100 protein-coding genes (2 of these 100 only partly in view) are annotated in these 115343 nt (G+C 65.3%); 54 read left to right on the top strand and 46 right to left on the bottom strand.

Annotated elements, in window-relative coordinates; genetic code table 11:
• Both cobN and AC1RKI_RS20200 read right to left on the bottom strand, forming a co-directional pair.
• Window positions 1-900, bottom strand: partial view of a cobaltochelatase subunit CobN gene (gene cobN / locus AC1RKI_RS20195; protein ID WP_492796937.1) — the start only. Its footprint begins 2883 nt before the window's first position; the window shows 900 of its 3783 coding nt (coding positions 1-900); the start codon lies at window positions 898-900; its stop codon lies off the left edge, out of view.
• A 111-nt stretch (window positions 901-1011) separates the two neighbouring features.
• The gene (locus AC1RKI_RS20200) at window positions 1012-4998 is read right to left on the bottom strand and encodes a cobaltochelatase subunit CobN (protein ID WP_492796935.1); all 3987 of its coding nucleotides are present in this window, start codon (window positions 4996-4998) and stop codon (window positions 1012-1014) included.
• Window positions 4999-5527: 529 nt separating this feature from the next.
• On the opposite strand from AC1RKI_RS20200, the gene AC1RKI_RS20205 reads away from it, so the two are divergent.
• The 3 genes from AC1RKI_RS20205 (at window position 5528) to AC1RKI_RS20215 (ending at window position 7060) form a co-directional block, all read left to right on the top strand.
• Complete coding sequence (locus AC1RKI_RS20205) at window positions 5528-5833, top strand: hypothetical protein (RefSeq protein ID WP_061959919.1); 306 nt, start codon at window positions 5528-5530, stop codon at window positions 5831-5833.
• Window positions 5834-5914: 81 nt separating this feature from the next.
• Window positions 5915-6601, top strand: coding sequence for an alpha/beta hydrolase (locus AC1RKI_RS20210; RefSeq protein ID WP_492796933.1), 687 nt, complete (start codon window positions 5915-5917; stop codon window positions 6599-6601).
• Between the two features lie 87 nt (window positions 6602-6688).
• Window positions 6689-7060 carry a hypothetical protein gene (locus AC1RKI_RS20215; RefSeq protein ID WP_061959921.1) on the top strand — a complete coding sequence of 124 codons (372 nt, stop codon included), beginning with the start codon at window positions 6689-6691 and terminating at the stop codon, window positions 7058-7060.
• A 30-nt stretch (window positions 7061-7090) separates the two neighbouring features.
• On the opposite strand, the gene mdtD is transcribed toward AC1RKI_RS20215, so the two are convergent.
• Window positions 7091-8503 carry a multidrug transporter subunit MdtD gene (mdtD, locus tag AC1RKI_RS20220; RefSeq protein ID WP_492796930.1) on the bottom strand — a complete coding sequence of 471 codons (1413 nt, stop codon included), beginning with the start codon at window positions 8501-8503 and terminating at the stop codon, window positions 7091-7093.
• Between the two features lie 130 nt (window positions 8504-8633).
• On the opposite strand from mdtD, the gene AC1RKI_RS20225 reads away from it, so the two are divergent.
• Window positions 8634-9491: a LysR family transcriptional regulator gene (locus tag AC1RKI_RS20225; protein ID WP_061959923.1), complete on the top strand. Its 858-nt coding sequence runs from the start codon at window positions 8634-8636 to the stop codon at window positions 9489-9491.
• Window positions 9492-9514: 23 nt separating this feature from the next.
• On the opposite strand, the gene AC1RKI_RS20230 is transcribed toward AC1RKI_RS20225, so the two are convergent.
• Window positions 9515-10639 carry an AGE family epimerase/isomerase gene (locus tag AC1RKI_RS20230; RefSeq protein WP_170292573.1) on the bottom strand — a complete coding sequence of 375 codons (1125 nt, stop codon included), beginning with the start codon at window positions 10637-10639 and terminating at the stop codon, window positions 9515-9517.
• A gap of 185 nt (window positions 10640-10824) precedes the next feature.
• Between AC1RKI_RS20230 and AC1RKI_RS20235 the strand changes: the two genes are divergently transcribed.
• From AC1RKI_RS20235 to AC1RKI_RS20250, 4 genes are all read left to right on the top strand, one after another.
• Window positions 10825-11085, top strand: coding sequence for a hypothetical protein (locus AC1RKI_RS20235; RefSeq protein ID WP_061959925.1), 261 nt, complete (start codon window positions 10825-10827; stop codon window positions 11083-11085).
• A 148-nt stretch (window positions 11086-11233) separates the two neighbouring features.
• On the top strand, window positions 11234-11509 hold the full coding sequence (locus tag AC1RKI_RS20240; protein WP_061959926.1) for a hypothetical protein: 276 nt from the start codon (window positions 11234-11236) through the stop codon (window positions 11507-11509).
• Between the two features lie 177 nt (window positions 11510-11686).
• A complete protein-coding gene (locus AC1RKI_RS20245) occupies window positions 11687-12685 on the top strand; it encodes a ferritin-like domain-containing protein (protein ID WP_492796927.1) in 999 nt (332 codons plus the stop codon).
• Between the two features lie 6 nt (window positions 12686-12691).
• Entirely contained in the window at window positions 12692-13837 is a 1146-nt protein-coding gene (locus AC1RKI_RS20250; protein WP_492796926.1) for a glycosyltransferase, read from the top strand.
• Window positions 13838-13867: 30 nt separating this feature from the next.
• On the opposite strand, the gene hpnA is transcribed toward AC1RKI_RS20250, so the two are convergent.
• Complete coding sequence (hpnA, locus tag AC1RKI_RS20255) at window positions 13868-14848, bottom strand: hopanoid-associated sugar epimerase (RefSeq protein ID WP_411800720.1); 981 nt, start codon at window positions 14846-14848, stop codon at window positions 13868-13870.
• Between the two features lie 237 nt (window positions 14849-15085).
• On the opposite strand from hpnA, the gene ispH reads away from it, so the two are divergent.
• Window positions 15086-16084, top strand: a complete 999-nt coding sequence (gene ispH, locus AC1RKI_RS20260) for a 4-hydroxy-3-methylbut-2-enyl diphosphate reductase (protein WP_061959930.1) — start codon at window positions 15086-15088, stop codon at window positions 16082-16084.
• A gap of 33 nt (window positions 16085-16117) precedes the next feature.
• Window positions 16118-17284, top strand: a complete 1167-nt coding sequence (hpnH, locus tag AC1RKI_RS20265; protein ID WP_227461305.1) for an adenosyl-hopene transferase HpnH — start codon at window positions 16118-16120, stop codon at window positions 17282-17284.
• Between the two features lie 124 nt (window positions 17285-17408).
• Here hpnH and AC1RKI_RS20270 read toward each other — a convergent pair whose 3' ends face one another.
• Window positions 17409-18038 (bottom strand): MlaC/ttg2D family ABC transporter substrate-binding protein, encoded by a 630-nt coding sequence (locus AC1RKI_RS20270; RefSeq protein WP_227461489.1) that lies wholly within the window; start codon window positions 18036-18038, stop codon window positions 17409-17411.
• Between the two features lie 180 nt (window positions 18039-18218).
• On the opposite strand from AC1RKI_RS20270, the gene hpnN reads away from it, so the two are divergent.
• Window positions 18219-20945: a hopanoid transporter HpnN gene (gene hpnN, locus AC1RKI_RS20275; protein ID WP_341249020.1), complete on the top strand. Its 2727-nt coding sequence runs from the start codon at window positions 18219-18221 to the stop codon at window positions 20943-20945.
• Window positions 20946-21037: 92 nt separating this feature from the next.
• On the top strand, window positions 21038-21907 hold the full coding sequence (locus AC1RKI_RS20280) for an MlaA family lipoprotein (RefSeq protein ID WP_061957339.1): 870 nt from the start codon (window positions 21038-21040) through the stop codon (window positions 21905-21907).
• 295 nt (window positions 21908-22202) lie between these two features.
• Here AC1RKI_RS20280 and AC1RKI_RS20285 read toward each other — a convergent pair whose 3' ends face one another.
• From AC1RKI_RS20285 to AC1RKI_RS20330, 10 genes are all read right to left on the bottom strand, one after another.
• Complete coding sequence (locus AC1RKI_RS20285; protein ID WP_492796923.1) at window positions 22203-24623, bottom strand: CHASE2 domain-containing protein; 2421 nt, start codon at window positions 24621-24623, stop codon at window positions 22203-22205.
• On the bottom strand, window positions 24598-26178 hold the full coding sequence (locus tag AC1RKI_RS20290; RefSeq protein WP_492796921.1) for a FecR family protein: 1581 nt from the start codon (window positions 26176-26178) through the stop codon (window positions 24598-24600). Before AC1RKI_RS20290 ends, AC1RKI_RS20285 begins: the two co-directional genes overlap by 26 nt.
• 67 nt (window positions 26179-26245) lie before the next feature.
• Entirely contained in the window at window positions 26246-26947 is a 702-nt protein-coding gene (locus tag AC1RKI_RS20295; RefSeq protein WP_150979975.1) for a response regulator transcription factor, read from the bottom strand.
• Between the two features lie 545 nt (window positions 26948-27492).
• A complete protein-coding gene (pelG, locus tag AC1RKI_RS20300; protein WP_492796919.1) occupies window positions 27493-28863 on the bottom strand; it encodes an exopolysaccharide Pel transporter PelG in 1371 nt (456 codons plus the stop codon).
• A gap of 1 nt (window position 28864) precedes the next feature.
• On the bottom strand, window positions 28865-30451 hold the full coding sequence (gene pelF, locus AC1RKI_RS20305) for a GT4 family glycosyltransferase PelF (protein WP_150979973.1): 1587 nt from the start codon (window positions 30449-30451) through the stop codon (window positions 28865-28867).
• Entirely contained in the window at window positions 30448-31434 is a 987-nt protein-coding gene (locus AC1RKI_RS20310) for a tetratricopeptide repeat protein (protein WP_061957328.1), read from the bottom strand. The genes pelF and AC1RKI_RS20310 overlap by 4 nt, the downstream gene beginning before the upstream one ends.
• A gap of 3 nt (window positions 31435-31437) precedes the next feature.
• Entirely contained in the window at window positions 31438-32907 is a 1470-nt protein-coding gene (locus AC1RKI_RS20315) for a PelD GGDEF domain-containing protein (RefSeq protein WP_407648894.1), read from the bottom strand.
• 21 nt (window positions 32908-32928) lie between these two features.
• The gene (locus AC1RKI_RS20320) at window positions 32929-33477 is read right to left on the bottom strand and encodes an LpoB-related protein (protein WP_061957327.1); all 549 of its coding nucleotides are present in this window, start codon (window positions 33475-33477) and stop codon (window positions 32929-32931) included.
• 35 nt (window positions 33478-33512) lie between these two features.
• Complete coding sequence (locus AC1RKI_RS20325; RefSeq protein ID WP_492796915.1) at window positions 33513-37712, bottom strand: tetratricopeptide repeat protein; 4200 nt, start codon at window positions 37710-37712, stop codon at window positions 33513-33515.
• Window positions 37675-40551 (bottom strand): bifunctional glycoside hydrolase/polysaccharide deacetylase family protein, encoded by a 2877-nt coding sequence (locus tag AC1RKI_RS20330; protein WP_492796983.1) that lies wholly within the window; start codon window positions 40549-40551, stop codon window positions 37675-37677. Before AC1RKI_RS20330 ends, AC1RKI_RS20325 begins: the two co-directional genes overlap by 38 nt.
• A gap of 949 nt (window positions 40552-41500) precedes the next feature.
• Between AC1RKI_RS20330 and AC1RKI_RS20335 the strand changes: the two genes are divergently transcribed.
• The 8 genes from AC1RKI_RS20335 to AC1RKI_RS20370 all read left to right on the top strand — a co-directional run bounded on the left by AC1RKI_RS20335 (window position 41501) and on the right by AC1RKI_RS20370 (window position 49632).
• Complete coding sequence (locus AC1RKI_RS20335; RefSeq protein WP_008650922.1) at window positions 41501-41704, top strand: cold-shock protein; 204 nt, start codon at window positions 41501-41503, stop codon at window positions 41702-41704.
• Window positions 41705-41778: 74 nt separating this feature from the next.
• Entirely contained in the window at window positions 41779-42363 is a 585-nt protein-coding gene (locus AC1RKI_RS20340) for a BON domain-containing protein (RefSeq protein ID WP_407648893.1), read from the top strand.
• A 134-nt stretch (window positions 42364-42497) separates the two neighbouring features.
• Complete coding sequence (gene hpnD / locus AC1RKI_RS20345) at window positions 42498-43346, top strand: presqualene diphosphate synthase HpnD (protein WP_492796912.1); 849 nt, start codon at window positions 42498-42500, stop codon at window positions 43344-43346.
• 69 nt (window positions 43347-43415) lie between these two features.
• Window positions 43416-45428 carry a squalene--hopene cyclase gene (shc, locus tag AC1RKI_RS20350; RefSeq protein WP_061957323.1) on the top strand — a complete coding sequence of 671 codons (2013 nt, stop codon included), beginning with the start codon at window positions 43416-43418 and terminating at the stop codon, window positions 45426-45428.
• Entirely contained in the window at window positions 45425-46120 is a 696-nt protein-coding gene (locus AC1RKI_RS20355; protein ID WP_227461313.1) for a phosphorylase, read from the top strand. The genes shc and AC1RKI_RS20355 overlap by 4 nt, the downstream gene beginning before the upstream one ends.
• A gap of 440 nt (window positions 46121-46560) precedes the next feature.
• Window positions 46561-47559: a Bug family tripartite tricarboxylate transporter substrate binding protein gene (locus tag AC1RKI_RS20360; RefSeq protein ID WP_423782064.1), complete on the top strand. Its 999-nt coding sequence runs from the start codon at window positions 46561-46563 to the stop codon at window positions 47557-47559.
• Between the two features lie 22 nt (window positions 47560-47581).
• Window positions 47582-48781, top strand: a complete 1200-nt coding sequence (locus AC1RKI_RS20365; protein ID WP_492796909.1) for a CaiB/BaiF CoA transferase family protein — start codon at window positions 47582-47584, stop codon at window positions 48779-48781.
• A complete protein-coding gene (locus AC1RKI_RS20370; protein WP_061957320.1) occupies window positions 48778-49632 on the top strand; it encodes a citryl-CoA lyase in 855 nt (284 codons plus the stop codon). Before AC1RKI_RS20365 ends, AC1RKI_RS20370 begins: the two co-directional genes overlap by 4 nt.
• Before the next feature lie 33 nt (window positions 49633-49665).
• On the opposite strand, the gene AC1RKI_RS20375 is transcribed toward AC1RKI_RS20370, so the two are convergent.
• From AC1RKI_RS20375 to imuA, 3 genes are read right to left on the bottom strand one after another with little or no spacing between them, the layout of a single operon-like run.
• On the bottom strand, window positions 49666-53250 hold the full coding sequence (locus tag AC1RKI_RS20375; protein WP_492796907.1) for an error-prone DNA polymerase: 3585 nt from the start codon (window positions 53248-53250) through the stop codon (window positions 49666-49668).
• A gap of 9 nt (window positions 53251-53259) precedes the next feature.
• Window positions 53260-54831, bottom strand: a complete 1572-nt coding sequence (locus AC1RKI_RS20380) for a Y-family DNA polymerase (protein ID WP_492796981.1) — start codon at window positions 54829-54831, stop codon at window positions 53260-53262.
• Window positions 54764-55630 carry a translesion DNA synthesis-associated protein ImuA gene (gene imuA, locus AC1RKI_RS20385; RefSeq protein WP_492796979.1) on the bottom strand — a complete coding sequence of 289 codons (867 nt, stop codon included), beginning with the start codon at window positions 55628-55630 and terminating at the stop codon, window positions 54764-54766. Before imuA ends, AC1RKI_RS20380 begins: the two co-directional genes overlap by 68 nt.
• Before the next feature lie 221 nt (window positions 55631-55851).
• Here imuA and AC1RKI_RS20390 point away from each other — a divergent pair, with 221 nt between their 5' ends.
• Window positions 55852-56175: a hypothetical protein gene (locus AC1RKI_RS20390; RefSeq protein ID WP_061957317.1), complete on the top strand. Its 324-nt coding sequence runs from the start codon at window positions 55852-55854 to the stop codon at window positions 56173-56175.
• Window positions 56176-56276: 101 nt separating this feature from the next.
• On the opposite strand, the gene AC1RKI_RS20395 is transcribed toward AC1RKI_RS20390, so the two are convergent.
• The 6 genes from AC1RKI_RS20395 to AC1RKI_RS20420 form a co-directional block, all read right to left on the bottom strand.
• A complete protein-coding gene (locus AC1RKI_RS20395) occupies window positions 56277-56774 on the bottom strand; it encodes a DUF1579 domain-containing protein (protein WP_061957316.1) in 498 nt (165 codons plus the stop codon).
• Window positions 56775-57064: 290 nt separating this feature from the next.
• Window positions 57065-57451 (bottom strand): DUF2880 domain-containing protein, encoded by a 387-nt coding sequence (locus tag AC1RKI_RS20400; RefSeq protein WP_061957315.1) that lies wholly within the window; start codon window positions 57449-57451, stop codon window positions 57065-57067.
• 77 nt (window positions 57452-57528) lie between these two features.
• Complete coding sequence (locus AC1RKI_RS20405) at window positions 57529-60645, bottom strand: efflux RND transporter permease subunit (protein ID WP_061957314.1); 3117 nt, start codon at window positions 60643-60645, stop codon at window positions 57529-57531.
• A gap of 6 nt (window positions 60646-60651) precedes the next feature.
• Window positions 60652-61809: an efflux RND transporter periplasmic adaptor subunit gene (locus AC1RKI_RS20410; RefSeq protein WP_150979968.1), complete on the bottom strand. Its 1158-nt coding sequence runs from the start codon at window positions 61807-61809 to the stop codon at window positions 60652-60654.
• Between the two features lie 2 nt (window positions 61810-61811).
• Window positions 61812-63203: a TolC family protein gene (locus tag AC1RKI_RS20415; protein ID WP_492796904.1), complete on the bottom strand. Its 1392-nt coding sequence runs from the start codon at window positions 63201-63203 to the stop codon at window positions 61812-61814.
• 190 nt (window positions 63204-63393) lie between these two features.
• Window positions 63394-63810 (bottom strand): hypothetical protein, encoded by a 417-nt coding sequence (locus AC1RKI_RS20420; protein WP_061957312.1) that lies wholly within the window; start codon window positions 63808-63810, stop codon window positions 63394-63396.
• A 525-nt stretch (window positions 63811-64335) separates the two neighbouring features.
• On the opposite strand from AC1RKI_RS20420, the gene AC1RKI_RS20425 reads away from it, so the two are divergent.
• The 10 genes from AC1RKI_RS20425 to AC1RKI_RS20470 all read left to right on the top strand — a co-directional run bounded on the left by AC1RKI_RS20425 (window position 64336) and on the right by AC1RKI_RS20470 (window position 72842).
• Window positions 64336-65250 (top strand): dihydrodipicolinate synthase family protein, encoded by a 915-nt coding sequence (locus tag AC1RKI_RS20425; RefSeq protein ID WP_222156669.1) that lies wholly within the window; start codon window positions 64336-64338, stop codon window positions 65248-65250.
• 127 nt (window positions 65251-65377) lie between these two features.
• Window positions 65378-66022, top strand: coding sequence for a TRAP transporter small permease (locus AC1RKI_RS20430; protein WP_244788795.1), 645 nt, complete (start codon window positions 65378-65380; stop codon window positions 66020-66022).
• A gap of 1 nt (window position 66023) precedes the next feature.
• Window positions 66024-67289 (top strand): TRAP transporter large permease, encoded by a 1266-nt coding sequence (locus AC1RKI_RS20435; protein ID WP_061957310.1) that lies wholly within the window; start codon window positions 66024-66026, stop codon window positions 67287-67289.
• Window positions 67290-67372: 83 nt separating this feature from the next.
• The gene (locus AC1RKI_RS20440; protein ID WP_244788792.1) at window positions 67373-68374 is read left to right on the top strand and encodes a TRAP transporter substrate-binding protein; all 1002 of its coding nucleotides are present in this window, start codon (window positions 67373-67375) and stop codon (window positions 68372-68374) included.
• Window positions 68375-68524: 150 nt separating this feature from the next.
• A complete protein-coding gene (locus AC1RKI_RS20445; RefSeq protein ID WP_150979964.1) occupies window positions 68525-69199 on the top strand; it encodes a GntR family transcriptional regulator in 675 nt (224 codons plus the stop codon).
• Between the two features lie 152 nt (window positions 69200-69351).
• Window positions 69352-69774: a hypothetical protein gene (locus AC1RKI_RS20450; RefSeq protein WP_227461322.1), complete on the top strand. Its 423-nt coding sequence runs from the start codon at window positions 69352-69354 to the stop codon at window positions 69772-69774.
• Between the two features lie 11 nt (window positions 69775-69785).
• Entirely contained in the window at window positions 69786-69935 is a 150-nt protein-coding gene (locus AC1RKI_RS20455) for a hypothetical protein (protein ID WP_157779520.1), read from the top strand.
• A gap of 138 nt (window positions 69936-70073) precedes the next feature.
• Window positions 70074-70313, top strand: a complete 240-nt coding sequence (locus AC1RKI_RS20460) for a hypothetical protein (protein WP_227461323.1) — start codon at window positions 70074-70076, stop codon at window positions 70311-70313.
• Between the two features lie 344 nt (window positions 70314-70657).
• Window positions 70658-71677, top strand: a complete 1020-nt coding sequence (locus AC1RKI_RS20465; protein WP_233474010.1) for a hypothetical protein — start codon at window positions 70658-70660, stop codon at window positions 71675-71677.
• A gap of 4 nt (window positions 71678-71681) precedes the next feature.
• The gene (locus AC1RKI_RS20470) at window positions 71682-72842 is read left to right on the top strand and encodes a BamA/TamA family outer membrane protein (RefSeq protein WP_492796899.1); all 1161 of its coding nucleotides are present in this window, start codon (window positions 71682-71684) and stop codon (window positions 72840-72842) included.
• A gap of 66 nt (window positions 72843-72908) precedes the next feature.
• Here AC1RKI_RS20470 and AC1RKI_RS20475 read toward each other — a convergent pair whose 3' ends face one another.
• Window positions 72909-74894 carry a PhoX family protein gene (locus tag AC1RKI_RS20475; RefSeq protein WP_227461326.1) on the bottom strand — a complete coding sequence of 662 codons (1986 nt, stop codon included), beginning with the start codon at window positions 74892-74894 and terminating at the stop codon, window positions 72909-72911.
• A gap of 956 nt (window positions 74895-75850) precedes the next feature.
• On the opposite strand from AC1RKI_RS20475, the gene AC1RKI_RS20480 reads away from it, so the two are divergent.
• A complete protein-coding gene (locus AC1RKI_RS20480) occupies window positions 75851-77278 on the top strand; it encodes an L-lactate MFS transporter (RefSeq protein WP_490713776.1) in 1428 nt (475 codons plus the stop codon).
• A gap of 18 nt (window positions 77279-77296) precedes the next feature.
• Entirely contained in the window at window positions 77297-77428 is a 132-nt protein-coding gene (locus AC1RKI_RS20485; protein ID WP_061957300.1) for an MFS transporter small subunit, read from the top strand.
• A gap of 87 nt (window positions 77429-77515) precedes the next feature.
• Here AC1RKI_RS20485 and AC1RKI_RS20490 read toward each other — a convergent pair whose 3' ends face one another.
• On the bottom strand, window positions 77516-78538 hold the full coding sequence (locus AC1RKI_RS20490) for an SDR family oxidoreductase (RefSeq protein ID WP_492796896.1): 1023 nt from the start codon (window positions 78536-78538) through the stop codon (window positions 77516-77518).
• A 284-nt stretch (window positions 78539-78822) separates the two neighbouring features.
• Between AC1RKI_RS20490 and ligD the strand changes: the two genes are divergently transcribed.
• The gene (gene ligD / locus AC1RKI_RS20495; protein ID WP_492796894.1) at window positions 78823-81510 is read left to right on the top strand and encodes a DNA ligase D; all 2688 of its coding nucleotides are present in this window, start codon (window positions 78823-78825) and stop codon (window positions 81508-81510) included.
• Between the two features lie 40 nt (window positions 81511-81550).
• Here the strand turns inward: ligD and AC1RKI_RS20500 are convergent, their stop codons facing one another.
• A complete protein-coding gene (locus AC1RKI_RS20500; RefSeq protein ID WP_223506063.1) occupies window positions 81551-81733 on the bottom strand; it encodes a hypothetical protein in 183 nt (60 codons plus the stop codon).
• A 311-nt stretch (window positions 81734-82044) separates the two neighbouring features.
• On the opposite strand from AC1RKI_RS20500, the gene AC1RKI_RS20505 reads away from it, so the two are divergent.
• The gene (locus AC1RKI_RS20505; RefSeq protein WP_227461330.1) at window positions 82045-82230 is read left to right on the top strand and encodes a hypothetical protein; all 186 of its coding nucleotides are present in this window, start codon (window positions 82045-82047) and stop codon (window positions 82228-82230) included.
• 63 nt (window positions 82231-82293) lie between these two features.
• On the opposite strand, the gene AC1RKI_RS20510 is transcribed toward AC1RKI_RS20505, so the two are convergent.
• The 3 genes from AC1RKI_RS20510 to AC1RKI_RS20520 all read right to left on the bottom strand — a co-directional run bounded on the left by AC1RKI_RS20510 (window position 82294) and on the right by AC1RKI_RS20520 (window position 83317).
• On the bottom strand, window positions 82294-82542 hold the full coding sequence (locus tag AC1RKI_RS20510) for a hypothetical protein (protein ID WP_061957295.1): 249 nt from the start codon (window positions 82540-82542) through the stop codon (window positions 82294-82296).
• A gap of 52 nt (window positions 82543-82594) precedes the next feature.
• Window positions 82595-82885 (bottom strand): hypothetical protein, encoded by a 291-nt coding sequence (locus tag AC1RKI_RS20515; protein ID WP_061957294.1) that lies wholly within the window; start codon window positions 82883-82885, stop codon window positions 82595-82597.
• Between the two features lie 216 nt (window positions 82886-83101).
• Window positions 83102-83317 (bottom strand): hypothetical protein, encoded by a 216-nt coding sequence (locus tag AC1RKI_RS20520; RefSeq protein WP_061957293.1) that lies wholly within the window; start codon window positions 83315-83317, stop codon window positions 83102-83104.
• Window positions 83318-83609: 292 nt separating this feature from the next.
• Here AC1RKI_RS20520 and AC1RKI_RS20525 point away from each other — a divergent pair, with 292 nt between their 5' ends.
• Entirely contained in the window at window positions 83610-83894 is a 285-nt protein-coding gene (locus AC1RKI_RS20525; RefSeq protein ID WP_061957292.1) for a hypothetical protein, read from the top strand.
• A gap of 227 nt (window positions 83895-84121) precedes the next feature.
• Here AC1RKI_RS20525 and AC1RKI_RS20530 read toward each other — a convergent pair whose 3' ends face one another.
• Window positions 84122-84325 (bottom strand): cold-shock protein, encoded by a 204-nt coding sequence (locus tag AC1RKI_RS20530; protein ID WP_061957291.1) that lies wholly within the window; start codon window positions 84323-84325, stop codon window positions 84122-84124.
• A gap of 305 nt (window positions 84326-84630) precedes the next feature.
• On the opposite strand from AC1RKI_RS20530, the gene AC1RKI_RS20535 reads away from it, so the two are divergent.
• The 9 genes from AC1RKI_RS20535 to ku all read left to right on the top strand — a co-directional run bounded on the left by AC1RKI_RS20535 (window position 84631) and on the right by ku (window position 90585).
• On the top strand, window positions 84631-84867 hold the full coding sequence (locus tag AC1RKI_RS20535) for a hypothetical protein (protein WP_061957290.1): 237 nt from the start codon (window positions 84631-84633) through the stop codon (window positions 84865-84867).
• The gene (locus tag AC1RKI_RS20540) at window positions 84864-85325 is read left to right on the top strand and encodes a hypothetical protein (protein ID WP_492796891.1); all 462 of its coding nucleotides are present in this window, start codon (window positions 84864-84866) and stop codon (window positions 85323-85325) included. The genes AC1RKI_RS20535 and AC1RKI_RS20540 overlap by 4 nt, the downstream gene beginning before the upstream one ends.
• 240 nt (window positions 85326-85565) lie before the next feature.
• Window positions 85566-86030 carry a hypothetical protein gene (locus AC1RKI_RS20545; RefSeq protein WP_407648892.1) on the top strand — a complete coding sequence of 155 codons (465 nt, stop codon included), beginning with the start codon at window positions 85566-85568 and terminating at the stop codon, window positions 86028-86030.
• Window positions 86031-86047: 17 nt separating this feature from the next.
• A complete protein-coding gene (infA, locus tag AC1RKI_RS20550; RefSeq protein ID WP_008646230.1) occupies window positions 86048-86269 on the top strand; it encodes a translation initiation factor IF-1 in 222 nt (73 codons plus the stop codon).
• 23 nt (window positions 86270-86292) lie between these two features.
• Window positions 86293-86547, top strand: coding sequence for a translation initiation factor 1 (locus AC1RKI_RS20555; RefSeq protein ID WP_227461334.1), 255 nt, complete (start codon window positions 86293-86295; stop codon window positions 86545-86547).
• Window positions 86548-86982: 435 nt separating this feature from the next.
• On the top strand, window positions 86983-87138 hold the full coding sequence (locus tag AC1RKI_RS20560) for a hypothetical protein (protein WP_157779518.1): 156 nt from the start codon (window positions 86983-86985) through the stop codon (window positions 87136-87138).
• 189 nt (window positions 87139-87327) lie between these two features.
• Window positions 87328-89328 (top strand): hybrid sensor histidine kinase/response regulator, encoded by a 2001-nt coding sequence (locus tag AC1RKI_RS20565; protein ID WP_492796887.1) that lies wholly within the window; start codon window positions 87328-87330, stop codon window positions 89326-89328.
• 27 nt (window positions 89329-89355) lie between these two features.
• A complete protein-coding gene (locus AC1RKI_RS20570) occupies window positions 89356-89502 on the top strand; it encodes a hypothetical protein (protein ID WP_170292571.1) in 147 nt (48 codons plus the stop codon).
• Window positions 89503-89526: 24 nt separating this feature from the next.
• A complete protein-coding gene (gene ku / locus AC1RKI_RS20575; protein ID WP_492796884.1) occupies window positions 89527-90585 on the top strand; it encodes a non-homologous end joining protein Ku in 1059 nt (352 codons plus the stop codon).
• 112 nt (window positions 90586-90697) lie between these two features.
• Here ku and AC1RKI_RS20580 read toward each other — a convergent pair whose 3' ends face one another.
• On the bottom strand, window positions 90698-91159 hold the full coding sequence (locus AC1RKI_RS20580; protein WP_341248446.1) for a BON domain-containing protein: 462 nt from the start codon (window positions 91157-91159) through the stop codon (window positions 90698-90700).
• A 377-nt stretch (window positions 91160-91536) separates the two neighbouring features.
• On the opposite strand from AC1RKI_RS20580, the gene AC1RKI_RS20585 reads away from it, so the two are divergent.
• Window positions 91537-91782, top strand: coding sequence for a hypothetical protein (locus AC1RKI_RS20585; RefSeq protein WP_061957283.1), 246 nt, complete (start codon window positions 91537-91539; stop codon window positions 91780-91782).
• Window positions 91783-91978: 196 nt separating this feature from the next.
• On the opposite strand, the gene AC1RKI_RS20590 is transcribed toward AC1RKI_RS20585, so the two are convergent.
• A complete protein-coding gene (locus AC1RKI_RS20590; RefSeq protein WP_061957282.1) occupies window positions 91979-92923 on the bottom strand; it encodes a tripartite tricarboxylate transporter substrate binding protein in 945 nt (314 codons plus the stop codon).
• 245 nt (window positions 92924-93168) lie between these two features.
• On the bottom strand, window positions 93169-94272 hold the full coding sequence (locus AC1RKI_RS20595) for an alpha/beta fold hydrolase (RefSeq protein ID WP_492796881.1): 1104 nt from the start codon (window positions 94270-94272) through the stop codon (window positions 93169-93171).
• A 144-nt stretch (window positions 94273-94416) separates the two neighbouring features.
• Here AC1RKI_RS20595 and AC1RKI_RS20600 point away from each other — a divergent pair, with 144 nt between their 5' ends.
• Window positions 94417-95361 carry a LysR family transcriptional regulator gene (locus AC1RKI_RS20600; protein WP_492796880.1) on the top strand — a complete coding sequence of 315 codons (945 nt, stop codon included), beginning with the start codon at window positions 94417-94419 and terminating at the stop codon, window positions 95359-95361.
• Between the two features lie 68 nt (window positions 95362-95429).
• On the opposite strand, the gene AC1RKI_RS20605 is transcribed toward AC1RKI_RS20600, so the two are convergent.
• The 6 genes from AC1RKI_RS20605 to pcaH all read right to left on the bottom strand — a co-directional run bounded on the left by AC1RKI_RS20605 (window position 95430) and on the right by pcaH (window position 103510).
• Window positions 95430-98105, bottom strand: coding sequence for a tannase/feruloyl esterase family alpha/beta hydrolase (locus AC1RKI_RS20605; RefSeq protein WP_492796878.1), 2676 nt, complete (start codon window positions 98103-98105; stop codon window positions 95430-95432).
• 183 nt (window positions 98106-98288) lie between these two features.
• Window positions 98289-99485 (bottom strand): 4-hydroxybenzoate 3-monooxygenase, encoded by a 1197-nt coding sequence (gene pobA, locus AC1RKI_RS20610; protein ID WP_490713769.1) that lies wholly within the window; start codon window positions 99483-99485, stop codon window positions 98289-98291.
• 59 nt (window positions 99486-99544) lie between these two features.
• Window positions 99545-100723, bottom strand: a complete 1179-nt coding sequence (gene pcaDC / locus AC1RKI_RS20615; RefSeq protein ID WP_492796877.1) for a bifunctional 3-oxoadipate enol-lactonase/4-carboxymuconolactone decarboxylase PcaDC — start codon at window positions 100721-100723, stop codon at window positions 99545-99547.
• 12 nt (window positions 100724-100735) lie between these two features.
• Window positions 100736-102124 (bottom strand): 3-carboxy-cis,cis-muconate cycloisomerase, encoded by a 1389-nt coding sequence (locus AC1RKI_RS20620; protein ID WP_492796875.1) that lies wholly within the window; start codon window positions 102122-102124, stop codon window positions 100736-100738.
• Between the two features lie 99 nt (window positions 102125-102223).
• Window positions 102224-102793 (bottom strand): protocatechuate 3,4-dioxygenase subunit alpha, encoded by a 570-nt coding sequence (pcaG, locus tag AC1RKI_RS20625; RefSeq protein ID WP_492796873.1) that lies wholly within the window; start codon window positions 102791-102793, stop codon window positions 102224-102226.
• Between the two features lie 3 nt (window positions 102794-102796).
• Window positions 102797-103510: a protocatechuate 3,4-dioxygenase subunit beta gene (gene pcaH / locus AC1RKI_RS20630; RefSeq protein ID WP_061959967.1), complete on the bottom strand. Its 714-nt coding sequence runs from the start codon at window positions 103508-103510 to the stop codon at window positions 102797-102799.
• 97 nt (window positions 103511-103607) lie between these two features.
• On the opposite strand from pcaH, the gene AC1RKI_RS20635 reads away from it, so the two are divergent.
• The 7 genes from AC1RKI_RS20635 (at window position 103608) to AC1RKI_RS20665 (ending at window position 110255) form a co-directional block, all read left to right on the top strand.
• The gene (locus AC1RKI_RS20635) at window positions 103608-104546 is read left to right on the top strand and encodes a LysR substrate-binding domain-containing protein (protein ID WP_341248452.1); all 939 of its coding nucleotides are present in this window, start codon (window positions 103608-103610) and stop codon (window positions 104544-104546) included.
• 75 nt (window positions 104547-104621) lie between these two features.
• Window positions 104622-105170: a shikimate kinase gene (locus tag AC1RKI_RS20640; protein WP_227461346.1), complete on the top strand. Its 549-nt coding sequence runs from the start codon at window positions 104622-104624 to the stop codon at window positions 105168-105170.
• Between the two features lie 252 nt (window positions 105171-105422).
• Window positions 105423-106190 carry an SDR family NAD(P)-dependent oxidoreductase gene (locus AC1RKI_RS20645; RefSeq protein ID WP_492796870.1) on the top strand — a complete coding sequence of 256 codons (768 nt, stop codon included), beginning with the start codon at window positions 105423-105425 and terminating at the stop codon, window positions 106188-106190.
• Entirely contained in the window at window positions 106177-107952 is a 1776-nt protein-coding gene (treF, locus tag AC1RKI_RS20650; protein WP_492796868.1) for an alpha,alpha-trehalase TreF, read from the top strand. The genes AC1RKI_RS20645 and treF overlap by 14 nt, the downstream gene beginning before the upstream one ends.
• A 629-nt stretch (window positions 107953-108581) precedes the next feature.
• Entirely contained in the window at window positions 108582-109139 is a 558-nt protein-coding gene (locus AC1RKI_RS20655) for a type II toxin-antitoxin system VapC family toxin (protein WP_492796866.1), read from the top strand.
• Window positions 109140-109169: 30 nt separating this feature from the next.
• Entirely contained in the window at window positions 109170-109562 is a 393-nt protein-coding gene (locus tag AC1RKI_RS20660) for a cupin domain-containing protein (protein ID WP_061959972.1), read from the top strand.
• Window positions 109563-109583: 21 nt separating this feature from the next.
• Window positions 109584-110255: an MliC family protein gene (locus tag AC1RKI_RS20665; protein ID WP_150979943.1), complete on the top strand. Its 672-nt coding sequence runs from the start codon at window positions 109584-109586 to the stop codon at window positions 110253-110255.
• A 125-nt stretch (window positions 110256-110380) separates the two neighbouring features.
• On the opposite strand, the gene AC1RKI_RS20670 is transcribed toward AC1RKI_RS20665, so the two are convergent.
• The 5 genes from AC1RKI_RS20670 to AC1RKI_RS20690 form a co-directional block, all read right to left on the bottom strand.
• Entirely contained in the window at window positions 110381-111340 is a 960-nt protein-coding gene (locus tag AC1RKI_RS20670) for an acyl-CoA dehydrogenase family protein (protein WP_492796864.1), read from the bottom strand.
• A gap of 109 nt (window positions 111341-111449) precedes the next feature.
• A complete protein-coding gene (locus AC1RKI_RS20675) occupies window positions 111450-112610 on the bottom strand; it encodes an acyl-CoA dehydrogenase family protein (RefSeq protein ID WP_061959977.1) in 1161 nt (386 codons plus the stop codon).
• A gap of 24 nt (window positions 112611-112634) precedes the next feature.
• Complete coding sequence (locus AC1RKI_RS20680) at window positions 112635-113615, bottom strand: tripartite tricarboxylate transporter substrate binding protein (protein WP_407648943.1); 981 nt, start codon at window positions 113613-113615, stop codon at window positions 112635-112637.
• Window positions 113616-113704: 89 nt separating this feature from the next.
• A complete protein-coding gene (locus AC1RKI_RS20685) occupies window positions 113705-114163 on the bottom strand; it encodes a MaoC family dehydratase (protein WP_061959979.1) in 459 nt (152 codons plus the stop codon).
• A gap of 96 nt (window positions 114164-114259) precedes the next feature.
• Window positions 114260-115343, bottom strand: partial view of a CaiB/BaiF CoA transferase family protein gene (locus tag AC1RKI_RS20690; RefSeq protein ID WP_492796862.1) — the 3' portion only. It continues 86 nt past the right edge of the window; only the last 1084 of its 1170 coding nucleotides appear in the window; its start codon lies beyond the right edge, outside the window — the gene reads right to left on this strand; it ends in the stop codon at window positions 114260-114262.

Genomic DNA, 115343 nt, shown 5'->3' on the forward strand with positions numbered 1-115343 from the left:
GAGAATCACCTGCAGGACGGGCGCATCGTTGGCCAGCGGCGTGTCGGGCTCGCCCGCGCGATCGAGCGACGCGGCGGAAAACGCCGTGGTATTGAGCACCAGCGACACGCCATGCGCGTCGCACAGCTGCTGCAAAACCTCGCGGCAGATCGGCTCCTTGAGCGAACTGAGCGCCAGCGGCAGCGGACAGAGCCCGGCATCGAGCAAAGCGTCGGCCAGCGCGTCGAACACCTCGGTGTTGCCCGCCTGCAGGTGAGAGCGATAGAACAGCAGCGCCACCACCGGCGCGTCGCGCAGGCCCCGCGCGGCCCATTCGCGCTGCCAGTCCTGTACGGTGGCGACGCCACGGTCGCGATGATATAGCGCGGCTTGCGGCAGCACCTGTGCCGGCATGGCGGTCTGCGCATGGCCAAAAGCGTGGTGCCCGATGCAGCGGAAAAACTGTTCGGCGTTGCCCGCGCCGCCTTCGCGCAAATAACGCCACAGCTGGTGCGACAGCGCGGCCGGTGCATTGCCGCGCCGCGACAGGTTGTCGTCTTCGGCAAGGTCGCCCGAAAACATCACCAGCAACTGGTTGCGCGCGCGCGCCAGTTCGGGCAGCCGTTCCAGGCCGTAGGCCCAGTCGCTTTCGCCGCCAAGATGATCGACCACCACGACGCGCGCATGCTGCAGCACCTCGTCGATGTACAGATCCAGCGACGCCGGTTGCCGCAGGTACATCTGATTGGCCAGACGCACGCGCGGATAATCGTCGCCCAGTGCGGGCACGGCGGCGGCCAGCAGCGACAACGTGGTATCGGCCGCGCTCAGCACGACAATATCGCCAGGCGTCTGCTCGATGCGCAGCACCACGGCGTTGTCCTCGACAAAGCCTCCCGGCCGGGTGGACAGCAGATGCATCGGTCAACGCGCGCCGACGGCGCGGAAATCGTAAAGGCGCTCAGAATACGGAGAACGCGACGGGCTGTCCATTGGTGCGCAGAGGCGATCCATGGTCGATAACGGCGACGTTCAGCGCATCCGCCGCCACGCGCGATACGCGCCCGCGCCGATCACCAGCAGCGCAAGCGCCAGCGTTATCCACGGCTGCCGGACATGCGGCGCCGCGGCGTCTGCCGTCGGCATCGGTTGCGGCAGCAGACGCTGGCCCGTCACCGCATGCGTGCGGTCCTGCTCGGCTTCGGTTTTGCGCGGCGTCGGCGACGGGCCCGCTGTGGGCGCGTTGGGGTGAGGCTCACGCGCACGGATCGGCGCAGCGCGCGGCACGGGGTCGACCACGGCATCGGCAAGTTCGCGGCCCAGGGCCTTCATATCGATGCGCGCCGCATGGCCGGCGCGTGCAATATGCGCCATCAGCAGCGGATTGCCGCAGGTATTGGCCGTGCACGACAGCCCATCGCGCTGCACGCTCTGCGCGTAGGCGCGCAGCATGTCGCGGCGCTCCGCATCGGTGAAACGGTAGCTGCCTTGCCGGTCGACTTCCAGCAGCCGCGCCAGAATGCTCTGGCGGGCATGCGGATTGGCGTCGCGAAAGAACGCCTCCATGCCGAGATCGAGTTTGTCCGCGACATAGACGTCATACGTGCGTTGCCAGAACTCGCCGGGCATCTGTTCGGGCACGGTCGCCTGAAAGCCATAGAGGTGCTCCACCTCGCGGGCCATTTCGCGCGCGCCCGCGTAACCGGATCGCTGCATCGCGCTGATCCATTTCGGATTCCACTGGCGCGCGTTGAGTTCGGTGGCGAGCCAGGTCTGCGCATCGACGGTCTGCGTTTCGCCGGCGCGGCGCAGATTGTGCAGCCACAGCGGCGGCGCCTTGCCTGCAACGGCGCGCGTGGCGGCAGCCAGTCCGCCCGCGTACTGGTAGGTGTCGTCGTTGTCGAGCGCGCCATAAAGCGTGCTGGTGCGCGAAAACAGCACCGCTTGGTTCGATTTGAGATGGCTGGCCAGCGCCATCGGCGCGGATTGGCCCCAACCTTCGGCCGAGTACGCAAAGTTCATGTTGCGCAGGTATTGCTGCGCCAGCGCGTCGGGTCCGTTCTGGGCGTCGCGGCTCTGTTCGACCATCTGCTGCACGCCGATCGCATAGTTACCGGGCCGCGCGGCAAACACACGCGCACGCGCCAGCCTGGCCGCCTCCTGCGCGCCGACGCCCTGCCCGATCAGCAACGCTGTCACGTCGCGGTCATGGCGGCTAATTGCGTTCTCGCCGGCCGCCGCGGCCAGCCGCGCGGCCTTGTCGAGCAGCGCGATCTTGTCGCCAAAGCCATCGCGATAGATGCCCGAGGTGGTCAGTACCACGTTCACGCGCGGACGCCCCAGTTGCGCGTCCGGGATCAGGCGCACGTCCTCGACGATGCCGCGCGCATTCCAGACCGGTTCCACGCCCATCAGGTACAGCGCTTCGGCTTCCATCGCACCCTGATGACGTTCCGTCTCGCCGTACCACAAGACCATCGACACCGATTGCGGCACGCCGCCCGACGCTTGCGCAAAGCGCGCCAGCGTTTGCGCGGCCATTGCCTGCCCCAGCGCCCATGCCGCGCGCGTGGGGATCCGCGCGCCATCGAAGGCATGCAGATTGCGGCCCGTCGGCAGACTGTCTGGCACGCGCACCGGATCGCCCAACGGCCCGCTCGGCAGATATCGCCCGGACAACACGGTGATCAGGCCGTCGAGTTCCTGCTGTGGCGAGCTGCGCAGATCGGCAAGCCACTGCCGCGCCGCCGCCAACGCCTTACGCGTCGTATCGTCGCCGCCGTCCGGTGCGTGGCCGCGGACGATTGCCTCGGCCCACGCGCGCCGCTGCGCGGCGTCCGCGGGCAGCAGCGCGCCCAGCATCAAGGCCAGCGCATCGACCTGATCGGCCTCCGACGGCATCTCGCCCAGCGCGTGAATGCCAAGCGGCATCGGTTCGGCCTCGACCTTGTGCAGGAAGGCGTGCAGCGTGGGCGCGATGGTGTCCCATGGCGCATCGGCGTCGAGCGCCAACTGGCGGTCCAGCCCTTGCGCACGCATCTGTTGCAGCGCTTGCTTGCGATACTGTGCCGAGAGTTCGGGCGCGCTGTCGCGCGTGGCTTCGGCCTGCTCGACGGCCTCGTCGAGCGCCGCCAGCAGGGGCGGCTGTCCCGCGGACGCCAGCAACGGCGACAGATGGCTGACCAGCACCGCCGCGCTGCGCCGTTTGGCCTGAATCGCCTCGCCGCCGCCATCCTGGATGTAGACGTAGGCGTTCGGCAGATCGCCAAGCAGGACTTCCGATGCGTCCTCGCCCGACTGGGCCACCTGCTTTCCGGGCAGCCATTCCAGCGTGCCATGACGCCCCACGTGCACCACGGCATCGGCGCCAAACGCGTGCCGATACCAGAGATAGGCGGCGAGATACGAATGCGGCGGCGGCGTGAGCGTGTCGTGCGAAGCGTCGAGCGCCCGCTCGAACGTCGAGCGCAACGGCTGCGGTCCAACAAACACGTTGCCGAAGAACAGTCCCGGAATCACGAACGCACGCTCGCCACGCGCATCGCGCGTCATCATCAATGGATTCTGTTCGGGCGGGCCCCAGGCCTGCAGCACCGACTGGCGAAACGCCGCGGGCAACGCGTCGAACCAGCGGCGATACTGCGCCACGGGAACCAGCGTGACATGGCCCGCGCGCACCATGCGATCGAGTTCGCCGGGCGACCAGGTCTCGACGTTGCGCCCGCTGGCTTCCAGCAGTCCAGTCAGCGTGGCGGCATCGGGCATGACGGTGCCGGTGTCGTATCCCGCCGCGCGCAGGCGCTGCAGGATCTGCGTCAACGACGGCAGCGTGGCCAGGTAGCTCGCGCCGATATTGCCGCGTCCGGGCGGATTGTTGTAGTACAGCACGGCCACATGCTTGCGGGCGGCGGGCTTGTCCTGCAGCGCTATCCATCGCGCAACGCGCGCCACGATGGCCTGCACGCGCTCCGGCACCGCGGCGCTGCCGATTGCGCCATCGCGATCCTCCTGCGTGGCGAACAGCATCGGCTCGGTGGCGCCGCTGCGCTCGGGCGCGGTCAGCAGCAATGGCAGGCGATCCCCGGCAATGCCACGTATATCGGCTTGCCACGCGGCGGCGCTGTCGCGCGTGGCGACCAGATTCATCACATGCAGTCCGTGCCTGGCCAGCCACTCCTTGTCTTCGGCGCGCGGAATGGTCAGATTCAGCGAAAGCAGCGCGCGCAGCGGCGTGGCGCCGCCGTGCCGCGTCAGCAGCGCATCGAGGCTGGAAATTGGCCAGCCGAATACCGGCACGGCGCCGATGCCGCGACGCTCCAGAGCATCGATCAGCGCGTCGATGTGCGCAAGATCGCGCTGACGCCATGACGTGGCGTAGAACGCGATGCCAACCAGCGGCGCATCGGCGCCCATGCGCTGCTGCGGGCGATACCAGCGCAGGTAGTCGTCGAGCGAGGCAAACGGTTGCGGCGCGCGCGGATGATAGATGCCAGCCGCTGGCGCCGCGCGCACCGGCGGCACCGCGATCGGCGCGATGCCGGCCGCGCGCTGGCGCGCCGCCACCGCATGCGCGAGCAGTGCGACAAGGTTGTCGACGCCACCCGCGTCCCAATACGGTTGCGCGGCGGCGGTCAGCGCCGCATCGGGCGCGACACCCCACGCCGCCTGCGCGCTTTCGAGCGGCGCGGCCACAATCGACGCGCCCCGCTCGCGCGCGTGGCGCATCGCGGGCGCCATGCCGCGCAGCACTGCAGGCGGTACGAACCACGCTTCAATAACATCGGCGCGATCGAGCAGGGCGCTATCGGGAACGCGCGTGGCAAAGCTGAATTCGGCCACGTCGTCGCCATAGGCCGCGCGAAACGTCGCGGCCGCGGCCGGCAGCAGATGCGGCTGCGATGTCACCACGACGACCTTGATCGGCGCGGCCACACCTAGGGCCGGCAGGCATGCCAGACACAACCACAGCAACAGGATCCGGCATAGCAAGCGGCAACGCGCGGGCGAAGAATCGGACACGGCAGAAGCGATGGGAAAGGGGGCGATGAGAACGGTGGAAAAGTGACGGCAGCCATGCAGGCTGCGCATTCTACCTGCCCGCCCGAGCGGCGCGCACGTCATGCCGCTGTCGTGCCTTTGTCATGCTGTTGTCGTGCGAACGACACGCTGCGCGAGCGCCCCGTGGTCAAGCGCCGCAGCGCGCACTGCATGCGTGTGGTTTTTTTACCGACGAGATTTTTTTCGCCACGCCGCCCAAGCCCGATGACCGCCGCGCGCGACGGCAGCTTTCGCCACAATCGGCAAGTTGTAGCAAGCGCCGCGTGTAAAAAAGACAAAGCCAGGACGTGCCTGATGCGGGCCCTGGCTGTTGGGCGATAAATCTACCGCACCGGCCGCGTGACGGCAATCATTCTTGTGGGCGACCCCACATGATCCATGGTGACCCATCGTGTACCTTGCGTCGGATCGACTATATTGGACGGCATGGCGCAGACAATCGCATGAATCACTTTTAGTCAGCTGTTGACATATCCGGGAGGTAACTGCCATGCGTTCGCTTGCAAATTTGTTCAGTCCGCCGACGCCCGAGAAAATCGCGGAGAAGGAACTGCACGACATGCGGCTGACGCTTTTCCAGGCAGAGCGTCGCCTGCTAGAAGCGCAGATGCAAGTCGATTACTACCGCAACATGATTGCCTTCCTCGAAGAGGTGGGCGCAACCGGCGTGGAAGGCGTTGCCGACCGCCGCTTTGCCTCGCCACCGCAGGCAGACGCCCCGGCGCTGCAATCGCCGCAGCCCTCGCGTTCGGCACCGGGCCTGACGACGATTCCGATCGTGCCGTCCGCCGCCTGATTGCTGCCGAACCGGTCGCATAGGTTCGCATGAGCCTGTGCGATACTGGCCGCTTTCTCGCGCCTTGCACTGAAATCGGCCATGTCTGAATTTGCCTTGTTGCCCGCCATAGAAATCGAAACCGCGCCTGGTCCGACATGTGCCGTCATCTGGATGCACGGGCTGGGCGCCGACGGCAACGACTTTGTCCCCGTGGTGCCCGAGCTCGGTTTGCCCGACGCGCCGGCCATCCGCTTCATCTTCCCTCAAGCCCCCGCGATACCGGTCACGTGCAACGGCGGCTATGTGATGCCGGCCTGGTATGACATCTATTCGCTCGACGAAGCCGGGCGACAGGTGGACGAAGCCGGCATCCGCCAGTCGCGGGACGCCATCCGCGCGCTGATTGCCCGCGAGAACGCGCGCGGGGTACCGGCGTCGCGCATCGTGCTGGCCGGTTTCTCGCAAGGCGGCGCGATCGCTTACACGACGGCGCTCACGCATCCCGAAACGCTGGCAGGCGTGATCGCCCTTTCCACCTATATTCCGTCGGTCGATCTGCTGGCGGCCGAAGCCACGCCCGCCAATGCCGCGACGCCGATCCTTGCCGCGCACGGCACGCACGACGATGTGGTCCCGCTGGCGCTCGGTACACGTGCGCGCGACTTCGTCGCATCGCGGGGCCATCCGGTCGATTGGCATACCTACCCAATGGCGCATTCGGTCTGTCTGGAAGAGATCGCCGACATCGGACGCTGGTTGCAGGCGCGGCTGGCACCGGCACGCTGAGCCTCGCGCACATCCGCGGCAAGCCGTTATCGCGGGCGTTTGCGCTACCATTGCGCGCCTCGCCTTCGCCCTGGAGAACCTTCGCTCATGATTCCCGCTTCGCCGCCGCCCCGCATCGACTTCAACACACGCAAGGCGCTGATGTTTGCGCTGACGGCCGAGCGCCTGTCGGCGTTTTATGAACACGGGCAGTGGATGACCGAATCGCAGGGCGCCACGCTGGCCGGCAACTGGCTGTCGCGTTCGAAGTTGCAGCTTGCCTTGTCGGAACGGCGGCTGCTGTCCGATCTTAGCGACCAGCTGGCGCGGCAACTGGCGGCCACGCTGTCACGCGAGGCCGGGCTCTATGCATCGCACGAGATGATGGAGGCGCTCGATCCCAACTATCAATCCGCCTTCGCGCACGACATGCTCGACGAATGCGAGCGGATGCTGCGCGAAAACGGCGTCGAGGAATAGCGGGAATAGCGCGGCCGCCGCGTTTTGAGCCTAGCGCGCCTGCGCGGTCGCGCGCTTCACGCTTTTCGGGTTGATCAGGTCGGCATCGAGGCGGCGGAACACCAGCGCCGACAGCAGCGTGATCACGCCGACGCTGAGGAACGCAAGCCGGAACGCCGGCGCGGCCACGCCGAGCTTCGCGGAAAACAGGCTGACCAGTCCGCCGCCGATGGTCACGCCCAGTCCAATCGCCAGCATCTGCACCATCGAGAACAGGCTGTTGCCGCTGCCGGCGTCCTCGCGTGACAACCCCTTGAGCGTCACGCTGTTCATGGCGGCAAACTGCATCGAGTTGGCCGCGCCGAACGTGGCCAGTTGCAGGATCGACAAGACCAGCGGCCAGCCCGGCGACATCGCTGCAAACGACGCGATCGACGCGCCAACGATCACCGTGTTGACCATCAGGAAAGTGTCGTAGCCGAAGCGGTTGACCAGCGGCACGATCCAGCGCTTGGAAATGGTGCCGGCGATTGCCACCGGCAACAGCATCAGGCCGGAATGGAATGGCGAGTAGCCCAGTTGCAGCTGAAACAGCAGCGGCAACAGAAACGGCACTGCGCCTGAGCCGATCCGGCAAACCAGATTGCCGACCAGACCGATGCTGAAGTTGGGCTCGCGGAACAGCGCCAGACGGAATAGCGGCGTGCGATGGCGGCGCGCATGCGGAATGTAGAGCAGCGCACTGGCAAGGCTGACTGCAGCCAGCAACGCACTCCACGGGCTGTGCGCACCGTTTTCCAGCGCCAGCGAAAACGTGACCATGCACAGCGAAAGCAGGCCACAGCCGATCCAGTCGAAAGGCGGCGCCGCACCAGTTTCGCCTTGCGGCAGATAGCGCCGCACGGCAAACAGGCCGAACAGCCCGACCGGCACGTTGATCAGGAAAATCCAGTGCCACGACGCGCTCTGCACGAGCCATCCGCCCAGCACGGGACCGAAGATCGGGCCCACCTGCCCGGCCACCGACACGAACGCCAGCGCCGCGATGTATTGCTCGCCCGGGATATTGCGCAATACGGCCAGCCGCCCGATCGGCAGCAGCATCGATCCGCCAACGCCCTGCAGCACGCGCGCGATCACCAGTTGCGTCAGCGTGTGCGCGGTGGCGCAGAACACCGAGCCCAGCACGAAGATCAGGATGGCGCAGAAGTACACGCGGCGCGTGCCGAACTTGTCCGCCAGCCAGCCCGATGCGGGCGTCAGCATCGCCATGGTCAGCGTGTACGCCACCACCACCGGTTTAAGATCGAGCGGCCGTTCGCCCAGGCTGTGCGCCATTGAGGGCAGCGCGGTGTTGACGATCGTGGTGTCCAGCGTCTGCATGAAAAAACCGGCGAAGACGATCCACAGCATGGCCTTCTGGGAAAAAGCCTGCTGGCTGGCGGGGGCTGAAGCGGTGTGCATGAAAGTTCTTGAAGGAGACGCCTGTCGGGGGAAACCCGAACAACGGCATCCATGGTATCGACCGACCACCCCATCGGGAACCCCTCTGAGTTTATTGACTGTTATCGGAAATTCCGATGACAATGCGGCGATGCTCAATCCTGTCTGGATCCAGACCTTCGCCACCGTGGCCACCGCGCGCAGCTTTACCGACGCCGGCCGCCAGCTTGGCCTGTCGCAATCGTCGGTCAGCGACCATATCCGCCGGCTCGAACAAAGCGTCAACCGCCGCCTGTTCGTGCGCGATACGCATTCGCTGGCACTGACGCCGGACGGCGAGGCATTGCTGGTGCACGCGCGGCTGATCCTGGAAACGCTGGCGCGCGCCGAATCGCAATTCAGCGGACCGCGGCTTCAGGGGCGCGTACGACTCGGATGTTCCGAGGATCTGGCGCAGGGTCCGCTGCCCAACGTGCTGGCGGCGTTCCGCGCCAGTCATCCCGATGTGGAACTCGAAATCAACATCGGCATGACCAGCAAGCTGTACGAATGGATCGACGCCGGTACGCTGGACCTGATCGTCGGCAAGCGCCGCGAGGGAGAACGGCGCGGCGTGCCGTTGTTTCGCGGTCAACTGGAATGGCTGGCGCGTCCCGGCACCGTGGTGGACGTCGACCAGCCACTGCCGCTGATCCTGGTGAACGAACCCAGCGTGACGCGCTCGGTGGTGCTCGACACACTGGCCTCGGCGGGATGGCGCTGGCATATGGTGTGTACCAGCAGCAGCCACTCCGGCTGCATCGCCGCGGCGCGCGGCGGCCTGGGCATTACGGTGCGCGCGCAGAACCTGACCGGCGGCGGCCTGGTTGCGCCGATCAATTTCCACGCGCTGCCGGCACTGCCCGAGGTGGAATTCATCACGCTGGCGTCGCGCCGGCTATCGAGGCCTGCCGAAACGCTGCTGCAACTGATCCGCAAGAGCGATCTGCGCTCGCCGCGCGTCGATTAGGCTCGCAGCGCGCACGGCGTGCTTCAGGACCTCGGGATCAGCGTGCCGATTGCCTGCCAGGCCGTCAGCAGGTGATATGGCGTGGTCGACGGCATTTCGGCGCGGACGACATCCCCATTGGGCGCCAGGCATTCGTGCCAGCCCCTGGCGTGGAGGAACCGTTCGCGGAATCGATCACACCAGCGTTCGAGTTCGGCCAGCGATGCTGCGGGATCGGCGTCGAGCGTGGCCTTGATGGTCAGCGCGCGCGCAAATTCCGTTTGCGCCCAGATGCGCTCGATCGGGTCCGTGATGTTGCCCTGCCCGTCCAGCGCCGCGCATACGCCGAGCGTGTCATCCGCCACGCCGTGGCGGCGCGCAAAGTCGAAGGCACGCGGCAACGATGCGGCTAGCGTCGTGTCGGCAAACAGCGACGGCGAAGTCATCACCAGCGAAAACCATTCGAACTGGTGCCCCGGCTCGATACGATTACCTGCCGAACCCTGCGGCAGCTCCGCCACGCAACCATCGGCGGGATCGACAAAGGCGCCGCAGATGGCGTCGGCAAGCGCGCGCAGGCGATCGGCAAACCAGCTGTCGGCCGTTGCCTCCAGCGCCGCGAGATACGCTTCGGTCAGGTGCATCAGCGGGTTCTGCAACGCGCCGGCGCCGTTGTCGGCAAAATCCTCGGCCAGCGCTGCGTGGTACAGGCCGCTGCCGCTGGCAAAGCGCCCTTCTATCACGTCCACCGTGCGTCGCAATGTCTGAAGCGCCTCGGGGTTGCGGCCAGCGCGATAGTAGTGCGCACAGGCGAAGACCACGAACGCATAGGTATAGAGATCGCGCGTGCGATCGAGCGGCGCGCCTTGCGCATCGATGCTGTAGCACCAGCCGCCCGCGCCATCGCCAAAGTGCGTGTTGAGCGAAGCAAAGAGCCGGTTGGCGTGCTCGATATTGCCGATCGCGGCGAATACGTAGAGCTGCCGCGCGCAGGCCATGGTGCGATAGCGCTTGTCGGGCAGCGGCGCGCCGCTGGCGCCATCGAGCGCCTCGTGCGCCAGTTGCATCGTCCCGTTCCAGCCCGCGCCGGTCCAGGCTGGCGTCACTACCGTGTCGAAATGCGCCCGGAGCGCCGAGATCCGGTCGATGAGAGTGGACGAAACAAGCATGTCAATCAGGGGCGAGGGCCGCAAGGTCGACCCGGAAATCGGAAGGCAGACACGATAGCAGGCCGCTTGCGCCATGCAAAGGCCGTTCACGCCGCACCGCATCATTTCGCGCTGGCAATACGGCGAGCCGGTGCTATGTTGAAAGTCCGCCTGCCCCGCCGCGGCCCGTTTTCAGGAGTTCCGCCATGTCCACTCACCCCCTGTCACTGACCGATCATCGCCGCACGCTCGTGATGCATGTCCTGGAGGATCCTCCAGGGCGCTATACCTGGCGCATCGTGGTCGAAGAAAAATGCGGTGGCGCCGATTGCGACAGCACCATCGAAGCGCATTCCGACTACGCCTCGCATGCGGAAGCCGAAGCGGCCTGCTGGGCGGCCGGCAACGGCATGCTGGACGGTCCGCGCAATGCCGATGAAATGATCCCCCCGCAAAGGCCTCACTAGACGCAATGCAGAGGTGTTCCGTGACATTGCGTGACGAAGAGGCCCAATGAGCGCTTGAATCGCCCATTCACCTCTTGATCCGCCCGCGCCTGCGCCGTACGTTGTACGGACGCGGGAGCGTTTTTCGGCATCCCGCGAGGAGAGCGTAATGGACAAGCCGACGGTAAGCCCCAGCCGCTTCGTCGAAATCCTTAACGAGCGGCTGACCAAACATCCCCTCTACCGCGAGGGCATGCGCGTCTATGCCATCCCGGCCCATTCGGACCATCCGCGCAGCCTGGTATGTGTGGGCCCGCGCGGCACCGAGGGGATCTGCGCGACGATCGAGAATATCGTCCGTGGCGAATGCGACGTCTTTCCCGACATCGGCCAGCACTGGCAGCGGCAAACTGCCCGCCCGACCCACGAACATCGCGCGCGCTAGCCGCATCCCATTCCAGAACCCGCGATCCGCAAGCGGGCGACATCGGCGAGCCTGACAGCTCGCCGATGTCGTTTTGCACGCCAGTCGGTTCGCTGAACTGTCTTTCCCTTCACCCAAGCTGCACCAATTTCCCGGGCTGGATACAATGGCTGCCGCAATCCCCTGCCCGGAGCACTGATGAAAAGAACATTCGAAATCGATGGTGCGGTGGACCCGCTGCCCCGCGCCCAGTCGATCGCTGAATCCAGTGAAACCCGTGCCGCCGCAGTGGCCGCGATCGTCGCGCAGTCTGCCGTCGCGCAAGCCGATCACGCCATGCGCAACTGGACGGACCCGCTCGAAGGTCCGGTGCGCATTGGCTCGCCCGAGCATCTGCGCATGTTCTGCAACATGCTGCTGCAGACCCACAATCCCTACAAGCCTTCGGTCATCGACTGGCCGCCATTGTCCGCCGATGCGCTCAAGCGCGTGACGTCGCTGCCGATCTGGGATATCGCCGTGCAGACGGAGGGGCGCGCATCGGTGCGGGTGCACAGCTTTGCCGCGCGCCAGCGCGATGCCCTGCTGCGCAGCGCGCTGCAAATGGACGCCGACGAGGAAGCGCGCCACAAGGTCGTGCTGTCGAAGCTGGTGCAGGCGTACGGCATCGAACTGGCGCCCGAGCCGGAATATCTGCCGCCGGCCGACGCCGAATGGGGCTGGCTCGTGACCGGCTACAGCGAATGCATCGACAGCTTTGCCGCGTTCGGCCTGTTCGCCGCGGCCAAGGATTCAGGCTTTTTCCCGGCCGAACTGGTGGAAACCTTCGAACCTGTGATCCAGGAAGAGGGCCGGCACATCCTGTTCTTTGCCAACTGGGTGGCGTGGTATCGGGCCAGTCTGCCGTGGTGGCGCCGGCCGGCCTTTGCGCTGAAGGTGGCGCGGGTATGGCTTTTTCTGATTCGCGAGCGCATCGGCCTGGCCAAGGGCATCGACGTGAAGGCGGACGGCGCCGCGCAGGATGCCAACTTCCCGATGAACGCCGCCGGATCGCTCGGGCAGACGCTTTCCGCCGGGTCAATGATCGACCTTTGCCTGGCCGAGAACGAGCGGCGCATGGCGGGGTATGATGCGCGCCTTGTACGGCCGACCACGGTGCCCGCCCTGGCCCGCCTTGTCCGACGCTTCGTCAAGTAAATCGCAATGCTGCTTTTTGGATTGTCCCTGCTGACCCTCGTGGTCTGGTGCGTGCTGGTGTTTGCGCGCGCAGGCTTCTGGCGTGTGCGCAAGCCTGCGCCGTCCGCGCCGCCGGCGCAATGGCCACCCGTGGTCGGCGTGATTCCGGCCCGCAACGAAGCCGACGTGATCGCCCGCGCGGTGACCGGCGTGTTGAGCCAGCAGTACGCCGGCCCGCTGCATCTCGTTGTGGTGGACGATCACAGCAGCGATGGCACCGCCGATATCGCGCGCGCGGCCGCTGCATCGATCGGCAAGGCCGACGCCCTGACCGTGATCGCCGCACGCGATCTGCCAGCGGGTTGGAGCGGCAAGGTGTGGGCGCAGTCCGAAGGCCTGGCCGCCGCCGATATCGAGATGCCGGACGCGGCCTTTGTGTTCCTGACCGATGCCGATATCTGGCACGGCCCGCAAACGGTTGCCGATCTGGTGGCGCGTGCCGAGCAGGAGCAACGCGACCTCACGTCGCTGATGGTGCGGCTGCGCTGCGAATCGGCCTGGGAACGCATGATCGTGCCGGCTTTTGTGTTCTATTTCGCCAAACTGTACCCGTTTGCGCGCGTGGCGGACCCACGCAGCAAGGTCGCCGGTGCGGCGGGCGGATGCATGCTGGCCAGGCGCTCGGCACTGGCCCGCATCGGCGGGTTCGCAGCAATTCGCGGCGAGTTGATCGACGATTGCAGCCTGGCCGCGAAGATCAAGGCCAGCGGCTCGATCCGCCTCGATCTGGCCGACGACAGCCTCTCGCTGCGCCCGTATGACGACTGGCAGAGCCTGTGGAACATGATTGCGCGCAGCGCCTATACCCAGTTGCATTACTCGCCGTGGCTGCTGACCGGCGCCACGCTGGGCATGGTTCTGACCTATCTCGCCCCGCCCGTGCTGGCATTAGTGGGCGGCGCTGCGCTCTGGCCGGCGTGGCTGGCGTGGATCCTGATGGCCGTCAGTTACCGGCCGATGCTGCGCGAATACCGCCAGCCGGCGTGGCTGGCGCCGTTGCTGCCGATCACGGCGCTGTTCTACCTTGGTGCGACGCTCGATTCCGCGCGCCGCTACTACCTGCGCCGCGGCGGACAGTGGAAGGGGCGCTCGCAGGCCCCGGTGCGGTCCTGACTGCGCACGCCGGCAGGCTCCGGCGCCGCTTCACTTGAGATAGCCGTTCTCTCGGAACCAGTTCAGCGCGTCGCGCAGTCCTTCCTGATAGGGGCGCGGCGCGTAGCCCAGCTCCCGCATGGCCTTGGCCGACGTGAAGAACATCCGGTATTGCGACATCTTCAGGCCGTCAACGGTCACGAACGGCTCCTTTCCGGTAAAACGCGCCACGGTCTCGGCCACCCGGGCAATCGGGTAAAGCGGCCAGCGCGGCAGTTCCACCGTCGGCGCCTTGCGGCCGGCCATGCCGGCGATATCGGCCAGCATCTGGCGCAACAGTACGTCCTGGCCGCCGAGGATATAGCGCTCGCCGATGCGGCCCTTGTCCAGCGCGAGGAAATGACCGTTCGCCACGTCGTCGACGTGCGCGAGGTTCAGACCGGTATCGACGAAAGCCGGAATCTTGCCGGTGGCGGCCTCCACGATGATGCGTCCGGTCGGCGTGGGGCGCACGTCGCGCGGACCGATCGGCGTGGAAGGATTTACGATCACGGCCGGCAGGCCCTCGCCGACCATGCGCTCCACTTCACGCTCGGCCAGCACCTTGCTGCGCTTGTACGCGCCGATCGCTTCGTGGCCCGCCATCGCCGCGGTCTCGTCGACCGGCGCCGTGGCGCCAGCTACGCGCAGCGTCGCCACGCTGCTGGTGTAGATAATCCGCTCCACGCCGGCGTTGCGCGCGGCGGTCATGGTCGTCACCGTGCCGTCGACGTTGGCGCGCACGATCTCCTCGGGGTCCGGCGCCCACAGCCGATAATCGGCCGCCACATGAAACAGATAACGGATGCCAGCCATGGCGCGGGCCATCGACGCGGCGTCGCGCATATCTCCCTCGACGATTTCCACCGGCAACCCGGCCAGATTGGCGCGCGGGCTGGTGGGACGCACCACCACGCGCACCTGGAACCCGCGCTCGAGCGCCTGGCGCATGACCGAAGAACCCAGAAAGCCGGAGGCTCCTGTCACGAGAATGCAATTGTTAATTTCAAATCCCCTGTAGGCGTTAGGTGCGAATTAGGCGCTAATAGCGGCAATGCCGGGGCGCGTAACGCGCATTTTCACCGGAAAGACCCTGTTGGCAGTAACCAACGCGCGAACATGAAATTCCGACCCGGTATATAGTAACCACCGTGAGCCGGAAAAGTGATGCCGGAATACCAAAATCAAGATGTCTTCAAATCTTCACAAGCGGGTCGGGGGGCCGATTCCATGCAGGTAATACTTGCTCAGCCAAGAGGGTTTTGCGCCGGCGTGGTCAGGGCGATCGAAATCGTGGACCGCGCACTGATCAAACATGGCGCACCCGTCTATGTCAGGCACGAGATCGTACACAACAAACATGTGGTGGATGGCCTGCGCAAGAAAGGGGCACGCTTTGTCGAAGAACTTGACGAGGTGCCCGGCGACGCCGTCACCATCTTCAGCGCGCATGGAGTCTCCCGCGATGTGGTCGCCGAGGCGCAGCGGCGCGAGCTGCACGCCATCGACGCCACTTGCCCGCTGGTGATCAAGGTCCATAACCAGGGCCGCCAGTATGCGGCCGCCGGCCGCCATGTGATCCTGATCGGTCACGCCGGCCATCCCGAGGTGGAAGGTACGATGGGGCAGATTCCGGGCAAGGTGATTCTCGTGCAGAACGAGGCCGAGGCCGCCAGCGTGGACCTGCCGCCCGATGCGCCAGTCGCATATATCACCCAGACCACGTTGTCCGTGGACGACACCCGTAATATCATTGCGGCGCTCGGCCGCCGATTCACCAATCTGGTCGGGCCGAATACACGCGATATTTGCTACGCTACGCAAAATCGGCAGAGCGCAGTGCGGGAATTAGCCGCGCGCGTGGATGTCATTCTCGTGATCGGCGCCACCAACAGTTCGAATTCGAACCGGCTGCGTGAAATCGGTACGGAAAGCGGCGTACCGAGTTACCTGATCGCCGATGGCAGCGAGCTCGATCCCGCGTGGGTCCGCCACGCAGGTGTCGTAGGAATTACCGCGGGTGCCTCGGCGCCCGAGAACATGGTGGAAGACGTCATTGCGGCCTTGCGCCGCCTCGGTCCGGTCGAAGTCTCGACCATGGAAGGGATCGAGGAACATGCCGAATTCCGCCTGCCGGCTGAACTGGCCGATGCAGCGCTGGCCCCAGGGGCCAGGACCACAACCGATATCAGTAACGCCCAGCATGCCGCCCACTCTGTGGCGGGCTGACGCGCAAAGCTGAACCTAACAGGAAGTACCCCCTTGGCCATTCCGTTTCTGCAGGTCGCCCGCGTAGGCGCCTATATCGCACGCAAGCATCTGTCCGGACAAAAGCGTTATCCGCTCGCCCTGATGCTCGAGCCCCTGTTCCGCTGCAACCTGGCATGTTCGGGCTGCGGCAAGATCGACTATCCGGATCCCATCCTGAACCAGCGCCTGTCGGTGCAGGAATGCCTGGAAGCCGTGGACGAATGCGGCGCGCCCGTGGTGTCCATCGCCGGCGGCGAACCGCTGCTGCACAAGGACATGCCGGAAATCGTGCGCGGCATCATCGCGCGCAAGCGTTTCGTCTACCTGTGCACCAACGCCCTGCTGCTGGAAAAGAAGATCGACCAGTACAAGCCGAGCCCGTATTTCGTGTGGTCGATCCATCTGGACGGCGATCGCGAAATGCACGATCACTCGGTCAATCAGGAAGGCGTCTACGACCGCTGCGTCGAAGCGATCCGCATGGCCAAGGAGCGCGGCTTCCGCGTCAATATCAACTGCACGCTGTTCAACGATGCCAAGCCGGACCGCGTGGCCAAGTTCTTTGACTCGGTCAAGGCGATGGGCGTGGACGGCATCACGGTGTCGCCGGGCTACGCTTACGAGCGCGCGCCTGACCAGCAGCACTTCCTGAACCGCAACAAGACCAAGCAGTTGTTCCGCGACATCCTGTCGCGTGGCAATGCCGGCAAGAAGTGGGCATTCAGCCAGTCGACGATGTTCCTGGACTTCCTGGCCGGCAACCAGACCTACAAGTGCACGCCGTGGGGCAACCCCGCGCGCACCGTGTTCGGCTGGCAGCGCCCGTGCTACCTGGTTGGCGAAGGCTACGTGAAGACTTTCAAGGAACTGATGGAAGATACCGACTGGGACGCCTACGGCGTCGGCAATTACGAAAAATGCGCCGACTGCATGGTCCACAGCGGCTTCGAGGCGACCGCCGTGGCGGACACCTTCTCGCACCCGCTGAAGGCGCTCGGCGTGAGCCTGCGCGGTGTGAAGACGGACGGCCCGATGGCGCCGGACCTGTCGCTGGAAAACCAGCGCCCGGCCGAGTACGTGTTCTCGCGCCATGTCGAAATCAAGCTGGCCGAGATCGGCAACCTGAAGAAGGCCCAGGGTAGCCGCGCCGAGGCCGTACAGGCGGCCCAGGTGCACTGACACGCGCACTGCCGCAGCGGGCCCGCCTTTGAGGCGGCCCAATGAGAAATGGCGTCGGAGCAACCGACGCCATTTTTGTTTGCCTGGGACGCAAGCGGTCCGAAGACCGCGCTGCCGCCTGGCCTCAGGCCCGCGCGTTGTGATTGGTGAGGTACTTCACCAGCCCATCGACGCCGTCGCGCGCGACGATATCGGCGAATTGCTTGCGATACACCTCGATCAGCCACGCGCCCATCATATTGATGTCGTAGATTTTCCAGCCGTCGCTGCCACGCTGCAGACGGTAGTCGATCAGCATCTCGTCGCCGTTGTTCATCACGCGCGTGGCAACCACGACGTCGTTGGCATTGCTGCCAGCCTTGGCAGGTTTGTACGTGAACTTTGGACTTTGCTCGCGCAATTGAGACAACGATACGGCGTAGCTACGCACCAGCAATGCCGTGAATTGCTCCTGGAGCGTTTTTTGCTGCTCCGGGGTGGCCTGCTTCCATGCGCTGCCCACTGCCAGCCGGGTCGTACGGCCGAAGTCGGTATAGGGCAGGAATTCGCGCTGGACGACAGCGGTAATTTTTGCAAGATCGCCGGCACGCGTTTCAGGGTCGGTCTTGATCTTGGTGATCACGCCTTCGACTGCCGATTGCACCAGTTTGTCCGGTGCGGCGTTGGTGGCAACCTGCGCATGCGCGGATGAAAAAACTGCCACTGCAGCGATCGGCGCGATGATGGCGGCGGGAAAGATTCCGGAACGTTTCATAACTGTTTGATGCGCTTGATAATCGACCGTTAGGCCAGTCGACCCAGTATATAGCGGTTCAGCAAACCGCCGCGCCACATGGCCGGTGCGGCGCGTGGTGCGCCAACCGCTATACTCCCCGGTGCCGCCCGGCGCCCCATTGCCACCGTATCGCAGCCGGACGTAGAAAAAACAGGACTCATGATCAGACCGCTGCTGGTTCGCACCGTCAAATTCTCCACCGCTCACGCCTGGCTCGTGATCGGTATCTGCCTGCTGCTCGCCATTGGCAGCGGCGTCTACGTGGCCCGCAATTTCGCCATCAATACCGATATCGGCCGCCTGCTCGAATCGGATGCGCCATGGGCGAAGAACGACCAGGCCATCAGCGCCGCATTTCCCCAACGCGACAAGATGATTCTCGCGGTGGTGCAGGCGCCGGCCAAGGAACTGGCCGACGCCGCCGCTAACGAATTGGCCGACGCCCTGCGCAAACAGCCGGAACGATTCAACGCAGTGGGCCAGCCCGGCGCGGGCCCCTTCTTCGAACGCAACGGCCTGCTGTTTGCCGACACGGCCAGCGTCAACGACATGGCCGACAAGCTCGGCCAAGCGCGGCCGTTGTTGAACAATCTGGCGCACGATCCCACGTTGCGCGGGCTGTCCGATCTGCTGACCACCACGCTCAATCTGCCGCTGCAGCTTGGTCAGATCAAGCTGTCCGACATGGACAAGCTGCTCGGCGAATCGGCCCGCACCGTCGACGGCGTGCTGGCGAACAAGCCCGTGGCGCTGTCCTGGGCCGGGCTGGTCGACAGCAGCCTGAAGCCCAATGCGGACGGCCGCGCATTCAGCTTCGTCACGCTTTCGCCGGTACTCGATTTCAGCGACCTGAAGGCTGGCGCCGGCGCCAGCGACGCGATCCGCGCGGCCGCCGCCCAGTTGAAACTCGACGAACGCTACAACGCCGTGGTGCGGCTGACCGGATCGCAGCCGCTGGCCGATGACGAATTCGCCTCGGTCAGCGATGGCGCCGTGCTCAACGGCGTGCTGACGCTGGTGGTGGTGATCGGCATTCTGTGGATGGCGCTGCGCTCGGCGCGCCTGATCACGGCGGTGCTGGTCAGCCTGATCTCCGGCCTGATCATCACGGCCGCGCTGGGCCTGCTGATGGTGGGCGCGCTGAATATGATCTCGGTGGCGTTTGCCGTGCTGTTTGTCGGCCTTGGCGTGGACTTCGGCATCCAGTTCGGGGTGCGCTATCGCGCCGAGCGGCACGAGCACGGCGATCTTCAGGAAGCATTGGCGCTGGCCGCGCGCGACGTGGCCGGGCCGCTCACGCTGGCTGCCGCGGCCACCGCCGCAGCGTTCTTCTGCTTCCTGCCGACCGATTACCGCGGCGTGGCCGAATTGGGCAAGATTGCCGGCGTCGGCATGTTCATCGCCTTCGCCACGACCTTCACGATGCTGCCGGCGCTGATCCGCGTGCTGGCACCGCCCGGCGAGAACGAACTACCGGGCTTTGCCTGGCTGGCTCCGGCCGACTCGTTCTTCGAGCGCCATCGCAAGGGGACGCTGGTTGGCGTGCTGGCGGTGCTGTTTGCCGGCGCCCCGCTGCTGCCGCATCTGCGTTTCGATTTCGATCCGCTTCATCTGAAGGATCCGCATTCCGAATCGATGTCGACGCTGCTCGCGCTCAAGGACGCGCCGCAGGCCGGCACTGACGACGTCAAGGTGCTGGCGCCCACCCTCAAGGATGCCGAAGCGGTCGCCGCGCGGCTCAAGGCACTGCCGGAAGTCGAGCGCGTAGTCACGCTGAAGACCTTTATCCCCGACGATCAGCCGCCCAAGCTGGCCACGATTGCCGGCATGGCGAAGAACCTGATGCCGGTGCTGACGCAGCCGACCGCCTCGCCGGCTGACGACGAGCGGCGCGTGGCCTCGCTGCGCAACGCATCGCGCCAGCTGGCGCTGGCCGCCGAGGATCATCCCGGCCCCGGCGCCGCATCGGCCGAGCATTTGTCGCGTGCGCTGAAGCAGCTGGCCGATGCGCCCGCTGCCACGCGCGATCGCGCCGAGCTGGCCATCGCCTTGCCGCTGCGTCTGGCGCTGGGCACGCTGCAGCGCGCGCTGCAGCCCGAAACCGTGACGCAACAAACCCTGCCGCCCGAACTGGTGCGCGACTGGCTGGCGCCAAACGGCCAGGCGCTGGTCAACATCAGCCCGAAGCTGCCGCCGCCCGGCGCGGGCAGCGACGCCGCGCGGGAAGCCGCGCTGAACCAGTTCGTCGCCGTGATGGCGCGCGTGCAGCCGGACGCCACCGGTGGCCCGATCGCCATCAAGGGATCGGCCGACACCATCATGACCGCCTTCATCCACGCCGGCATCTGGGCTGTGATGTCGATCACGGTCCTGCTGTGGATCACCCTGCGGCGCGTCGGCGATGTGCTGCGCACGCTGATTCCGCTGCTGGTGTCCGGACTGGTCACGCTGGAACTGTGCGTGATCTTCGGAATATCGCTGAACTTCGCCAACATCATCGCCCTGCCGCTGCTGCTGGGCATCGGCGTGGCATTCAAGATCTACTACGTGATTGCCTGGCGCCACGGCAAGACCAAGCTGCTGCAGTCCAGCCTGACCCACGCCGTGCTGTACAGCGCGGCCACCACGGCCACGGCGTTCGGCAGCCTGTGGCTGTCGCACCATCCGGGCACCGCCAGCATGGGCAAGTTGCTGGCGCTGGCGCTGGCCTGCACGCTGGCCGGCGCGGTCTTCTTCCAACCCATCCTGATGGGACGCCCCCGGCGCGAGCTGGCCGGGCGCGGCGAACCGCTCGGTCCGTCGCTTCCCCCACTCACGGTGGCTACGACCATGGCACAATCTGCCGATAAATCAGCAGGATCGGATTCCGGCGCGCCGCGACGCTAGCCCGCCGATCGCCGATACCAGACGACATTCAGGCGGTCTCCCCCCGGAAGGCCGTCTCCATGACAAAAAACCAGAAGCCAGACCGCCTCGCCATGTCCTCCCGTATTTCGCCCCTGCGCGGCACGCCGCCGCAAAGCTCCCGTCGTGCCGTCGCCCTGACACTGGCCTCGCTGACCGTCCTCGCAGCCGGTTGCGCCACCGGACCCGAAGCCAATCCGGCCGATCCGCTCGAGCCGATGAACCGGGCGGTCTTCACGGTCAACGACAAGGTCGACCAGTACGTCGCCCAGCCGATCGCCAAGGGCTACAAGGCGGTAACGCCGGAGCCGGCGCGTATCGCGGTGACCAATTTCTTTGCCAATTTCTCGGACGTGGGCAACTTTGCCAACAACGTGCTGCAAGGCAAGGTCGTCGATGCGGCCGAGACCATGATGCGCGTGGCGATCAACACGGTGCTGGGCATTGGCGGCCTGATCGACATCGCCACGGCGGCCGGCATCCCGCGTCATTCGCAGGATCTGGGGCTCACCTTCGGCACCTGGGGCATTCCGTCGGGGCCGTATCTGGTGCTGCCGCTGTTCGGGCCGAGCTCGATCCGCGACGGCGCGGGGCTGGCCGGCAGCTTCTACCTCGATCCGGCGCACTATTTCGATCCGGCCTGGCGCAACTCGATGTTCGGCATCAACGTGCTCAATACGCGCACCAACATGCTCGGCGCCACCGATCTGCTGTCGCAAGCGGCGCTCGACAAATACGCGTTCGTGCGGGATGCCTACATGCAGCGCCGCCAGTATCTGCTGGGCGATGGCGGCAATGCGCTGCCGTCGTACGAGGAAGACGAGGATACGCCGCCCGCCAGCGGCACGAGCGGCGGCGCACCAAAGACCCCGGACACCTCGACCAAGCCCGACACGCCCGCGGCACCGGCTGTACCGGCGCCCGCGCCCGGCACGGCGAAATAGCCTGGCTGGCGGTCATCGCCTCACGCGCGTCGACCGCTCGGACGCGACGCATCGGTCATCACAAAAAACACAAAAAAGCACGCCCACGCCGGGGCACGGCGCGGGCGCGAAGACCACGGATGCGGTGTCCGTGGCCCGACAGATCGTAGGCAATTTTCGGAAAACCGATTGCCAACAATTGTGTCGACACGGCGATGGCGCCAGTCTGGCGCAACATGTGCGATGTGTGCCTAGCCGGCGGACGATCGACGATGCGCCGATGGCACGGTATTGAAGCGAAAACGGATGGCGAGGGTCAGCCCGCGCGATGGCGCAGCGGCAGCCAGATCGAGAACGTTGCGCCCTCGCCTGGCGCGCTGTCCAGCATCACGCGCCCGCCATGGCGTTCCGCTACGGTCTTGACGAAGACCAGTCCCAGGCCGCTGCCGGCCGGTGCATTGCTGGCAGGCGCGTGCACACGGCTGAACGGTCGGAATAGCCGCGCCTGCGCGTCCTTCGCGATGCCGGGACCCCGGTCGGCCACCTCGATCGCCATGTAAGGCCCCAGCCTGTGCAGCCGTATCGTGACCGGTTCTCCGGGCGGGCTGAACTTGATGGCGTTGCTGACGAGGTTGGCGATGGCGCGCACCAGCAGCGCCGGCGCGACCCGCAACCTGACGCCTTCCGCATCGAGCTCCAGCTTCAGTTCGATCCCGCGCGTGCGCGCCAGCGCCCAGAGCTCGTCGGTGGCGTCCAGCACCAGCGATGTCAAATCGGCTTCGGCAAACACCAGGTTCTGGGATTCGGCCTGCGCCAGCCGGATGAAATCGTCGGCCAGCGCCAGCGTGCGATGCGCATGTTCGCCGATCCGCTCGAGCAGTTCCGCCTGCGGCAAGGTGCGTTCGGCGCGCGACTGCAGATCGATCAGGGCCAGGATCGACGCCTGCGGCGACCGCATGTCATGCGACAGAAAATGCAGCGTCTGCTCGCGCTGCCGCTCGGCGCGGCGCACCGCCGTGATGTCGATCAGGCTGACGATGACGCCGGCTGGCCGCCCCGCCTCGCCGTGCAGCGGCGCCCCGTGCAGCAGATAACGGCGGTCGTCCCCGGTCGCCAGTTCCACGCCATGCGAATCGGACGACGACGTCACTGGCGCAGCGGCATCGAGCGCGTCGCACAGCGCGTCCCAATAGGCCAGGCCCGCGCCGGGCGCCGGAAACAGGGTCTCGATGATGTCCGGCAGCCCCGGCCGCTCGAGGCCGCCATAGGCATCGAACGCCTGCAGGTTGTCGAGCGCGGCCGGCTGCGGCAGATCGTTGATGCCCTGCAGCACGGCAGGCGCCAGTGCGACGGCCCGGCGGTTGGCCACCAGGATGCCGCCATCGAGATTGCAGATCACGGTGGCCTCGGGCAGGCTTTCGAGCCCGTCGGAGAGGAAGCGCCGCATGTCGCGCAGCCGCGCGGTCATGTCGTACACCGCCTGCATGCGTCCATCCAGCGAATGATCGATGCGAGCCGGCACGGCCAGCAGTCCCGGCTCGCGCGCCAGACGCGCCAGTTCTTCGGACAGAAAGCGCAACGCCGCTTCCTGGCGACGCCAGCTCCAGAGCGGATACACCAACAGGCATCCAAACACCGCCGCCGCAGGCGCGAACCACAGATGCATGCTGCCCACCAGCATGACGCTGCCGCCAATCAACGCGGCCACCAGCAGCGCGACGGCGATCAAGGCGTCGCGCGGCGTCAGCATCCACGCCGCCAGCGCGGCCAGCAGCACCGGCAGCAGCGTGGCAAACCAGCCTGCCAGTTCGGGAACGCGCACGATGCCGGTGCCATCGCGCAGCGCCTGCAGGACATTGGCGATCAGTTCCATGCCGCTCATGCCGCGTCCGTTGCGCGACACCGGCGTGGCCAGCACATCGCCCAGCCCGGTGGCCATCACGCCGACGATCACGTACTTGTCGCGGAAGTACCCTGGGCCGAGCTGGCCGGACAGCACGTCGATCACCGATACGCGCGCGAATGTGCCCGGCGGCCCGGCATAAGGAATGCGCAGGCGGTCTTCGCCGACCCAGCCGGTGCTATCGGTGCGGCGAGCGGTTTCGTGGCGGAACGATTGCGGCGACGGCGGCGACGCCTGGCCGAAAGCGGCCATCGCCGCCGCGAAGTGCCAGACCGGCGGCGCATCGCCATCGCTTTCGCGCAGGAACACCGAGCGCGCGGCGCCATCGGCATCGAGGATCATGTTGATATGACCGACCTGCGCGGGCAGCCTGGCAAGCGGCCCGCGCATCATGAGGCCGGTGGGGCCGGCTTCGGCCACCACCGGCAGGATCACGTTGCGCGCGCGGGCCAATGCCTGCGCCAATTCGACGTCGTCGGCAGGGTAGCGGATATCGGGCTCGGACAGGATCACGTCCATGCCGATCACGCGCGGCTTGTCCGCCGCGATGTGGTCGACCAGCGACGCCAGCACCGAGCGCCGCCACGGCCAGCGGCCCAGCGCGCCAATACTCGCGTCGTCCACGGTCACCAGCACGATATCGTCGCGCGCCGGATGCGGCTGGCTGGCGATGGCGAAATCGAGCACGGCCAGGTCGGCGCGCGCAAACCAGTCGAAGCGCGCCACCGCGGCCGTGATGGCAATCACGGCGACAAGCAGCAGCGCCCACTCTACGCGTGTGCGCCGATGAAAGAACGCGGCGGCGCTTCTACCGCGCGTCCGTCTCGATGCCATGGCCTGCCGTTCCCATCGTCACCACACCGCCCCGCGCGTCGCGCAGCACGGCCGGCAGACCTACCTGCTGAGGCGCGCCGAAAGCGGCCGCCGGCGGCATCTGCGCGTCGATGGCGCGCGCGACGCGAATGAAGTACGTGCCCGCCGCCGGGCGCGGCATCGAAATCTCGTTTTGCGTGGCGCGCACGGTCACCACATCGTCCTGGAACGCCGCATCGCGGCTCATTTGCACGACGTAGCCCGATGGCGCGGCGGCTTCGGCCGGCCAGCGCACGCGCAAGGCGTCGCCGTCATCGCTGGCGGCCGGCAGCGGCGCGGCCGGCATCACGGTCAGCGGCGAGGCGTCGCCCCAGGGGCCGCGCTCGCCACGCGTGTCGATCGACCGCAGGCGCCACCACCATCGACCCTCGGCAAGCGCGCGATGCGCCTCGACGCCCGCTTCGCGCACCACGGTCGATTGCCGCGTAAAGCCCGGATCCGCCGAAACGGCCAGTTCATAGCCCTCCGCCTGTGGCACGGCGGCCCAGCGGAACATCGCATCGGGACCATAGGCGACCGCGTCCGGCTGCGGCGCGAGCGAGAACGGCGCCGGTGGATGGCGCTTGACCGCGATCGGCAGCACCGCCGCATGTCCGGTCAGGCGATCGGCGGCCAGCGCATTGACCGCCACGAACAGGCGGCCGTCCGACAGATCGTCGATCACGGCCTCGGGCGCCGCGACTTCGACAGTCCAGATCCATTCGGTCAGCGTCGCGTCGCGCGCCACGCCCACGCGATAACCGGCCGCCCCGTCGACCGCGTGCCACTGAACGGTCAGGCTGCGCGTCATGACCGGATCGGACACCGCGGCCACGGCTGGCGCCGGCAGCAGCGGCACCGGCTGGCTGAGGCGCCCGCCGGCCGACACGCCGACGCCGAACCCCGCGCCGACCGACGCCTCGCCCGATCGCGCGCCCATATCGACGCGGCCTTCGATCACTTCGCTGCGCGTTCCGACGGAATCGACCGCCACGCGATAGCGGGTACCGCGCACCCCGGTCACCAGTAGCGGCGTGCGGATCTCGTAACGGCCCACGCCCTTGCCATTGGGCGCGACGCGTGACTCCGCCGCGCCGCGCTCCACACCGATCACCGTGTCGGCCAGGCCGCTGCGTGCGAAGGTCCGCAGGCGTCGCACCTCGATGCGGGTGCCGCCGGGCAGCGCGACGCGCGTTCCATCGGGCAACTCCAGCGTGGCGGAGCCGTCCGGGCCGGTTTGGATCTGTGCGGTTTCGCGCAGCGCATCGCCCGTGCACAACGGCTTGCCATCTGCCGACACCTGGCCGCGCACGAATACCGCGCGCGCGGTGGCGGCCACCACCGGAATGCGTGACAAGGGCATGCGGATGCGGCTGCCCGGTTTCAGGCGGTACGGATCGGCGACGGCATTGCGCGCCTGCAACAGGCGCCAGTCGTTCGGGCTCGTCATATAGCGCGCCGCCAGTCCGATCAGCGTGTCGCCGGCTTCCACCTCGTAGATGAAATCGCTGCCCTGCGTGCCGGCTGGTGCCGCCATGGCACCGGCCGGCAACATCACTCCAGCCACTGCGCCGCACAGCACAGGGCGGATCCGCGCTTGCCGCCTACGCATCGGCGATTGTCGCGGCTTCGAAGCGGTAGCCGTGCGAATACACCGACGTCAGGCGCACCCCATTTTCGGGACGCAATGTCAGCTTGATTCGCAGCCGCGAGATATGGGTGTCCAGCGTGCGCGAGCCGGCCTCCATGGCGCGCCCCCAGACCGCCTGTTCGATCACGTCGCGCGACATCAGCCGGCCGATATTGCGGAACAGGAACAGCGCCAGATCGAATTCGCGCGGCGACAGATCGGCAATCTGGCCCTGCACGGCGATGCAGCGCCGACGCGCGTCCACCACGTAGTCGCCCTGGCGGATCAGGTCATCGTCATGCACGGTATCGGGATAGGCGCGACGCAGCAGCGCGCGCACACGCGCCACGAATTCCGCCGCCCGCAGCGGCTTGGCCAGGTAATCGTCGGCGCCCACGGTCAGGCCCGCGACGATATCGGCCTCGTCGACGCGACTGGTCAAAAACAGAATGGGCGGCAAGCGCCCGGAGTGCTGGCGAACCCAGCTTACGAGTTCATAGCCGCTTACATCCGGCAGTTGCCAGTCCATCAGAATCAGGTCGAACGCCTGATCGCGCAACGCGCGCAGGAAGGCGGATCCGGTGGCAAAGCTGGCACACGTGAATCCGGCCTCTTCGAGTAACTGGCGAATCTGCTCGGCCTGGGCGGCATCGTCCTCCACTGAGGCAATTCTCATCTACTTCCCTCTGATGACTTCGGCCTGTGTCCGGCACGGCGGCGCCATGTTACCGAAACGGGCCATGACACGTCGAGGCTACATAAGAGGGGTTAGCGGCTCTCGGGTGTTGCGGCCATGCCGATTGGCCGAAATATTGTTGCGGGCGTAGCGGATTCGTGTCGCGCACAGCACATCCCCACCGATGCGGATCGGAGCCGGCAGCGCGGTGTCCGGTGGTGCCCCGCACGCGCGAAATCGCCGCCGTCGTCTAGAGAATTTTCAGCGCAACGACGACATGTCGGCGGCTGCGTCGAAGCGCGTCGAGGTGGTCCTGCGGGCATCGCCTGCGAGGAAAATCGATCTTCAGGTTTCCGAGCCGGGCGCCATGGCAATTTCCGCCGCATGCGTCATCGCAACGCAACGAGAAAATCGACGAGCGCAGACACTATGCGCCAGCGTGGTCGTGCGGCACCGTAACATCTTCAATTCCGACGCAAGCCCACCGATGCGCCCAACAAAAAAGGAGCCGAAGCTCCTTTTCTGGGCAAATGCGGACGCACCGCTTACTGCAGCATATAAGTTTCGTATTCAAGTCGATCAAGTTTGCGATCGAGCAAATACAGCGCAAGTGCCACCACGATGAGCAGCGATACCGCAAAGCCGTAGCCGTACCATGCCGGCCCCAGCGACAGCGTCAGGCGCGTCAGCGCGAAGTTGAGCACGACAAACGCGCCGGTCAGCATCAGCACCTCGCGGCGGCGATCGAGATAGAAATAAATATTGAGCACGCCCAGCAGCACCACCTGCAGGCTGGCGCCGATCACATCCACATAAAGCAGCGGCAGGTACAGCTCAGAAATGCCCAGCAGCCGCAGCAGCCAGCCGCCGATCACGAACAGCAGCAGCGACGCGATGGCCTGCACCTTGACGATCTCGTACAAGCCCAGGCGAATGGTCTGCACCATCGTATTGCGCATGTCTTCGATGTGTTCGAGCGAACTGCCGCCGCGCACCGCGTTGTAGAACGCGTCGTAGTACTCGACGAAATCGGTCTCGATACGCACCAGGAACACCGCCATGCCCGGGATGATCGCCAGATAGGCCAGGAATACCGGGATGTCGTAAATGATGGACGCATTGAGCGGGCCGATCACGGGCTGGCCCGTAGACGGCGCGTACCAGAACATGAACTTGTCCAGCCAGATGCCAAGGTTGTAGAACAGGCCGATCGCCACCAGGCTTGGATAGGCGTAACGCTTCTGGAACACTTCGAACGACATGAAGCGCTGGCTTGTGTAATTGCGATAGATCAACGTGATCATGCCCACCAGCAGGCACAACTGCCCGACCACGAAGCCGCCCAACAGCCCTTCCAGCCCGCGCGAGCGCAGCGCCAGCGCCGCCAGCACCGTGATCGTGTAGCCGACGAAGAACGTCCACACGATGGCCTTGTATTGCTTCATGCCGGACAGGAAGATCGCCGCGATCCAGATATTGCTCATGATCACGAAGCCCGCGATCATCAGCAGCCGATACAGCACGGACTGGTCCGGAAAAGCCCAGAACGCACAAGCCAGTCCAATTGCGCCTGCCAGCGCGGTGCTCAGCAGCGCCACCGCGTGGTAGTTGGACAGCACCAGGTCGGCGCGACGCTCGAACAGGCGGTCCGACGTGAAGCGCGTAAACGACAATTGCATCGGCCCGGTCAATATCAAGCTGCACGCGATCAGGTAAGTCACCGACACCTGGAACTGCGTGATCAGGATGCCGGGCACCACCCAGCCAATCGACAGCAGGCCGATCAGCAGGATGCCGAGGATCGACAGGATCCACGGCCCCGAGCTGATCACGCCGGCATAGGCGTAGGCGCTCAGCATGCCGGACAGGCTGTCGCGGCGCAGCATCTTGCGAAGTTCGAATCCGATACCGGCCATCTCAGCGTCCTCCCCCGTGCACCGGGCACCTGGCTGGGCTGGCGCCCCGCTCGCGGCGCGCGTTATCCGGCATTTCCATCAATTCGGTGTAGAGCTCGCGATAGCTGCCGACCATCTGCTCCTGCGTGTAGTAGCGCTCCACGCGCGCAATGCCGGCCGCCTGCGCGGCGCGCCAGCGCTCCGGATGCTGCAGCAGCCCGAGCGCGGCCCCCGCCAGCGCGGCCGGATCGGCGATACGCACCACGTCGCCCGCGGCGCCCAGCGCAGCGTCGTCGCCGGGCAAGCCGAACACCAGTTCGCTGCACGACCCCACATCGGTGGTCACGCAGGGCACGCCAGCGGCGAAGCCTTCCAGCACCACCAGCGGCAGCGCTTCGGAAATCGAACTCAGCACGAGCACGCCAACCTTGGGCAGCAGTTCGTCGATCTTCTGGAAACCGAGGAATTTCACCTTGTCCGCCAGCCCGAGGCTTTGCGCCAGGCTGCGGCATTCGCGCGCATATTCCGCATCCTCGTCCTCGGGACCGGCGATCCAGCCTTCGGCATCGGGATATTCGCGCACCACGGTCAGCATCGCGCGGATGAACGTCTTGATGTCCTTGATGGGCACCACACGGCCGATCAGGCACAGCACTGGCGGCACGCCCGGCGCGCGCTTTTCGCGCAGCGCGGACAGGCGCGGCAGGTTGATGCCGTTCGGGATATTGCGCGTGCGCTCGGCCGGCGCGCCGTCCAGCACCTGGCGGCGTCGGTTGCCCTCGTACAGCGCCGTGATCTCGTCGCCAGCCTCGTAGCAGACCCGGCCCAGCGTTTCAAAGAAGCGCACCCAAAGTTCGCGGAAATAGCTGATCTGGGAAATATCGCGCTCGAAGATGTTCCGGTTGTCGCGGATCCACTGGCTCTGGAACAGGTCGATCTTGCGTTCCTTGGTGTAGATGCCGTGCTCGGACACCAGCAGCGGACGCCCGTTGCGATGCCGCAGCATCGCGCCCAGAAACCCCGCGTAGCCCGTGGAAACGGTGTGGTAGACCTTGGCCGGGATCAGGCCGTCCGCGATGCGCACCAGTTGCCAGAGCGGCTTGTGCATGATGCGGATGGTCCAGAAATAATCGGTGAAGGACGGGTCCGTGCAGAACTTGCGGTACTGGTCGGTGATGGTGTCCCACGCACGCTTGCTGTAGAGGAACGCGTCCTCGGCCAGCGCCCCGCCCTCGCGCAGCGCGGGCATCAGTTCGCGGATCAGCTCGCCGGCCTCGGCTTCCTTGCCCGGCTCGCGCAGCAGTTCATGCAGCGCGTCGGTCTTTTCGAACGCGCGCGCATCGCCGGCGGTGCCATGCACCATCGGCGGCGGCGGAAAGTCGTACAGGAAATGGGTTTCCAGATGCACCACGTTGTCCGGCAGCGCATAGACCATCTCGCCGTAGTCCTGCCTGCGGCTGCCGATGAAGACGATGCCGAAGCGGATCTCCGGAAACGCCCGGATCATCTGATTGACCCAGCTCGACACGCCTCCGCTCACATACGGGAACGTGCCTTCGAGCAGCAACATGACGTCGGCGGACGTCCCCTTGACCAGAATTTCGCTCATGATTGCCAGTACCGCAGCAGAGGCCGCACCAGCGGGAGCGGCGACGGGCTGTCGAAAGCCGCCATCAGCTTGCGCACGGCGGCATAGTCACGTTCCAGGTAGGCGGCTTCCGCCAGCAACGGCAGCACGCGTTCCCGGGCAAAGCCCAGTGTTTCGGCACGGGCCAGGAATTGGCGCGCCTCCGCCGGCGCATTGCGCGTCAGCGCCAGGCGCCCGCGCATGTACCACAGCGCGGCATTGCCATCGTCGATCTCCAGCGCGGCGCTGGCGTAGCGCTCCACCTGGCTGGCGGTATAGCGGTACACGTCGCCCTGCACCAGGTTCTGGTAAATCAGTTCCCAATAGAGATCGGCCAGACGCTTGTTGATCTCGCCGCGCGCCTGCGGCGAATCGGCTGCCTCGAGGCGCGGCAGTTCGGCCAGGATCTGCTGCGTCAGCTGCTTTTCGGCGCCATCGAGCATGCCGTAGGCCAGCAGGCGGATGTCGTCGGTGCTGTCGGCCAGCAGTTCGCGCAGCACCGGACTGGCCGTGCGGGCCGGCATCGACTGCATCGCCACCAGCGCGGTCATGCGCTCGGGCAGCGGTGCGCGCGTGTTGCCAAGCTGCGCGCGCAGACGCGCCCCGCCGCCGTGCGTCACGCGCTGGATCAGATGCGTGACGAACTGGGGCAGCGCCACCGACGCAATGCCGGCGTCATCGAGCCGCTTCGGGAACAGCTTTGCGAACAGCAGGCTGCCCAGGCACACCAGCACGCCGCCGAACGGCACCAGAAAACAGAAGGCGGCCAGGTAGGTGTAAGTCCAGCCGAATGGCGTGCGAAAGCGCCGCGGCAACATGCGCCACAGCGCCAGTCCCAGCAGCCCGGCCGCCAGCGCCTGCAATGCCAGGAACGACAGCAGCAGCGGCAGCCCCGTGCCGCCGCGGAACAGCAGCGCCAGTGCGGCGATCTGGACGGCAATGCCGCCGATGGTCAGCTTGCCCATGCGTCAGCCTGTCCGTGTCTGGCCCGCGGCCAGTGCTGCGCCAGCGTTCGATCCGGCATCCGCCGCGGCGGGGGTCGCGTTGCCGCCGTCCAGATGCAGCCGATGCAACAGGCGCACGAGCGCTTCCTCGGCGCCTGCGGCAGGCACCGCCAGCGAATAGACGCCGATGTGCGCGCTGGCGAAATCGGTGCCGAACTGCGCGCGCAGCATATCTTCGATGCGCACCAGATAGGCCGATACCGCCTGGCTGTCCGACAACGGCATCAGCGTCAGCATGGCGCGCTGGTGTGTGCCGCGCGCGGGCCATGCCACATCGAGCGCCCGGCTGCTGCGCACCACCTGTTCGAACAGCGCGTCGCGCGCCTCGTCCAGATCGAACACCAGCGCCACCACCGAACTCTCGATGCCGGTTTCGCGGCGCAGGCGCGACAGACGCGAATAATCGAGCGCAAAGGCGTACGGAATTGCCGGCGCCAGTTCCTGGATGCCGTGCGTGGCGTGCGCGTGGTCCACGCCATCGGCGTAGTAGCCCATCAGCACCATCAGCAACTGCAGGTTCTCGTAGGTCAGCGACAGGAACGGCATGCGCTCCACCACCAGCACGCCGATCAGGCGGTCCGATCCTGCCAGCACCGGAGCCACCGCCACGTAGCGCGTCTGCGCGTCCTGCTGCAGACCGGTCGAGCGCAGATGCGCCAGTTCGCGCGTGTCCAGGCAATGGCGCACCAGCGGATCGTCGATATCGAGCCCGATGGACGGGCCGATCGACGCCACCGCCTCGGGCAGGATCTCGTCGCCGCGGCACGCGAACAACGCCGCGCCTTCGAGCTGGCACGCCTGCGCCACCACCTGCAGCATCGGCTGCGCGCCGGCTAGCGCTTGCGCGTGGTTACCGCGCGCGGTGTCCTGCAAGGCCACCGCGCGCAGTTGCGACAGCGTATCGCGCAGCGTGGTCGGACGCGCCAGTAGATCGTTTTCAAGCCGGGCGTGCGAAATCCGCAGCAGATAGTGGTTCTTGGTCAGCGCCGACAGCCGCTCGTCCAGATAGCGGTTCACGGCACGGGCGCGCGCCAGGCGCGTGTTCCACACGTCGCCGAACTGTCCGGCCACCAGCACCATCAGCAGGCCGCCCAGGAAGAACATGCGCGGGAACGCTTCGTGCGCGCCGAGGCTGTCGAAGAAGAACCAGCCGCCCAAGAGCATCAGCGTCGCGCCGACACCGACCAGCGTGCCATAGCGCAGCGCAAGAATCATCGGCAGCAGCCACGCCCACGGGAATCCCATGCCCAGCAGCAGAGGATTCTGCGGCAATGCCAGCCACGCGGCGGCCATCACCACCGCCATCACGACGATCATCTCCAGCACGGCTGCGGCCCCGCCTCCCGCGGGCGCCAGCCAGCGCGCATAGCGCCCGCCAAGGCCGATGCCCTGCCCCTGGCGCGTTCTTTCCGCGGTTTTAGCCACGCTTGTCACCCGTCCTTTTTCGACTCAATCTCAACCTTGCATCAGCGGCGACAGCAGGCGGCGCAGCAGCTTCTGCGCCACGCCCGACAGCGATTCGCGGCTCCAGCCGGCGTTGCTGCCGGTGGCCGACCACACCACCTGGCCGGTCGCCACGTCGATCAGTTGCAGCGAAATGCCCACCGCCGGTTCGCCGTCGACGCCCACCTTGTAGCGCCATTCCTGCACCGCGCCGGTCAGCGCGTAGCGGGCGCGCTCGCTGCGCGCCCATTCCAGCGCCTTGCCCACCGCTTCACGCTCGGCGGGCTCGAACAGCGTTTCCGGATTCAGCGCCGCGGGATAGCGCTTCAGGTTGGCCACGCCGCCCGTCTTCAGCAGCGATTCGGCGATGGCCTCGGCGCGCAGGCCGGCCTGCGGCGTCTCGGTGTAGTTCACGATCGGCAGCACGGCGACGGTGTCGCCGGGCGCCATCTGCGGTGCGCGGCCCACGTCCGTCACGGCGCAGCCGGCCAGCCAAAGGGCTGCACCGAGCGCGCCACACCATGCCACCAGCCGGCCCATGCGGGTATTGGTCCTGTTCATCTTCGATCCCCCTCGTTACCTTGAAAACTTGATCATCAATAGAGCCAGCGATAGCGCAGGCCGACTTCGGTCAATGGCGTACCGCCGGTGCGGGACGCGGTTTCGTGCAGCACATACAGCGACAAATGGTCGTTGCCGAACACCGATCCGGCCACGCCCAACTGGCCGCGGAAGTTGTGGCCCGCGCGCGAGTCGTACAGCGCGCCGGCTTCCATGAACGGCCGCCACTTGCGCGTGTAGTCGTCGATCAGGTCGGTGCCGAAGCCAAACAGCACACCGGCCTGCGTAAAGCTCTGCGGCATGTAGAACGCCGGCGTCGCCTCGTCGTCACCGGCCGGCAGCAGCCGCTGCATGGTCGGCGACAGCGTGCCGCCGTTGGCGCTGTAGATCGCACGCGTGCCCACCACACGCACCGTGTAGTCGGGATACTGCGTGCGGATGCGATAGCCGGCTTCCACGTCGTAGACCATGCCGTGGCCCAGCGCGGTGCGGTCCTGCCCGTAGAACTTGCTGTACTGCACGCGGCCGCTGACGAATTCGCGCAGCCCCAGCCGCCACGTCGCGCCCAGTTCGGCCACGTCCTTCATGCCGCCCACGCGCAGTTGCGACGATTCGTCGGCCTGCTGGTTGTAGCCGATCGTGCCCGTGTACGACACGCGGCCTTCCTGGTTCCAGTTGCCGGTCAGGCGCGCCGTGGTGACGCTTTGCAGCCCGTCACGGCGGCCCACGCCCAGCAGCCAGCGCTTTTGCGTGTCGCGATAACCGAGCGCAAGCTCGGCGCGGCGGTCGGTGCCCGGCACGTTATCCAGCGTCGTGCGGTCCGTGCTGCGCTGGTCGCGGAACACGCCGCGCAGATTGACCGAGTAGCCGTCCCACAGGCGTGCGCCGCCCGCCAGGCTGTACTCGTAGTATTCGAGCGGCTTCTGGTGCTGGAACGTGACGCGCGGCTCGATGGCCTGCGCATTGAACAGCAGCGCATCTTCAAGCGTTTCCTGCAACGTGTCGTCGCTGCGCGCCACATCCTGCGTTTCGAACGCTTGCGTCTGCGCGGCCGACAACCGGTCGAGCTGAAGATTGGCCTCGATCTGGTTGGCCACCGGCACGCGGCCCGCCTGGCGTTCCATGATGCGGTCGAGCCGGTTCATGTCGTTCTGGTCCAGCGCGATCGCGACCTCGGCGTAGGCCGGGCGCTCCAGCGTGCGCACGTACTGGCGCGCCAGCCATGCCCGCGCCAGTTCGTTCGACTCCGACGACATGGCCCACGCCAGCGCCACTTCGCGGCTGGCCGCGGCGTACTGCTGCTGGCGGCGGCCTTCGCGTTCGGCCAGCGCGGCGGGCGGCGCCGCTTCGAGCGGCGGCAGGCCCGGCACGTTGCCCAGTTGCGAAGGCGATTTCGGATCACCGGGCGCAGCGCGGCGCGCGGCCGTTTCAGCGCGGTCGCGGCGCAGCATCTCGATCACCAGGGTGCGCGACACATCGCCAGATGCAAAGATCTGTCCCAGCGCCACTTGCTGGCGGCGCAGATCGACGCGCGCCGGGCCACCCTGGTTGTCCTCTTCCTCGCCGTCGGCAGCCTGGTCGTCCTCGTCGGGGTCGACCGCGCGGACCTCGGCGCCCTTCAGGCCCGACGCCGCCCACTGGCCATGGAGATCGACCCACGCCTGCTTGCGGATGCGCCAGGCCGTGGAAGACTGGCCAATTGCCTCGTATGCGTCGGCGCTCAAGCCGAGCCAGAGCGGATCGGCGCTCTTGCCCTGCTGCATCTTGCGCAGGTAATGCAGCGCAGTGCGGCCGTCCTGGAAGCGCATCGCACCGGCGGCATAGGCGCCCCACAGGCCCGGGTCATCCTCGGCATCGGGCTTGAGACGCTGCATGACCGCCCGGACCTCGCTGTCGGTGCCCATGTCGACCAACGCCCACAGCAGCGCGGCGTAGGTTTCGCTGTCGGCATCGCGCTGGCCCACGGCGTGGCGCAAATCCGCCAGCGAACGATCGCGTTCGCCGGTCAGGCGCCAGTATTCGGCGCGACGGGCGAGGAACGCGGCCGACGCTTCGGCCTCGCGCAGCTGCGCGGGCGTGAGCGTCGCCAGCAGCCGTTCGATGCGGATATAGGCGTGGGCGCGCGTGTAGTAGTAGACCGCTAGCTGCAACGAATCGAGCTTGCCGTTCTTGCGCCAGCCGGCTTCGGCGATGCGCCCGGCGTCAATCGGCGAACGGTCGTAGTACTGGATCAGGTTCGAGAAATCGGCTTCCTCGGTATCGCGCACCTCGTCCAGGCAGTCATTGCGCGCCGGCCCTTCGGGCATCTTCAGGCAGTGATCGTCGTGCGTCTGCGCCATAGCGATCATCATCTGCCGATAGCCATCCTTGAGCAGATCGTCGCGTTGCGTGAGGCGCGCCAGTTCGGTGTAGGTGCGCCAATACAGCAGGTCCTGCGGGCCGGCATTGCGGCGCGCGGGCAGCATCGCATCCATGGCCGGCTGCAGCCTGCCCTTCACATAGAGCAGGTTGGCGCGCTTGAGCGCATACAGCGGCCGCGCGCCATAGCGCTTTTCGAGCTGGCCATAGAGTTCGAATGCGCGGTCGTCGCGCCCGGCGCGCTCGGCCAGTTCGGCATTGCGCTCCATGATCTGGCGGCCGTTGGCGCCGCCGGCGAGCGTATCGAGAAACGCCATGGCCGCGACCGGCTCGCCCAGCCGCTCGTAGGCCGCCACGACCTCGTCGACCACTTTCAGATTGCCGCCGGAAGCACGATGACGCAGGGCGGCCAGATAGGCGCGATCGTCGTTGAGGCCCGGCGCCAGACGCATGACGTTGTTCCATGCGCGCTCGTCACCGGTGGCCTGCGCGTATTCGAGCCAGCTTTGCAGCGCCACGGTGGGCTGCCGGTTCCATTCGGCAACCTGCGCCAGACGCTCGCGCCAGACCGGTTCGCCCGGCAGTTTGCGCACGGCCGTCTGCGCCACGTTCTGCGCCTGATCGAGCTTGCCAGCGGCCAGGAACACGCGATAGGCGAGATCGTAGTCGTCGGCGTTGAACGGTTTGCCTGCCGCGACGGCGGCTGCCACTTCGGCCTTGGCGGCTTCCTGCGCCTGGGCCTGCGTCGGGTTGCCGACGACGGGCGGCGCCGATGTCGATGCCGGCGCGGCCTCGGCTGCCACGCGGCGCATGCCGAAGGCGTCCATCCGTTCGCGCCGCGCCACGCCGCGCGGACCATCGAGATACACGTAGTCGCGTGCGGCCCAGGGCTCGGTGTCCGATACGCGGCGCACTCCGGCGCGCGCGGCCTGTTGCGCCTGATCGCGGCGCAATTCCGCCAGCGCCAACTGTGCCGCGCCGGACGGCCTGGCGGCCGACAGCCTGAGCAGCCGCTCGACATATTTCGCAGCGATATCGGGCTTGTTGGCGGCCAGCGCGAGACGAGTCAGATAGCGCAACACGTCCGGGTCATCGAGCAGCTTGCCGCCGCGACGCTCCGCTTCGGTGAGCGCTTCGTCAAGCAGATTGCCCGACTGCAGCGTCTGCAGCGCCTGCAGGAACAGCGTGCGCTGCTCGTACAGGTTTTTCGAACGCGCCTGCGCGTCGAACAGCGCCTGCGACGCATCGCGATAGTTGCCGCCGGCCAGCGCGATGCTGGCGAGCTGCCGGTTGTAGAAATCTGCGTTGGCAGGATCGCGCACGCCCAGCGCCCGGAAAAACACGTTGGCGGCTTGGGCGTCGCCAATCTGGCGCGATTGCGAGCCCAGCGTCTGCAAGTCGGCCAGCGTCCAGCGGCGCATCGTCTCCGGCGCGGCGGCCTGCGCGAGCAGTTCTTTCATCTGCGCCAGACGTTCGGTGCGCTCGGGCGATTCCGGCTGCGCCGCGTAGGCGCGCTGCTGCGTGATCTCGATGCGCGTGCGCAGGATATGGCCAGTGAGATCCTGGCCTTGCACGGCCTGCATGCGTGCCAGCATCTTCTCGGCGTCGTCGAGCCGGCCGCTGCGCGCATATTGCTCGGCCAGCACGCTCATGAAACTGGTGTCGTCGGGCGCCACGCGCGACCACGCCTCCAGATAGGCCACGGTCAGGCCATCGACCGCGCGGCCCTGGCCAAGCAGGCGCTCGCGCAGCGTTTCGCGCGGGAACATCAGCGCCAGCCCCACCCCCACCATCGCGGTAAAGGTCAGAACCAGCGCCGGCGGCAACAGCCGCTCGCGCTCAGGCGCCGCAGCGGACTTCGACTTGTTGCTGGACATGGATCGGATCATTGACCGCAGGCGTATCGAAACGCAGCGTATTGTTGTTGTCGCGCACGCCACGGGCCGGCTTGCCATCGATGGTCACGCTGCACTGGCCGGCATTGGCAAGCCGGAAGAACGGCTTGTAGTAGCCGGAAAACTGGAATCGGGTGGTATTGCCGTCGCGCTGCCAGTCGCGCACCAGGCCGTTGGCCTCGGGCAGTTCCGGCACGGCGCGCGTGGCGGTGGAAACGACACGGAAGCGTGCGTTGCCGCCGTCGAGATGCACGTACACGCCACCGCCGGGCGCCGCCGACGACCCGGTCACGCCACGCGCGCTGGCCACGTCGGGCACGCCCGCGCCGGTCCAGCGCAGGTTGCGCAAGTTGCCATCGCCACGCACCAGCCAGGCGCCGCTTGCCGGCGCGCCGGCCGCGCCATCGCCCAGTTCGCGCGCCACCGCCATGCCCTGCCAGTCCAGCACCTTCAATACATAGTCGGTGGAATGGATCGGCAGCACCGGCTGCTTGAGCGCGTAGTCATACACGGTGCGCAGCGCCTTCAGCGACGCCACCTTGGTGCCCGAATAGCTGTGGTAGTAGATATTCATGGCCTTGAAACGGTATGGCTTGTCGGTCAGCTCCCAGGTTTCCACCAGGCGCTCGAAACCGTAGTACGGGCCATGCCACAGGTTGGTGTAGATGTTCTCGTTCTGGTTGGTGGCGAAGACCTGGAACGTGTCGTCGGCCTTGTTGATGCCCAGCGGCGCGATGGCGGTCCAGGTGGGATTGCTGCGCGTGATCATGGTGTCGCCGCCGTTCATGTTCAGCACGCCGGCCGCATCGGTCAGCTTCAGCGCCTCGGGCGGCGCCTGGCAATCGCCGGGCCACAACAGCATCTTCACGGGCTTGTTGGGCGACAGCACGCGATTGATATAGTCGATCGAGCCGCCGATCTCGCGGTTCAGGTCCATCCTGTAGCCGGGAATGCGCAGGTGGTAGTCCTCGTCGCCCTCCACCACCTTGGCGTCGCTCTTGCCCGCCACGGTGCGCTGCCATTCGAACGGATGCGAATACGTGTGGCTGGCCACCTCGACATAGGGCTGCGCGAAGATCTTGCGCGCGATCGGCTCCAGTTCGGCCGACAACTGCGGGTACATGCCGGCCTTGCCGACTTCGCCCTCGATCACCGACATCGTCATCGGCAGGCGGTAACGGTCGAAGATCTCGCGCAACAGCACCTCGCCCGCATAGCCGCCGCCGGGAATCTCGGCCTTCGACGCAAACCCGTCGCCGTCGATATGGATGGTCAGCAGGCGACGGCCGTTTTCGGTGGTGGTGTCCGGCACCGGCATTTGCGGCAGGCGCAGCGCCTCACGCAGGAATTCCAGCGGCTGCACGACCCAACGGTCCTGATCGTTGGCCGAATTGGTGCGCACCGTGTACGGCGGGCTCACGTAGCCGCCCCACGGCATGATGGCGGCGGCGTCGTACGTCAGCGCGCCGGAGCGCAGGCGCAGCAGAGAACGCGTATTGGGCGCGTCGTCCTGCACCTGGATCGGCAGGGCTTCGGTGCGATCGGGCGCCACCGGTTGTTCGAAGCCCATCATCTTGTCCTGCGACACGATCTGCACCGGCCCCGCCACACGGCCCTTGACCGTCTTCAGGTTCAGCATGCGCGCCATGGCTCCGGCCGGCTGTGCGCCGAAGCCGTTCATGAACGCAACCGGAATGCCCTGGCCGATCCGCTTCTCGATCCATTCCAGGAAACGGCCCGGGTTCTGCGAAAAATTGCCGTTGGCCCACACCACCACGCCGGCGTAGCGATCGGGCGTGATCTCGGGCAGCACGTCGCGCGTCTCGGCAAAATCGACGCGGTAGCCAAGATAGTTCAGCGGCATCGAGACGAAGCGCACGCCGGCGCTGTCGTCGATCAGTTCGCCCTCGCGGCGCTCCTGCACCACCAGCACGCGGCGCGGCAGCACTTCGATGCGGCCCACGCCGACGGTCTGCAGTCCGGGATCGGTGACATACGGCGTGATGCCAAGCGCGTCGATGCGGCGTGCCGTATCGCGCTGGCAGACGCGATCCGTCGGCGGGCAGTAGTCGATGGCGATCAGCGGCAGCTTGTATTGGTCGCGAATGACGCGCGCCTGATTCATCAGCCAGTCGCGATCCTGCTGGCTGACTTGCGTATAGGCGCGCTGCGCCTGGTTCCAGCCGCGGAACAACGATTCGAACACCACGCCATACGCTTGCGCATGCACTTGCGGCAGGATTTCGAAGCCGCGGTTGAACAGCAATTTCGCGTCGGGATAGCGTGCCTTGATGGCCTGGATCACGCGGACCATGCCCGCTTCCTGCCGCGCGCGCTCGGCGTCGGTCTTGGCCACCAGCTGGTACGAATCGAGCGTATCGAGAAAGAAGCCGCGATAGCCGCGCTGCCACAGCGGCGCGATCACGCGGTTCACGTAGAACGCCGGCCAGCCTTCGGCCGCCTGATCGACCACACGCGCATTCCAGGCATCGTTGCTGCCGTTCAGCCAGGCTTGCGGAATGTCCTTGAAGTACGCGCGGCTGGGCAGCACCTCGCCCACGCTGACATAGGCAAACCAGGCGGTGTTGGGCGTCTTGGCCTGGCGCGGGTCGAAGCCGCTGTCCGGTTCGACCACGGCCACGTCGAAGGCCTGCAGCAGATCGACCGGCGGCCGGGCGCCGTAGTGGAACGCCACATTGGGGGCCGCAGAAGCCGCATCGGCAGGCGGCGTCCGCGGAGTCTGGGCGATGGCCTCGGCCGACGGCGTCAGCGATCCCAGCAGCACGCTGCCCAGCGACGCCACCGCGGCCACCGCCAGCATCGCATGGCGGCAGATACGTCCCAGCGAACGCGTGTGAGCGCCCTGGTCAACCTTTTGGAAAAGCCCCCGGATGATTCGCTGCAATCGCTTCACTGGCTGTTGTCCGCTTCGTTGTTGGTGGTCGTGCATGCGGTGGTCTGGCGCGTTGCCAGGTACCCGTCCCGGCAGAATCTGACCCAGCATTATGCCGATTTCGGCATACGGAACTAGCATTTTTACTAGTTTTTCAGACAGGTCGGATGCTAGGCCATTCGGATGGAGGAGATTGTCAAAAATTGTGCCGGTCGCGCCTTGTCACGACGCGGACATGGGCGTGCATTACCCTGCCGGTCCCAGCCGGGACAGCGTTTGACAATCCGTGCGAAATGGCGGCGAAGCGTTGCCCGCCAGCTGCGCTGGCCGTCGCCGTGGGCGGGCGTCCGAACATTGCTGGACACCGCCCTTGAACTAAGAATCGACTGACATTGATGTTCCCCGTATCAGGCCATTGGCGCTTTTCGGCGCCCTTGTTGCGACGTGCGCGCGTGACTGCGGCCGCCGCGTTGTGGTTTTGGCGTCATTCTCCGCACATCATCCATTGGTAGCCATAGTCCATATGGAGTAAGCAATACGACGCTGAATCGTGGCAGACGCCGGTGCCGGAATCCGCGATACCCTGTTGTTTGATACCGGCTTCCGATACTGGGGATATGGAAATACGCCGCATATCAGCCGCCCACCCAATCTGATGTCAGACAAATCTGGAATTCGATGTAGAAAAATTTAATATCTGCTGTTTGCATGCCGAAACACCGTTAGGGGCTTAGTCTGATTGACACACGAAAAAAAACCGTCAGAATGGCTCCTCGCATGTGCACCGGCCTGTAGCGTTTTGCTTTTGGTTCGTAGTGGGCAACATGCTTTGTCGGGCAATTACGCTCATCTGAAATTCAAGGTTGGATAGAGAAATATGGAAACCGGTACCGTTAAGTGGTTCAACGACGCCAAGGGCTTCGGCTTCATCACCCCGGACGCAGGCGGCAACGACCTGTTCGCGCATTTCTCGGCGATTGAAGGCAATGGCTTCAAGTCGCTGAAGGAAGGCCAGAAGGTCCGCTACGTCAAGGCCATGGGCCAGAAGGGCGAGCAAGCCACGAAGATCCAGGCTATCTAAGCCGGATCGCCGGGCAGCTTATCTGGCCTGGGAAGCCCCGCTTCGGCGGGGCTTTCTGTTTTTTGCGGCTCATAATGTATTACCTTGCTGACGTTTTGCCGAAGCGACCATTAAGCCTGCAATCGGGTTCGACGGTCGGCGCGTCCATCGCCATGCTGATTTGCACGATGAATATCGTGCATGCCCAGTCAATGCCTCCGACATTGCGTAACTTTGGCAACGATCCGTTCGTAAGAATTTCCCAGGCGATTGCCGATTGCCCGGAGCCCGCCGGCCCGCGAATTTCAGAAGCGCAATGGAAACGCGAGGCGCATCACCGCATCGAGCAAGGCAATCACTGCTATGTGGAAGGCCGCTGTCGCTTAGCCAATGCGTATCAATATGACAACGATATTGCCGAAGCACTACAGCGCCGGCTCGATACCCTGAGCCGCTCACAGCCTGCCTGGCAAAATAGCTCGCTGTGGATCACGGTAAGCGGACGCCGGCTGACGGTGCAGGGATGCGTGGCGCCGGGATTCAACCGCTCGTCATTTCTGAGTGCATTGCGCGAAATTGCCGACGTCGAGCAGGTCATCGACCAGACCACGAGCACGCCCGCGCGTGGCGTTCCATACACTTTATATGACGACTCCGTCACAAATTCGTCGAATCGGTGAAGTTGCTATAATCGCCGGACTTTAAAAACCCCGAATCCATGCCGTCTCCGGGGCATCCGCTGCGGCCATGAACTCACTGGCGCAGAGGAATCTGCCAACCGGAACGGCCGAACCCAAGCGTGCCGAGGAAATCTGTGGCCGGTACTGAAATCGCAACGCCAGGCGGCCCGCTCGCCGGACCCGCCGTGTCTTCCGGAAGCTCGTTCCACACCGCCATGCGCATCCTGCCGCCGTCGCAGCGGCAGGCCATGTTCGAGATCTACGCATTCTGCCGCGCCGTGGACGATATTGCCGACGGCGACACCCAGCACGCCGACCGTCTCGCCGCGCTGGAACAATGGCGCACCGACATTGCCGCCTGCTACGCGGGCCGCGCGCCGGCCGCGCTGCGCTCGCTCGACGAGCAGATCAAGGCGTTCAACCTGCAGCAGCAGGATTTTTTCGACGTGATCGACGGCATGATCATGGATGTCGTGGCGACCATCGTCGCGCCGGACGCCGCCACGCTCGACCTTTACTGCGACCGCGTGGCCAGCGCTGTGGGCCGTCTTGCCGTACGTGTGTTCGGCCTGGAAGAGCAGCCCGGTATCGAACTGGCGCACCACCTGGGCCGCGCGCTGCAGCTGACCAATATCCTGCGCGATCTCGATGAGGATGCGGAGATCGGCCGGCTCTACCTGCCGTCCGAAGCGCTGGCCGCGGCCGGCATTCCGCTCGGCTCGCCGCGCGAGGTGATCGATCACCCGGCGATCGAGCCGGTGTGCCGCGGCATTGCGCGCGACGCGCAGGCCCACTACGACGCTTCGGCCGCCATCATGGCGCGCTGCCCGTCGCGCGTGGTGCGCTCGCCGCGCATCATGTACGACGTGTATCACGAGATCCTGACGCGCCTGCTGGCCCGTGGCTGGCAAACGCCGCGCGCGCGCGTGCGCGTGCCCAAGACGCGGCTCGTCTGGATCGTGCTGCGGCACGCCATTGGCTGACCGCCCTGTTTCACCGACGCTCGCGGCTGCCGCCGCGGCGTCGCCAAGAAAGAAGTGCCCCCCGAATTGATGAACCAGGCTGCTACGATCACACGCTCACAGGACGACACGGTGCCGATTGGCACCGCCCACCGCCCTGCTCAACCGTCCTTGCCCGATCCGCTCGACGCCGGCATCGCGCACGCCGTGGACACGCTGCTGGCGCAGCAGCAGGCCGATGGCCACTGGGTCTACGAACTCGAAGCCGATGCCACCATTCCGGCCGAGTACATCCTGATGGTGCATTACCTCGGAGAAACCCCGGACCTGGTGCTCGAAGGCAAGATCGCCAACTATCTGCGCCGCATCCAGAACCGCGATGGCGGCTGGCCGCTGTTTCACGCTGGCGCGTCTGACGTCAGCGCCAGCGTGAAGGGCTACTTCGCGCTGAAGATGGCCGGCGACGACCCCGAGGCCGAGCACATGCGCCGCGCCCGCGCCGCGATCCACGCGATGGGCGGCGCCGAGGAAAGCAACGTCTTCACGCGCACCCTGCTGGCCTTGTACGGCGTCATGCCGTGGCAGGCGGTGCCGATGATGCCGGTGGAAATCATGCTGCTGCCGGAGTGGTTTCCGTTCCATCTTTCGAAGGTGTCGTACTGGGCGCGCACGGTGATCGTGCCGCTGCTGGTGCTGAACAGCCTGCGTCCCCAGGCGCGCAATCCGCGCAAGATCGGCATCGACGAACTGTTCGTGCGGCCGTGCCAGGCCACGCGCCTGCCGCGCCGCGCGCCGCACCAGAGCCCGCTGTGGGTTGGCGTATTCCGTGCGCTCGACGCCGTGGTGCGCGTGGCCGAACCGTTGTTTCCGCGCGCCATGCGCCAGCGCGCGATCGACAAGGCGCGCCGCTTCACGCTGGAACGCCTCAATGGCGAAGATGGCCTGGGCGCGATCTTTCCGGCGATGGTCAACGCGGTGATGATGTTCGACGTGCTGGGTGTGCCGGCCGACGATCCCGATCGCGCCATTGCCCGCAAGTCCATCGACAAGCTGCTGGTCGTCAACGATGACGAAGCGTATTGCCAGCCGTGCCTGTCGCCGGTGTGGGACACCTCGCTGGCCAGCCATGCGCTGCTGGAAGTGGGCGAGCCGCGCGCCATCGCCGCCGCGTCGCGCGGGCTGGACTGGCTGGTGCCGCTGCAGGAGCTGGAACTGCGCGGCGACTGGACGGTGCGGCGCCCCAACGTGCGTCCCGGCGGCTGGGCCTTCCAGTACGCCAATCCCCATTACCCCGATGTCGACGACACCGCCGTGGTGGCCGCGGCAATGGATCGCGCCGACCGCGGCGACCGTTCCAATCGCTATACGCCGGCCATTGCGCGCGCGTGCGAATGGGTGATCGGCATGCAGAGCAGCAACGGCGGCTGGGGCGCGTTCGAGCCCGAGAACACGCATCTGTACCTGAATAACATTCCGTTCGCCGATCACGGCGCGCTGCTCGATCCGCCCACGGCCGACGTCTCGGCGCGCTGCCTGGCCATGCTGTGCCAGCTCGGCCAGATGCCCGCCAACAGCGAACCGGCCGCGCGCGCGCTGCGTTACCTGCTGGACGAACAGGAAGCCGACGGCAGCTGGTTCGGCCGGTGGGGCACCAACTATATCTACGGCACGTGGAGCGCCCTGTGCGGCCTGAACGCGGCCGGCATCGGCGCCGATGCGCCCGAGATGCAGCGCGCCGCGCAATGGCTGGCGTCGATCCAGAACGAGGACGGCGGTTGGGGCGAATCGGGCGACAGCTACAAGCTCGAATACCGCGGCTATGAAAAGGCGCCGAGCACCGCGTCGCAGACCGCCTGGGCCATGCTCGGCATGATGGCCGCCGGCGCGGGCCATCACCCGGCCGTGGCGCGCGGCGTGGAATATCTGCTGCGCACGCAGGCCAGCCACGGCCTGTGGGACGAACCGTACTTCACCGCGGTGGGATTCCCGCGCGTGTTCTACCTGCGTTATCACGGCTATTCGCGCTTCTTCCCGCTGTGGGCGCTGGCGCGCTTCCGCAATCTTTTGCGCGACGGTCATCACGCCGTCGCGTGGGGACTGTGAGCGCCGCGGCCACGCTGCAATCGCCGGTCCTGGCGGTCAGCGGCATGGATTTCGAGGCACGCATCGCGGCCGGCCCGGGCGTCGAGACGCTGTACGGCCATCGCGACGCGATGCTGGCACGCGCGCTGGACGCGCGCCTGACGCAAGGCTGCGCCGGCGTGATCAGTTTTGGCGTGGCCGGCGGCCTCGACCCGAGCTTGCCGCCCGGCACGGTCATCGTGGCCACCGCCGTGCGCGGCGGTCAGATGTCGTACAGCACCTCCCCCTACTGGACCGCGGCGCTGCGCCGTGCTTTGCCCCACGCGGCGAGCGGACTGTTGGCCGGTTCCGATACCCCCGTGACCACCGTGGCCGACAAACTGCGGCTTCATGAAGCGCACGGCGCGCTGGCAGTCGACATGGAATCGCATATCGCCGCGCGCGCTGCCCAGGCACGCGGCATTCCTTTTGCCGCACTGCGCGTGGTCATCGATCCGGCAGACCGGCCCGTGCCACCGCTGGCCGTGGCCGGGATGGCCGCCGACGGCAGCACCGACATCGCCGCAATCGTGCTGGGACTGCTCAAGGCGCCCCGCCAGTTGGGCGGCCTGCTGCGGCTCGGACGCGACGCCGCGGCGGCAAAATCTGCGCTGACTGCGGCCCGCCGCGCCGTGGGCGCGGACTTTGCCCTGACCGAACTGGCGCCGGCCTAGGCTTTTCCACGCCGCATCTGCCTGAGCGCGGCTGCGTCAGCGCGGCACCCTTCCCATCACGCGTCCATCGCCGCTCCCGGGCGCGCATTTCATCGTCCCCTTCGCCAAACTTTTTTGTCCTGCGCGCCATCGCGTCGAGTGTCGACCGTCGCGCGTCGTGGGCGCCTCACGGTCATCCATGACGATCGACCGACCGCCGCCTCCGCCTCCGCCTCCCGCTTCCCGCTTCCCGCTTCCCGCTTCCCGCTTCCCGCTTCCAGCAAGGATCCCCTGCCGCCATCGCCTTCCGTCCGCTGCGCCCCGTCCGGCACCGGCGCGCGGCTGCCATCCCTTGACGGTTTTCCATCCTTGACAGCTTTACCGGCTGCTTCTATTCTCCGTTTCATTCTTTCTTTAAGATCGTTGTTCTATCTTACAGAACGACAAATAACGGAGACCCCATGCCCCGCCCTGTCTGCCCCGCACGCCGCGCGCTGGTTCATGCGCTGATCGCAGCCGCCGCCGTCCCTGTCATGCTTCACGGCGCGCCCGCCATTGCCGCCGATGCGTATCCCGCGCAGCCGATCCGCCTCGTGGTGCCCTTCCCACCCGCGGGCGGCACCGACGTGCTGTCGCGGCTGGTGTTCAACAAGGTCGGCGCGGCCACCCACTGGACCGTCGTGGTGGAAAATCGCGCGGGCGCAGGCGGCAATATCGGGCTCGACTCGGTTGCCAAGGCGAAGGCCGATGGCTACACCATCGGCATGGGCCAGACCGCCAACCTCGCGATCAATCCTTCGCTGTATCCGAAAATGCCCTACGACGCGACCAAGGATTTCACGCCCGTGGCGCTGGTGGCGGCGCAACCGGTGGTGCTGATCGTGCGCCAGGATTCGCCGTATAAGACGCTGGCCGATCTGGTGGCGGCCGGCAAGGCCAAGCAGTTGTCGATGGCGTCGGCGGGCACCGGCACGGTCGGCCATCTGACCGGCGAAATGTTCCAGCGCCGCGCCGGCATCAAGGCGCTGCACGTCCCGTACAAGGGCGCGTCGCCCGCGCTGACGGACCTGATGGGCGGCCAGACCGACTTCTATTTCGCCACCCCGCCGATCGCCATGCCGATGCTCAAGGCCGGCAAGCTGCGCGCGCTGGCGGTAACGTCGACCAAGCGCGTGGCGCTGCTGCCGAATGTGCCGACCGTTGCCGAGCAGGGCTACGCGGGATTCCAGGCCGAGGACTGGAAGGCGCTGGTGGCGCCGGCGGGCACATCGGCCGATGTGGTGGCGCGCCTCAATGCCGAAGTCAACAAGGCACTCAAGGACAAGGACACCATCGCCAGGCTGCACGACGAGGGCAGCGAGCCGCGCGGCGGCACGCCTGCGGAGCTTGGCGCTTTCATCAAGACCGAGAACGCCCGCTGGGGTGCGATCGTGCGCGAATCGGGCGCCAAGGTCGAATAAATCTTTTTCACGCAGGATCGTTATGCAAAAGCCGCTTCGCAATATCCGCGTGCTCGACCTCACCAACGTGCTGGCCGGGCCCTTCTGCTGCCATCAACTGGCCCATATGGGCGCCGAGGTCATCAAGGTGGAAACGCCGGGCACGGGCGACCTGGCGCGACAGCTCGGCGCGGATGCGGAACTGAACCGCAAACTGATGGGCGTGTCGTTCCTTGCGCAGAACCCTGGCAAGCGATCGATCACGATCAACCTCAAGCATGCGCGCGGCAAGGAAGTGTTCCGCAAGCTGGTGGCCAGCGCCGACGTCGTAGTCGAAAACTTCCGGCCCGGCGTGATGACGCGCCTGGGCCTGGGCTTCGACACGCTGAAGACCGTCAATCCACGCCTGATCTATTGCGCGATCTCGGGCTTCGGCCAGGACGGCCCGCTGTCCGACCTGCCCGCCTACGACCAGATCATCCAGGGCATGTCGGGCGTGATGAGCATCACCGGCGATGCGCAGAACGCGCCGCTGCGCGTCGGCTATCCGGTATCGGACACCATCGGCGGCATGACCGCCGCGTTTGCTATCGCCGCTTCGCTGGCCGATACGCAACGCACGGAAGGCTATTTCCTCGACGTGTCGATGCTTGAGGCGACGATGGCCACGATGGGCTGGGTCGTGTCGAACTATCTGATTTCCGGCAAGCAGCCGGTGCCGATGGGCAACGAGAACATGACGGCCAGTCCTTCCGGCACGTTCCGCACCGGCGACGGTCCGCTCAATATCGCGGCCAACAAGCAGGAACAGTTCGAAGCCGTGTGCCGGGTGGTGGGCCGCCCGGACCTGGCTGCGGACCCGCGCTTTGCCGAGCGCCAGGCGCGCCTGGCCAATCGCGCCGCGCTGACTGCCGAGCTGGAGGCCGAATTGGCGAAGAAACCGGCCACCGAATGGTGGCAACTGCTGAACGATGCGGGCGTGCCGGCCGGGCCCGTGATGCCGGTGCCCGACGTGCTGGCGCATCCGCAGGTCAGCGAGCGCGGCATGATCGGCGAATTCACCGATGTGCCGGGCGTCGGCCGCGATATCCGCCTGGTCCGCACCGGCTTCAAGGTCAACGGCGCGGCGCCGTCGGTGGACACCCCGCCGCCACAACTGGGCCAGCATACCGACGACATTCTTGGCGAACTCGGCTATGGCGCCGACGACATCGCCGCACTGAAACAGGAGCAAGCACTGTGAGCGATACCCCCGACATCGACGCCGGCCAGCAAGCATCGCAAGACTGGTGGCGCACGCGCATCATCGACATGAAGCCGGGCGAGATCCGCTACCGCGGCTATCCGATCGAACAACTGATCGGCAACGTGTCGTTCGCGCAGATGATCTGGCTGATGCTGCGCGGCGAGCTGCCCGAAAAACGGGCCGGCGCACTGCTCGATGCCGCGTTGATGGCGGCGGTCGATCACGGTCCGCAGGCGCCCAGCATCGCCATTGCACGCATGGCCGCGACGTGCGGCGTGGGGCTCAACAACGCGATGGCCTCGGCGGTGAACGTGCTGGGCGATGTGCACGGCGGCGCCGGCGAACAGGCGGTGGAGCTGTACCACGACATCGCGCGCCGCTACGACGACGGCATGCCCTTCGACGACGCCGTTGCAGCGGGCCTGGCGCACTACCGCGACCTGCACGGCAAATTCGTGTCGGGGTTCGGCCATCGCTTCCATCCGCTCGATCCGCGCGCGCCGCGCCTGCTGGAACTGGTCGACCGCGCTGCCGACGAAGGCGTGGTGTCGGGGCGCTACGCCGCGATTGCGCGCGCCGTCGAGGAAAAGCTGGGCGAAGGCCGCGCCAGACCGATTCCGATGAATATCGATGGCGCAACCGCCGTGATCTATGCGGAGCTGGGCTTTCCCGCGCCGCTGGCGCGCGGCCTGTTCTGTCTGTCGCGCTCGGTGGGCATTCTGTCGCATGCATGGGAACAGACCCAGCAAGGCGGCCGCAACAAGGGGCCGATCCCGCGCCAGTTCATCTGGACCTACGACGGCGAACCGCAGCGCGACGTGCCTGCGGGCGACGACGGATCGGCATGACCGGCGCGCCGCCCCGCGCGCGTGGGCGGCGCCTCAATGGAAATCGCGGCTGCCCACCATGAGGCGGCCCAGCAGCGGGCTCAAGTCCACCAGTTCCTGCGCCACCAGGTGCCTGACGTCGCCCTGGCGCTGCCAGGTGCCGATCACGCCCAGCAGCGTGGCGCCCAGCACTTCCTTGCGCTGGCGCTCGACCAGATCGGGCCAGATGATCACGTTGACCGATCCGGTTTCATCCTCGATCGAGCTGAAGATCGTGCCGCTGGCGGTCGACGGCCGCTGTCGCACCGTGACGATGCCGCATGCGCGCACGCGGCGGCCATTGCCGCAACGCGACAGCTGCGCGGCCGTCATGTACTTGAGCGCCGCCAGCCGGCTGCGCAACAGCACAAGCGGGTGGCACTTCAGCGACAAGCCCAGGCTCGCGTAATCGGCGGCAACGTCCTCGCCAATCTTCGGCCCGGGCAGCTCCAGCGCGTGTTCCTGCGGCGGCGCGCCGTGCAGCAGATCACGCCGTGACATCTGCACGGCCGCACCGCGCGCATGCCAGCGCGCCTGGCGTCGATGTCCGGCCAGCGACAGCAGCGCATCGGCCGCGGCCAGCACGTCGATATCGTGCGCATCGAGCGCGGCGCGGCGCGCCAGATCTTCCACGCCGTCGAACGGCCGCTGCGCGCGCGCGGCCTCGATACGCAACGCCGCCTCCTTGCGCATGCCCTTCACGCGGTCCATGCCCAGCCGCACATCGCGAAAGCGCTGCCCCTCGCGCCGCGCCTCGAGCGTGCTCTCCCAGCCGCTGATCGTCACATCGACGGGCTGCGTCACCACGCCGTGACGGCGCGCATCCTGCACCAGTTGCGATGGCGAATAGAACCCCATCGGCTGGCTGTTGAGCAGCGCACACAGGAAGGCGTCGGGGTAATGGCATTTGATCCAGGCGCTGACGTAGACGAGCTTGGCAAAACTGGCCGCATGGCTTTCCGGAAAGCCATACTCGCCAAACCCCTCGATCTGCTTGCAGATGGCCAGCGCGAACGATTCAGGATAACCGTTCGTGGTCAGCGCGCGCACCAGCGCGTCCTGATGTTTCTTGAGATCGCCGCGGCGCCGCCATGCCGCCATCGAGCGCCGCAACTGGTCCGCCTGCCCCGGCGAAAAGCCGGCGGCCTCGATCGCCAGTTGCATCACCTGCTCCTGAAAGATCGGAATACCCAGCGTGCGGCCCAGCACGCGGCGGATCACGTCGTTGAAGTAGGTGGGCAGACGCCCTGTGCGACGCAGGTCCTCGCGCCGTTTCAGATAGGGATGCACCATGCCGCCCTGGATCGGGCCGGGCCGCACGATGGCCACTTCCACCACCAGATCGTAGTACTGGCGCGGCTGCAGACGCGGCAGCATCGACTGCTGCGCGCGCGACTCGATCTGGAACACGCCCACTGTATCGGCGCGGCAGATCATGTCGTAGGTGGCATCGTCGGTTTCCGGCAGGTCTTCCATGCGCGTGGGCAGGCCGGCGCGATCGGGTTCGGGATTCGGGATCATCGCCAGCGCGCGCCGGATCGCCGTCAGCATGCCCAGCGCCAGCACATCGACCTTGAGCAGGCCCAGCGATTCGAGGTCGTCCTTGTCCCACTGGATCACGCTGCGTTCGGGCATGGCGGCGTTCTCGATCGGCACCAGCCGCGACAGCTTGCCGCGCGCGATCACAAAGCCGCCCACGTGCTGCGACAGATGGCGCGGAAAGCCGCGCAGTTGTTCGGTCAGGCTGGCCCATTGCTGCACGGCCGGCGAATCGGGATCGAGCCCGTAGCGCGCGATCCGTTCGACGAACGCGGTGCCGCCATCCCACCACGCCTGCCCCTTCACCACCTGCTCCACCACGCCGGCGTCGATGCCGAGCGCGCGGCCCACGTCACGCAACGCGCTGCGCGCGCGATACGTGATCAGCGACGCGGCCAGCGCCGCGCGATCGCGCCCGTACTTGCGGTAGATGTACTGGATGACTTCCTCGCGCCGCTGGTGCTCGAAATCCACATCGATATCGGGCGGCTCGTCACGCTCGCGCGAAAGGAAGCGGCCGAACAGCAGGTTGGCCTGTTCGGGGCTGACCTCGGTGATATGCAGGCAATAGCAGACCAGTGAATTGGCCGCCGAGCCGCGTCCCTGGCACAGGATGCCCTCCTGTCGCGCAAAACGGACGATATCGTGCACGGTCAGGAAGAACGGCTCGTATTGCTTTTCCTCTATCAGCGCGAGTTCTTCCTCGATCTGCTTTTCCCACTCCGGGGCCATGCCGTGCGGAAAGCGCTCCGCGATGCCGTGCCGGACTTCCTGGCGCAGGTACGCGATCGGCGTCAGGCCGTCGGGCACCAGTTCCTCGGGATATTCGTAGCGCAGCGCATCGAGCGAAAAGTCGCACGCGGCGGCGATCCTCAAGGTCTGCGCCAGCGCGTCGCGCGGATAAAGCCGCGACAGCACCTGGCGCATGCGCAGATGCGCCTCGGCATTGGGCGCCAGCGCCATGCCGCAGGCGGGCAACGGCTGACCCAGCCGGATCGCGGTGAGCACATCGGCGAGCGGTTTGCGCGATCGCACATGCATGTTGACCGCACCCGCGGCCACCAGCGGCAGGCCGGTTTCCTGCGACACCTGCTGCAGGCGCGAGCGGTGCAGCGCATCCGCATGCCGTTGCAGCAGTTCCAGCGCCATCCATGCGCGATCACCGAAAACGCTGCGGCACCATTGCGCCTGCGCGCGCAGCACGTCGATATCGGCGCAGTAGTCTGGCAGCAGAATCGCCAGGCAATCGGGCATGCCGCGCAGATGCGCCTGCTCCGGTTGCGGCGCGGCGATATCGGCGGGATGCAGCAGATAGCTGCCTTTCTCCGCACGCATACGGCCCAGCGTGATGAATTCGCAGAGATTGCCGAAGCCGTTGCGGTTTTGCGCCAGCAGCACCAGGCGCAGCGCCGGCATGGCGTGTTGCGCGGTGGCAGTCAGCGTGAAGCGGCTGCCGAGAATCAGATTGAAGGCGTCGGCCGCGGCGGCGCGCGCTTCCAGCATGCGATGGCGGCGCGCCGCGGCATCGGGATCACCGTCGGGATCAAAGCAGGCGTCTTCGTCGCTGTCGTCCGGCATGTCGATACCGGCCGCCGCGCCCGGCCCATCGCCGCGCCTCGCTCCGGCCGCGTCGCCAGCCGGCCCTGCCGCCTGTTCTGCGGCCTGTTCGCCGCCGTACTTGCCGTCCCTTCGGTCGTCCCGTTCGTCGTCCCGCTCGTCAGACGCCATCTCGTCGGGTGCCGCCATGCCGGCCAGCCAGGCATCGACCTCATCGCTCTCGCTGTCCTCGCCCGGCGCCTGCCCTGCCGCCAGACGCCGTGCGCTGCGCGTGACGGCTTCCCACATTTCCTCGCGCAGCGTCTTGATGGCGTGGTGGGCGCGCGCCGTGCCGGCCACGGAACATTCGTCGGTCATTGCCAGGCCGCTGTAGCCAAGCTGGAAGGCGCGTGCGATCAGTTCCTGCGGATGCGACGCGCCGTCCAGGAACGTGAAGTTGGAAATGCAGTGCAGCTCGACGTAGTCGGGCAACGACGGCAGCAGCGAAGACAATGCGGGCAACATCGCCGGTCCTTACGCAAACAGGCCGTGCAGGAACCAGCGGTATTCGCCGCCGTCTTCCTGCCCATCGCGCATGGGCCGGCCCGGGCGCTCGCGATACACCCAGCAGCGCAAGCCGTCGGCGCGTTCGGCAATAAAGTAATCGCGCGTGGCCAGCGCGCCATCCCACCAGCCGGCTTCGATACGCTCGGGGCGCGTCAGCATCACCAGCGGGCCATCGTGCACAGGCCGATGATGCTGCACGCGCAGCGGCAATGGCGCTTCGAGCAACCAGAGCGGACGCTCGGGCGGCAAGGCCTGCGCCGACGCGCCGCGCGCGGGCGTCTCGTCCACAGGGCGCCACTGGTTGGCGCATTCGGGACGATGATCGGCCAGCGGATGCGGCTGCAATACGTTATCGCGGCCCAGGCGCGCCACCAGCGTATCGATCAGGCGGCCCAGTTCGGCCGGCTCCGCGCCCGGTTCCGGAAACAGCGAATCGCTTTGCGGCACGCAGATTTCCATGGCTTCCACGCGCAGCGCCAGGCCAGCCACCGGCGCATGGAAGCGGACCTTGTCGAGCTTTTCGCGCAGCAGCTTCGAAAGATGCACGGGGTCGCGGCTTGGCTGCGCCAGGCCCAGATGCACCGCGGTGCTGTCGATTTCCTCGCCCAGCCGATAGCGCTCGTGTTCCAGCATCAGCACGCAACGCGTGACCCCCGCCTGCTGCGCGGCAAGCCAGCCCGACAACGCCAGCAGCAGGCGCTGCGCGCCGGCCAGCACCCCGTCGGCCGATTCGATACGGCCCGGCAATTCCATGCGCTGCGCAAACGTGGGCGGCGCCTCGAACCACGCAAAGCCGCTGGGCGCCTTGCCATAGGCCTGATCCAGGCGCGCCAGCAGGTCCGTGCCGATGCGGCGCGACAAACCCGCGCGCGGCAGGCGTCGCACCTGGCCCAGCGTGCCGCAGCCGATGCCTTCGAGCCATTCTGGATCGGCCAGCGTGCGCAGGCATTCCACCGGCAGGCGGTCCAGCAGCCGCGTCATGCGCGCGGCCTGCACCGCACGCCGCGCCGGCCTGACAATGCCGCGCGAGGTCTTGCGCAGCGGCTGGCGCGCCAGCCACGCCGCGCCTTGCGCCGTGGTGCCGCTGCCGATCTGCGCAAACGTGCCCAACTGCCGCACGCGCGCGCGGATCGCCCGGCATAACGCGCGATGGCCGCCAAACAGGCGCAGGCTGGCCGTCACGTCCAGCATGACCGTGGCGGATTCGGGGTCGGGATCGATCGTCACGGCCGGCGTGAAATGGAGCAGCGTCAGCGCCACCGACGTAGCCAGCGCCGCCTCGGCCGCCGCATCGCGTTCGATCTGCACCACGTCGGCCGACAACGCCTGCACGCCGCCGCGCCGCATGCCATAGCGCACGCCCAGTGCCGCGGCCGGGCCATTGGCCAGCACCACGCGCTCGTGCTCGATCACCGCCACGGGCAACTGCTGCAGCGTGCCGGAGGCGGAAGCCGACGACATGCCGGCAGGCTCAGGCCAGTTCGGCTGCAGCGCGTCCAGCGACAGGCGCGGCAAATGCACCGCGATCCAGTACGTCATCGGCAACATGATGGGAACTCATCGGCATGGCAGGCGTGACAGGCGTGGAAACCGCGGGCGCACCGGTGCGTTGCGGCACATGGGCCATGCCTTCGAGCGGCAACAGCAGCGGCGTGTCGCGGACCGGGCCGCGCCGCTTGTGAAAAACGATCGACATGAGATTGCCGGGCAGCGGTGACAGCGCCAGCCGCAATACCGCCGGCGACGATTCGCGCAGGACCCGGAGCGGACGCAGCACCCACACCACGGCATCGCCGGCCTGCGCCAGCACCTGCAGACGCCGCAGCGCCTCGGGCCGCGCGTTGGCCAGCCAGACCAGCATCGCGCCAAACGCCTGACTGCGCAGCATCTGTTCGGCGGACCACAGCATGTCCGTGCGCTGGGAAGCGAGGGTCGCCGCCGATGTCGGCCGCACCCAGTACAGCTGGCGCGCCGGCAAGCCGCCCGACACCAAACTGGCGGCATTGGGCAGATAGGGCGGATTGACCAGGCCGATGCGCCGGCCATCGGCGGCCAGCGTGCGCAGCGCGGGCATCAGCAAGCGCAGCTCGCCCGCACCATCCTGCCCCAGCAGCAGCTCGGTCACGGCGCCAGCGGGCCAGCCGCCGCCGGGCAGCTCGGCGCTCAAGGCGTCATAGCCGGTGGCGCAGACCGGCAGCCGGCCGGCGCGGCCAAGCTGGCCCGCGCGCCACAGGCCGGGATAGCGATGTTCGAGTTCGCGCACCGATTCGCGGGGCGCGACGGATGGGGGCGTGTGGTCCGCCATGGCTGGCGGTTCCACAAGCGGCAAGGCGGTCATGGTGGCAAGGGCCGCGCCGACGAAGCGGCGCGGCATGGCAATTCGTCTAGTACTGTATGTTTATACAGTATCGATGCCGATGCAAGCCAAACTTTGACAAGTGCCGCGCTGGGCGCTTTTCAGGAAAGTTTTGCGCGGCTGCCACATTCCGGGCAGGCAGATTGCAAACAAATGTCAAGCGTCATTGTGAAGTGGCAGGCAGTGGGGAACAATGCGCGGCTATGAAACGGAATACGCGCGAATGCGTGCATCTGCTGATGGAAGGTATGCAGCGCCACGGCCCTCTGCGCCGCGACGCGCTGGCCGAGGCGTGCGGGTTGACTCCCGAGGAAACCACGCGCGCCTTGAAAGCGGCGCGGCAGATGAGCGTGATCGACCATATCCCCTATGAGCCCGGCACCACGGCGCTGGAAATCTTCTATCAGCTGACCGGCCGCCAGTTGCCGCCCGCCCGCAAGAGCTCGCGCATGCCGCCCGCTCCCGACGACCGTTTCCAGCCGCTGCTGGAAGCGTGGTGGAACAGCAGCGAACCCGATCGCGCGTAACGCCGTGCGCCGCGGGCCCCGGCAGCGGCAGCATGCGCTGCCGTCCGGACCCGGCCACCTCACCCCATTTCCACGCCTATTTCCACGCCTATCTCTGACGCCTATTTCTGACGCCGATAGCGGGCCTGCATGATCTGCATCCACTGGCCGTCGTCGGTCTGCATGAACGACGTGAGCGTGCGGGTGTCGTCGTCCTCGAATGCCACGACATCGCGATACTTGGCCATCTTGCCCTCCACGATATTGCCGTCCGGCGTGAAGGACGGGCCGTCGGCGCGCATCGTCAACGTCTTGCCATCGGCTTCGAGATCGCCTTCATAGATCCACATATGGGTCATCATCGACCCCACGAACGTCCCCACGAAATGCTTGCGGCTGGGGTCATAGCCCAGCGTCATCACCGTGGTGGCCGCCGCGCAGCCCGGAAAATCGCCCTCGGAACGCCCCTGCACCCACAGGTCGCCGATCTGGCTGACTTCCTCCGGGATCTTCCATGCCTGCGCCGGCGTGTCCGGCCCCATCTGCGCTTCGCCCTCGCCTATCCACTTGCCCACCAGCTTGTGCAGCCAGCGGTGTTCGTTGGTGATTTCCGTCTTCATTGCCTGCCTCTCCAGTAATGGATCCGGCCGCGGATCCGGTTGCGCCGCGACGTTGTGTACAGCGTACACAATAGGGTAGTCAACGATCCGGCGGATGTCCACATCGGGCGCACCAGATGACAGAAATTTAATTTTGGGGAAAGGCGGCAATCGAAATGCGCCGCCATGCATGCCATGACCCGCGCAACGGGCGTGCCGCAGGCGGACAGCTGCCGGAACGGAGAGAGCGGGAAGCGGCGGGAAGCGGCAGGCACACGGCGGCTGCGCCAACACCGCGGCCCTCCGCGCGATTATTGGGGCAGCCTGATCTTCGGCACGATGAACTGGTTGCCGGGCGCGCGCATCACGTCGCATTGCGCCTCGCCCTTGCGCGCCTGGCCGGCCTGGTTCACGAATTCGATGCTGCCGACCACGCTGTAGACGTCTTCGGCCACGCGGCGCGTGGTGCTGCGCACCCAGCGAAACTGGCCGGGATTCGGCAGCTTGGCCTGCACGGCGTCACGGCACGCGAACGGCGCTTCCGGTGCTTCCGGCTTGCCGCCCCGCTGGCCCAGTTCGATGTTGACGGGCGCCTGCGCATCGGACGCCGGTGCGGCCGCCGACGCCATCATCGGCAGTCCCGCAAGCATCACGAAAGCGATCGACACCGCGCGGTTGCGGCGCGTATGCGTTGTCATGGTCAATGCTCCAAACAAAAAAGGCCGGCACGCGCGCTGCATGCCGGCCGGTCGCCATTGTACTGCGGGCGAGGTTCCTACACGGACAGGTCGCGCGGCTCAGGCTTGTGGTCGTCGAACCAGCGATAGAGCGTCGGCACCATCACCAGCGTGAGCAGCGTCGACGTGATCAGCCCGCCGATCACCACCACGGCCAACGGCCGCTGCACCTCTGAACCCGGGCCCGTCGAGAACAGGAACGGCACCAGGCCAAGCATGGCGATGGTGGCCGTCATCATCACCGGACGGAAACGCTGGGTCGCCCCGCGTACCACCGCATTGCGCAGCGACATGCCCGACTCGCGCAGCGTCCGGATATACGACACCAGCACCACGCCGTTAAGCACCGCCATGCCCCACAGCGCGATAAAGCCCACCGACGCCGGCACCGACAGGTATTCGCCGGTGATGAACAGACCGATGATGCCGCCGATCGATGCGAACGGCAGCACCGTGATGATCAGCGTGGCGAAGCGCAGCGAGTTGAACAGCAGGAACAGCAGGAAGAAGATCGCGGCGATCGTGATCGGCACGATGATCTTCAGGTGGCCCATGGCGCGTTCCATGTTCTGGAACTGGCCGCCCCACTCGAAGTAGTAGCCTTCCGGCAGCTTGACCTTCGCTTCGGTGGCGCTCTGCAGTTCGGCCACAAAGCCGCCCAGGTCGCGATCCTTCACGTTGATCATCACCACCACGCGGCGCTTGCCCATTTCGCGGCTGATCTGCGCGGGGCCGTCGGTGACCTCGATTTTCGCCACGCTCTGCAGCGGCACCTGCACGCCATCGGGCGCCTGCACCAGCAACTGGCGGATGGCCTGCACGTTGTCGCGGAATGCCTCGGGCAGACGCACGGCCGCGGCAAAGCGGCGCTCGCCTTCGAAGATGTCGGTGGCGCGCTTGCCGCCGATGGCGATCTCGATGATGTCGTGGATGTCCGATACGTTGAGCCCGTAACGCGCAATCGCCTGGCGGTCGATCTCGATCGACAGGTACTGCTGCCCGGAAATCCGCTCGATACGCACGTCCTGCGCGCCCTGGATGCCGCCCGCCACGCGCGCGATGTCGCCAGCCAGGCCGCGCAGCTTGTCGAGATCGTCGCCAAAGATCTTCACGGCGATATCCGAACGCACGCCGCTGACCATTTCATCGACGCGATCCGAGATCGGCTGCGCCATCACGATCTGCACGCCGGGGATGGCCTTGAGCTTTTCGCGGATGGCGTTGGCGATGTCGTCCTGGGTCCAGCCGTCGGGCCACTCGTCGCGATCCTTCAGGCTGGCGATCGGCGTCGACTCGTTCTGGCCCTGCGGGTCCGCCGGGCTTTCGCCGCGCCCCACGCCGGACACCACCGACTTCACGCCCGGCACTTCGAGCACCAGCTTGTTGGCCTGCCTTTCGAGCTTGATCGACTCTTCCAGCGAGATGTTCGGCACGCGGTCGATCGCCGGAACGATCGAGCCTTCCTTCATCTCCGGAATGAACGAGGTGCCCAGCAGCGGCACGATCGCCACCGTGGCGACGAACAGGCCCACGGCGGAAAACACCGTCTTCTTGCTGTTGGCCAGCGCCCAGTGCAGCATGCGCAGGTAATGGCGTTTCATGAACGCAATCACCCGCGTGTCGTGCTCCGCGCCGCCCTTGAGCAGGTACGAGGACAGGACTGGCGAGAGCGTCAGCGACAGGAACAGCGAGATCGCCAGCGCAATCGAGATCGTGAAGGCCAGCGGCGCAAACATCTTGCCTTCCATGCCCTGCAGCGTCATCAGCGGCAGGAACACCAGGATGATGATGCCGACGCCGACGATCACCGGCGTGGCCACTTCCTGCACGGCCTTGACCAGCACCTGCGTCTTGGTCAGCCCCGATTTGCCGGCGTGGCCCAGCCGCTCGAACGCGTTCTCCACTACTACCACCGACCCGTCCACCATCAACCCGATGGCGATGGCAAGCCCGCCCAGCGACATCAGGTTGGCCGACAGCCCTACCCGGTTCATCACCATGAACGTCAGCAGCGGCGTCAGCACCAGCGTGGCCAGCACGATCACCGACGAGCGCACATCGCCGAGGAACAGGAACAGCACGATCACCACCAGCACCACGCCTTCGAGCAGCACCTTGGTGACGGTCCAGAGCGCCGCGTCCACCAGTTCGCTGCGGTCGTAGTACGGCACGATCTGCAGCTTGTCCGGCAGCATGCCGCGCTCGTTGATTTCCGCCACGCGCGCCTTGACCCGGCTCACCACTTCCTTGGCGTTGCCGCCGCGCATCATCATGACGATGCCGCCGACGGCTTCGGTCTTGCCATTCTTGACCACCGCGCCCTGGCGCACCTCGTGGCCGATCGTGACCTGCGCCACATCGCGCAGGTACACCGGCGTACCGTTGACCTCCTTGAGCACGATGCTGCCGATATCGTCCACGCCCTTGGCCAGGCCCACGCCGCGGATCAGGTACTGCTCCGCGTAGTGCGGCAGCACGCCGCCGCCGGAGTTGGCGTTGTTGCGCGCCAGCGCCTGGTACACCTGCTGGAGACTGACCTCGTAGTGACGCATGCGGTCGGGATTGACCAGCGCCTGGTACTGCCGCACGTAACCGCCCTGCGAGTTGATCTCGGCCACTCCGGGGATCGATCGCAGCAGCGGGCGCACCACCCAGTCCTGCGCGATGCGCCGCTCTGCCAGTTCCTCCTGCGTGAGGTCGCGATCGCCGTCGTCCGCGCGGTCCAGCGTGTACTGGTAGACCTCGCCCAGGCCGGTCGATACCGGACCCAGCACGGGCGTGACGCCCTCGGGCATGCGTCCGGCTACCTCGATCAGCCGCTCCATCACCAGCTGCCGCGCGAAATACACGTCGGTCTTGTCGGTGAACACCAGCGTGATCAGCGACAGGCCGGCCTTGTTCAGCGAGCGCATCTCCTCGAGTCCGGGCAGGCCCGTCATCGACATTTCGATCGGCACCGTGACAAAGCGCTCCACTTCCTCGGGCGAGCGTCCGGTCGCCTCGGTGGCGATCTGCACCTGTACGTTGGTCACATCCGGAAACGCATCCACCGACAGCTTGCCGGCGGCGCGCAGGCCGAACAGGAACAGCACCACGGCGATCACGCATACCACCAGCCGCTGTTTGATGGCGGCTTCCACAAGCGATGTCATCATGGCCGCTTACCCCTGTTCCAGGCGCTTGCGCTCGTTGTCGAGATGGAAGGCGCCCTCCACCACGACACGGTCGCCCGCCTTGATACCGCCCAGCACCACGCGCATGCCGTCGCTTTCGGAACCGAGCTTCACGCGGGTCAGCCGATACTGGCCCGGCGCGGTTTCAACGTAGACCTGCTCGTCGTTGCCGTCGCGCACCACGGCCGCGCCCGGCACCACCAGCGTATCGACGGGCTTGCCCGCAATCAGCATGGTGGCCAGCATGGCCGGCTTCAGACGCCCTTCCTTGTTCTCGAGTTCGGTGCGGACCAGCACGGTGCGCGACTGCGGATTGACGGTGCGTCCCACGTAAATCAGCCGGCCCGTGATGCGGCCATTGGCGTTGGCCAGCGACGGCACCTCGATATCGACGCTCTGCCCTTCGGCCACCTGTGCGGCCTGCTGCTCGGGCACTTCGGCCACCACCCACACGCGCGACAGATCGGCGACGGTATAAAGCGCATCGGCCGGCTGCACCACCTGGCCCTGCGCGACGTTGCGCTCCACCACAGTGCCGCTGATGCTGGAAAACACCGGCGAATACGAATCGATGCTGCCGTTCTTTGCCAGTGCGGAAACGGCCGCGGTCGACATGCCCAGCACGCGCAGTTGATCGCGATAGGCGCGCATTTCCGCGGCAGCGATCGCGTATTCGCTCTGGCGGCGCTGCAGCTCGGCGCGGCCGATCACGTCGGCGGCAAACAACTGGCGCGCGCGCTCGGCATTGCGCGCTTGCAGATCGTTCTGCGCCTCGGCCTTCAGGAACGCCATCTGGGCGGCGCCCAGTTCGCTGCTGTGCAGGCGCGCCAGCACCTGACCGGCCTTGACTTCCTGGCCGAGGATTGCGTAGAGGTCCGTGACCCGGCCGGTCACGCTCGCGCCGATGCGCGACACGCGCTGTTCATCGAAATCGATACGGCCCGACACGCGCAGCATCTCGCTGAACGCGGACGTGGCAACCGGCGCCACCTTCAGCGTCTTCTGCAGGTTGTCGGCGGGCTTGACGATGCCCGGCGGCAGCTTCGGGGTCTCGGCGGCCGGTTCGGGATCTTTGGAGCAGCCGGCCAGCGACATCGCCAGCACGACAGCCGCTGCAATGGAAAGCAGGGAATGGGAGGGACGCATGTTCAGTTCGTATTCGGTGTGACGGACATGGACGGCGCAGCGGCGGCATGGGCGCCCGGCGTGGCCGACATGAGCTTTTCAATCTGGATCGCGGCGATCTGCAGTTCGTACTGCGCGTTGATCAGTTCGCTGCGCGCGTTGCGCAGCACGCGCTGGGCGTCGAGATAGTCGAGAATGCCGCGCTCGCCAAAACGGTAGGCGGCTTCGGCCACGCCCAGCGCCGATTCGGCCTCGCGCACGATGCCCGATTCCAGCGCGGTGACCTGCGCCTGCGTGATCTCGTATTGCTGATAGGCGCTTTCGAGCTCCTGCGACAGTTCGAACTCGCGCGCTTCCAGCGCGGTGCGCGCCTGAGTGGCCTGCGCCGTGGCCTCGCCTACGGGGCCGCTGCGACGGTCCCACAGCGGGATCGTCATGATCAGGCCGATCTGCGAGACATTGTTGTCGGGCTGGCGATCGGTGCTGGCGCGCAGCGACACTTCCGGCCAACGCAGCGAGCGCTGGTAATCGACTCCGAGCCGCGCGCGTTCCAGTTCGCTGCGGCGCTGGTTCAGTTCGGCATTGTTGGCCTGCATCGCATCGCGCAACACGGCCAGCGTCGGCACGTCTGGTGTGCCCGCCAGGCTGCCGCCCAGCGCAAAGCTCGCGGGCATGGCGCCGCCAACCTGCTGGCGCAGCGCGGCCTTGGCCTGTTCGACGCGCAGTTCGGCGGTCTGCAGCGTTTTCTGCGCGGCCAGTAGTTCAGTTTCGGCCTTGATCAGTTCGTAGCGCGGCGCTTCGCCCACGTCCACACGCACCTTGGCGCGGCCCTGAATCTGGCGCGTCAGTTGCAGATCATCGCGCGCGGCGGCCAGTTCGGTTTCACGGCGCAACACCTGGAAGTACGCGGTCTTCACGCGCGCGGCCAGTTCAGCGCGGAAACTCTTCCGCAGCGCCTCGGAGGCATCGAGTCCGCGGCCCGCCATCTCCGCGCGCAGTTGGCGCTGGTTCGGATAGTCGAACTTCTGTACGAAAGCGTACGACGGCGCATTGCCGCTGGCCACGCCCGGTTGCTTGCCGGACAGGCGCCCATACATCACCTCCACCTGCGGGTTCGGATAGGCGCGCGCACTGTTGATGGCGGCGCTGGCGGCGTCCACATTGGCCTGCGCGGCCTGTGCGCCCTTGTTGGTCGATTGCGCAAGCTCCAGCAACTGGGGCAAGTCGAATGTCTCGGCCGCGGGCTTGGTGACCCGTGGCATGGCTTTGGCGGCGTATTGCATGGCAGGCGGCGCCGAAGCACCGGCCTGCACGGCGGGCACGGATGCGCCGGGCGGCACGGGCTGCGCGGCCCAGGCCGGCGCTGTCACGAGCGACAGCGACGCGACCCAAGTCAACGTATGGTTGGTCTTCATGTCAGAAAAAATCGAGCGGTACGGCTGTCCCCAGCGCACGCCCGCCACCATTGGATGCGCCCGGCGAGAGGCCGGTGCGGCAGCGAATGGGGCCGCCGCGGCACAAGGCGTGTCGCAGCGGATATCAGGGGCGCAAGGACAAGGAAGGCGCGCAGGCAGGGCCGATCAGCCCGGTCGCGGCCAGGAGGTGTCAGGCGAGGAGATTGGGCGGTCTGAACACGCCTTCGGATTCGAACAGCGTGCGTGCCTTGGGCACATGGACGGCGCTGTCGCGCGATTCAGCCAGTTGCAGCTGCGGCACGACGATCAGGGCGCTGCTTTCGTCCACCGCGTCGAACAGGTCGAGCGGGTCGAGCAGATCGGCCGACCAGATATTGCAGTAGCCCGGCGGGGGTCCGTCGTCGATCTGGTCGTCCGGACCGTCTTCGGGATCGCCGCGCAGCACCAGTTCCGCGAGGTCGTCCCCGGCGGCCAACATGGCGTAGTCAGGCTCCGCAGCGGGCGCCACCACCGGCACTTTCGGCGCAGCCGCGCGCGCGTTCGCCGCTGCCTGGAAGGACAGCGCGGACAGGCACAGGGCAGTCAGCAGAAAGAGAACAAAACGCATGGGGCGGGGATGGCAGCACTTGGGTGGAGATCGAGCGGTCTTCCCGCGGGTGTTAAGACCGGGGATTTGCTGCAGGACAGCATTGTAACCGAACGCAACATTGACTCGGGAAAGTACGACTAGTTCCTTCCCGGGAAATCGAACACCGGCCGCGAGCCCTGCAGATATCCCACTGCATCGCTTCGATGCTGGCGTGGCGGCACCGTCCGTGGATTCGCATTTCCAAGGCACCGAAGCGCCCGGCGGCACACACCGACGGTGCACGGCATGCCCAGCTTCGGCGCGTCGCACCATTGCAGAAGCCCGCGCCACCGGGGTCGCGGAGCCGGCTGCGCGCCCGCCTCTACCCGCCGAAACCGTTGCGCCAAGCCATATCGCAGGTCGCCGAGCCTATCCGGGTTTCCACTGGCATCGATCTTGCTGGATCTCCCCACAAAGATATCCTAAATATATTTACAGGATATTTACCATGCGGGGGCGAAACGGCTTGTATGCCGGTCGCCCCCATTCACTCGAGGAGTTTTCATGCGCAATCCCCGCTGGACTGGCATCTTTCCGGCAGTCACCACCAAATTCCACGCCGACGAGCGCATCGACGCCGAGGGCACCATAAAGCACATCGACTTTCAGATCCGCAACGGCATCCACGGTCTGGTGACATGCGGGTCGCTGGGCGAGGCGAGCACGCTGTCGCTGGACGAGAAACTCGACGTGGCCCGCATCGCGCTGGAAGCCGCCGACGGCCGCATCCCCGTGCTGGCCAATGTTTCGGAAACGAGCACGCGCGACGCGCTGCGCTATATCGACGGCGCCAACAAGCTGGGCGTGGCCGGCTTCATGGTGATGCCATCGGTGATCTACGTCGCCGACGCACGCGAGGCGATGCAGAACGTGCGCGCCATGGCCAATGCCGCCCAGAAGCCGGTGATGGTCTACAACAATCCCGTCGCGTACCGCGTCGATCTCAAGCCCGAGCATATGGCCGAGCTGGCGGACTGCGAATGGCTCGCGGCCATCAAGGAAAGCACCGGCGATATCCGCCGCGTCACCGACCTGCGCAATACCGTGGGCGATCGCTACCAGATCTTCATGGGCGTCGACGATCTGGCCTACGAAGGGCTCGCGCTCGGTTGCGATGGTCTGCTCGCCGGCGTCGGCTGCGCGTTCCCGCGCGAGACCGTGGCGCTGTTCGACCTGATGAAGGCCGGACAGTTTGCCGAGGCGCTCAAGCTCTACCAGTGGATGACGCCGATGCTGCATCTCGACGTGTCGAACAAGCTGGTGCAGAACCTGAAGCTGATCGACGCCATCGTCGGCGTGGGCACCGAACACATGCGCCGCCCACGCCTGCCGCTGGTGGGCGACGAACGCGCCTTCGTCGAAAAGGTCGTGCGCCAGGCGCTGGCCACGCGTCCGGCGCAATACCAGTCGATTGCCTGAGCCGCGCGCACGGGCGGCGCGCGCAAGGCCCATCGCGCCGCCCGCATGCGCGCGCATCGCGCGCGTGGCATCCAACTTGCTCGCGCCCCGGGTCCGACCGAAATCCCCGAACAGGAGTCCTTCAGCAATGTCCGACCTTTCCTCCCCCGCCGTGGCCAATGCCTACGGCAGCCCGCGCGTTGCGCGGCCGGTACGCTGGGTGCTCCGCCTTTCGGACGCCGTGCTGGCCGTCGAGCGGCATCTGCTTGGCGGCCTGATGACGCTGCTGGTGTTGCTGATCCTGCTGAACGTGGTCACGCGCTATGCCGGCCTGCCACTGTACTGGGTGGACGAGGCGTCGGTGTATTCGGTGGTCTGGCTGACTTTTGTCGGCGCATCGATCATGACCCGGCTGCGCCTGGACTTTGCCGTCGGCCTGCTGACCGAACAGCTGGGCGCGCGTGCGTCGCGGGCGGCGAAGGTGGTGGCCACCGCCGGCGTGCTGGTGTTCGGCCTCGCGATGATCGCAATGTGCTGGCTCTGGATGGATCCGGTGGGCATCGCACGCTACCACTTCGACGCCAGGGAATACGCGGCCGAGACCTTCAACTTCCTGTACACCGAGCGCACGCAAACGCTCGAATGGCCGATGTGGGCGCTGCAGCTGATCATCCCGCTGTTCTCGCTGAGCCTGAGCCTGCATGCGCTGGCCAATCTGCTGGAAGACCTGAACCTGGCGCCGCGGCGCACGTTCGCCGAATTCCAGGTAGGCAACTCCGAGACGGTGAACTGACATGGTGACCACGTTCTTCTTCTGCGCCGTGATGCTGGTGGGCGTGCCGATCGGCATCTGCCTGTGCCTGTCCGGCCTGGCGTTCATCTTCAGCACCGGCGACACCGTATTGCTGCAGTCGTTTCCCTCGCAGATGTTTGCCGGCGTGGACAGCTACGGCCTGATCGCCATCCCGCTGTTCATCCTGATCGGCGAGATCATGAACAGCGGCGGCATCACGCGGCGGCTGGTCGATCTGTCGATGGCGTTCGTCGGATCGATCAAGGGCGGACTCGCGTACGTCAACATCCTTGCCAACATGCTGGTGTCGTCGATCATCGGATCGGCCACCGCGCAAGTGGCCATCATGTCGCAGGTGATGGTGCCCGAGATGGAAAAGCAGGGTTACGACAAGACCTTTGCCGCGGGGCTTACCGTGTACGGCGGCATGTTGGGGCCGATCATTCCCCCGTCGGTGATGTTCGTGGTCTACAGCGTGCTGGCGCAGGTGGCGGTGGGCGACATGCTGATCGCAGGCATCCTGCCCGGCGTGCTGCTGACGCTGCTGTTCTTCGTCATCATCGCCGTCATGGGGCTGTTCTACAACTATCCGCGCAGCGCGCGCAGGTCGTTGCGCGAGCGCGTGGCTACCGTGCTGCAGGCAAGCCCCACGCTGCTGATCCCGATCGTCATCGTCGGCTCGATCCTGGCCGGGCTTGCCAATCCCACCGAGGCGGCGGCGGTTGGCGCGCTGGCCGCGGCGCTGGTGGGCCGCTACGTCACGCGCGAATTCGATCTGCGCACGCTGCCGGCCATTCTGCTGCGCTCGGCGATCTACTCGGCCATCGTGCTGTTTCTGGTGGCTGCCGCCGCGGTGTTTTCGTGGCTGCTGATCTACGGAAAGATCCCGCAGATGGTGGCCGCCTGGATCCAGACCGTGGCGCACAGCCCGATAGCCTTCCTGCTGCTGGCCAACGTGATCCTGCTGATCATCGGCACCGTGATCGACGGCATTCCGGGACTGATCATGACGGTGCCGATCCTGCTGCCGGTGGCCACCGAGGTCTATCACATCGATCCGCGCCATTTTGGCGTGGTCATCGTGATCAATCTCGTGCTGGGCCTGATGTCGCCGCCCGTCGGCCTGAGCTTCTTCGTCGCCTCGGCCGTCACGGGCGCCAAGCCCGGAAAGATGTTCATGGTCACACTGCCGTTCTTTGTGATCAGTTGCGTGGCACTGGTGCTGCTTTCGCTATTTCCCAGCCTGTCCATCGGACTGCTGAATTGAGCGCGCACGCCGATCCGTTCCGCCGACCCGTCATCCCGATTGTTCCCAACGTCGTTCACCCCGAAAGCCAGGAGAGAAGCGCCATGTCACTGATTACCCGCCGCCATTTCATCAAGTCCACCGCACTGGCCGGCATTGCCGCGCCGCTGGTCATCACCTCGCGCACCCATGCGGCCACGACCAAGGAATTTCGCCTGGGCTTGATTACCCCGGCGGGCCATTCGTGGAACCGTGCGGCGGTGGCGTTCGGCGAATCGCTGAAGAAGGAAACCGATGGCCGCCTGAGCGTGACGGTGTTCCATTCCGGCCAGCTCGGCAACGAATCCGCAATGATGCAGCAACTGCAATCCGGCGCGCTCGACATGGGATGGATCCAGGCCGCGGAACTGGGCTCGCGCGTGTCCAGCGTGGCGGCCATCAACGCGCCGTACCTGGTGCGATCCACCGCCAGCGTAGCAAAGCTGGTGCGCATGCCTACCGCGCTGAAGCTGCTCGATGCGTTGCCGCGCGAGACCGGCACCATCGGCCTGGGCTGGGGCATCACCGGCATGCGCGTGGTATTTGCCACGCGCGACATCAACTCGCCGGACGATCTCAAGGGCATGAAGCTGCGGATCAACCCGACGCCCGTCTATCGCGATTTCTATTCGATGCTGGGCGCGGCGCCGACACCGATCCCCACGCCGGCCGTGTTCGACGCCATGACCAATGGCCAGGTCGATGGACTCGAGGCCGATATCGAACTGTCCTGGAACCAGCGCTACGACAAAATCGCCAAGTCGCTGCTGCCAATGAACGCGCTGTTCATGCCATTCGCGCCGCTGGTGTCGGGACGCATCTGGGCTGGCCTGGACGCCAAGGACAAGGAACTGATCCGCGCGCAGGTCAATCAGGCGCTGGTGGCGCAGATCAACGACATCGTAACCACCGAAGCCGGCCTGATCGACAAGCTCAAGCAGTCGTCCGTGCATTTCAAGAGCATGTCCGGCTACGACCCGCAGCCCGTGATCCGCAAGTTCGACGAGATGTGGGTGGCCAAGGCGCCGGCGATTCCGGAGCTGCGCAGGATCGGCGCCGCGGTCTGAGGCCCAGCCGTCCGGCCATGCGGCACCCCGCCGCTGCGGCATAATGTCCGGCACCGTCGCCCGGGTGCCGGATCGGACGGCATTCGCACTGCGGGCGCACGCCCCCGGCCCGTTGCCGCGGCGCCGGGCGTTGCTGCCTACACCTTCGAGATGACAACCCAGACCAAGACCCAGAGCACGCCCGGCCAGGGCAAGCGGCGCGCCGCCGATGTGGCCTACGACAAGATCGAGACGATGATCTCCAAGCTGGAGATCGCACCAGGAAGTCCCGTGGTCGAGGCCGAGCTTGCGGAATTGACCGGGCTTGGCCGCACGCCCGTGCGCGAAGCGCTGATGCGCATGGTGTCGATCGGCCTGATCGTCCAGCAACCGCGACGCGGGCTCATGGTGTCCACCATCGACGTCATGGATCACCTGGACGTGATCGCCACGCGGCGTGTACTGGAACGCCTGATCGCCACCACTGCCGCGCGGCGTGCCACCGACGCCCAGCGCAAGGCGCTGCTTGCGTGCGCGCAGAAGATGGTGAAGGCCGCGCAGCGCGGCAATCTCGACGAATACATGGAGGCCGACCAGGCGCTCGACCATGTCAACCACGCCGCCTGCCGCAACCGTTCCGCCGTCAAGGCAGTGGTTCCGTTGATCGTGCAGTGCCGGCGCTTCTGGTATGCCTATCAGCACGAAGGTGAAATAGCCGAAGGCGCGCAAGCCCATCACGCCATGGCCGAAGCCATCGCCAGCGGCAACGAAACCCAAGCCGCCGATGGCGCGCAGGCGCTGATGGACTATCTTGAACGCTTTGCGCGCCGCGTAATTGATGCGTGATTGATGTTGCGATTGATGCGGGATTGACGCAATGCAGGCCGCCGCATTGCGTTGCATGGCATGTCCTCGATTCGGCAACATAAGTTTACTCGCCAGCGCTCAAAACACTCCTTAGACTCGAAGCCATCGACTCGAAAGAAAGGAGGAAAAAAGTGGGCTGGTTTCTTGTCACCATCGCTCTGCCGGTGCTGGCGCCGCTTCTCTCGCTGCTGTGCATGCGAGCCTTCCCGCTTTCCCTCCCCGCCTCCCGCCTCGCCTTAGTGAACGCCTTCAAGGACGGGCAACTGTGCTGGCCTTCGATGGGCTTCTGCGTATCGGGGCTTTACGAACTGACAGGCAGCACCGCCGCGTTTCTGGCGGACGCGCCGGGCCACCAGTACATGGGCGCAGCACTGATCGTCGTCCTGGTGCTGGCCAGCCTGTTCTCGTCATGCGGGATCGTCTTCACGACACCGCGCAAGCGTCCCGCCGGCGTGACCTGGCTCAGCCATTTCCGGGTACTTGCAACCTCGATGGTGCTGGTCGCCGTGTCGGCATTCGTCTTCACGATCATTCACCTCAACCTCTCGATCTGACAGGAGGATTCATGCACTCACTCGTCAAGTGGTTTCGCTATCGCTGCAGCACGCCCGACCGCTACATCTCCACGCTTTGCGCCCTGGCATGCGTCGGCGTGGCGTACTGCATCGTCGTCATCGTGGCCGCGCTCTATGTGCACCGGGACCGCATCTTCTGAGCGGCCCCGGCGCAGGCATCGCGCAAACATCAACCATTGGTCAAGCCTATGCAAGACATAGCAAACCGGTCTTGGACGCTATAGCAGAAAAGGCGGATCATCGCGGTCAAAGGTTTCCCCCACCCACCGGAGTCTTCGATGAAGTCCGCCTTGCTCGCCCTGTGTGGCGCAGCCTCCCTGCTTGCCTCGCTGTCCGCCGTTGCCGGCCCTGACTTTGCCGTCATCGAGCGCGCGCGCGACAATGCCCATCAACGCCAGCACGCCAAATCCGTCGAGTGCGGCGCCACAAACGGCGCCCCCGCGGGCGGTGCGGCCAACGACGCGGCCAAGGCGGCCAGCGCCCCGCGCGCCGCGCTGGCGCCGATTCATACCAGCTGAAGTACTCGCAACCGCGGACATGCGACGGCTTTGCGCCTTGCGGCCGGACCGCAACGCATGCCTGACCGATCCTGCTTTGGCTTTGGCTTTGGCTTTGGCTTTGGCTCTGGCTTTGGCCCCGACTTCGTTCCGCCTGCGGTGCCGCTAAGTCGGACGCCTCCGATCCGGCGGCGCCAGAATCGCCGACATCAGAAATCCTAAGGGCAGAGACGAAAACATTCACTTCGTCCAAGGTCCTCAATCAGGGAAGATGCCGGATCCGAATCGAAGCCAGGGGTCAGTGCGCAATGTCCGCAAGCGGCGCATCCGGCGGCAGCTTGCGCCGCCTTTGCATTCGAAGACCGTTGGCCGGCCTGGGTCTGGCCGTCGCCCTGGCACTGCCGCCCTGCGCGCATGCCTGGACCGCCGGCAATGGCGGCGGCGCTGCAGCGGCGGTTGCCACACCTGACACGCAGTCAGGCCCGTATCGCGGCATCGTCGGGCCGGTCGGCACGCCCGATCCAGCACCGGCGGAGCCCGCGCAATGGGATCGCGCGCTGCCATTCTTCGCGCAGCGCGTGATCGACAAGGGCTACAGCCTGCCCAATCCGTACGATATCGGCTATTCCTATTTCAACGGCAATCAGCGATATCAGCTCGATCACCTGCAGATTTCGGCGGGCGCCAATCCGCTGCGCGCGGCGGATTTCGTGCAGTTCCAACAGTCGCGCATCCACAACGTGTCGAATCAGGTGCAGGTTGGCGCGTGGCTGTTTCCATTCATGAACGTTTATGGCATCTTCGGCAACGTCCAGGGCAGCGGCTCCATCGATATCAACTTCTCGTCGCTGACCGATCTCGAACGATTCTTCGGCATCAATATCGGCTGCGGCGGTCGCCGGCCCGGCCCGAATTGCAGCAAGCCGATCAAGCTGCCGACGCAGCACGCCAACTATAGCGGCCACACCTATGGCGGCGGCTTCACGCTGGTGGGCACCTACAAGCAATTGTTCTTCTCGCTGCCGGTGACATACACCGTCTCGGACATTTCCATGTCCGAGACGCCGGTCAAGTCGATCAACATCGGTCCGCGCGTGGGATGGAATTTCCGGCTGGGTCACGGCCTGGGATTGCTCACGCCCTACATCGGCGCCACCTATTTTCGTACGCGCGCTACCATCACCGGGCACTTCGATGTCCCCGTGCCCGATTCAGGCGGCCAGACCGCGCGCCTGAACTACCAGATCGGCGAAAGCGTGGCCGGCAACTGGAGCGGATCGTTCGGGGCCAGCTGGGCCATCAACCGCAGCCTGGGGCTGTTGCTGGAGATCGGCTACGGCTATAACCGCAGCAATATCATCGCCACCGGATTCTTCCGATTCTGACGACATGCGCACCACCATCGTCGCCTGGCTCTCGCTGTCGGTCTGTGCGGCGTCCGCAGCGGAGCAGACCGCGCAATCGCCGCAGACCGCAGCAGCCGAACACACGAGCTGGATCGACAGAGTCCTGAACAAGCTTGGCGCGTCCAAGGAAGTGGATCTGAGCCACGGCATCGATTGGGGCGTGCTGCCGGGCCCGTTCTATAACCCCGAGATGGGCCTCGGCGTCGGCGCTGCCGCCATCGGTCTCTACAAACCCGGCAACGCGGAAAAGGACACGCAGCTGTCGACGGTGACCATCCACGGATTTCTGACCACCACGGGTGCCGTGGGCATCGGCGTCGACAACAACACGTTCTTTGCCGACGACAGCTACCGTTTTGTCTTCTCTGGCGGGCTGGTGAACATGCCGACGTCCTACTGGGGCATTGGCTACGACAAGGCCATCGACAACGCCAACAAGGAAGGCTACACGCGGCGCGGCGTGGTAGTGCAGCCACGCGTGATGGTGCGCGTACGGCCCAATGTCTACATCGGCGGCGGCTACGATTTCGAGTACGACAATGCGGCGCAACTGGACCGCGGCAGCAGCAGCGCGCTGGCCACCGATCCGCATGGCACGCGGGTTCTCAGCAGCGGCCTGACGGCGCATTTTTCCTACGACACGCGCGACTTCCTGCCCAATCCCTACAAGGGGCAGGCGCTGCTGCTCAATGGCACCGTTTACCGGCGCGCAATCGGCAGCGACACCGATTTCGAATCGCTCGACATTACCTACGACACGTATTTCCGCATGCGCGAACGCGACGTACTGGCGTTCGACATCTATGGCAAATTCAATTGGGGCGATGTGCCGTGGAGCATGATGTCCAAGCTGGGCGACGGGCGACACATGCGCGGCTATTTCATGGGACAGTATCGCGACAAGGCGATGCTGACCGCGCAGGTGGAATACCGCTGGCATATCGCGGGTCGCCAGGGCATGGTGTTCTGGTTGGGAACGGGCGCGATCGCCGGCAATCCGGGCGCCTTGACGTCGGCGCATTGGCTGCCGAACGCGGGCGTGGGATATCGCTTCGAATTCAAGCCGCGCGTTAATGTGCGGTTCGACGTCGGCGTTGGCAGCAACACCAAAGGCGTCTACTTTCAGATCAACGAGGCGTTCTGACTCTACGGCGATAAAAAAGGCGTCGCGGGCCTGTCACCCGCGACGCCCTGCGCTACAGCGCGGCGATTACTTGCCCAGCTTGACGCTGGTAAGGTCGGCGGTCAGGTAGCCCACCGAAGCGCCGAGACCGTTCTTGTAGTTGGCAAACACCAGCGGCTCCACCACGGCCTTGACCTGCGCCTTGATACCGTCGCCGGGGTGCTGGAAATTGCTCATGATGTATGTCCAGCCATTGATCTCGTCCACGGCGTGCAGGCCCGTCGACTCCCCGCCAGCCGGCACCGACATCAGTCGCGACAGCTTCTTCGTGTCGACGTTGTACGCCCACAGGAAGTTGTTGGTGTGACGGCTGCTGTCTTCGCCGATGAACAGCGTGCGCAGCTTTTCCGAGAACTTGAGGTTGTCCGGATTGCCGATGATTTCCGGATCGGACGTGTTGCCCAGCGCGTCGGCGGCGATGTCCTTGCCAAGGAGCAGCCCCTGGGTGTGCACCGGCATCCATTCGCTGTTGATCGCCGCGCCGCTGGTGTCCTTCTGACCGCCGGCCAGCTTGTGCTGCAGCACGCCGCCCGAGTTGATGGCCGCCGGCACGCCGATATTGCTCTGCGCATACCAGCCGCGCGCGGTGTTGTTCGTCACCATCGAATCGACGATATTCTGCAGCGCGGAGTAGGCGATCTTGTCCTTGATGTTGACCGTGGTGCCTTCCATCTTGGTGAAGCCCATGCTGCCGCCCATCAACGCGGCGTAGCGGTGGGTCTCCAGGAACGCCGCAACCAGTTCCTTGCCGGCCTTGACGCGGATCCACTGCGCGACGCCGCTAAGCATGATCTTGGTGTAGGTCGCGTCGGCCGGATCGGTGGTCGACACGTCCATGATGTCGGCAATCGTGTGCGACTTGGCCCAGGCTTCCACCTGCGCGCTGCTGGCGTGACCCAGGCGGATCCAGGTCAGGTCGGCGCCGGGCGCGGCCGGATCGACCGAGAAACCCGAACCGACCTTGGCCACGTACAGCGTACCGGCCGACAGGTCCTTTTCCTTGTCGGCCACGAACACGAACAGGCCGCTGTTGGTGGCGTCGTCGCCCATCAGCACGGTACGGTTGTCCGGCATCACCTGCACCAGTTCGTGCGAGATGCGGCCCAGGCAGTAATGCTTCTTGATCGAGCCGGTGCCGTCGGGGTTCACCGTCACTTCGGGCAAGTGGCCATACAGATAGGGATTGAACGGGATCGACGAGGTGCCGTACAGATTCCGCGCGTATTCGATGCACTGGGCGTTGGTGGCCGCCGTGAACGCATCGGGCTCGTACTCTTCGCTCGACAGGTGGGTGTTCCACGGCGACAGGCTCGCGCCGCAGGTGATCCACAGACCGTTGGCGCCCGACGTATCGACGTTGTGGTACTTCACCAGCGAGAGCTTGCCGGTGGCGGGGTCCTGGTCCAGCGTCAGGATCGCGATGGGCGACGGCAGGCGGCCGTACATGTCCTTGACCTTGGCCTGGTCCCACGTGGTGTATTCGAACTGCACCACGGCGAAAACCGTGTTGCCCTTCACGCCCGCCACCTTTGCGCCGTCGATCTTCAACAGCGAGGTGCCATCCGGCGAATCGGAGAAGAACTGGCGATTGCCGCTCACCGACGGGTCGATGATCGGGTTGTTGTTGATGTCGAAATAGCCGCCGGCCAGGATCTGGCCGCCCTTGCCGTCCGGCACCAGGTCGCCGGTCATGAAGAACGGCTGGTAGGCCAGCTTGTAGGTCTGGCTGCTGCCGTCGCTGAGCGTCACCTTGAGGCTCGAACCGACAGTCGTGGTGGCCATGGCGGCCGGATTGCTCAGCGAGGGCGCCGGCATTCCCGTGAATTCGGCCGATGCAAAGGTCGGCGTCGCGCCAGGCGTGGTGACCGGCGTGGATCCGTTGCCGGCCGGCGCGTCATCGCCACCGCCACAAGCTGCCAGCAGTGAAGTCGAGGCCAGACCGAGTGGCAGCATCGGTGCGCCAGCCAGGAATTTCAGTGCCTTGCGGCGCGAAGCGTCAGGTTTTTCGTACATTTCGATTTCTTCCCGTCATCTAGTTGTCATGGAACGGATCAAGCGAAAGACCCTATCCGTTCGCGGTGTGAGGACGACCGCACAGCGATCAGGCCAGGGCGAATCGTATGAACCGTTTGTGACAACAAGTTGAAGACAAGCGACATCGTGTGTACTTGATCCCCATTTGCAAGACGTCCGCCGCGCGCACCCACCAAAAAAAACGCCGCAGCCGGGATCCGGCCGCAGCGTATCAATTCGCCGGCGCGCGCGACACCCACAATGTCGCCCGTTGCACCCCATTTCTGGTTCGGCCGGCTTGTCCTTTCATGGCCGAGGAAGACCCGCCACGGAACGCATCCTAAAGCGCTTCAATGACGTTTTTGTGACCGCATGTGCGAACAATGAGACGGGCGATCGACCGCCTCGATGTGTGAAGACTAGCCATTTTGCCGAAACTCAATGACGCAAGTGCGCGCGCCCAGCCCTGGGCGCGAATGTGGCAAAAACCCTACGGCTCGCCCCGTGCGATCCCAAATTATCCTCATCAAACCGGCCAATTCACGTTTTTCGGGAATATGTCATCTTTAGCCTATTGAAGGGTTCAATCGGCCCGGCTAAGGTTCTGCGCATAATAATTTCCCGGCGATATATGCGTCCCAACCATATATCGCTCGCCCCGATCGGAAACACGATGAGCCATTTCCTCGATGTCATTCTCGCGGGCGCCGCGCGCCCCGCGCCGCCTCCCTTGCCGAACCCATCGGGTTCCGCGCCCAATTCCGCCCTGTTTTGTAGCAACCCGTAGCAATCGTCGCGGCATCCGGGGCAAAACATCTCTGAAAGCCCGGATCAGCGACCCTTCTTTGGGTAATTCCAACCACGGTGTGACGGGGTCAACCGGCGGCGGCCAGCGCTGCCGGGCGCGCCAGGCCAGGTGGAAAGATTACCCAGGATCCACGACTGGAGAACATTCAATGAGCAGTGTGATGAATGACGGCGTTAACCCGTCTTATGGGCAAGCGCCGTTCTTTTCCAAGGAAGCGACCTACGCCAAGCCGGGTTTTTCCCGCTGGATGGTGCCCCCCGCCGCCCTGGCCGTTCACCTTTGCATCGGCCAGGCCTATGCGTTCTCGGTATTTAACGCTCCGCTGTCCAAGGTGATCGGCATTACCGAATCCGCGCCCGACGACTGGAAATTGACCACCCTGGGCTGGATCTTTTCTTTGGCAATTTTCTTTCTTGGCATTTCCGCGGCATTCGCGGGCAAATGGCTCGAGCGCGTCGGCCCGCGCAAGACCATGTTTACGGCGGCCTGCTGCTTCGGCAGCGGTTTCCTGATTTCCGCGCTGGGCGTCTACACGCACCAGATCGCGCTGCTCTACCTGGGCTACGGCGTGCTGGGCGGAATTGGGCTCGGCCTCGGCTACGTGTCGCCAGTATCCACGCTGATCCGCTGGTTCCCGGACCGTCGCGGCATGGCAACCGGCATGGCCATCATGGGCTTTGGCGGCGGGGCGATGATTGCCGCCCCACTGTCGGTAGCGCTGATGAACCATTTCAAGAGCGCCACGTCGGTAGGGGTAACCCAGACCTTCCTGGTGATGGGCGTCGGCTATTTCATCTCGATGACGATCGGCTCGCTGGCGATCCGCGTGCCGCCGCCCGGCTGGAAGCCGGAGGGCTGGACCCCGCCGGTGGTCGAGAACAAGATGATCACCCGTAACCACGTGCATATCGACGAAGCGCTGAAGACGCCCCAGTTCTATCTGCTGTGGCTGGTGCTGTTCCTCAACGTGACGGCCGGCATCGGCGTGCTCGGCCAGGCATCGCTGATGATCCAGGAGAGCTTCAAGGGTAGTGTTTCCGCCGCGGCCGCCGCCGGATTCGTGGGGCTGCTGTCGCTGTTCAATATGGGCGGCCGCTTCTTCTGGGCATCGTCTTCGGACTGGATCGGCCGCAAGAACACCTACTTCGTGTTCTTCGCGCTGGGCGCCGTGCTGTACTGGCTGGTGCCGCAACTGGGCGCATCCGGCAACATTGCGCTGTTCGTGCTGGCCTACTGCATCATCATGTCGATGTACGGCGGCGGCTTTGCCACCATTCCCGCGTATCTGGCCGACATGTTCGGCACCGCCTTCGTCGGCGGTATCCACGGCCGCCTGCTGACGGCGTGGGCGGCGGCCGGCATCGCCGGTCCGGTGCTGGTGAACTACATCCGCGAATACCAGGTGGCGCATGGCGTGACCGGCGCGGCGGCCTACACCATGACGCTGCACATCATGGCGGCGCTGCTGGTTGTCGGCTTCCTCTGCAACCTGCTGGTGTCGCGCGTCAACGAAAAGCATCACATGACCGACGCCGATGTGGCCAGGCTCGGCGCCAGCACGGGCGCTGCCCACTGACGGCACGGAGATCTACATATGGAAAAACAGAACCTGAACGCGCATCCGACCAACAAGGGCCTGCTGGCCATCTTCTGGCTCTATGTATTGGTGCCGCTGGTGTGGGGTGTGTCCAATACGATCACGCAGGCGCTCAAGCTGTTCCAGTAAGCGTTTTTGTCTCTCGCCGATCCCGATCGGATACACGAATGGCCGCAAGCGATTGCGGCTATTTTTATTTTTCATCGCGCAGGCGCATCAGCCCTCCTCGCGCCGATTGCGCATCTGCAGCATGGCTGCCATCGCCGCCGTCGCCCCAACCACCAGCGCCGTGGTCAGCATCGGATGTCGCGATGACGTCGTGTATGGACAAGACCGCAACGCGCGACGCCGGCCGGCCGGCTCGCCGCGTTCCATCATGCTGTTGCCGGCCACATGCAGCGCGTTGTCCTCACGCGGTCCGGCGGGTGTCCGGGTCTGCTGCGCGCGGCCCATGAAGCGGCGCATCAGTCGATCGAACGCATGGGGCGCATGATAGGCCGCGGCCGAGAACGCCTTTGCAGACGCTCCGACGAACAAGTCGCGCCGTGGATTTTCGGCGGCGAAAAGGATGGCATCCGCCGCCAGTGACGGGTCGTACAGCGGCGGTGGCAGTTTGGGCATCACATGCAGGAAGTTCTTGGCGTGCGTCACCATCGGCGTATCCAGTCCCGCCGGCTTGATCAGCGTGACGGATATCGGCGCCTGTTCCTGCTCCAGTTCCAGCCGCAGCGAGTCCGTAAAGCCCTTGATCGCATGCTGCGACGCCGCATAGGCGCCCTGCAACGGAAGCGGTCCATCGCATGCCTCGCTGCCCATATTGATAATTGCCCCGCCGTTCTGCCGCAGATGCACGGCCGCCGCCAGCGATCCGTGCACCACGCCCCAATAGTTGGTGTCGAACAGGCGCCGCTGGTCTTCCAGCGGCACGTCCTCGTACCGTCCAAATATCGTCACGCCGGCGTTGTTGATCCACGTGTCGAAACCGCCAAAGCGCTCCAGCGCCGCCTGGGCCACACGGGCGACATCCTCGTGCCGGCCCACGTCCGCAGCGACGCTAATGACTTCCGTGCCATGCTCGCGCAACTCTTCGGCCAGCTTGCCCAGTGCATCTTCGCCGCGCGCCACCAGCACGAGCTTGGCGCCCAATGACGCTGCCCTGCGCGCCGTTATCAGCCCCACGCCGCTCGTGGCGCCGGTCAGCACGATCACCTGCGAGCCGATCTTCTTCAGGGTCTTCATGTTGCCTCTCATGGTTGAGGTAAGCGGATCAGACAGCGGGAACGTCAGTCCCTAACCGGCTAATGCAACGCAAATCCTGTTCCCACGGCCCAACTGCCGATTCTTCATGCGCGCTGGCCTGTGTGCGGCGCAGCAAGCAGGGACAGGTTTTACAAAGCGGGTAAAGACGGGTAAAGACGCGACGCGCGCGCATGTAGGACGCGGACTGCTTTCGCAGGCGGCGTGCGCTGCATAAGCTGAAACCAACCAATTTATGCGTCCCCGCCAGATACGCACCGATCCCCATGGCCAAGACCACCGCATCCGACGCCGCCCCGCCTACGCTGGAAAAATACCAGCGCAAACGCAATTTCTCGGCCACGCCGGAGCCCAGCGGCAGCAGCCGCTCGGCCGCGCGCGGCAAGCGGTCAGCCGCCCCATCGGCGCATGCGTTCGTCATCCAGAAGCACGCCGCGCGCCGCCTGCATTACGACTTCCGCCTGGAACTCGATGGCACGCTCAAAAGCTGGGCCGTGCCCAAGGGACCGAGCTTCGACCCATCCGTCAAGCGCATGGCCGTGCATGTCGAAGATCATCCGCTCGACTACGCCGATTTCGAAGGCGTAATTCCGGCCGGCCACTATGGCGCCGGCACCGTTATCGTCTGGGATCGTGGCGTGTGGGTGCCCGACGAAGATCCCGAGGCCGGCTATCGCGACGGCAAGCTGAAATTCGAACTGCGCGGCGAGAAACTGCAAGGCCACTGGACCCTGGTTCGCATGGGAGGCAAGAAACAGCGCGACGACAACGCCTGGCTGCTGATCAAGGAACGCGACGAGTACGCGCGGCCCGCGTCCGAATTCGATGTGGTCGACGCAATGCCGGACAGCGTGCTGACTGGTACGGCAAAAGCGAAAACCGCGGCTGGCAAGAAGGCCGCCGGAAAAAAAACTGCCAGCAAGGGCGCTGCCGCAAAATCGGGAAAAACGAAAACGAAAACGGGTACGGCACTGTCGGACTTGCCTGCGGGCGCAAAAAAGGCCGCGCTGCCGTTGGCGCTGTCACCGCAACTTGCCACGCTGGTCGACGCGCCGCCCGCCAATCCCGCGCAATGGCAATACGAGATAAAGTTCGACGGCTACCGCATCCTGGCCCGCATCGACGGGGACGATGTACGGCTGTTCACGCGCCAGGGCAACGACTGGACTGCCAAAATGCGCGGCCTCGCCGCCGAGATTGCCAGCCTCGGATGGCCCGATGGTTGGCTCGATGGCGAAATCGTTGTGGTCGATGCGCATGGCATCACGGATTTCCAGGCGCTGCAGAACGCGTTCGAAACCTCGCACGTGGATGCGATCCAGTTCTACGCATTCGACCTGCCCTATTTCGCCGGCCACGATTTGCGCGCAGTGGCGCTGGCAGAGCGTCGCGCGCTGCTGCGCGGGCTGCTGGCCGACCATGATGCCAGCCGCGTGCGTTTCAGCGACAACTTTGAAGGCAACCCGGCAGACATGCTCGATGCCGCCTGCCGCATGAAGCTGGAAGGCATCATCGCCAAACGTATCGATGCGCCATATGTCAGCACGCGTGCGAATACGTGGATCAAGCTCAAGTGCCAAAATCGCCAGGAGTTTGTCATCGGCGGCTTCACTGACCCCAAAGGCAGCCGAAGTGGCCTGGGATCGTTGCTGCTGGGCCTGCACGATGCACAAGGCAAACTACGCTACGTCGGCAATGTCGGTACAGGCTTCGACACCGACATGCTTGGCGCGCTGCGCAAACAGCTCGACGCGATTCGCGCCGACGAGGCCCCATTCGACCCGCTGCCGCGCGGCATCCGCGGCAACTGGGTCAAGCCGAAACTGGTGGCGGAAGTGTCATTCGGCGCGTGGACGCGCGAGGGTCGCGTGCGCCATTCGGTATTTCACGCCCTGCGCACCGACAAGCCGGCGGCGGCCATCACGCTGGAAGTCCCCTCGAAAGCGCCATCGCGCGGCAAGGGCGCGGCGGCCGCCGACCAAACATCGCACCGCTCATCGACCTCCGCAACGTCAGGGAAAACCGTCGTGAAGACATCCGCAACGCGCAGCAAGCCCCCCAGAATGGCGGTGGGCAAGATCGTCGTGAGTCACGCGGACCGCGTTATCGACACATCCACCGGCCTGACCAAGGGCGATCTCGTTGGCTACTACGCGCGCGCGGCGGCGCTGATGCTGCCATATCTGAAAGGACGGCCGCTGGCACTGGTGCGCGCGCCGTCAGGCATCGGCGGCGAGCAGTTCTTTCAGCGGCACGGCGATACGCTGCACGTCAATGGCGTCAACGCGCTGGACCCTGCTCTATGGCCGGGACATCCGTCGCTATTGGAGATCACGCGCGCGTCGGCCATCGTCGAAGCGGCACAATTGAACGTCGTGGAATTTCACACGTGGAATGCCAAGGCGCGCAACATCGACAAACCCGATCAAATCGTCTTTGATATCGACCCTGGCGAAGGCGTCGACTGGGCGACGATTCAGGAAGCGGCCGGCTTGCTCAAGACGTTGCTGGACGCACTGGGGCTGCAAAGTTTCCTGAAGACCAGCGGAGGCAAGGGGTTGCACGTCGTCGTGCCGTTGTCCGCGCGCGCGGGATGGGATGACGTGCGCGCGTTTGCGCAGGATGTGGTCGTGCATATGGCCAAGACCATTCCCGAACGCTTCGTGTCCAAGAGCGGGCCGCGCAATCGCGTGGGCAAGATCTTTATCGACTATCTGCGCAACGGCATCGGCGCGACCACGGCGGCGGCATTTTCGGTGCGGGCACGACCGGGGCTCGGCGTATCGATTCCCGTGCATTGGGATGAGCTGCCGGAGTTGCGCGCATCGGCGCAATGGACCATCGCCAACGTCGACGAACGACTCGATGAGCTATCGAGAAACGATCCCTGGGAGGGGCACGACAAGGTCCGGCAAACGCTGACCGCCGCGCGCAAACTGCTCGACGACGTTTGACGCGCGCCGAAGCACGCGTGCTGCCAAGAACTTCGCGGGGCTAGTGGGTGCGATCGATGCGCAGCCGCGCTTCGTCCATGGCCTCGATGGCGGCCAGTTCCCGCGTGGGAAAGCCGCGGCCGTAGCTGCCGAAGGTTGACCGATCGTCGATGGTGTAGAACCAATGCCAATTGCCAAACGTGCGCTCGCCTACATCGAATCGCACATGGCAACCCTTATACATGACACTCTCTATCATTGTGCTTCCTCATATTGCTTTGCGTGATCCGACTCTACGCCGATCTGCGCGTGCGTAGCGGTTTTATTTGCCGAATCCGGCGCGCGGGCGCCATCATCGCACCCGCAGGCAACGAATGCGCCGCGATATTGCGAGGGCAACGGACGACCCTCGCACAAGGAAATAAAAACTCGTGACTGCCAGGGCAACGAGCGTAGAGTGAGCAACCGGTTCAGGAAAAGCGTTCAGCGCCACCGCGTTGTCGCCTTCTCGCGCCCTTCGCATACTTGTCGTGCGGCACACTCGAGGAGACACGCTTGGCCATTTCTCTCGGTTTTAGTCTGTTGCTGTTCGTCATTTCGCTTTGGGTCGAATGGCAGCAGAAAAAACGCGAAACGGTAAGCGCCGGGCTGGCCTGGCTCAGCACGTTGAGCTACTCAAGCTCGCTATTGGTCATGGTGTGCGCGATCGCTATCCGGATGCTCGCCAATGCTGGCGAGTGACCTGCCGACGCTGGAACAAAGCGCCATCGGTCCGAAATCGGCTGGCAATATGCGCTGCCGCGGCTAGCCGCGCGCTTCTTCATCCGGGATATTGAATTGCTGCCGCAACGTCTCGAGCACGGGCCGCAGCGCATCCAGACAGGCATTGCCGTTCTCGCCTTCCATTTTCGATACGCGCCAGTTGCAACCTTGCGCATCGGGTGCGGTCCAGCAGATATCCCCGAAGCACGTACCCTTGCACACATCGAGCTTGTCCTGCTCCGCCCGGATCATCGCGCGCAGTTCAGCCTTATGCTTGGTCTGCCTGTCCATTGCTCGTCTCCTCGTATTTTTCGCCAACACAGCCGGTTCGCTGCAAAGGGTTCTATAAACCGACGACGACCTTCTTATCCACCATCCGGTCGATAATTTCGCGCGCGGTCGTCACTGCGGCATCCATGGCCACGGCAACGCAATCGAATGCGTTGCCTTGAACCTTGAAAACGCCCACCGGCTCGCGGGTCGGGTCGTTGCCCTCCTGGCAGATCAGCACCGACGAACTATAGGTGCGCGCCGGCCGGCGCGCGTGCTCGTACCATTTTTTTGCGGGATCGAACCGATACACCAAAGGGTAGATGTCGAACCCCTTGTAGCTGGTACGCCTGGCTTTATCCACTGAGTTCTCCCCTCGATGCGGGCATATGTACTCTACGCGCATTAAGGTCGTGTGCAGTGGATTATTTGGAAGGTATGAACGATTTTCAGAGCGAAACCACGTCCGTCGTAGCGGAATCACGCAACACAGCGCTTTCAAGCGCGTACCGGCGCCGACCCGTCAGCATTTGACTCGAATAATGCCGACCGCGCCGTAGCCGCCGGCAACGTCACCCGGTTAGATACCTTCGAGTAGCAAATCCACCGCAATGCGGCCGCGCTGGATGCATGCCCGTTCGGCAGCCTCATGCGACAGATACGGAGAGGTATGCGCCTTTGGACCCCAGACATGCGCGCCGCCATCGCTCTCGGCCTCGCGCACACTGACTTCATAGCCCCAGGCGACAATTTGCGAAAGCAGGCCCTCGGTTACCGCAACACGGTAGACGTGCATCTGCAGGACGAGCCCGCGATACGAATGCGATGTGTGCGTTCCAGAATTTTCCACGCCCTGAATTGGTTGTCGCCCGCAAAGAGGCGAGCGCTCGGGCGCCGCGGGCACGCTCTCGTGATAAAGGGCCCTAATGCGTAAAAACTCGCGGTGCGTGAGCCCATCATGCGCGCCGGCTCTCGCGTGCGATGTCAGCCGATGTCCTACCCGCCGTGCTTTTCCAATAAAACAAAATAAAAGCGCGGACGGGGTGGAAACAGGCGTAGAGTGGTCAGAAATCCAGTGGGAGCAAACGATGGACAGCCATCCAGCATCTAGCAGCAACGGTTTCGATATCTATCCGCTGGTCTATAAATACGACCCGCCGCGCGAATGGCATGAACGTCGTCCGGACCGATCCTATTGCGCCTCTGTCGTCATTTGCCGCGAAGGCGAACAGCCGACCGACATGAGCGGACGCGTGTTTCACGTGCCCAATGCGCAGTGGTCCGATCTGGGCCAGGCCAAGCGCGCCGCCGTGCAGCGCGGCGAGGACATCGTGGCGGGGCTGGTGCCCGGCGAATCCTTGGGCGGCCTCTGAAATCAGTATTGCCGACGTACCGGATCGGCAAAACACCGCTCGTCGCGGCGTGGCGTGCATGACTGCACATGTCGCACCGGATGTCGACGACAGAGACATCGCCATGGATGGAGGCCGCCGCAGCGATGATGCCGCGAATTCCGTCCCGCACGATCCGGCGCCCGTGTGCGCCGTTCAATAAAAAACCCCGCCGAAGCGGGGCTTTTCAGACTACGGTGCCGCAAGACTCAGATCGGTTCGATCTTCGTCGCTGCCGGACCCTTCTGGCCAACGCCTGCGACATAGCGCACCTTTTGGCCTTCTTGAAGCGTCTTGAAACCGTTGCCTTGAATTTCGGAGAAATGTGCAAACAGATCGTCGCCGCCTGCGTCAGGCGAGATGAAGCCAAAACCCTTAGATTCGTTAAACCACTTTACTGTGCCGGTTTCCATGTCAGGACTCCTTAAAGATTCTCGCCGAGCCAAAATGCAGGCGAGGCATGACGATCAAGAAAGAAACATGGAGAGAAAGTGAAGCCGCCGGGGCGAGCATCTAACGCTTCTAGGTTACGCTTGAAGATCCTGCACCGACCCTTATACAGGTATGCCCTATCGCCGTCAATGACGAAACGTCTGCGATGGAGTGCGGCATGGGATACGGCGTCGCGTAGTACATGCTGCACCAGGCGCGCTGTTTCGACGCGTGTCGGTATGGCGATGCATGCTACAGTGGCCTTCCTTCACCACACGAGGCCCGCATGGCACGCTGCGAAAACTGCCTCGCCGTGATTCCCGACACCGCCGGCACCCCTGGTCATCCCGCGCTGCGCATCATCGATACGCAGCGTCGCAAGATTCCCCGCGCAGCCACCGTCACCGTCAGCACATTCCGCTGCACCGACTGCGGCACGGTATGGCGCTATCGCGACGCCAAGGACGACGGCCCGCAAGGCTGGGCCATCGTCCCGGGCAACGCCGCACCGGAGATCCTGTGAAAGCCGCCTCGGCAACCGCGCATTGCATCAGGGCGTTGCTGTGCGTCGCGCTGGCCGCGCTCATGCAGCCGGCCTCGGCAACGCGCTGCAGGAACGGCGCGGAAACGCTCTATACGCAGGATGCATCGTGCCCGGCGGGCTATTCGGCAGTGTCGAATTCAGCCAACGGTAGCGTCTCGACGCTGGGCAAGAGCGACGATATCCGGCAGCGTGAACAGGACTATCTCTCCAGCAGCGCCACCGCGCGCGCCGAGCGGAAAATGCGCGACGAGTCTTCGCCATCCGCACAATCGGCCACGCCGGCCAACGGCATGCGGACCGCGTTGTGCGAAGCCTTGGCCGATCAGTACCGCGCCATCGACGTCACGATGGGACAGCCGAATGGTCCGCACACGATGAACACGCTGGACAAGTTGCAGCGCGACGTGCGCAACGAGCAGATGCGCAACGGATGCTGAGTGGATGAGTGCCGCCGCGCGCGTCGCCTTATGCGTGCAATGCCACTTCAGCAGAAAACCCGCGGAGGTGGTACTATTGGCCCCGCGTCAAAATCACTCGACGCCAATCACGCGGCCCGCACGACATCAACACTAGAAGAGCACAAGCGGCCGACCGGGCGTACACCCGCATCTTTTCAGGGCAGCCATTGCCCGTAACCATTTCCGACCCGCGGCACGTCCGCTCCGCAAAGACTGCGCATGTACCAGCGCGTCCGCTTGCGCAAGCACGGTCAATCTCAAGCCAGCTTCCTCGACTGCGCCGTTGCGCGGCCCCTCGACGCTGACATTTTCGCAATGGCGACCGGTCGCCAGGCCAGCACATATGCGCGCAAATGCGACGCACGGCACAGGGCCTCCCGGATGGATCGCCACCAGCAAGGCAACAATTTGAACTACAGCACGACACCTTTCACCGTATCCGTCTACCCGATTCAGCAGGAACCGGGTCTCTGGTTTGCGAACTACATGATCTCCGAATACAGCGACGGCGCCGAACGCATTGTCGCCAACGTTTCGATGCGACATGCCACGTTCGGTACGGAAGCAAAGGCCAGACAGGCCGCCCGCCATGCGGGCGAGAGCGCGATCGCACGCATGCGTCCGCGGCCGTTTTCGTATCAGCAATCCGCAACCCCCGCCGCGTCGCATCGCGGCATTCTCTGAATCAGACAGGAGCGCCCTTGGCTAAAGAAGAATTGGTGGAATTTGGCGGCAAAGTTTCGGAAGTCCTTCCCGATAATCGCTTCCGCGTCATCCTGGAAAACGGCTTCGAAGTGTGGGCCTATTCGTCCGGACGACTCAAGAAAAATCGCATCCGTGTTCTCGCCGGAGACCGCGTCACGCTCGAAATGTCGCCCTACGATCTGACTAAGGGCCGCATCAACTACCGTCATAAGTCCTGAACGGTCTTACGGGAGAATCGCATATGCCAAATAGCGAGGAATGGGAAGAAATCCATCTGACCCCGAAAGGCTGGATCGCCGGCAGCTATCGCCGCACGCCATGGCCGGCCGTGGAAGCCGCGGCACCTGACACGCGCGTGCTGACTGTTCGGCGGCATGTGACAGCGGTGTACGGCGGGCCTTCGCGCGCCGTGGAAGACCGCACGCCGCAGACGCAGGACCTGGCGCTGATCGAGGCGCTGCTTTCGCAATTCGGCAGCCCCGAATTCAACGTCTGACAGACAGGCGGCGGCCAGAGACGCGCGGCAGTAAGCACGCCGCGACCGCTTCGCCCGCCGCATCGGCCGGAGGTCTCGCGCCGGAACTGGCCGCCGGCAAAAACATGCCATAAGACCAGCGCAAGCGCCCCCATGCCGCACACAAGCGGTGGCATGCGGTGGACGCTTTCGGACCGCCGACGGCCGCCCGTAGCGGCCTGGCAAGAATTGCATTCCTTACCTGCGCAACGATGTCGCGGCTACCACGCCACGGCAACGCACGCTCACCCATTCCGGGTCGGGCCTCACCCGTCACACCCTTCTGCGATCCCTGCCAGGCCTTTGCCGGGCGGCGTAGGCGTTCGTCTGTCAGCGAAGCCGCCGCCTGCGGCACGGTTCTTGCCACTGTGGTCCCAAACCACATGGCCGTCAGGCACTTCAAGCAAGATAAATCCGATGAGACAAGACCGAGATCCCTGGTTTTCGAGCGAGTTCTGGCAGCGTGCCGTGATTGGCATTCTTACGCTGGCAGTGGCGTATTTGCTGGTGTTGCCGGCGACGGGCCACGCCGCGGAAACCACGTTCGCCCGAACCATCGGCGTACTTCGCTGAAGCAAAGCCCCTCTTCATGCTTTACGCAAAAAATACAAAGGATATGGCAGGAATGCCGGAAAAAAATACAATGCGAGCCGTCTCAACATCACCTTGGCCTGCCGGGAGGCAGACCCGGGTGATGCAGCATGCCCAGCGTGTTCCCCGCCTTGCGATCACTATCGCGGCCCACCAAGCCGCCTGCCAGCTATGAACACCTCCCCTGCCAATCAAGCCCCGCGCCAGCCGCTGATTCTTAACGTCGAAGATCGCGACGGTCCGCGCTATGTAAAAAGTCGCATCCTCAACCGTGCGGACTTTTCGGTGCTGGAGGCCTCGAACGGCCAGGCCGCGCTGGCGCTGGTGCGTCAGCACGCACCCGACCTCGTGCTGCTGTCGGGCCAGATGCCCGATATCGATGGACTGGACCTCTGCCGCCTCATCAAGGACGACCCGCAGACCGCCCGCACGATGGTACTGCTGGTATCGGGCGGAACGGACGCGCGCCGGCGCGCACAAGCGCTCGATGGCGGCGCCGACAGCTTCCTGATGGAACCCGTCGAACCCGAGGAACTGATTTCCAACATCAAGGCCCTGCTGCGCATGCGCGGCGCCGAGGATGCCTACCGGCGCACCTCGCAGGCACTGCACGAGAACGAAGACCTGTTCCGGCAATTGGCCGAGGCGCTGGCCGATGTGGTGTGGATCTTCGATCCCGCGTCGCAGCACTTCCTGTTCGTCAGCCCTTCGTTCGAGACGCTTTGGGGCCGCCCATTGGAGCCGCTGAAGGAAGACCCGATGCAATGGCTGAAATCGGTGCTGCTCGAAGATCAGACGCGCATGGAGGCCGAGTGGCAGAGCATGCTGCGCGATGGCAGGTTGGACACTGAGTTCCAGCTGGAACGACCGAATGGCGAGATCCGCGAAGTGCACATGCGCGCATTCCCGGTACGCGCGGCGGACGGCAGTTGCCTGCGCGTGGCCGGGATTTGCCAGGACGTGACTCGCCACAAGCGCGCGGAACGCACGCTGCACAATGAGGAGCGCCGCAAAGACGAGTTTCTCGCGATGCTGGCGCACGAGTTGCGCAATCCGCTGGCGCCGATGCGTAGCGCGGTCGATCTGCTGCAGCAGTTTTCCCCTTCCCGCGAGGACATGTTCCGCGCCCGCGACATCATCAGCCGGCAGCTGCACCATCTGACAAGGCTGGTGGATGAACTACTGGACGTTTCGCGCTTCAACCAGGGCAAGATCACGCTGCGGCGCGATCTCGTGGAGTTGCGTGGCGCGTTGAACACCGCCGTGGAAACCGTTCGCCCGCTGCTCGAAGCGCGCGACCATACGCTGCGGCTGTCGTTGCCCGAACAGCCATTGCCGATTCGCGGCGACATGGTGCGGCTGACGCAGATATTCGCCAACCTGCTGCACAATGCCGCGAAATACACGCCCAAGGGTGGCCACATTGCGGTCGAAGCCACCGCTGCCGATGGCAAAGTGCTGGTGCGCGTACGCGACAATGGCAACGGTTTGTCGGCCGTGCTGCAGCGTCAGCTATTCGATCCCCTGGCCCCGGGGGTCGGTGATGCGCAGGCCGTTGCGGTGTCCGATCAAGATACCCCCACCGAAACTGCCGACGCGACCATCACCGATCCCGATAATTTTGCCGCGCGCGAAGGCGCCGGCATCGGCCTGACGCTCGTGCAGAAGCTGGTAACGCTACACGGTGGGCGCATCAGCGCGGAGAGTCCCGGGCGCGACCAGGGCAGCACCTTTATTGTCGAACTGCCCGTGGAACCGTGGCAAAACTGGCATCCGCCCACCAGCAAGACGCGCACGCAGTCTGGCGTCGCGCATACGATCATGCTCGTCGACGATAACGCCGACGCGCTGGAAGCGATGACGATGACGCTGGAAACGCTCGGCCACACGGTGATCACCGCGCCGGACGGACAAAGTGCGATCGACTGTGCGGCCAGCGTGCGCCCGGACGTGGTGCTGCTGGATCTTGGCATGCCCACCATGGATGGATTCGAAACGGCACGCCGTCTGCGCGAAATTCCTGAACTGCGCAATGCGCGCCTGGTGGCCCTGACGGGTTTCGGCCAGCCCGACGACCGCCGCCGCACACGCGCCGCCGGTTTCGACCTGCACCTGGTCAAGCCTGCGGATCTGAACGCGCTTACGCGCCTGCTGGACGAACTTGACGCCTGATGCGTCGACGCCCGAAAAAGGAAGCTCATGCATATCACGCCCGAACCCGACGTCGTACCGCCGAAGCCCGAAACGCCGCCGCCAGAGCCGCCCGATACGACGCCGGAGCCGATCAACGATCCGCCGCCCGGCGACCTGCCGCCTCCACCGCCGCAACGCGCTCGTCTGCATTAGACGTATCGACTCCGGTAACGCATCATGTCTCGCATCATCTGGAAAGGCGCCATCAGCTTCGGGCTGGTGAACATTCCCGTTGCGGTGAAATCCGCGTCGCGTTCGAATACGCTCGACCTTGACCTGCTCGACAAGCGCGATATGGCGCCGGTGGGTTACCAGCGGGTCAACAAGCACACCGGCAAGCCGATCGAACGCGATCAGATCGTCAAGGGATATGAGTACGAGAAAGACGAATATGTCGTGCTGAGCGACGAGGATTTTCGTCAGGCCAATGTCGAGGCCACACAGACTGTCGATATCGTCAGCTTTGTCGATGCCGCATCGATCCCGCCCTACTACTTCGATACGCCTTATTACCTCGAGCCGGACAAACGCGGCGAACGTGGCTACGCGTTGCTGCACGCGACGATGCGCAAGACGGGCCGCGCCGCGCTGGCGTTGGTGGTGCTGCGAAACCGCCAGCATCTGGCCGCGCTGCTGGTGGCTGGCAACGCGTTGGTGCTCAACACCATGCGCTTTGCCGACGAAGTGCTGCCCATCGAGGATCTGAGCCTGCCCGGCGGCAAGAAACATGCGGCCAGCGCGCGCGAAGTGGAGATGGCCACGCGGCTCGTCGAAGAGATGACAGAGGACTGGAAGCCGGAGCAGTACCACGACACCTATCGAGACGATCTGCTCGCCCGCATCCGCGCCAAGGTCAAGGCGGGCAAGACCCACGTGCTGACGCCAGCTGCCGAGGAGGAATCACCATCTGCCGGCAAGGGCGCAAAGGTGATCGACATGGTGGCGCTGCTCAAACGCAGCATCGGCAATCGCGGCAAGGGCGCAGCCAGCTCGGACGCCGAAACCGATTCGGATGCGGACGCCGATGCAAAGAAGCCTGCGCGCAAGGCGGCCAAGCGTGCTTCCTCGTCGGCCAAGGCGGGGAAGGCGGCCGCGGCGAAGGCGCCAGCCAAGCGTGCGACGCGCAAGACCGCCGCGAAGAAAGCATCCGGAAAATCACCGGCGAAAAAGCCAGCAAAGACCGCCACACGCACCGCCGCCCAGGCAAAGACTCCCGGCCGCCGGAAGGCAGCCTGAGGACACGCGCCTGCAATCATTCGCGAAGAGAAATAAAAAAGCCGCGACACGTGGGAGAGTCGCGGCTCAGCGCGGACCGACTATAGTCGCCGCGCATCAGAAAACCTCGTACTTAACGCGAAGACACCTTGAGGTTGTCCTTCACGTTATCGACGCCTTCCACCGAGCGCACTGTATCGAGTGCAAGCTGATGCTGCTCCTTGCTCGGCACCGTGCCGGTCAGGTTCACCACGCGATCCTTCGTCTTCACGTGGATGCCGGTGGACTTCAGGTCCTTCGTGGCCAACAGCTTCGTCTTCACCTTGGTCGTCAGCGATCCGTCGGTGACGGCCTGCTTTGCATTATCGACACTCGCGTCAGTTTTCGCGCCCGTGGATGCCGCTGGCAGCTTTTCCTTGTCCCCCTCGGTATGACCGGGCATGCCCGGCGCGTTATTTGCCGGCGGCTGCGTCGATGTGTTGTTCATCGTATCGGCCACTTTCATAAAGCCGCCGTTGTCCAGCGCGTGCGCGCCACCCGCAGCGGCCAGTGCAGCAACCATCAGAGCCAAACGGAAAGTCTTTACGGTCTTCATGCGCATATCTCCTTGTTAGCGTTTGAATCGCAATCAATCAAGTTCATTCATTCCTACACACGGCCTTACTTTGGCGCCTGCACATGCAGCACAAGCCAAACACCGTTGCATGGGATTCTGCAAATTGCGTTCCACCCCGAGCGACAAGGAAAATTTCACGAAAAACAAGGCGGCGAGACCGTCCGGGACCGCTTATCCCGCACTGAAAAACTTGGCCTGTGTAAAAAGCTGGCATGCGTTGTAAATCGCGGCACTACCCGAGTGGGGCATCGACTACCTGTATGTCTGTCAGATGTCATAACCCACACATCCGCACGTGGCACGGCGATTGCTGCAGTAAGGCGTGCGGCAGCCCCTGCCGCGACTTGGAGATAGCAATGGGACAGCAGCAAGGTAGCCAATCCGGTAACCAATCGCAATCCGGACAAAAGCAGCAGGATCAGCAGCAACCCGGCCAACGCAGTGGGCAGCAGCAAGGTAGCCAGGATCAGCAACGCCAAGGCGGCGGGCAGATGGGCAACCAGGACAAGGGCTCTGGCCAGCATCAGCAACAAGGCTCGGGCTCGGGTCAGCAAGGCTCGCAGCAGCAACAGGACAAACAGGACAAGAATCGCCAGCAGTAACGGCGCCAGTCGCCGAACGACGGTTTTTCCCGGGCCTGCAGTGACATCTCCACGGTTGTCACAACACGCTGATGTCTAGCGTGCCTCACGCAAACAGGCCCCGCGCCGGAACTTCCGCAAGGATGTTCCGGCGTCTTTCATTTCCACGGTGAAGCGTTGAATTTCGGTCGCGATAAAAAACGAGCGCGCTTGGCGCTCAACTGATGCGATCCGCCACCGCCGCGATGGTCCGACGCCATACATCGCGCTGGCTCGCGAGATAGTCGACGGCATCCGCCCCCGTGAGACCCAGTGGATCTGCGCCATCCTGCGTAAGACGTTGCCGCAGCGACGCATCGCGCAGTACTTTGGGCAGACGCATCGACAACGACGCGCGACGCGCTGTGTCCAGACTCGGTGCTGCCAGCACACCGTACCAGGCGTCCTGCAGCATCTGCGATATGCCGGCTTCTGCAAAGGTGGGGACCGCAGGCGCCAACGCACTGGGCGCCCGCCCGGTTACGGCCAGCGCGCGCACCCGCCCCTGCCGCATCAGCGGCAACGAGGCCTGCAAGGTGCTCACCAGCAACGCGACGTGCCCCCCTTGAAGATCGACCAGTGCGCGTGCGCTGCCTGGGTATGGGACATGGGTCATCGACACGCCCGCCTGATGGCACATCAGCTCGCCAACGAGGTGCGCGCTGGAATGAATGCCGAGCGATGCATAGGCGATGGTCCCGGGATGCCGGCGCGCTTCAGCGAGCCAATGCTGCAGCGCCCGGCGTGCATCGCCAGCGCCCCAGTGCGCGCCATCGCCTGCCATCAGCAATACGTGCGGCGTGCTGGCCACGATGGCGAGTGGGTGCAACGCGCGCGCAGGCGATTCAAGTGAGCTGGCAAGCAGCGGCCCGATGCTGACCGAGCCCACGGTGCCGAACAGCAGCGTGGGCCGCGCAGCGGGCGCGCGCGCTGCCTCGTGCAGGGCAATCTGGCCTGCCGCGCCAGGCCGGTTATCGACGATCGTTGGCGCGCCATCGTTGCTGAGGCTTTCGGCCACGGTACGTGCCACGTGATCGGCGCCGCCGCCGGAGGCATAGCCCACCAGCAAACGCAGTGGTTCGGCGGCAGCAAACGAAAGACACGGACGCGCGAGCGGCAACATCAACAATGTCGCGACAGCGCGCCTGCGGGTGGAAACTGGCATGAAAGCGGGAACGGGTCGACAGGCTGCCGGCATGCTAGCACCGCGCGCCTGAAGACGCCGCCCGGACAAACCCGCCTGATAGCGCCTGCTCCCGCCACCCAAGCGCTACGTTGCGCGCAGCGATACCAACGCTTGCAGGCGCGGCGTCGCTGCGGCTCGGCTATCCCGCGCCCCCTAACGCGCAGACAGGCGTCATCGATCCACTACAGCTGCGGAGCGCGACATGCCGCGCCACTATTGTTAGCAGACGGATCCGTGCCGAAAACCGCCTGCGCGCCACATTGCGAGCCAAACATTCGCGCCTGATCATGGCCCACGCCCACCACCTCGAACGCGCGGTGGGCACTTGCCTGCCCGGGCTGCGCCAGATGACGCTCGTATCGCCAGTAACCGCGCGCACGTTGCAGGCGCGTGGGGCCTTCCGCCTCGGCGCCGCAAGCCTTGTCCAACACGCGATGATTCGGATCGTTGTCCTCGCTGCCTACCATGTATGTCACCTGGCGCTGCATGTAGCGCCGATAGAGCGCCATACCGTTCGCCCCCCTGGCATAGGCAACCATATCGTTCATGCCATAGCGATACTTGTCGTAGTCCGCGCATACCGCCGTGCTGTATGGCGCGAAGTTGCGATAGTCGGGCGCGACGGGCCGCTCGGGCGTGAAATACAGATACGACGACGGATTGGCCACCACGTAGCGCAGATCGATGCCGCTGGCGCGCACGTTCTCGTCGACGTTGTTGAGCACGGCGTAGCGGTGCACGATCTGCGCGCCGCCCGAATGACCAGCCACCGTCACCTTGACCACGTTCGGCAGGCGCTTCCTGTCCGTCACGTACGCCACAAGGTCGTCGAGCACCTGTAGCGAACTGACGCCAGCGCCCGGTCCGGACACCGCGTCTTCACCGCCGATCCAGCCCTGCACGCTCCACACTGGCATGTTGTCGAAATGCTTTGCCGCATCGGGCGTACCGGGAAAGTTCGGCGCTACGAGCAACACTTCGTCGGCATTGCGCCCGCTTTCCTTCAGCAACGCAGCGCCCGCGGCGTAGTAGTCGTCGCCGTTGCGCTGCAAGCCATGCTGGACGAACACCACCGCGCGCACACGGCTCAGGTCACCGTCGAGACGATGGTTGGCATAGACCGGGAAGTCGTATCCCGCGCCAGCGCCGAGGTGCACACGCTGCCATTGCGGCTTGCTTGCGGCGACGTCACTTGCTGGTGCTTGCGGCAAGCCGGCGCATCCGGCCAACGTGCTGAGGGCGGCGACCAATACGGCAAGGGGCAAGGCGCGGAATACGCGGCGCATGAAAAGTCTCCTGGGATGTCTGTTTTTTACCGCCGTTGCGCCCGTGCACGGAGGACATCGGGCTAAACGCCAATATTAATCACATGCCGTCCTTTCGTAAAATATATGCATGGCAGCAATCCCATATTTAATGAATATGTCCGTATGGAATTAAGACATCTGCGCTATTTCCTGACGGTGGCCAGCACAGGCTCGGTTACGCGCGCGGCCGAGCAGCTTGGCATCCAGCAGCCCCCGCTTTCCCAGCAGCTCAAGGCGCTGGAAGCCGAGCTGGGCGTGACGCTGTTCGAGCGTCTGCCGCGCGGCGTGGCGTTGACGCCGGCCGGCACGGCGTTGCATGCCGACGCCGTCGAGCTGTTCGCGCGCATCGACCAGATGCGTGCGCGCATGCAGCGCATGGCTCGCGGCGACGAAGGCTCGCTGGCGATCGGCTTCACCAGTTCCGCGGCCGCGCACCGGCTCACGCCCGAAGTGCTGCGCGCATCCCGTCGGCGATTTCCGCACGTTGCCTTGTCACTGACCGAATGCAACGCCGCCGAAGCCATCGAAAAGCTTGCCGACGGCACGCTCAACGCCGCGCTGCTGCGCGCGCCGGTACTGCATCCGGAAGGTGTGCGATTCGATCTGTTGCTCGAAGAAGAGATGGTGATCGCGCTGCCGCTCGATCACCCATTGCTGCGCCGTCGCGCCATGCGCGGCGAACATGCCGGCGCACCGGTATCGCTGGCGGCGCTGGCCAACGATCCATTCATACTGGTGCGCCGCCCCGGCGCGCCTGGCATGTATGGCGACCTGCTGCGCGAATGCGAGACGCTGGGCTTCACACCGCGCATCGGCGCCGAAGTGGGACGCATGCTGACCAACCTGAACCTCGTGGCCGCCGGCGCCGGGGTCAGCGTGGTGCCTGCATCGATGGCCGGGCTGAATCGCCATGGCGTGGCGTATTGCAGGATGGTGGAAGCCGATCGGCTGCGCGCGCCGCTGACGCTCGGCTATCGCGAAGGGCAAGCCGACGCCGCACTCGATTCGCTGGTCACGCTGACGCATCGCATTGCGGCGCGCCACCGCAAGAAAGCGGTCGATACATGAAACCCGCGACGCCGCTGCAGCGCGCACAAGAAACGCGACAGCGGCGCATCGGCCGGTAGACGCTGTGCTCAGTGCAGCAGTCCGATCTCCAACTTGCCAGCGGACGTGCCGATCAGCAGGCCGCTGTTATACAGGTATGACGCCGTCACCCCACCCGAGGCGCCGATCACGCCTGCCACCGGATTGTTGTAGGCAAGCGTGCCGGCCACCCCGTTACACACGATACTCGTCCCGTTCAGGTCCGCGTTGATCTGCGCCCCATCGGTGGCCTGCACGCGATACGCGCCGTCGGCCGTCCCCACTGCCAGGCCGGTCGTCGATTGCGGCGCATAGATGTTCATGCCGTACGCCGATGCCGAGCGCGTGAGGATCACGGGCACCGGCTTGCCGTTGACCATGCCGCTGATCAGCGATCCGCTCAACACGCCGTCGCCGGCCGCTATCGTTCCGCCAACGTAGTAGTCGAATGCGTTACGCGTGGCGTTCCACACGATATAGCCCTTGGTGGTGTTCGTACACGCGGCGTCGTACAGGATGAAGCCGCCGCCCGCACTGGCCGCGCACGTCTGCCACGTTGCCGCAGAAGAACGCAGGCGCGCGGATCCGGTTCGCACGCTCACCGATCCGTCCGCCACGGCGGTCTGGATGCCATTGACGTTATAGATATCGGCCACGGCCTTGTAGTCCGACGAGACGTTCTGGAACGCCACCAGCGGCAGGAAGCCGCTACCGGACAGCGGTCTCACTCCGCCGGCCAGCACGCCGCCGCCGGTCAGCGTGAATTGCGCGCCGTTCTCATCGCTGCCATAGGTGCAGCCGCCCTGCGATACAAGCTGTCCGCTCGCCACCGTGGCAGGCGCGCGCTGCAGGCTGGCGTCGATGGTCACGGTGTACTTGAGCGTGGCCGGATCGATGCGCACCGACAGCTCCTCGCCGCTCGTATTGCCGCCCTTCCAAGTGGTGGCGACCGACGGCATGTTCAGGCACGACTGCACGATGCCCGACGCCCCTTCGCAGGTGTAGTTCACCGCGGCATCCATGCTGCCGGTGCCCTTGTACTTTGGCCACGCAGGATACTGGCACAAGGGGCGTGTGCGGCCGTAGGTGCCGGCATTGGTATCCATCACCTCGCGCGTGCCGGGCGCCACGCCCTGCTCCACCCAGTTTTCCAGCGCGGTAAGCGAATTCCACGCGGGCAGGAAGCTGCCGGTGCCGTGACCCATGCCTGGCACCGTATAGAAACGGATACCCCGGTCCACCGCCGCCTGACCCACGCTCGCGACCACGGCCTTGTACCACGCAATGGTGGAATTCGGGCTGATCACTTCATCGGCCAGGCCGTGCAGCATGATCAGGCGGCCGCCGTTGTTCAGGAATGCGGAGATGTCGGAATTGGTGGCATCCGTCAGCGCGGATACCGTTTGCACGCGCGACGTCCAGCTACCGGGGCTGGCGGGGTCAAACGTCAGGGTGTCGAAGGTGGCGTTGCGCGTGACGAAGAACTTCACCCACTGGTCGCCCGTGACATACATGTTGGCGTCGGCGGTGGTGGCCGGATTACCGGGCACTGCGCGCGTGCCGAGGTCGCGCGTGGTGAATGGGCCAGCCACCAGTGCGCCTTCCAGCAGGTTGTATCCGCCCGCCACGGTCACGCCGTTGGCCAGCGCATAGTTCAGTTGCAGCGGCTGTTCGATCGTCTTGACCGTGTTGATCTGCGCATCGGACAGGCACGTGTCGCCCGTATCCGTACCATTGGCGCAGCGCAGGCTGGCAAGCACCTGCATCGCCCCCACGCGACACCCCTCGACGTTGCTGACGACCTTGTCGGCCGCGCCATCGAGCGTGTCGCACGCATCCATGGCTGCCTTCTGCACCAGCAGCGTCTTGTTGATATTGAGCCAGCCCGCGCCGCCATTCAGGTACAGCGCGCGGCCCACGGCGACGTTGGAAAGACGCGTGCCGGTGTAGTTGAGCGCGGGTTCGTTGGCAATCACGCCGGCGTAATCCTTCGGCCAGCGCTGCACGTAGCTGAGCGCATCGCGCCCGCCCGTCGACGTGCCAAGGAAATAGGCGTGCGAAGGCGCCTTGCCATAACGCTGCGAAATCAGCGCAATGGCTACGTCGTGGGTTTTCTTGAGCGTATCGCCGCCGTAGTTGGCGAGCGCTTCATCATTGGTGGCAAAGCGCCCATCGGTAATGCTGGCGCTCTGGTGCCCGGAATCGTCGCCCCAAGTCGCGTAACCGCGCGCCAGCGGTGCGGGGTCACCGGGCAAGGCAAAGCGCACGGTCTCTGTTCCGTCGATCAAGGTGCCGTCGAACCCGCCGCCGCCAAACTGGATGCCTTTGCCATTCCACTGCGTAGGCAAGTTCACGGCAAAGTTGATATTCGGCGCCGATCCGTCGACCGGCGCAATCGCGCCGCGCACCTGGCAGTATTCGCCAAGCGTATTGCCAGGGGCGTCCGCTGCGATCAGCGTTGCGGCGGTCACGGAGGCACCGCCCGATGCCAGCGCCAAGCTCGAGGCCGGCACCGCTGTGCCGTTCAGCGCAGTACACGCCTCGAGCGCGCTGAGGACCGGCGGCGCCCCGTCTCCGGGCGCGCCCGGCGGCGTCTGCCCCGCGCCACCGGTATTGCCCGCGCTGGCGGCGTCATCGCTGCCCCCGCAAGCCGCCATCAGCAGCGCCGCCGCGCCGGCCACGCCAAGCAGGCTGGCGCGTTGCCAGCCATTGAATTCGGATGTCATGTCTCGTCTCCTCCAATGCCTCCGGTACTTGTGCCGGATGGCTGGAGCGAGACGGTAGCACCAGCTTATCGGTCCGTAAAATATATGCCTGGCGATATATCCATATATGGAACATATGGATACGGCGCGGCGTTACGGCTGCGCGCCGAGGCATTCGCGCGTCGCCAAGCATTTCGATGGGCGCTAGCGCGGCAGCCCCGTGTAGTTTTCCGCCAGCGATACGCACGCGGCGTGCGAATGCACGAGATAGTCGAGCTCCGCCTGCTGAATGCGCTGCGCGAAAGCGTCGGCCTCGGGAAAACGATGCAGCAACGACGTCATCCACCATGAAAAGCGTTCCGCCGCCCAGACGCGATGCAGGCATTTCTGCGTGTACGCGTCGAGTTCATGCGCATCGTGATGCAGGTAGTGGGCGATCAGGCCATCGGCCAGATACAGCACGTCGCTGACCGCCAAATTCAGGCCCTTGGCGCCGGTGGGCGGCACGATGTGCGCGGCGTCGCCAGCCAGGAACAATCTGCCGAATCGCATTGGCTCGCAGACAAAACTGCGCAGCGGCGCGATGCTCTTTTCGATGCTGGGCCCGGTCACCAGCGACTGGGCAGCCTCGGGATCCAGGCGGCGCCGCAGTTCATCCCAGAAGCGGGCATCGGACCAGTCCGCTGCTTTTTCGGCGGAAGGCACCTGCACGTAATAGCGGCTCCGCGCGCGGGAACGCATGCTGCAGAGGGCAAAACCGCGCGCATGGCTTGCATAGATCAGTTCGTCTGCGACAGGCGGCGTCTCCGACAGAATGCCGAGCCAGCCAAACGGATACACGCGTTCGAATATGCGCTTTGCCCCATCCGGCACGCTGGCGCGGCTGACGCCGTGAAAGCCGTCGCATCCGGCGATGAAATCGCACACCACTTCGTGCGTGACGCCTTGCTTGCGATAGCGCACGCGCGGACGATCGCCATCGAAATCGTGCAATGAAACCGCGTCGGCTTCGTAGATCGTTTGCGCGCCCGCAGCCGCGCGCGCCTGCATCAGATCCCGCGTCACCTCGGTTTGCCCATAGACGGTGACGTCACGGCCAATCAGCGCATGAAAGTCGATGCGATGACGCACACCGCCGAACGACAGCTCGATGCCGTGGTGTACGAGCCCTTCCTCGCGCAGTCTGGCGTCCACCCCCGCGCGTCGCAGCGCGTCGACGGTGACGCATTCCAGAATGCCGGCGCGGATGCGGCTCAGCACATGTTCGGCGCTGTGCTGTTCGATCACGATATTGTCGATGCCGGCCACGGTCAGCAACTGGCCCAGCAACAATCCCGCCGGGCCGGCGCCGACGATCGCGACGCGCGTAGCTTGGTGGATCGGGGACCCATCGAGGGTCATGTCGCGTCTCCTGTTTTTCTTGTGATCGGGCCATCGGCCCAGCGGCGAACGCTGCGCCTTCAGCCGTGCGCGCGCGCTGCGTCGGCGAACACCTCCTCAGCCAGGTGGAACGCCGAATTGGCCGCCGGCACGCCGCAATAGATTGCCGTTTGCAGCAGCACTTCCTTGATCTCGTCGCGCGTGACGCCATTGTTGGCCGCCGCACGCAAATGCAGTTTCAGTTCTTCCGACCGATTCAGCGCCACCATCATCGCAATCGTAATCAGACTGCGGGTATGGCGCGGCAGCCCTTCGCGCGTCCAGATCTCGCCCCATGCATAGCGCGTGATCAGATTCTGGAATTCCTCGTTCAGCGGCGAGCGCTTCTGCAGTGAGCGGTCGACGTGCGCGCTGCCCAGGACTTCACGCCGCACCGACAACCCAGCGTCATAACGCGCGTGGTCGTCGGTGACCGGCAGACGGCCATAGACAAAATCAAGCAAGGCCGCGGTGAAACGTCCAGGCTGCTCGCGATTGGAGAGATGGGCGGCCTGCAGCACCACGCACGCTGCGCCGGGGATGGCGTCCGCCAGCGCCTTGCCTTCGGCCGCCGTCGTGGACGGGTCGTCGCTGCCGGCGATCACCAGCACCGGAATGCGGATGGTCTTCACCGCCTCGCGCAGATCGGCGTCGCGCAGCGCGCTGCATCCCAGCGCATAGCCGCGCGGGTCGAGTCCCTGCAGCACCGCGCGCAGATCGTCGAGCGATGCGCCAGCGTCGCGCCGGAATGTCTCCGTGAACCAGCGGCCCAGCGACGCTTCGACCAGTGGCCCCATGCCGTCGCGCATCACCCCATCGATACGCGCCGTCCACGATTCCGCAGTGCCGATCTTCGGCGCCGTATTGGCGACGATGACTTTCGAAAAGCGTTCGGGCGCGTTCACCGCCAGCCATTGGCCGATCAGTCCGCCAATCGACAAGCCGCAGAAAACCGCCTGATCGATGTGCAGCGCACCGAGGATGGCCAGCACGTCGCGCCCGAGCGTTTCGAGCGATGTTTCCGACGCACCGCAGGTGGAACGTCCGTGCCCGCGCATGTCGTGCCGCACCACGCGAAAACGTCCGACCAGCGCGTCGGCCTGCGGCTTCCACATCGTATGGTCGGTGCCCATCGAGTTCGAGAAAATGATGACGGGCGCGTCATCGGGTCCATCAACGGTATAGAACAGCCGTGCGCCAGCGTGATCGAGATAAGGCAAGGTGGTCTCCGGTCAGTCGTTTTTTCGTTCCGCACGCGCGGTGCCCCAGGCGGCCACCGCCGCATCGGCAAACGATGTGGCCTGGCCCGCGTAGCGCGCGGGATCGCTCAGTCTGTCGAGTGCGGCGTCGTCGAGCAAACCCGCATGTGACGGATCTTCGCGCAGTTGCTGTGCGAGCGCATCGCGCAATGTCAGGCCGTGTGCGATGGCGCGATGCGATGCCGCCTCCACGAGCCGGTGCGCAGGCATGCGGCCGATGCGCCGGCCCAGTTCGAGCATCGCGGCTTCGCCGAGAATCAGTCCGTGCGTGATGTCCAGATTCGCGCGCATGCGCGCCGCATCGACATGCAGGCCACCGATCACGTCGCCCATCTGACGCAACGCGCCGGCCGCCAGCGTGATGATCTGCGGCAGCGTATCCCATTCGGCCTGCCAGCCGCCCAGCGCGCGCTCATGTTCTTGTGGCATCGCCGCAAACATGGTGGCCACCAGTGGCGGCACGCGCACGGCAGCGCTTAGCACCGCCGCACATCCGACGGGATTGCGTTTGTGCGGCATCGTGCTGGATCCACCGCGGCCTTCGCCCGCAGGCTCGGCAGCTTCGGCGATTTCGGTCTGCATCAGCAGCGAGATATCGCGCGCCATTTTGCCCAGCGTGCCGGTCAGCATGCCGAGCGCCGCCGCCACTTCCACCAGGCGGTCGCGGTGTGCGTGCCACGGCAGCGCAGGAAGGTCGAGCTTCAGTGCGCGCGCGAAATGCGTTGCCACGGCCGGCGCATCGTCACCAAGGCTTGCCAGCGTCCCGGCCGCGCCGCCGAATTGCAAGGCGCGCGCTTGCTGGCGGGCGAGCTCGAGGCGGTGTAGGTCGCGGCACAGGGCGTCGAGCCAGCCGGCAGCCTTGGCGCCGAACGTGGTAGGCAGCGCGTGCTGCAGCCAGGTGCGCGCCACCATCGGCGTATTGCGATGCGCGCCCGCAAGCGCCGCGCATGCATCGCCAAGCTGCAAAAGATCGATGTCGATGGCATCCAGCGCATCGGCTGTCTGCAACACCAGCGCGGTATCGATGATGTCCTGGCTGGTGGCGCCCCAATGCACGTATCGCCCCGCTTCGGCATCGCGCGCGGTAACGGCGGCCGTCAACTGCTTGACGAACGGAATGGCAAGGTTGCCGGCCGCGACAGCGGCGTGCGACAGGGCGTCCAGGTCGATCACGGCAGGCGCGGCGCACACCTGGGCAATCACGCTCGCCGCGGCGTCGGGAATCACGCCGCACTGGGCCTCGGCATGCGCCAGCGCGGCCTCGACATCCAGCATGCGGCGCACGGTGCCGATATCGGAAAATATCTCCAGCACGGCCGGGCTGCCGAACATGGGATCCGTCAGTCGGGAAAATGTGGGCATGGCGTTGTCGGTTGGGGGCGGACCGCAAGGTATGCGCCGATTGTGATGCAGAACGCGGCACCGGTGTCGGCCGGCGCCGCACGCGCCAACACTGGTGCGCTAGATGTCGAAAAACACGGTCTCGGCCGCGCCCTGCAGCACGATGTCCCAACGATAGCGTTGCGGCCCGTCGGACCGCGCCACCAGTGTGCCGATACGCTCGGCCGGCACCAGCGACAGCACTGCGTCGGCGCTGTTGGCTTCGCCCTCGTCGGGAAAATACATGCGCGTGGCCACGTGCTTGACGAGGCCGCGCATAAACACCGAAACCATGATGTGCGGCGCCTGCGGACGACCGTCGATGCCGGGCACGGCGCCCGGCCTGACCGTGACAAAGCGGAAGGCGCCGTCGGCCTCGGTGGGAACGCGGCCAAAGCCGGTAAAGCCCGGCGCGAGCGGCACATCGCGCGCATCGTCGGGATGGCGGTAGCGGCCGGCAGGGTTGGCCTGCCAGATCTCAACCATGCCGTCGGGCACCGGTTCGCCGCGGCCATCGAGCACGCGGCCTTCGATCACGATGCGCTGCCCGGCCAGTTCGGGCGCGTCGGCGGTCAGGTCCGCGCAGTTCAGGCCGGACAGGCCGATATGCAGGTACGGACCGACGGTCTGCGATGCGGTGGCGTACAGCATGGCTTACTCCATTGGCGTGGCATCGCGGCCACGCAAGACGATATCGAACCGGTAACCGAGTGCGTACTCGGGCGAAGTGGTCTCCCAGTCGAAACCTGCAATCAGACGGTTGCGCGCCTTTTCGTCCGGCACGCACTGGAAGATCGGGTCATAGGCGAGCAGCGGATCGCCGGGGAAATACATCTGCGTCACCAGTCGCGTGGCATATGCATTGCCGAACAGCGAGAAATGAATGTGCTGCGGCCGCCAGGCATTGTGGTGGTTGCGCCAGGGGTATGCGCCGGGCTTGATCGTCTTGAACTGATAGTGACCGTTGGCATCGGTGATGGTGCGTCCCTCGCCCGAGAAATGCGGGTCGAGCGGCGCGTCATGCTGATCGCGGCGGTGCGTGTAGCGGCCTGCAGCATTGGCCTGCCAGATTTCGATCAGCGCGTTCGGCACGGGGCGGCCGTTTTCGTCGAGCACGCGGCCCGTGACGAGCATGCGTTCGCCGATGGGCTCGCCGCCGTTGCCGACGGTCAGGTCGTTATCGCCTGCGCGGACGAATTCGGGGCCGAAGGTCGGACCGGTCACTTCCGACAACGACTGCGGCAGCGCGATCAGCGGTTGCGTCGGCGCGCGCAGTTGCGTGGATGCATAGGGGTCGTAACGATAATCCGGCTGGGTGTTCCAGTACGGCCGGCGGTACGGCGCGGGGCGATCGGAGCGTGGGGGCATCGCTGTCTCCGGGGTGAGGTAGTGGAGTGACGCGACTGTATTGAAGTCAAGAAGTCATGTAAATTGAGTTTGTTTGCAATTTATATGAATTTTATTTATGCAAGCTGCGCTTTCCTCAGATGCTTTCCGCACCCGAATTCGTTTGCGACATCTGCATTGCTTTGTAGCCGTGGCGCAGACCCAGCATTTGGGGCGCGCGGGCGAGCAATTAGGTCTGACCCAGCCCGCCGTGTCGAAAACGCTAAGCGAGCTTGAGGAACTGGCGGGCGCGCGGCTGCTTGTACGTCAGCGCGCCGGCACCACGCTGACCGCCGCCGGCATGCGCTTCCTGCGCCACGCGCTGCGCATTGTCGGCGACATCGATGCGGCCGCGGACAGCCTTGTCGGCGCGCACGCGCGCACCCAGGAGCGCATTCGCGTCGGCGCCTTGCCTAGCATCGTGCCGGCGCTGCTGCTGGATGCAGTCACGCGGTTTCGCACACTTCATCCCGACGTGGGGCTGGCCGTGCAGAGCGGCATGAATCGGACGCTGATCGACTGGCTCAAGGCCGACTTGCTCGATGTGGTGATCGGCCGCATGGACGATCCCGCTGCCATGGAAGGACTGTGGTTCGAATCGCTGGCCGGTGAGCCGTTGGTGTTTGCCGTGCGCGCCGGCCATCCGCTGGCGGAACAGCCGCGCTTGGGCGTGGCCGACGTGCTGGCGTGGCCGCTGGTAGTACCGGCGGTCGGATCGATCCCGCGCCATAGCACCGAAAGCCTGCTGGCACGGCACGGCCTGACGCTGCCCGACGGCTGCCTTGAAACGGCCGATGCCTACCTGGGCCGGCTGGTGACCGCGCAAGGCGACGGCGTGTGGGCCGCGCCGATGTCCGCCACGCGGCGCGCCGTGGCGGCCGGGGAAATGACGCTGTTGGCCATCGACACCCAGGGCACCGAGGAACCGATCGGCCTGCTTCGGCGCAGCGATCGCGTACTGGAACCGGTGGCCGAAGCATTTGCCGAAACCATCCGGCAAATTGCAGCAGCTGTTTGAACAGCAATGCCTTTGCCTGTGCAGACGCACCAGACGTGCTACCGTTGCGCGCATCGGCACGGATCGCTGCGACGCATGCACCTGGACCAGGACACCAACCTCTTTTTTATCGGCTTCATGGGCGCCGGCAAGACGTCGGTGGGTCGGACCGTCGCACGCATGCTCGGCCGGCCGTTCTATGACACCGATCACGAAATCGAGGCGCGCTGCGGCGTGCGCATCGCCACCATTTTTGAACTGGAAGGCGAAGACGGTTTCCGGCGGCGTGAAACACGCATGGTCGACGAATTGACGCGTCGCAGCGGCATCGTGCTGGCCACCGGAGGCGGTGCGGTGCTGCGGCCCGAGAACCGCGAAATGCTGCGCTCGCGCGGCCATGTGATCTATCTGGACGCCACGCTGCCCGATCTATGGCGGCGCACCCGGCGCAACCGCAACCGTCCGCTGCTGCAGACCAGCAATCCGCGCGCGCGGCTGGAGGCGCTTTTCCGCGAACGCGATCCAATCTACCGTGAGATCGCCCACATCATCATGCCGGCCCACACCGGGAGCGTCGCGCAGGCGGCCGGCCACGTGCTCACAGCCTTGGGACTGACCGCCAGCGACACGGTGCCGCACGCCTGAACCGCACCCGACAGCGGTTTCAGAATCGTCTTACAGCGCCTTCGACTCGCCTATGGCACCCTGCTGGCATGGGTTTCGGCGTGGATCTTCACTCCATCGCCATGGTCGAAACCCCATTGTCGAAAGCCTTTCGGCGAGTCGCACCGCTTGCCATGCGTGGAAGAGTGACGCGTGGGCGGCTACCGCGGTTTGCAATGATTTTCGGGCAAGCGGGCAGCGCGTCTGCCCGCCTGCGCTACAGGAGTACCGAGCATGCGTTTGCAAGACAGGACGGCCCTTGTCACTGGGGGCGCTGGCGGGATCGGACAAGCAATTGCCCTGCGGCTGGCGCAAGAGGGCGCCGACGTCGTGATCGCGGTGCATCGCCACGATGCCAAGGCCGACGAGATCGCCGACGCAGTGCGCGCCGCCGGCCGCCGCGCCTTTGTCGTGGCCGCGGATATCGGCAACGTGGCGCAGGCTGCCGCTTTGATCGACGAGGGCTCTCGCCTGGCCGGCAGGCTCGACATCCTGGTCAACAACGCAGGCGTGGAAATCCGTGCTCCGTTCACGGAAGTCACCGAGACCGATTACGACCGCGTGCTCGACACCAATCTCAAAGGCCCGTTTTTCCTCACGCAGTTTTTTGTCAGGCATCTGCAGGCACGCAAATGCGGCGGCAAAATCATCAACATCAGTTCCGTCCATGAAGAACTGCCGTTCCCGCATTTCACCAGCTACTGCGCAAGCAAGGGCGGGCTTCGCATGATGATGCGCAACCTGGCCATCGAACTGGCGCCGCTTGGCATCACCGTCAACAACATCGCGCCCGGAGCCATCGAGACGCCGATCAATCGCAACCTGATGGCGGATCGCGCCCAACTCCAGGCGCTCATCGACGACATACCGCTCGCTCGTCTGGGACGCCCGGCCGAAGTGGCCGGCTTGGTGGCGTACCTGGCCAGCGCCGAGGCCGATTACATCACCGGCGCCACGCTGGTGATCGACGGCGGATTGCTGTGGAACTATGCCGAACAATGATGCGCCGCGCGGCAACGGCGTGCCGCACGCAGTCGTCCAGACCACCGAGGCCCAGGCGGATGCCACGCCGCACGCTGCGGCTCGCCGCGCCGATAGCACGCACGGGCCCATGCATTGCCACGCCCACGCGCCATCCGTCACGCATCTGCCCTGCCCGGCACCCGCCGCGCTGGCCGGCCATGACATACCAGACGCGCTGTCTCCAGCGGAACGCTACGCCGAACTCTTTGTCGCGGTGCAGGCCAGCGGCATGTTCCGCGACAGCAAAACGTTTCCGGACTGCATTCCGCTGTACGAACCCGATGCCATCCTCGCGCGCTATCGCGCAGAGCGCGAGGCGCCGGATTTCTCGCTCGAGGGCTTCGTGTGCGCCCATTTCGCCCGAGAAACCATCCCGGACGACAACTATGTATCGAATCCTGACAATTCGCTGCGCGAGCATATCGATGGCCTGTGGCCGGTGCTGACGCGCGAGCCCACGGAACATCCGCCGCAATGCTCGTTGCTGCCACTGCCGCAACCGTATGTGGTGCCGGGCGGGCGCTTCCGCGAGCTGTACTACTGGGATTCGTATTTCACGATGCTGGGCCTGTCGGCCAGCGGGCGGTGCGACCTGATGCGTGCGATGGCCGATAACTTCGCCTATCTGCTCGATACCTACGGCCATGTGCCGAACGGCACGCGATCGTACTACCTGAGCCGCTCGCAGCCGCCCGTTTTCACGCTGATGGTGGACCTGTTCGAAAACCACGGCGTCGACACGGCCCTGCGCTACCTGCCGCAATTGCGCAAGGAGTACGACTTCTGGATGGATGGCAGCGCACACCTGCAACCGGGCAGCGCCTGGCGGCGCACGGTGTGCCTGCCGGGCGGCGCCCTGCTGAACCGCTATTGGGATGACCGCGCCCATCCGCGCGAGGAGGCGTATCTGGAAGACGTGGAGACGGCACGCCGCAGCGGGCGACCCGCCCACCTGGTGTACCGCGATTTGCGCGCGGCGGCGGAGTCGGGCTGGGATTTCAGTTCGCGCTGGTGCGAACCCGAATTCGTGCAGGACCACGTCGAGTGCGACCTGGCATCGATCCGCACCACGGCGATCCTACCCGTCGATCTCAACGCTCTGCTGTGGCACGCTGAATGCCGGCTGGCCGCATTATCCGACCGGGCGGGCAACCACGCCGACGCAGGGCGATATCGCGAGGCGGCGGAGCGTCGCCGCGTGGCGATCGACGCGCTCATGTGGGACGAAACGACCGGCGCCTTTTTCGATTTCGACTGGCATCGCGGCGCGCGGCGCTCGCAACTGTGCGCCGCCACGCTGATGCCGCTGTTTGTCGGGCTGGCTAGCCCGCAGCAGGCAAGTGGCGTCGCGTCGATCACCGCGGCGCAGCTGATCGAGGACGGGGGGCTCGCCACGACCCGGATCGATTCCGGCCAACAATGGGACCGTCCAAACGGCTGGGCACCACTGCAGTGGATCGGCATAGTGGGGCTGCGCCATTACGGATTTGCGGATCTTGCCGACGACATTGCCCACCGATGGCTGAATACGGTGGCCAGCCTCTATACGCACGAATACAAGCTGGTGGAAAAGTATCGATTACTGCCCAGACAGGACGGGGCGAAGGGCGGCAGCGGCGGGGAATATCCGCTACAGGACGGCTTTGGATGGACCAACGGCGTGGTGAGCGCGCTACTGTCGCAATTTCCGGAACATGCCATGGCACGGGCCGCCGCCGCGCGGTCCGGCGCCGCAGATTAGCGCGAAAGAGCACGCGACTACGCCGCGACAAGGCGTGGCGGATCATTCTCGCCGGCTCTTTCGAATTGTGTTCCCTTGTTCAGAACCGTGAAGCGAGCGGTCCGGGTTTTGCCCCGAAGGCGCCCTTTCGCAATAACTCATGTGAGTTATTGGCGCCGCAAGCGCACGACTGCTAACTTACCGCAGGGTCAATCGACACGACCCGAAACGACTTGGCAACTCTTACTACCCCGACGATCCCGCGCGTCGGGGTATTTCTTTGCGCGCCCACATCGGCGCCTTCCCACAGCCTGCACAGTTGTTGTCCAGCATCAATGTGGCCGTCACAGGTGGACACAAATTTCGGGCCCTTCCAGGTGCATGATCATGGCTTGTCCATCACATCCAAAGGATGACCATCATGCAGAAACCATCAAGACCTCCCAAAGACGCCAAGCCGATTGACAGCGACGCCGGCAGCACAGCCGATCCCGCCGCAACCCCCACTGTGGACGGGCAAACGTCCAGGCCCGACAAGCCCTCGGGGACCAAATGCAGGATGACGTTTGCGGCGTTCCTTCGCTCGATTCCGCCAGGCGACGCGTTCGACGACGCAGATTTCGCGCGTATCCAGTGACGGGGCACGGTTCATGTATCTCGTCGATACCAACGTCATCAGCGAATACCGAAAGGGACGACGCGCCAATCGAGGCGTCGTCGCCTTCTTCGAAGACGCCGAAGCAGAAGACCAGCCGATCTATCTTTCCGTCGTCACCATGGGCGAACTGCGTCGGGGCGTCGAACTGAAACGTTTCCGCGGCGATCAGCAGCAATGCGAAGTGCTGGATGAATGGCTGCTTGGCCTGCAGCGCCGCTACTTTGACCGCGTCCTTGGCATCGACGCGCGCATCGTCGACCTGTGGGGCCATCTAAGCGTGCCCGATCCGCATAACACGCTCGACACGCTGATTGCCGCCACAGCGTTGATCCACCGATTGACCGTCGTGACGCGCAATGTGCGCGATTTCCGGAACACCGGCGTGCGCATCCTCAATCCGTTCGACGACCATTCCTCTCACTCAAGCCCCGGGTTATGCCGACCCTGCAATGCCCACCGTGGTTTGTCCGGCCTCCCTATCCAGATGTCGGGCCATGCGTCCCACCTGGGACAAAACCCGCAGTGCCACGCAGGCACGCGGCTACACTAACGGCTTTACGCACTTCGTCGATCCTTCGCCGTGTCCGATTCCAACCTATCAGCCACGCCGGCTCCATTCCTGACCGATTTCCGCGCCACGCCCACCCCTGCCCACGACAATCCGCGCCCGGATCGCCTGGTCAGAGGCAACCCGAACCGGACCACCTGGACGCACTACAGCGCCGCGCAAGGCGATTTCGACTGCGGCATCTGGACATGCGAGCCGGGAGCCTGGCGCATTGCGTTTCCGGCTGGCAAGGAAGAATTTTTCCACGTGATCAGCGGGCGCCTGCGCATTACCAGCCACGCAGGCGACGCGCGCGAGTTCGGCCCCGGGGACGCCTGCGTCATCCCCGCCGGCTTCGAGGGCGTGTTCGAGGTTCTGGAACCGGTACGCAAGCACTTCGTCGTGATCGACCGCAACGCGGGCTGATAGGTCCGCAGGAGATTTTTCATGATCCGCCGTCCCGTCCTCGCCACTGTCGCATCCAGCGCAGCACTTGCCGTGACCCTTGCCGCCGTGTCGGCTGGATTTTCCCCCGCAGGCGCCGCGCAAGCTGCCGGCCCGAGTTTCGATTGCAAGAATGCGCACGAAGACATCGAGCAAATGGTCTGCAAGGACGACACGCTGGCCCAGTTGGATCGCGAGACCACGCGCCTCTACGGACTGGCGCTCGATTCGCGGTCCTTGCCAACGGCGCAGAAGAAGATGCTGCTGGCCGGCCAGCGCGGTTGGCTGCGCGGCCGCAACGACTGCGCAAAGGCCGACGACGCGCGCCTGTGCACCGCAAACAGTTACCTTGAGCGCATCTACGAACTACGTCACACCTATGCGGGGGCACGCACGCAGGACAACAAGGGCATCAGCCGCGGCCCATTCAATATTCGTTGCCCCGGCGAGGCAGTGATCGCCGGCACCTTTGTACAGACGGATCCCGGCTACGCTTACCTGCGCTGGCTTGACCAGCGCCTGGTACTGCGACAAACGCCCGCGGCGTCGGGCGCGCGCTACGCCGCCACCGTGAACGACAGCGAAGCGCTGTTCTGGGACAAGGGCCCCGACGCCCAGGTTACGTTACCGGGCAAGGCCGAGGCCAGTTGCCGCGTGGAAGTGACATCCTACTGATCGACGCGGGACAGCGCATACGGGCGCGTCAGATGCGGGGCGGTCCGAATCCATCTCAATCGCCGACCTTCGATCGCTGGTCTTCACTGGTCGGCCTTCACTGACTGGTCTTCACTGGCCGGCCTTCAGTCGTCGCCCCAGGCGCGTAGCGTATCCACCGCTGTCGTATCGCTCTCGCACGCCGCCCTGCCGATCTCACGTGCCCAGTATCGGTCCGATCCGTCCGCCACGCGCCACGCGTGCAGGCGGCGCGTATAGCGCTGTAACTCGTATTCCTCGGTAACACCGATCGCGCCGTGCACCGCGTGGGCGATCGACGTGACAGGCACGACCGCATCGCTCGCATTGAACTTGCCGATCGCCGCCTGCATGCGATCGGGCATCGCTCCGGCCGCCGAACATGCGATCTGCGCTGCCATGCGCGCAGCGGCGACGTACTCGGCCATCACGCTGATCTGATGCTGGATCGCCTGAAACTTGCCAATGCTGCGTCCAAATTGCGTGCGATCGTTGGCGTACTGCAGTGTCAGGTCGAACACGCGGGCCATCGCACCCGCCATTTGGGCCGCATGCATTGCGGCGCCAATCGTGCGCAGCGTACCGGGCGGCAGCGGGAACGCCTGGGCTGCCGAGCGCGCCAGCGAAACCGTCAGATCGCCGTGTACGCCGGTGCGCCGGACGTCCACCGTGTCGCGATGTGCCAGCGCAGCCCCACCGCCCTGCTGTACCAGAAACCATGTGGCCGCAGCGCCGTCCGCCGCATGCGTGCGCGACAGCCCATCGAAGCTGGCCAGCGCTATCGGCGTCTCGGGCACAGGCACGCCAGCCGCGTCGAGCAGCGCCCTCGCGAACATCGTCTGCGCCAGTGGCACGGGCAACGCGTGGTATCCCATCGCCATCAGCATCGGCAGCACATCGCGCAACGACAATCCCGCCTCAGGACGCAAGCTATCCGCAAAGCCGCTTTGCTGCAGCGGCTCCCACAACGCCGCCGCATCGCCGCCGGCCTCGATAGCCCGCGCGATCGGGGGCGTGCAGCGATCGCGCAGCACGGCTTCCAGCGCATCCGAGTAGACGTTGTCCATTGCGTTCTCCTGTTACTTCGCTTGATCGCTTGATCCTTCAACCGCTTCATGCAGGGCGGCTCGGCTGGCTCCGATAACGGCGCCAGCAGCCCACGCTGCCCCGCTTCGCTTAACGCAGGCCCAGTCCGCGCGCAATCATGCCGCGCAGGATCTCGCGAGTGCCGCCGCGCAGCGAATACGTTGGGGATATCTGGCTGACATACGCGGCGGTGCGGTAAAGCTCCGCATCCGCGGCCAGTTCCGCGTCATCGCCAAGCGCCGCTTCCGCCAGAGCGCCGATCGACTGCTCTAGGGTGGTGCCAAGGTCCTTGACCAGCGCAGCTTCCACCAGCGGACTTTCACCCGCAGCAAGGCGGGCGGTGACGGCCAGCGACATCGCGCGCAGCGCCGCCAGCCTGCCCATGATCTGGCCGATGGTCACGGTATCGCGCTGCACGCCCGGAAGACGACGCAGTGCGGCGATCCACGCGTCCAGCAGCACCACGCTGGAATACAGCCGCTCGGGTCCGCTACGCTCGAAAGCCAATTCGGCGTTGACCTGTTCCCAGCCTGCGCCCTCCTGTCCCACCAGCGAGTCGGCGGGAAGGTGCACATCGTCGAACGCCACCTCCGAGAAATGCGCGTCGCCGGCCAGATCGCGAATTGGCCGTACCGTCACGCCCGGCGCGGACAGATCGACGATCATTTGCGACAGTCCTTTTTGCCGGTCTCCCGTCTCGCCCGAGGTGCGGACCAGCGCCAGCATGTAGTGGCAGCGATCGGCATTGGTCGTCCAGATCTTGCGTCCGTTCAGGCGCCAGCCGCCATCGGGCAGCGGCGCGGCACGCGTCACCACGCTGGCAAGGTCCGATCCGGAATTGGGCTCGCTCATGCCGATGCAGAAGAACGCTTCGCCGCGACAGATGCGCGGCAGATAGCGCTCGCGTTGCGCGTCGCTGCCATAGCGCAGGATCAACGGCCCGCTCTGCCGGTCCGCTATCCAGTGGGCGGACACCGGCGCGCCGCACGCCAGCAACTCCTCCACCAGCACGAAACGCGAGAACGCATCGAGCCCCGCGCCCCCATACTGCGCGGGCAGCGTGATACCAACCCATCCTCGGCGCGCCAGCGCGCGGCTGAAGTCGGCGTCGAATCCCATCCAGGAACGCGCCCGCACATCGGCGGGCACCTCTGGCAGATGCTCCTTTAGAAACGCCTTGACGTCCTGCCGGAACGCAGCGGCTTGCGGCGGCAGTGCCGTCAGCGCAAAGGTGGCAAACAGAGCATGCAATGTCGATCTCCCGTTTGAAACCGCTCAATCCAGCGTCACGCCGGTTTCCTTGACCACCTTCTGCCAACGGTCGATTTCTTCCGATACGTACTTGCCATACGCTTCGGGGCTGGATGGACGCGGCTCCGCACCCTGCGCCGCGAGGCTGGCGCGCACATCGGCCGATGCCAGCGCCTTGAGCGCCGCCGCATTGAGCCTGCGAACGATGTCCGGCGATGTTCTGGCCGGCACCATCATGCCCTGCCATGCGCCCACATCGAACCCGCGCAGCCCCGATTCGGCCAGCGTCGGTACATCGGGCAACTGTGAGCTACGAGTACTGCTGGTGACGGCCAGCGCCTTCATGCGTTTGTCGCGGATGAACGGCAACGATGAATTGATGGTGTCGGTCATGAACTGCACCTGGCCGCTGGCCAGATCGGTCAACGCCGGCGCACTGCCCTTGTACGGCGCATGCACGGCTTCCAACCCATTGGCCTGCAGGAACAGGAATGCCGCCAGGTGCGTGACATTGCCGTTGCCGGCCGATCCGTATGTCATCTTGCCGGGATTGGCCTTGAGCCACGCCACGAATTCCGGAACGGTGTTCGCGGACACCTGCGCGTTGACTTCCAGGACCAGCGGCACGTTGGCCGTCATGGCCACGGGCAGCAGATCGCGCTTCACGTCGTAGGGCAACTTCCGATAGAGCGCCGGACTCAGCGCGATCGACGACGTGTTGTACAGCACCGTATAGCCGTCCGGCGGCGCCTTGGCGACGATCTCATTGCCGATATTGCCGTTGGCGCCCGGGCGGTTGTCCACCAGCACCTGCTGTCCAAGATCTTCGGACATCTTGCGCGCAATCACGCGCGATACGAGGTCGGTCGGGCCACCGGGCGGGAATGGCACCACCAGCCGGATCGGCCGATCCGGGTATGTCGCAGCCAGCGCCGCGCCCGGCAACGCCGATGCCGCCGCCGCTACGGCGCAGCCCGCCAGCGCCAGCACGCATCGCCGGCGCATTGGATGGTTGGGGTGATGCCTGGCATTTTTGCTCTGTACTGGCATATCTGTCTCCTCCGGTAGTTGCGTGATATCGCCGCCGCGCCACGTCAGCGCCCCGCCAGCAGGCGGCGCGCCGTGTAGGTCATCACCAGTTCCTGGCGCTGGTTGAACACCTCGATCGACGAATCGACCACCGCGCGGCCGCTTTTCGACGTTGGCCGGATGCCGGTGACGGTAATGCGCGCGTGAATGGTGTCTCCCACCACTACCGGTCCGTGGATCTTTTGCGTCAGCTCCAGCATCGCCAGGCCCGTGCCCTGGATCATCGTCTGCAGGATGAAGCCCTCGATCAGCGCGTAAGTGAGCGCCGCTGGCACCGGTCGCCCCTTGATCGCACCGGCTTCATAGCCCTCTTCGATAAAGATGGCCTCGAGCATGCCCGTGACGGAGATGAAGTTGACCAGGTCGGTTTCGGTGACCGTGCGGCGGAAGGTCTCGAAGACCTGTCCTTGTTCGATGTCCTGCCAATAAAAGCCTTGTCCCAGGCGTTGCGGCTGTGCGGTCATGGATGTCTCCTCGATGCGTGAATGAAATGAAAGTGCGCGGGACCATCGGACAATCGGCACGCGGCGGCGATCCACCGATGGCAGGCGGTGGCCGTGTCAGCGATCCAGCGCATCGATATCCGCATCGCTCATGCCGACGGCGCCCAGAACTTCTCGCGTGTGTTCCCCCAGCCGCGGCGGCACGCCAGCGTGCGCGCGCTCGCCGTCGAAGCGCACCGGGGCGCCGGCAAAGCGCAGCGTGCCCATCGCCGCGTCATCCACGCGATCGAAAAATCCGGTGGCAAGCAGATGGGGATCGTTGACCAGATCGTCGAGGTCGTTGACGCGCGCCACCGGAATCTGCAGCGTTTCGCACAGCGCCAGCCACGCATCGGTGCTGCGCGTGCGCACGATGTCGCCGGTGATCTCGTAGAGCGTCTCGATATGGCGCGTGCGTGCGCCGATATTGGCAAAACGTGCGTCGGAAGCCAGATCGTCGCGCCCGGCAGCGGTGAAGAAGTCGCGCCAATGCGCGTCGGTGTACGGCATCATGCAGACGTAGCCGTCGGCGCTCTGGTAGGGACGACGCAGCGGCGCGAGCACGCGCGGATAGCCCGCGGCGCTGCGCGGCGGATCGAAATGCCGGCCGTACAGATGCTCCACCATGTTGAAGGCGACCATCGATTCGAACATCGGTACTTCCACCATGCCACCCTTGCCGCCCTGCCGTTCGCGGCCTGCAAGTGCGGCGGAAATCGACAGCGCGGCGATCAGGCCGCTGGTCTTGTCGGCGGCGATGGTTGGGAAATAGCGCACGGTGCCGGTCTGCGCCGCCATCAATGCCGCATTGCCGCTCAATCCCTGAATGATGTCGTCGTAGGCCGGACGGCCTCCATACGGGCCGTCTTCGGCAAAACCTAGAAGGCTCACGTAGACCAGGCGTGGGTGACGTGCCATCACGCTTGCCGGATCCAGGTCCAGCCTGGCCAGCTTCTGCGGGCGCATGCTGTGCAGCAGCACATCGGCGGTGGCCAGCAGGCGATGCAGCGCGGTCTGGGCGGCCGGCTGCTTCAGGTTCAGCACCACGCTCTTCTTGCTGCGGTTCACGCCAAGAAAAATTGCCGACATACCGTCCTCAGTAGCCGGGCCGGTGCGGCGCGTCGAATCGCCCTCCGGGGTTTCCACCTTGATGACTTCCGCC

The organism is Cupriavidus sp. GW822-FHT06G04 (genome assembly GCF_058799075.1).

What these genes read in the sequence shown, in the direction of transcription:
- AC1RKI_RS20205 (WP_061959919.1), top strand. Translation starts at nt 5,528, where the DNA reads ATGCGTTCGCTTGCAAATTTGTTCAGTCCGCCGACGCCCGAGAAAATC.
- AC1RKI_RS20210 (WP_492796933.1), top strand. Translation starts at nt 5,915, where the DNA reads ATGTCTGAATTTGCCTTGTTGCCCGCCATAGAAATCGAAACCGCGCCT.
- AC1RKI_RS20215 (WP_061959921.1), top strand. Translation starts at nt 6,689, where the DNA reads ATGATTCCCGCTTCGCCGCCGCCCCGCATCGACTTCAACACACGCAAG.
- mdtD (WP_492796930.1), bottom strand. Translation starts at nt 8,503, where the DNA reads ATGCACACCGCTTCAGCCCCCGCCAGCCAGCAGGCTTTTTCCCAGAAG.
- AC1RKI_RS20225 (WP_061959923.1), top strand. Translation starts at nt 8,634, where the DNA reads ATGCTCAATCCTGTCTGGATCCAGACCTTCGCCACCGTGGCCACCGCG.
- AC1RKI_RS20230 (WP_170292573.1), bottom strand. Translation starts at nt 10,639, where the DNA reads ATGCTTGTTTCGTCCACTCTCATCGACCGGATCTCGGCGCTCCGGGCG.
- AC1RKI_RS20235 (WP_061959925.1), top strand. Translation starts at nt 10,825, where the DNA reads ATGTCCACTCACCCCCTGTCACTGACCGATCATCGCCGCACGCTCGTG.
- AC1RKI_RS20240 (WP_061959926.1), top strand. Translation starts at nt 11,234, where the DNA reads ATGGACAAGCCGACGGTAAGCCCCAGCCGCTTCGTCGAAATCCTTAAC.
- AC1RKI_RS20245 (WP_492796927.1), top strand. Translation starts at nt 11,687, where the DNA reads ATGAAAAGAACATTCGAAATCGATGGTGCGGTGGACCCGCTGCCCCGC.
- AC1RKI_RS20250 (WP_492796926.1), top strand. Translation starts at nt 12,692, where the DNA reads ATGCTGCTTTTTGGATTGTCCCTGCTGACCCTCGTGGTCTGGTGCGTG.
- ispH (WP_061959930.1), top strand. Translation starts at nt 15,086, where the DNA reads ATGCAGGTAATACTTGCTCAGCCAAGAGGGTTTTGCGCCGGCGTGGTC.
- AC1RKI_RS20270 (WP_227461489.1), bottom strand. Translation starts at nt 18,038, where the DNA reads ATGAAACGTTCCGGAATCTTTCCCGCCGCCATCATCGCGCCGATCGCT.
- hpnN (WP_341249020.1), top strand. Translation starts at nt 18,219, where the DNA reads ATGATCAGACCGCTGCTGGTTCGCACCGTCAAATTCTCCACCGCTCAC.
- AC1RKI_RS20280 (WP_061957339.1), top strand. Translation starts at nt 21,038, where the DNA reads ATGTCCTCCCGTATTTCGCCCCTGCGCGGCACGCCGCCGCAAAGCTCC.
- AC1RKI_RS20285 (WP_492796923.1), bottom strand. Translation starts at nt 24,623, where the DNA reads ATGGCATCGAGACGGACGCGCGGTAGAAGCGCCGCCGCGTTCTTTCAT.
- AC1RKI_RS20290 (WP_492796921.1), bottom strand. Translation starts at nt 26,178, where the DNA reads ATGGCGGCACCAGCCGGCACGCAGGGCAGCGATTTCATCTACGAGGTG.
- AC1RKI_RS20295 (WP_150979975.1), bottom strand. Translation starts at nt 26,947, where the DNA reads ATGAGAATTGCCTCAGTGGAGGACGATGCCGCCCAGGCCGAGCAGATT.
- pelG (WP_492796919.1), bottom strand. Translation starts at nt 28,863, where the DNA reads ATGGCCGGTATCGGATTCGAACTTCGCAAGATGCTGCGCCGCGACAGC.
- pelF (WP_150979973.1), bottom strand. Translation starts at nt 30,451, where the DNA reads ATGAGCGAAATTCTGGTCAAGGGGACGTCCGCCGACGTCATGTTGCTG.
- AC1RKI_RS20310 (WP_061957328.1), bottom strand. Translation starts at nt 31,434, where the DNA reads ATGGGCAAGCTGACCATCGGCGGCATTGCCGTCCAGATCGCCGCACTG.
- AC1RKI_RS20320 (WP_061957327.1), bottom strand. Translation starts at nt 33,477, where the DNA reads ATGAACAGGACCAATACCCGCATGGGCCGGCTGGTGGCATGGTGTGGC.
- AC1RKI_RS20325 (WP_492796915.1), bottom strand. Translation starts at nt 37,712, where the DNA reads ATGTCCAGCAACAAGTCGAAGTCCGCTGCGGCGCCTGAGCGCGAGCGG.
- AC1RKI_RS20330 (WP_492796983.1), bottom strand. Translation starts at nt 40,551, where the DNA reads ATGCTGGCGGTGGCCGCGGTGGCGTCGCTGGGCAGCGTGCTGCTGGGA.
- AC1RKI_RS20335 (WP_008650922.1), top strand. Translation starts at nt 41,501, where the DNA reads ATGGAAACCGGTACCGTTAAGTGGTTCAACGACGCCAAGGGCTTCGGC.
- AC1RKI_RS20340 (WP_407648893.1), top strand. Translation starts at nt 41,779, where the DNA reads ATGTATTACCTTGCTGACGTTTTGCCGAAGCGACCATTAAGCCTGCAA.
- shc (WP_061957323.1), top strand. Translation starts at nt 43,416, where the DNA reads ATGAACCAGGCTGCTACGATCACACGCTCACAGGACGACACGGTGCCG.
- AC1RKI_RS20360 (WP_423782064.1), top strand. Translation starts at nt 46,561, where the DNA reads ATGCCCCGCCCTGTCTGCCCCGCACGCCGCGCGCTGGTTCATGCGCTG.
- AC1RKI_RS20365 (WP_492796909.1), top strand. Translation starts at nt 47,582, where the DNA reads ATGCAAAAGCCGCTTCGCAATATCCGCGTGCTCGACCTCACCAACGTG.
- AC1RKI_RS20375 (WP_492796907.1), bottom strand. Translation starts at nt 53,250, where the DNA reads ATGTTGCCCGCATTGTCTTCGCTGCTGCCGTCGTTGCCCGACTACGTC.
- AC1RKI_RS20380 (WP_492796981.1), bottom strand. Translation starts at nt 54,831, where the DNA reads ATGACGTACTGGATCGCGGTGCATTTGCCGCGCCTGTCGCTGGACGCG.
- imuA (WP_492796979.1), bottom strand. Translation starts at nt 55,630, where the DNA reads ATGACCGCCTTGCCGCTTGTGGAACCGCCAGCCATGGCGGACCACACG.
- AC1RKI_RS20390 (WP_061957317.1), top strand. Translation starts at nt 55,852, where the DNA reads ATGAAACGGAATACGCGCGAATGCGTGCATCTGCTGATGGAAGGTATG.
- AC1RKI_RS20395 (WP_061957316.1), bottom strand. Translation starts at nt 56,774, where the DNA reads ATGAAGACGGAAATCACCAACGAACACCGCTGGCTGCACAAGCTGGTG.
- AC1RKI_RS20400 (WP_061957315.1), bottom strand. Translation starts at nt 57,451, where the DNA reads ATGACAACGCATACGCGCCGCAACCGCGCGGTGTCGATCGCTTTCGTG.
- AC1RKI_RS20405 (WP_061957314.1), bottom strand. Translation starts at nt 60,645, where the DNA reads ATGATGACATCGCTTGTGGAAGCCGCCATCAAACAGCGGCTGGTGGTA.
- AC1RKI_RS20410 (WP_150979968.1), bottom strand. Translation starts at nt 61,809, where the DNA reads ATGCGTCCCTCCCATTCCCTGCTTTCCATTGCAGCGGCTGTCGTGCTG.
- AC1RKI_RS20415 (WP_492796904.1), bottom strand. Translation starts at nt 63,203, where the DNA reads ATGAAGACCAACCATACGTTGACTTGGGTCGCGTCGCTGTCGCTCGTG.
- AC1RKI_RS20420 (WP_061957312.1), bottom strand. Translation starts at nt 63,810, where the DNA reads ATGCGTTTTGTTCTCTTTCTGCTGACTGCCCTGTGCCTGTCCGCGCTG.
- AC1RKI_RS20425 (WP_222156669.1), top strand. Translation starts at nt 64,336, where the DNA reads ATGCGCAATCCCCGCTGGACTGGCATCTTTCCGGCAGTCACCACCAAA.
- AC1RKI_RS20430 (WP_244788795.1), top strand. Translation starts at nt 65,378, where the DNA reads ATGTCCGACCTTTCCTCCCCCGCCGTGGCCAATGCCTACGGCAGCCCG.
- AC1RKI_RS20435 (WP_061957310.1), top strand. Translation starts at nt 66,024, where the DNA reads ATGGTGACCACGTTCTTCTTCTGCGCCGTGATGCTGGTGGGCGTGCCG.
- AC1RKI_RS20440 (WP_244788792.1), top strand. Translation starts at nt 67,373, where the DNA reads ATGTCACTGATTACCCGCCGCCATTTCATCAAGTCCACCGCACTGGCC.
- AC1RKI_RS20445 (WP_150979964.1), top strand. Translation starts at nt 68,525, where the DNA reads ATGACAACCCAGACCAAGACCCAGAGCACGCCCGGCCAGGGCAAGCGG.
- AC1RKI_RS20455 (WP_157779520.1), top strand. Translation starts at nt 69,786, where the DNA reads ATGCACTCACTCGTCAAGTGGTTTCGCTATCGCTGCAGCACGCCCGAC.
- AC1RKI_RS20460 (WP_227461323.1), top strand. Translation starts at nt 70,074, where the DNA reads ATGAAGTCCGCCTTGCTCGCCCTGTGTGGCGCAGCCTCCCTGCTTGCC.
- AC1RKI_RS20470 (WP_492796899.1), top strand. Translation starts at nt 71,682, where the DNA reads ATGCGCACCACCATCGTCGCCTGGCTCTCGCTGTCGGTCTGTGCGGCG.
- AC1RKI_RS20475 (WP_227461326.1), bottom strand. Translation starts at nt 74,894, where the DNA reads ATGTACGAAAAACCTGACGCTTCGCGCCGCAAGGCACTGAAATTCCTG.
- AC1RKI_RS20480 (WP_490713776.1), top strand. Translation starts at nt 75,851, where the DNA reads ATGAGCAGTGTGATGAATGACGGCGTTAACCCGTCTTATGGGCAAGCG.
- AC1RKI_RS20485 (WP_061957300.1), top strand. Translation starts at nt 77,297, where the DNA reads ATGGAAAAACAGAACCTGAACGCGCATCCGACCAACAAGGGCCTGCTG.
- AC1RKI_RS20490 (WP_492796896.1), bottom strand. Translation starts at nt 78,538, where the DNA reads ATGAAGACCCTGAAGAAGATCGGCTCGCAGGTGATCGTGCTGACCGGC.
- ligD (WP_492796894.1), top strand. Translation starts at nt 78,823, where the DNA reads ATGGCCAAGACCACCGCATCCGACGCCGCCCCGCCTACGCTGGAAAAA.
- AC1RKI_RS20500 (WP_223506063.1), bottom strand. Translation starts at nt 81,733, where the DNA reads ATGTATAAGGGTTGCCATGTGCGATTCGATGTAGGCGAGCGCACGTTT.
- AC1RKI_RS20510 (WP_061957295.1), bottom strand. Translation starts at nt 82,542, where the DNA reads ATGGACAGGCAGACCAAGCATAAGGCTGAACTGCGCGCGATGATCCGG.
- AC1RKI_RS20520 (WP_061957293.1), bottom strand. Translation starts at nt 83,317, where the DNA reads ATGCACGTCTACCGTGTTGCGGTAACCGAGGGCCTGCTTTCGCAAATT.
- AC1RKI_RS20525 (WP_061957292.1), top strand. Translation starts at nt 83,610, where the DNA reads ATGGACAGCCATCCAGCATCTAGCAGCAACGGTTTCGATATCTATCCG.
- AC1RKI_RS20530 (WP_061957291.1), bottom strand. Translation starts at nt 84,325, where the DNA reads ATGGAAACCGGCACAGTAAAGTGGTTTAACGAATCTAAGGGTTTTGGC.
- AC1RKI_RS20535 (WP_061957290.1), top strand. Translation starts at nt 84,631, where the DNA reads ATGGCACGCTGCGAAAACTGCCTCGCCGTGATTCCCGACACCGCCGGC.
- AC1RKI_RS20545 (WP_407648892.1), top strand. Translation starts at nt 85,566, where the DNA reads ATGTACCAGCGCGTCCGCTTGCGCAAGCACGGTCAATCTCAAGCCAGC.
- AC1RKI_RS20555 (WP_227461334.1), top strand. Translation starts at nt 86,293, where the DNA reads ATGCCAAATAGCGAGGAATGGGAAGAAATCCATCTGACCCCGAAAGGC.
- AC1RKI_RS20560 (WP_157779518.1), top strand. Translation starts at nt 86,983, where the DNA reads ATGAGACAAGACCGAGATCCCTGGTTTTCGAGCGAGTTCTGGCAGCGT.
- AC1RKI_RS20565 (WP_492796887.1), top strand. Translation starts at nt 87,328, where the DNA reads ATGAACACCTCCCCTGCCAATCAAGCCCCGCGCCAGCCGCTGATTCTT.
- AC1RKI_RS20570 (WP_170292571.1), top strand. Translation starts at nt 89,356, where the DNA reads ATGCATATCACGCCCGAACCCGACGTCGTACCGCCGAAGCCCGAAACG.
- ku (WP_492796884.1), top strand. Translation starts at nt 89,527, where the DNA reads ATGTCTCGCATCATCTGGAAAGGCGCCATCAGCTTCGGGCTGGTGAAC.
- AC1RKI_RS20580 (WP_341248446.1), bottom strand. Translation starts at nt 91,159, where the DNA reads ATGAAGACCGTAAAGACTTTCCGTTTGGCTCTGATGGTTGCTGCACTG.
- AC1RKI_RS20585 (WP_061957283.1), top strand. Translation starts at nt 91,537, where the DNA reads ATGGGACAGCAGCAAGGTAGCCAATCCGGTAACCAATCGCAATCCGGA.
- AC1RKI_RS20590 (WP_061957282.1), bottom strand. Translation starts at nt 92,923, where the DNA reads ATGTTGCCGCTCGCGCGTCCGTGTCTTTCGTTTGCTGCCGCCGAACCA.
- AC1RKI_RS20595 (WP_492796881.1), bottom strand. Translation starts at nt 94,272, where the DNA reads ATGCGCCGCGTATTCCGCGCCTTGCCCCTTGCCGTATTGGTCGCCGCC.
- AC1RKI_RS20600 (WP_492796880.1), top strand. Translation starts at nt 94,417, where the DNA reads ATGGAATTAAGACATCTGCGCTATTTCCTGACGGTGGCCAGCACAGGC.
- AC1RKI_RS20605 (WP_492796878.1), bottom strand. Translation starts at nt 98,105, where the DNA reads ATGACATCCGAATTCAATGGCTGGCAACGCGCCAGCCTGCTTGGCGTG.
- pobA (WP_490713769.1), bottom strand. Translation starts at nt 99,485, where the DNA reads ATGACCCTCGATGGGTCCCCGATCCACCAAGCTACGCGCGTCGCGATC.
- AC1RKI_RS20620 (WP_492796875.1), bottom strand. Translation starts at nt 102,124, where the DNA reads ATGCCCACATTTTCCCGACTGACGGATCCCATGTTCGGCAGCCCGGCC.
- pcaG (WP_492796873.1), bottom strand. Translation starts at nt 102,793, where the DNA reads ATGCTGTACGCCACCGCATCGCAGACCGTCGGTCCGTACCTGCATATC.
- pcaH (WP_061959967.1), bottom strand. Translation starts at nt 103,510, where the DNA reads ATGCCCCCACGCTCCGATCGCCCCGCGCCGTACCGCCGGCCGTACTGG.
- AC1RKI_RS20635 (WP_341248452.1), top strand. Translation starts at nt 103,608, where the DNA reads ATGCAAGCTGCGCTTTCCTCAGATGCTTTCCGCACCCGAATTCGTTTG.
- AC1RKI_RS20640 (WP_227461346.1), top strand. Translation starts at nt 104,622, where the DNA reads ATGCACCTGGACCAGGACACCAACCTCTTTTTTATCGGCTTCATGGGC.
- AC1RKI_RS20645 (WP_492796870.1), top strand. Translation starts at nt 105,423, where the DNA reads ATGCGTTTGCAAGACAGGACGGCCCTTGTCACTGGGGGCGCTGGCGGG.
- treF (WP_492796868.1), top strand. Translation starts at nt 106,177, where the DNA reads ATGCCGAACAATGATGCGCCGCGCGGCAACGGCGTGCCGCACGCAGTC.
- AC1RKI_RS20655 (WP_492796866.1), top strand. Translation starts at nt 108,582, where the DNA reads ATGTATCTCGTCGATACCAACGTCATCAGCGAATACCGAAAGGGACGA.
- AC1RKI_RS20665 (WP_150979943.1), top strand. Translation starts at nt 109,584, where the DNA reads ATGATCCGCCGTCCCGTCCTCGCCACTGTCGCATCCAGCGCAGCACTT.
- AC1RKI_RS20670 (WP_492796864.1), bottom strand. Translation starts at nt 111,340, where the DNA reads ATGGACAACGTCTACTCGGATGCGCTGGAAGCCGTGCTGCGCGATCGC.
- AC1RKI_RS20680 (WP_407648943.1), bottom strand. Translation starts at nt 113,615, where the DNA reads ATGCGCCGGCGATGCGTGCTGGCGCTGGCGGGCTGCGCCGTAGCGGCG.
- AC1RKI_RS20685 (WP_061959979.1), bottom strand. Translation starts at nt 114,163, where the DNA reads ATGACCGCACAGCCGCAACGCCTGGGACAAGGCTTTTATTGGCAGGAC.